At 59.0% G+C, this 110,978-nt stretch carries 108 protein-coding genes (1 of these 108 only partly in view); 42 read left to right on the forward strand and 66 right to left on the reverse strand.

Annotation, left to right across the window (positions count from 1 at the left end; genetic code table 11):
* From glmS to rpmH, 21 genes are all read right to left on the reverse strand, one after another.
* A protein-coding gene (glmS, locus tag ACM1ZW_RS08825; protein WP_017341695.1) for a glutamine--fructose-6-phosphate transaminase (isomerizing) crosses the window boundary here: on the reverse strand, positions 1-745 show its 5' end (the start). Its footprint begins 1,088 nt before the window's first position; the window shows 745 of its 1,833 coding nt (coding positions 1-745); it begins with the start codon at positions 743-745; its stop codon lies beyond the left edge, outside the window.
* A gap of 1 nt (position 746) precedes the next feature.
* Positions 747-1,523 (reverse strand): DeoR/GlpR family DNA-binding transcription regulator, encoded by a 777-nt coding sequence (locus tag ACM1ZW_RS08830; protein ID WP_017341696.1) that lies wholly within the window; start codon positions 1,521-1,523, stop codon positions 747-749.
* A gap of 97 nt (positions 1,524-1,620) precedes the next feature.
* Positions 1,621-2,988: a bifunctional UDP-N-acetylglucosamine diphosphorylase/glucosamine-1-phosphate N-acetyltransferase GlmU gene (glmU, locus tag ACM1ZW_RS08835; RefSeq protein ID WP_017341697.1), complete on the reverse strand. Its 1,368-nt coding sequence runs from the start codon at positions 2,986-2,988 to the stop codon at positions 1,621-1,623.
* A gap of 118 nt (positions 2,989-3,106) precedes the next feature.
* On the reverse strand, positions 3,107-3,532 hold the full coding sequence (locus ACM1ZW_RS08840) for a F0F1 ATP synthase subunit epsilon (protein ID WP_007969909.1): 426 nt from the start codon (positions 3,530-3,532) through the stop codon (positions 3,107-3,109).
* A 45-nt stretch (positions 3,533-3,577) separates the two neighbouring features.
* A complete protein-coding gene (gene atpD, locus ACM1ZW_RS08845; protein WP_008155715.1) occupies positions 3,578-4,957 on the reverse strand; it encodes a F0F1 ATP synthase subunit beta in 1,380 nt (459 codons plus the stop codon).
* A 27-nt stretch (positions 4,958-4,984) separates the two neighbouring features.
* Positions 4,985-5,845: a F0F1 ATP synthase subunit gamma gene (gene atpG, locus ACM1ZW_RS08850; RefSeq protein ID WP_017341698.1), complete on the reverse strand. Its 861-nt coding sequence runs from the start codon at positions 5,843-5,845 to the stop codon at positions 4,985-4,987.
* 50 nt (positions 5,846-5,895) lie between these two features.
* Positions 5,896-7,440 (reverse strand): F0F1 ATP synthase subunit alpha, encoded by a 1,545-nt coding sequence (atpA, locus tag ACM1ZW_RS08855; protein WP_017341699.1) that lies wholly within the window; start codon positions 7,438-7,440, stop codon positions 5,896-5,898.
* A 21-nt stretch (positions 7,441-7,461) separates the two neighbouring features.
* The gene (locus ACM1ZW_RS08860) at positions 7,462-7,998 is read right to left on the reverse strand and encodes a F0F1 ATP synthase subunit delta (protein WP_017341700.1); all 537 of its coding nucleotides are present in this window, start codon (positions 7,996-7,998) and stop codon (positions 7,462-7,464) included.
* Positions 7,999-8,010: 12 nt separating this feature from the next.
* Complete coding sequence (locus ACM1ZW_RS08865; protein ID WP_008027535.1) at positions 8,011-8,481, reverse strand: F0F1 ATP synthase subunit B; 471 nt, start codon at positions 8,479-8,481, stop codon at positions 8,011-8,013.
* 56 nt (positions 8,482-8,537) lie between these two features.
* Entirely contained in the window at positions 8,538-8,795 is a 258-nt protein-coding gene (gene atpE, locus ACM1ZW_RS08870) for a F0F1 ATP synthase subunit C (RefSeq protein ID WP_002555987.1), read from the reverse strand.
* A 133-nt stretch (positions 8,796-8,928) separates the two neighbouring features.
* On the reverse strand, positions 8,929-9,798 hold the full coding sequence (gene atpB / locus ACM1ZW_RS08875; protein WP_017341701.1) for a F0F1 ATP synthase subunit A: 870 nt from the start codon (positions 9,796-9,798) through the stop codon (positions 8,929-8,931).
* Between the two features lie 16 nt (positions 9,799-9,814).
* The gene (locus ACM1ZW_RS08880; RefSeq protein WP_010465473.1) at positions 9,815-10,222 is read right to left on the reverse strand and encodes a F0F1 ATP synthase subunit I; all 408 of its coding nucleotides are present in this window, start codon (positions 10,220-10,222) and stop codon (positions 9,815-9,817) included.
* Between the two features lie 148 nt (positions 10,223-10,370).
* Entirely contained in the window at positions 10,371-11,243 is an 873-nt protein-coding gene (locus ACM1ZW_RS08885) for a ParB/RepB/Spo0J family partition protein (RefSeq protein ID WP_008027541.1), read from the reverse strand.
* 9 nt (positions 11,244-11,252) lie between these two features.
* Positions 11,253-12,050 carry a ParA family protein gene (locus tag ACM1ZW_RS08890; RefSeq protein WP_017341702.1) on the reverse strand — a complete coding sequence of 266 codons (798 nt, stop codon included), beginning with the start codon at positions 12,048-12,050 and terminating at the stop codon, positions 11,253-11,255.
* Positions 12,051-12,068: 18 nt separating this feature from the next.
* A complete protein-coding gene (gene rsmG / locus ACM1ZW_RS08895; RefSeq protein WP_017341703.1) occupies positions 12,069-12,713 on the reverse strand; it encodes a 16S rRNA (guanine(527)-N(7))-methyltransferase RsmG in 645 nt (214 codons plus the stop codon).
* Complete coding sequence (gene mnmG / locus ACM1ZW_RS08900; RefSeq protein WP_226298302.1) at positions 12,710-14,608, reverse strand: tRNA uridine-5-carboxymethylaminomethyl(34) synthesis enzyme MnmG; 1,899 nt, start codon at positions 14,606-14,608, stop codon at positions 12,710-12,712. The genes rsmG and mnmG overlap by 4 nt, the downstream gene beginning before the upstream one ends.
* Positions 14,609-15,159: 551 nt before the next feature.
* Complete coding sequence (gene mnmE / locus ACM1ZW_RS08905; protein ID WP_017341705.1) at positions 15,160-16,530, reverse strand: tRNA uridine-5-carboxymethylaminomethyl(34) synthesis GTPase MnmE; 1,371 nt, start codon at positions 16,528-16,530, stop codon at positions 15,160-15,162.
* A 79-nt stretch (positions 16,531-16,609) separates the two neighbouring features.
* Complete coding sequence (yidC, locus tag ACM1ZW_RS08910; RefSeq protein ID WP_414880302.1) at positions 16,610-18,298, reverse strand: membrane protein insertase YidC; 1,689 nt, start codon at positions 18,296-18,298, stop codon at positions 16,610-16,612.
* A 2-nt stretch (positions 18,299-18,300) separates the two neighbouring features.
* Positions 18,301-18,546 carry a membrane protein insertion efficiency factor YidD gene (gene yidD, locus ACM1ZW_RS08915; protein ID WP_010207715.1) on the reverse strand — a complete coding sequence of 82 codons (246 nt, stop codon included), beginning with the start codon at positions 18,544-18,546 and terminating at the stop codon, positions 18,301-18,303.
* Entirely contained in the window at positions 18,539-18,940 is a 402-nt protein-coding gene (gene rnpA / locus ACM1ZW_RS08920; protein ID WP_031319201.1) for a ribonuclease P protein component, read from the reverse strand. The genes yidD and rnpA overlap by 8 nt, the downstream gene beginning before the upstream one ends.
* A gap of 16 nt (positions 18,941-18,956) precedes the next feature.
* Entirely contained in the window at positions 18,957-19,091 is a 135-nt protein-coding gene (gene rpmH / locus ACM1ZW_RS08925; protein WP_003213577.1) for a 50S ribosomal protein L34, read from the reverse strand.
* A gap of 566 nt (positions 19,092-19,657) precedes the next feature.
* Between rpmH and dnaA the strand changes: the two genes are divergently transcribed.
* The 5 genes from dnaA (at position 19,658) to ACM1ZW_RS08950 (ending at position 26,628) form a co-directional block, all read left to right on the forward strand.
* Entirely contained in the window at positions 19,658-21,178 is a 1,521-nt protein-coding gene (dnaA, locus tag ACM1ZW_RS08930; RefSeq protein WP_416740424.1) for a chromosomal replication initiator protein DnaA, read from the forward strand.
* Positions 21,179-21,217: 39 nt separating this feature from the next.
* Complete coding sequence (gene dnaN / locus ACM1ZW_RS08935) at positions 21,218-22,321, forward strand: DNA polymerase III subunit beta (protein ID WP_017341709.1); 1,104 nt, start codon at positions 21,218-21,220, stop codon at positions 22,319-22,321.
* Between the two features lie 20 nt (positions 22,322-22,341).
* A complete protein-coding gene (recF, locus tag ACM1ZW_RS08940) occupies positions 22,342-23,445 on the forward strand; it encodes a DNA replication/repair protein RecF (RefSeq protein ID WP_414884820.1) in 1,104 nt (367 codons plus the stop codon).
* 5 nt (positions 23,446-23,450) lie between these two features.
* Positions 23,451-25,868, forward strand: coding sequence for a DNA topoisomerase (ATP-hydrolyzing) subunit B (gyrB, locus tag ACM1ZW_RS08945; RefSeq protein WP_031319202.1), 2,418 nt, complete (start codon positions 23,451-23,453; stop codon positions 25,866-25,868).
* 241 nt (positions 25,869-26,109) lie between these two features.
* The gene (locus tag ACM1ZW_RS08950) at positions 26,110-26,628 is read left to right on the forward strand and encodes an Hcp family type VI secretion system effector (protein WP_017341712.1); all 519 of its coding nucleotides are present in this window, start codon (positions 26,110-26,112) and stop codon (positions 26,626-26,628) included.
* A 185-nt stretch (positions 26,629-26,813) separates the two neighbouring features.
* On the opposite strand, the gene ACM1ZW_RS08955 is transcribed toward ACM1ZW_RS08950, so the two are convergent.
* From ACM1ZW_RS08955 to glyQ, 4 genes are all read right to left on the reverse strand, one after another.
* Positions 26,814-27,593: a lysophospholipid acyltransferase family protein gene (locus ACM1ZW_RS08955; RefSeq protein WP_416740425.1), complete on the reverse strand. Its 780-nt coding sequence runs from the start codon at positions 27,591-27,593 to the stop codon at positions 26,814-26,816.
* A gap of 82 nt (positions 27,594-27,675) precedes the next feature.
* A complete protein-coding gene (gene gmhB, locus ACM1ZW_RS08960; RefSeq protein ID WP_414880299.1) occupies positions 27,676-28,209 on the reverse strand; it encodes a D-glycero-beta-D-manno-heptose 1,7-bisphosphate 7-phosphatase in 534 nt (177 codons plus the stop codon).
* A gap of 6 nt (positions 28,210-28,215) precedes the next feature.
* Complete coding sequence (glyS, locus tag ACM1ZW_RS08965; RefSeq protein ID WP_416740426.1) at positions 28,216-30,270, reverse strand: glycine--tRNA ligase subunit beta; 2,055 nt, start codon at positions 30,268-30,270, stop codon at positions 28,216-28,218.
* Positions 30,267-31,220 carry a glycine--tRNA ligase subunit alpha gene (gene glyQ / locus ACM1ZW_RS08970; RefSeq protein WP_003213601.1) on the reverse strand — a complete coding sequence of 318 codons (954 nt, stop codon included), beginning with the start codon at positions 31,218-31,220 and terminating at the stop codon, positions 30,267-30,269. Before glyQ ends, glyS begins: the two co-directional genes overlap by 4 nt.
* A gap of 81 nt (positions 31,221-31,301) precedes the next feature.
* Between glyQ and tag the strand changes: the two genes are divergently transcribed.
* The 3 genes from tag to ACM1ZW_RS08985 all read left to right on the forward strand — a co-directional run bounded on the left by tag (position 31,302) and on the right by ACM1ZW_RS08985 (position 33,099).
* Positions 31,302-31,859, forward strand: coding sequence for a DNA-3-methyladenine glycosylase I (gene tag, locus ACM1ZW_RS08975; protein WP_017341717.1), 558 nt, complete (start codon positions 31,302-31,304; stop codon positions 31,857-31,859).
* 40 nt (positions 31,860-31,899) lie between these two features.
* Positions 31,900-32,787 (forward strand): lysophospholipid acyltransferase, encoded by an 888-nt coding sequence (locus ACM1ZW_RS08980; protein ID WP_414880297.1) that lies wholly within the window; start codon positions 31,900-31,902, stop codon positions 32,785-32,787.
* A gap of 72 nt (positions 32,788-32,859) precedes the next feature.
* Entirely contained in the window at positions 32,860-33,099 is a 240-nt protein-coding gene (locus tag ACM1ZW_RS08985) for a PilZ domain-containing protein (protein WP_008027574.1), read from the forward strand.
* Here ACM1ZW_RS08985 and ACM1ZW_RS08990 read toward each other — a convergent pair whose 3' ends face one another.
* The 5 genes from ACM1ZW_RS08990 to def are packed head-to-tail and all read right to left on the reverse strand — an operon-like array spanning position 33,100 to position 37,688.
* A complete protein-coding gene (locus tag ACM1ZW_RS08990; RefSeq protein WP_414880296.1) occupies positions 33,100-33,414 on the reverse strand; it encodes a tetratricopeptide repeat protein in 315 nt (104 codons plus the stop codon).
* A 46-nt stretch (positions 33,415-33,460) separates the two neighbouring features.
* Positions 33,461-34,834 (reverse strand): Trk system potassium transporter TrkA, encoded by a 1,374-nt coding sequence (trkA, locus tag ACM1ZW_RS08995; RefSeq protein ID WP_017341720.1) that lies wholly within the window; start codon positions 34,832-34,834, stop codon positions 33,461-33,463.
* Positions 34,835-34,857: 23 nt separating this feature from the next.
* Positions 34,858-36,168 (reverse strand): 16S rRNA (cytosine(967)-C(5))-methyltransferase RsmB, encoded by a 1,311-nt coding sequence (gene rsmB, locus ACM1ZW_RS09000; RefSeq protein WP_416740427.1) that lies wholly within the window; start codon positions 36,166-36,168, stop codon positions 34,858-34,860.
* Positions 36,165-37,124, reverse strand: a complete 960-nt coding sequence (fmt, locus tag ACM1ZW_RS09005) for a methionyl-tRNA formyltransferase (RefSeq protein ID WP_017341722.1) — start codon at positions 37,122-37,124, stop codon at positions 36,165-36,167. The genes rsmB and fmt overlap by 4 nt, the downstream gene beginning before the upstream one ends.
* A 57-nt stretch (positions 37,125-37,181) precedes the next feature.
* Positions 37,182-37,688 carry a peptide deformylase gene (gene def / locus ACM1ZW_RS09010; RefSeq protein WP_017341723.1) on the reverse strand — a complete coding sequence of 169 codons (507 nt, stop codon included), beginning with the start codon at positions 37,686-37,688 and terminating at the stop codon, positions 37,182-37,184.
* 171 nt (positions 37,689-37,859) lie between these two features.
* On the opposite strand from def, the gene ACM1ZW_RS09015 reads away from it, so the two are divergent.
* The 3 genes from ACM1ZW_RS09015 (at position 37,860) to ACM1ZW_RS09025 (ending at position 40,678) form a co-directional block, all read left to right on the forward strand.
* Positions 37,860-38,885, forward strand: coding sequence for a LysM peptidoglycan-binding domain-containing protein (locus tag ACM1ZW_RS09015; RefSeq protein WP_416740428.1), 1,026 nt, complete (start codon positions 37,860-37,862; stop codon positions 38,883-38,885).
* An 80-nt stretch (positions 38,886-38,965) separates the two neighbouring features.
* Positions 38,966-40,066: a DNA-processing protein DprA gene (gene dprA, locus ACM1ZW_RS09020; protein WP_017341725.1), complete on the forward strand. Its 1,101-nt coding sequence runs from the start codon at positions 38,966-38,968 to the stop codon at positions 40,064-40,066.
* Between the two features lie 54 nt (positions 40,067-40,120).
* Entirely contained in the window at positions 40,121-40,678 is a 558-nt protein-coding gene (locus tag ACM1ZW_RS09025) for an L-threonylcarbamoyladenylate synthase (protein WP_017341726.1), read from the forward strand.
* Between the two features lie 112 nt (positions 40,679-40,790).
* On the opposite strand, the gene ACM1ZW_RS09030 is transcribed toward ACM1ZW_RS09025, so the two are convergent.
* Positions 40,791-41,768 carry an NADPH:quinone reductase gene (locus ACM1ZW_RS09030; RefSeq protein ID WP_416740429.1) on the reverse strand — a complete coding sequence of 326 codons (978 nt, stop codon included), beginning with the start codon at positions 41,766-41,768 and terminating at the stop codon, positions 40,791-40,793.
* 178 nt (positions 41,769-41,946) lie between these two features.
* Between ACM1ZW_RS09030 and hemF the strand changes: the two genes are divergently transcribed.
* Positions 41,947-42,861 (forward strand): oxygen-dependent coproporphyrinogen oxidase, encoded by a 915-nt coding sequence (hemF, locus tag ACM1ZW_RS09035; RefSeq protein ID WP_415766023.1) that lies wholly within the window; start codon positions 41,947-41,949, stop codon positions 42,859-42,861.
* 13 nt (positions 42,862-42,874) lie between these two features.
* Positions 42,875-43,696 (forward strand): shikimate dehydrogenase, encoded by an 822-nt coding sequence (aroE, locus tag ACM1ZW_RS09040; protein ID WP_017341728.1) that lies wholly within the window; start codon positions 42,875-42,877, stop codon positions 43,694-43,696.
* 127 nt (positions 43,697-43,823) lie between these two features.
* On the opposite strand, the gene ACM1ZW_RS09045 is transcribed toward aroE, so the two are convergent.
* The 3 genes from ACM1ZW_RS09045 to betC form a co-directional block, all read right to left on the reverse strand.
* Positions 43,824-45,392, reverse strand: coding sequence for a SulP family inorganic anion transporter (locus ACM1ZW_RS09045; RefSeq protein ID WP_416740430.1), 1,569 nt, complete (start codon positions 45,390-45,392; stop codon positions 43,824-43,826).
* A gap of 153 nt (positions 45,393-45,545) precedes the next feature.
* Positions 45,546-46,466 (reverse strand): choline ABC transporter substrate-binding protein, encoded by a 921-nt coding sequence (choX, locus tag ACM1ZW_RS09050; RefSeq protein ID WP_017341730.1) that lies wholly within the window; start codon positions 46,464-46,466, stop codon positions 45,546-45,548.
* 16 nt (positions 46,467-46,482) lie between these two features.
* Positions 46,483-47,997 (reverse strand): choline-sulfatase, encoded by a 1,515-nt coding sequence (betC, locus tag ACM1ZW_RS09055; RefSeq protein ID WP_414884826.1) that lies wholly within the window; start codon positions 47,995-47,997, stop codon positions 46,483-46,485.
* A gap of 114 nt (positions 47,998-48,111) precedes the next feature.
* Between betC and ACM1ZW_RS09060 the strand changes: the two genes are divergently transcribed.
* Positions 48,112-49,062, forward strand: coding sequence for a choline sulfate utilization transcriptional regulator (locus ACM1ZW_RS09060; protein WP_017341732.1), 951 nt, complete (start codon positions 48,112-48,114; stop codon positions 49,060-49,062).
* A 79-nt stretch (positions 49,063-49,141) separates the two neighbouring features.
* Here ACM1ZW_RS09060 and ACM1ZW_RS09065 read toward each other — a convergent pair whose 3' ends face one another.
* Positions 49,142-49,807, reverse strand: coding sequence for an NAD(P)-dependent oxidoreductase (locus ACM1ZW_RS09065; RefSeq protein WP_017341733.1), 666 nt, complete (start codon positions 49,805-49,807; stop codon positions 49,142-49,144).
* A gap of 84 nt (positions 49,808-49,891) precedes the next feature.
* Here ACM1ZW_RS09065 and ACM1ZW_RS09070 point away from each other — a divergent pair, with 84 nt between their 5' ends.
* On the forward strand, positions 49,892-50,218 hold the full coding sequence (locus ACM1ZW_RS09070) for a DOPA 4,5-dioxygenase family protein (RefSeq protein ID WP_017341734.1): 327 nt from the start codon (positions 49,892-49,894) through the stop codon (positions 50,216-50,218).
* Here the strand turns inward: ACM1ZW_RS09070 and ACM1ZW_RS09075 are convergent, their stop codons facing one another.
* Positions 50,219-50,620 carry a GFA family protein gene (locus ACM1ZW_RS09075; RefSeq protein ID WP_017341735.1) on the reverse strand — a complete coding sequence of 134 codons (402 nt, stop codon included), beginning with the start codon at positions 50,618-50,620 and terminating at the stop codon, positions 50,219-50,221.
* A gap of 410 nt (positions 50,621-51,030) precedes the next feature.
* Here ACM1ZW_RS09075 and ACM1ZW_RS09080 point away from each other — a divergent pair, with 410 nt between their 5' ends.
* The 9 genes from ACM1ZW_RS09080 (at position 51,031) to ACM1ZW_RS09120 (ending at position 61,510) form a co-directional block, all read left to right on the forward strand.
* Complete coding sequence (locus ACM1ZW_RS09080; protein WP_017341736.1) at positions 51,031-52,338, forward strand: CitMHS family transporter; 1,308 nt, start codon at positions 51,031-51,033, stop codon at positions 52,336-52,338.
* An 85-nt stretch (positions 52,339-52,423) separates the two neighbouring features.
* On the forward strand, positions 52,424-53,191 hold the full coding sequence (locus ACM1ZW_RS09085) for a TerC family protein (protein WP_017341737.1): 768 nt from the start codon (positions 52,424-52,426) through the stop codon (positions 53,189-53,191).
* A 268-nt stretch (positions 53,192-53,459) separates the two neighbouring features.
* The gene (locus tag ACM1ZW_RS09090) at positions 53,460-55,118 is read left to right on the forward strand and encodes a Na/Pi cotransporter family protein (protein ID WP_416740431.1); all 1,659 of its coding nucleotides are present in this window, start codon (positions 53,460-53,462) and stop codon (positions 55,116-55,118) included.
* A 193-nt stretch (positions 55,119-55,311) separates the two neighbouring features.
* Complete coding sequence (locus tag ACM1ZW_RS09095; RefSeq protein WP_017341739.1) at positions 55,312-56,688, forward strand: M16 family metallopeptidase; 1,377 nt, start codon at positions 55,312-55,314, stop codon at positions 56,686-56,688.
* A gap of 230 nt (positions 56,689-56,918) precedes the next feature.
* Positions 56,919-57,947 carry a DUF5924 family protein gene (locus ACM1ZW_RS09100; RefSeq protein ID WP_017341740.1) on the forward strand — a complete coding sequence of 343 codons (1,029 nt, stop codon included), beginning with the start codon at positions 56,919-56,921 and terminating at the stop codon, positions 57,945-57,947.
* 54 nt (positions 57,948-58,001) lie between these two features.
* Positions 58,002-59,150 (forward strand): MlaE family lipid ABC transporter permease subunit, encoded by a 1,149-nt coding sequence (locus ACM1ZW_RS09105; protein ID WP_416740432.1) that lies wholly within the window; start codon positions 58,002-58,004, stop codon positions 59,148-59,150.
* Positions 59,147-59,950, forward strand: a complete 804-nt coding sequence (locus ACM1ZW_RS09110; RefSeq protein WP_017341742.1) for an ABC transporter ATP-binding protein — start codon at positions 59,147-59,149, stop codon at positions 59,948-59,950. The genes ACM1ZW_RS09105 and ACM1ZW_RS09110 overlap by 4 nt, the downstream gene beginning before the upstream one ends.
* Before the next feature lies 1 nt (position 59,951).
* A complete protein-coding gene (locus tag ACM1ZW_RS09115; RefSeq protein ID WP_017341743.1) occupies positions 59,952-60,890 on the forward strand; it encodes an MlaD family protein in 939 nt (312 codons plus the stop codon).
* Positions 60,887-61,510: an ABC-type transport auxiliary lipoprotein family protein gene (locus ACM1ZW_RS09120; RefSeq protein WP_414884829.1), complete on the forward strand. Its 624-nt coding sequence runs from the start codon at positions 60,887-60,889 to the stop codon at positions 61,508-61,510. Before ACM1ZW_RS09115 ends, ACM1ZW_RS09120 begins: the two co-directional genes overlap by 4 nt.
* A 74-nt stretch (positions 61,511-61,584) precedes the next feature.
* Here the strand turns inward: ACM1ZW_RS09120 and ACM1ZW_RS09125 are convergent, their stop codons facing one another.
* The 5 genes from ACM1ZW_RS09125 to ACM1ZW_RS09145 form a co-directional block, all read right to left on the reverse strand.
* Positions 61,585-62,814: a nucleoside recognition domain-containing protein gene (locus ACM1ZW_RS09125; protein WP_017341745.1), complete on the reverse strand. Its 1,230-nt coding sequence runs from the start codon at positions 62,812-62,814 to the stop codon at positions 61,585-61,587.
* 221 nt (positions 62,815-63,035) lie between these two features.
* Complete coding sequence (gene gltP, locus ACM1ZW_RS09130) at positions 63,036-64,367, reverse strand: glutamate/aspartate:proton symporter GltP (protein WP_414884830.1); 1,332 nt, start codon at positions 64,365-64,367, stop codon at positions 63,036-63,038.
* A 715-nt stretch (positions 64,368-65,082) separates the two neighbouring features.
* Positions 65,083-65,547 (reverse strand): inhibitor of vertebrate lysozyme family protein, encoded by a 465-nt coding sequence (locus ACM1ZW_RS09135; protein WP_017341747.1) that lies wholly within the window; start codon positions 65,545-65,547, stop codon positions 65,083-65,085.
* Positions 65,548-65,549: 2 nt separating this feature from the next.
* Entirely contained in the window at positions 65,550-65,714 is a 165-nt protein-coding gene (locus ACM1ZW_RS09140) for a DUF1328 domain-containing protein (RefSeq protein ID WP_003177151.1), read from the reverse strand.
* Positions 65,715-65,795: 81 nt separating this feature from the next.
* Positions 65,796-66,083 (reverse strand): hypothetical protein, encoded by a 288-nt coding sequence (locus ACM1ZW_RS09145; protein WP_017341748.1) that lies wholly within the window; start codon positions 66,081-66,083, stop codon positions 65,796-65,798.
* 436 nt (positions 66,084-66,519) lie between these two features.
* Here ACM1ZW_RS09145 and algB point away from each other — a divergent pair, with 436 nt between their 5' ends.
* Together algB and ACM1ZW_RS09155 are read left to right on the forward strand one after the other, a co-directional pair.
* Positions 66,520-67,866: a sigma-54-dependent response regulator transcription factor AlgB gene (algB, locus tag ACM1ZW_RS09150; RefSeq protein WP_017341749.1), complete on the forward strand. Its 1,347-nt coding sequence runs from the start codon at positions 66,520-66,522 to the stop codon at positions 67,864-67,866.
* Between the two features lie 10 nt (positions 67,867-67,876).
* The gene (locus ACM1ZW_RS09155; RefSeq protein WP_414884832.1) at positions 67,877-69,667 is read left to right on the forward strand and encodes a KinB sensor domain-containing domain; all 1,791 of its coding nucleotides are present in this window, start codon (positions 67,877-67,879) and stop codon (positions 69,665-69,667) included.
* A 7-nt stretch (positions 69,668-69,674) separates the two neighbouring features.
* On the opposite strand, the gene ACM1ZW_RS09160 is transcribed toward ACM1ZW_RS09155, so the two are convergent.
* From ACM1ZW_RS09160 to ACM1ZW_RS09190, 7 genes are all read right to left on the reverse strand, one after another.
* A complete protein-coding gene (locus ACM1ZW_RS09160; RefSeq protein WP_017341751.1) occupies positions 69,675-71,288 on the reverse strand; it encodes an EAL domain-containing protein in 1,614 nt (537 codons plus the stop codon).
* Between the two features lie 76 nt (positions 71,289-71,364).
* Positions 71,365-72,147 carry an N-acetylmuramoyl-L-alanine amidase gene (locus ACM1ZW_RS09165; protein WP_017341752.1) on the reverse strand — a complete coding sequence of 261 codons (783 nt, stop codon included), beginning with the start codon at positions 72,145-72,147 and terminating at the stop codon, positions 71,365-71,367.
* Between the two features lie 100 nt (positions 72,148-72,247).
* Positions 72,248-74,293, reverse strand: coding sequence for a diguanylate cyclase (locus ACM1ZW_RS09170; protein WP_416740433.1), 2,046 nt, complete (start codon positions 74,291-74,293; stop codon positions 72,248-72,250).
* Positions 74,290-75,168: an endonuclease/exonuclease/phosphatase family protein gene (locus tag ACM1ZW_RS09175; protein WP_017341754.1), complete on the reverse strand. Its 879-nt coding sequence runs from the start codon at positions 75,166-75,168 to the stop codon at positions 74,290-74,292. Before ACM1ZW_RS09175 ends, ACM1ZW_RS09170 begins: the two co-directional genes overlap by 4 nt.
* Positions 75,169-75,182: 14 nt before the next feature.
* The gene (locus tag ACM1ZW_RS09180; protein WP_416740434.1) at positions 75,183-75,824 is read right to left on the reverse strand and encodes a thiol:disulfide interchange protein DsbA/DsbL; all 642 of its coding nucleotides are present in this window, start codon (positions 75,822-75,824) and stop codon (positions 75,183-75,185) included.
* Between the two features lie 200 nt (positions 75,825-76,024).
* Complete coding sequence (locus tag ACM1ZW_RS09185; RefSeq protein WP_017341756.1) at positions 76,025-76,636, reverse strand: c-type cytochrome; 612 nt, start codon at positions 76,634-76,636, stop codon at positions 76,025-76,027.
* Positions 76,637-76,682: 46 nt separating this feature from the next.
* Entirely contained in the window at positions 76,683-76,973 is a 291-nt protein-coding gene (locus ACM1ZW_RS09190) for a c-type cytochrome (protein ID WP_017341757.1), read from the reverse strand.
* Between the two features lie 191 nt (positions 76,974-77,164).
* Here ACM1ZW_RS09190 and yihA point away from each other — a divergent pair, with 191 nt between their 5' ends.
* Positions 77,165-77,806 (forward strand): ribosome biogenesis GTP-binding protein YihA/YsxC, encoded by a 642-nt coding sequence (yihA, locus tag ACM1ZW_RS09195; RefSeq protein WP_017341758.1) that lies wholly within the window; start codon positions 77,165-77,167, stop codon positions 77,804-77,806.
* Positions 77,807-78,096: 290 nt separating this feature from the next.
* Here yihA and polA read toward each other — a convergent pair whose 3' ends face one another.
* Positions 78,097-80,868 (reverse strand): DNA polymerase I, encoded by a 2,772-nt coding sequence (gene polA / locus ACM1ZW_RS09200; RefSeq protein ID WP_414884835.1) that lies wholly within the window; start codon positions 80,866-80,868, stop codon positions 78,097-78,099.
* Between the two features lie 74 nt (positions 80,869-80,942).
* On the opposite strand from polA, the gene ACM1ZW_RS09205 reads away from it, so the two are divergent.
* Both ACM1ZW_RS09205 and ACM1ZW_RS09210 read left to right on the forward strand, forming a co-directional pair.
* A complete protein-coding gene (locus ACM1ZW_RS09205) occupies positions 80,943-81,233 on the forward strand; it encodes a DUF2782 domain-containing protein (protein WP_017341760.1) in 291 nt (96 codons plus the stop codon).
* A gap of 58 nt (positions 81,234-81,291) precedes the next feature.
* A complete protein-coding gene (locus ACM1ZW_RS09210; RefSeq protein WP_017341761.1) occupies positions 81,292-82,242 on the forward strand; it encodes a homoserine kinase in 951 nt (316 codons plus the stop codon).
* A gap of 104 nt (positions 82,243-82,346) precedes the next feature.
* On the opposite strand, the gene ACM1ZW_RS09215 is transcribed toward ACM1ZW_RS09210, so the two are convergent.
* A complete protein-coding gene (locus ACM1ZW_RS09215; RefSeq protein WP_416740435.1) occupies positions 82,347-83,267 on the reverse strand; it encodes a zinc ABC transporter substrate-binding protein in 921 nt (306 codons plus the stop codon).
* A 66-nt stretch (positions 83,268-83,333) separates the two neighbouring features.
* On the opposite strand from ACM1ZW_RS09215, the gene zur reads away from it, so the two are divergent.
* Genes zur through ACM1ZW_RS09235 form a run of 4 tightly spaced genes read left to right on the forward strand, consistent with a single transcriptional unit; the run spans position 83,334 to position 86,136 of the window.
* Positions 83,334-83,816 carry a zinc uptake transcriptional repressor Zur gene (zur, locus tag ACM1ZW_RS09220; protein WP_017341763.1) on the forward strand — a complete coding sequence of 161 codons (483 nt, stop codon included), beginning with the start codon at positions 83,334-83,336 and terminating at the stop codon, positions 83,814-83,816.
* Positions 83,816-84,601 carry a zinc ABC transporter ATP-binding protein ZnuC gene (znuC, locus tag ACM1ZW_RS09225; RefSeq protein WP_017341764.1) on the forward strand — a complete coding sequence of 262 codons (786 nt, stop codon included), beginning with the start codon at positions 83,816-83,818 and terminating at the stop codon, positions 84,599-84,601. The genes zur and znuC overlap by 1 nt, the downstream gene beginning before the upstream one ends.
* Positions 84,594-85,382 carry a zinc ABC transporter permease subunit ZnuB gene (gene znuB / locus ACM1ZW_RS09230; RefSeq protein WP_017341765.1) on the forward strand — a complete coding sequence of 263 codons (789 nt, stop codon included), beginning with the start codon at positions 84,594-84,596 and terminating at the stop codon, positions 85,380-85,382. Before znuC ends, znuB begins: the two co-directional genes overlap by 8 nt.
* Positions 85,383-85,419: 37 nt before the next feature.
* Entirely contained in the window at positions 85,420-86,136 is a 717-nt protein-coding gene (locus ACM1ZW_RS09235) for a PA5502 family lipoprotein (protein ID WP_017341766.1), read from the forward strand.
* A 119-nt stretch (positions 86,137-86,255) separates the two neighbouring features.
* On the opposite strand, the gene katE is transcribed toward ACM1ZW_RS09235, so the two are convergent.
* Positions 86,256-88,394 (reverse strand): catalase HPII, encoded by a 2,139-nt coding sequence (gene katE, locus ACM1ZW_RS09240; RefSeq protein WP_416740436.1) that lies wholly within the window; start codon positions 88,392-88,394, stop codon positions 86,256-86,258.
* A gap of 265 nt (positions 88,395-88,659) precedes the next feature.
* Between katE and ACM1ZW_RS09245 the strand changes: the two genes are divergently transcribed.
* From ACM1ZW_RS09245 to ACM1ZW_RS09255, 3 genes are read left to right on the forward strand one after another with little or no spacing between them, the layout of a single operon-like run.
* Positions 88,660-89,667, forward strand: a complete 1,008-nt coding sequence (locus tag ACM1ZW_RS09245) for a methionine ABC transporter ATP-binding protein (protein ID WP_017341768.1) — start codon at positions 88,660-88,662, stop codon at positions 89,665-89,667.
* Positions 89,667-90,341, forward strand: coding sequence for a methionine ABC transporter permease (locus ACM1ZW_RS09250; protein ID WP_008002212.1), 675 nt, complete (start codon positions 89,667-89,669; stop codon positions 90,339-90,341). Before ACM1ZW_RS09245 ends, ACM1ZW_RS09250 begins: the two co-directional genes overlap by 1 nt.
* A 56-nt stretch (positions 90,342-90,397) precedes the next feature.
* Positions 90,398-91,168: a MetQ/NlpA family ABC transporter substrate-binding protein gene (locus ACM1ZW_RS09255; RefSeq protein WP_416740437.1), complete on the forward strand. Its 771-nt coding sequence runs from the start codon at positions 90,398-90,400 to the stop codon at positions 91,166-91,168.
* A gap of 86 nt (positions 91,169-91,254) precedes the next feature.
* On the opposite strand, the gene ACM1ZW_RS09260 is transcribed toward ACM1ZW_RS09255, so the two are convergent.
* The 5 genes from ACM1ZW_RS09260 to ACM1ZW_RS09280 are packed head-to-tail and all read right to left on the reverse strand — an operon-like array spanning position 91,255 to position 95,157.
* Positions 91,255-91,890: an SCO family protein gene (locus tag ACM1ZW_RS09260; RefSeq protein ID WP_017341770.1), complete on the reverse strand. Its 636-nt coding sequence runs from the start codon at positions 91,888-91,890 to the stop codon at positions 91,255-91,257.
* Positions 91,887-92,786, reverse strand: coding sequence for a heme o synthase (gene cyoE, locus ACM1ZW_RS09265; RefSeq protein ID WP_017341771.1), 900 nt, complete (start codon positions 92,784-92,786; stop codon positions 91,887-91,889). The genes ACM1ZW_RS09260 and cyoE overlap by 4 nt, the downstream gene beginning before the upstream one ends.
* On the reverse strand, positions 92,774-93,847 hold the full coding sequence (locus tag ACM1ZW_RS09270) for a COX15/CtaA family protein (protein ID WP_416740438.1): 1,074 nt from the start codon (positions 93,845-93,847) through the stop codon (positions 92,774-92,776). The genes cyoE and ACM1ZW_RS09270 overlap by 13 nt, the downstream gene beginning before the upstream one ends.
* A gap of 10 nt (positions 93,848-93,857) precedes the next feature.
* Positions 93,858-94,451, reverse strand: a complete 594-nt coding sequence (locus ACM1ZW_RS09275; protein ID WP_414884837.1) for a hypothetical protein — start codon at positions 94,449-94,451, stop codon at positions 93,858-93,860.
* Positions 94,417-95,157 (reverse strand): SURF1 family protein, encoded by a 741-nt coding sequence (locus ACM1ZW_RS09280; protein ID WP_414884838.1) that lies wholly within the window; start codon positions 95,155-95,157, stop codon positions 94,417-94,419. Before ACM1ZW_RS09280 ends, ACM1ZW_RS09275 begins: the two co-directional genes overlap by 35 nt.
* Positions 95,158-95,227: 70 nt before the next feature.
* Here ACM1ZW_RS09280 and ACM1ZW_RS09285 point away from each other — a divergent pair, with 70 nt between their 5' ends.
* Entirely contained in the window at positions 95,228-95,431 is a 204-nt protein-coding gene (locus ACM1ZW_RS09285; RefSeq protein ID WP_008152470.1) for a twin transmembrane helix small protein, read from the forward strand.
* 3 nt (positions 95,432-95,434) lie between these two features.
* Here the strand turns inward: ACM1ZW_RS09285 and ACM1ZW_RS09290 are convergent, their stop codons facing one another.
* From ACM1ZW_RS09290 to coxB, 4 genes are all read right to left on the reverse strand, one after another.
* On the reverse strand, positions 95,435-96,322 hold the full coding sequence (locus ACM1ZW_RS09290) for a cytochrome c oxidase subunit 3 (protein ID WP_017341775.1): 888 nt from the start codon (positions 96,320-96,322) through the stop codon (positions 95,435-95,437).
* A 25-nt stretch (positions 96,323-96,347) separates the two neighbouring features.
* A complete protein-coding gene (locus tag ACM1ZW_RS09295) occupies positions 96,348-96,899 on the reverse strand; it encodes a cytochrome c oxidase assembly protein (RefSeq protein ID WP_017341776.1) in 552 nt (183 codons plus the stop codon).
* A 165-nt stretch (positions 96,900-97,064) separates the two neighbouring features.
* Positions 97,065-98,654 (reverse strand): cytochrome c oxidase subunit I, encoded by a 1,590-nt coding sequence (gene ctaD / locus ACM1ZW_RS09300; protein WP_017341777.1) that lies wholly within the window; start codon positions 98,652-98,654, stop codon positions 97,065-97,067.
* 82 nt (positions 98,655-98,736) lie between these two features.
* Positions 98,737-99,864, reverse strand: a complete 1,128-nt coding sequence (gene coxB, locus ACM1ZW_RS09305; RefSeq protein WP_416740439.1) for a cytochrome c oxidase subunit II — start codon at positions 99,862-99,864, stop codon at positions 98,737-98,739.
* 370 nt (positions 99,865-100,234) lie between these two features.
* Here coxB and ACM1ZW_RS09310 point away from each other — a divergent pair, with 370 nt between their 5' ends.
* A complete protein-coding gene (locus tag ACM1ZW_RS09310; RefSeq protein ID WP_017341779.1) occupies positions 100,235-100,885 on the forward strand; it encodes a hypothetical protein in 651 nt (216 codons plus the stop codon).
* A gap of 122 nt (positions 100,886-101,007) precedes the next feature.
* Here the strand turns inward: ACM1ZW_RS09310 and ACM1ZW_RS09315 are convergent, their stop codons facing one another.
* The 3 genes from ACM1ZW_RS09315 to ACM1ZW_RS09325 form a co-directional block, all read right to left on the reverse strand.
* A complete protein-coding gene (locus ACM1ZW_RS09315; RefSeq protein ID WP_414880280.1) occupies positions 101,008-102,534 on the reverse strand; it encodes a SulP family inorganic anion transporter in 1,527 nt (508 codons plus the stop codon).
* Between the two features lie 90 nt (positions 102,535-102,624).
* Positions 102,625-103,356, reverse strand: coding sequence for a carbonic anhydrase (locus ACM1ZW_RS09320; protein ID WP_017341781.1), 732 nt, complete (start codon positions 103,354-103,356; stop codon positions 102,625-102,627).
* 244 nt (positions 103,357-103,600) lie between these two features.
* Positions 103,601-104,659 carry a PA0069 family radical SAM protein gene (locus ACM1ZW_RS09325; protein WP_017341782.1) on the reverse strand — a complete coding sequence of 353 codons (1,059 nt, stop codon included), beginning with the start codon at positions 104,657-104,659 and terminating at the stop codon, positions 103,601-103,603.
* Positions 104,660-104,890: 231 nt separating this feature from the next.
* On the opposite strand from ACM1ZW_RS09325, the gene ACM1ZW_RS09330 reads away from it, so the two are divergent.
* Positions 104,891-105,193: a hypothetical protein gene (locus ACM1ZW_RS09330; protein ID WP_031319208.1), complete on the forward strand. Its 303-nt coding sequence runs from the start codon at positions 104,891-104,893 to the stop codon at positions 105,191-105,193.
* A gap of 203 nt (positions 105,194-105,396) precedes the next feature.
* Positions 105,397-106,038, forward strand: a complete 642-nt coding sequence (locus tag ACM1ZW_RS09335) for a tyrosine-protein phosphatase (RefSeq protein WP_031319209.1) — start codon at positions 105,397-105,399, stop codon at positions 106,036-106,038.
* 45 nt (positions 106,039-106,083) lie between these two features.
* On the opposite strand, the gene ACM1ZW_RS09340 is transcribed toward ACM1ZW_RS09335, so the two are convergent.
* Positions 106,084-106,371: a YheV family putative zinc ribbon protein gene (locus ACM1ZW_RS09340; protein WP_017341786.1), complete on the reverse strand. Its 288-nt coding sequence runs from the start codon at positions 106,369-106,371 to the stop codon at positions 106,084-106,086.
* On the reverse strand, positions 106,368-108,419 hold the full coding sequence (gene prlC / locus ACM1ZW_RS09345; protein WP_414884840.1) for an oligopeptidase A: 2,052 nt from the start codon (positions 108,417-108,419) through the stop codon (positions 106,368-106,370). The genes ACM1ZW_RS09340 and prlC overlap by 4 nt, the downstream gene beginning before the upstream one ends.
* 89 nt (positions 108,420-108,508) lie before the next feature.
* Here prlC and ACM1ZW_RS09350 point away from each other — a divergent pair, with 89 nt between their 5' ends.
* Together ACM1ZW_RS09350 and ACM1ZW_RS09355 are read left to right on the forward strand one after the other, a co-directional pair.
* Positions 108,509-109,054 (forward strand): gamma carbonic anhydrase family protein, encoded by a 546-nt coding sequence (locus ACM1ZW_RS09350; RefSeq protein ID WP_414880277.1) that lies wholly within the window; start codon positions 108,509-108,511, stop codon positions 109,052-109,054.
* A gap of 27 nt (positions 109,055-109,081) precedes the next feature.
* Positions 109,082-109,732 carry an HAD family hydrolase gene (locus ACM1ZW_RS09355; protein ID WP_416740440.1) on the forward strand — a complete coding sequence of 217 codons (651 nt, stop codon included), beginning with the start codon at positions 109,082-109,084 and terminating at the stop codon, positions 109,730-109,732.
* Positions 109,733-109,850: 118 nt separating this feature from the next.
* Here the strand turns inward: ACM1ZW_RS09355 and ACM1ZW_RS09360 are convergent, their stop codons facing one another.
* A complete protein-coding gene (locus tag ACM1ZW_RS09360; RefSeq protein ID WP_414880275.1) occupies positions 109,851-110,927 on the reverse strand; it encodes an aminopeptidase in 1,077 nt (358 codons plus the stop codon).
* Positions 110,928-110,978: the final 51 nt, after the last annotated feature.

Below are 110,978 nucleotides of genomic sequence, written 5' to 3' on the forward strand. Positions count from 1 at the left end.
ATTCGCCCTTGTCAGCCGCTTCGGCGCCGTCACGGTACTGCACGGTTTCACGGGTGACGGCATTGCCGCTGACGTCCCAGATCTGCACGTTGTCTCGACGAATTTCGGCGATATCGCCTTCTTCCAGGTACATGAAACGGTCAGTGACCTGACGCAGGGCCAACTGGTCGGAGGCGAGAAAGTTTTCCCCCAGACCCAGTCCGATCACCAACGGGCTGCCACTGCGGGCAGCGACCAGGCGATCCGGTTGATCGGCACTGATCACGGCCAGACCGTAAGCACCGTGCAGCTCTTTCACGGTGGCCTTGAGCGCCACGGTCAGATCCTTCAGATCCTTGAGTTTGTGATTCAGCAGATGGGCGATGACTTCGGTGTCGGTGTCCGAGGTGAACACGTAACCCAGCGCCTTGAGTTGTTCGCGCAGGGCTTCATGGTTCTCGATGATGCCGTTGTGCACCACTGCCAGATCGCCGGAGAAATGCGGGTGCGCATTACGCTCGCACGGCGCACCGTGTGTGGCCCAGCGAGTGTGAGCGATACCGAGGCGACCGATCAGCGGCTCGGCTTCAAGTGCCAGTTCCAGCTCGCTGACTTTGCCTGGACGACGCATGCGCTCAAGCTTTGCATCGTTGGTGAAGATCGCCACACCGGCGCTGTCATAGCCACGGTATTCGAGGCGTTTGAGGCCTTCGAGCAGGATGGCGGTGATGTTACGTTCTGCGACTGCGCCGACAATTCCACACATGCTATTTCTCCTGACTGACAGCCGCGCAAATCAAAGTGATACCGCGGGCCTGAATCTGATCCCGTGCCTCAAGCGGCAGGCGATCATCGGTAATAAGGGTATGGACACTGCTCCAGGGCAGTTCCAGGTTGGGAATCTTGCGGCCGATCTTATCGGCCTCGACCATCACGATCACTTCGCGGGCGACATCGGCCATGACCCGGCTCAGTCCCAGCAATTCATTGAAGGTGGTGGTTCCACGTACCAGGTCGATGCCATCGGCACCGATGAACAACTGGTCGAAATCGTACGAGCGCAGAACCTGCTCGGCGACCTGCCCCTGGAAGGATTCGGAGTGCGGATCCCAAGTGCCGCCCGTCATCAACAGCACCGGTTCGTGTTCGAGTTCGCTCAGGGCGTTGGCGACGTGCAGGGAATTGGTCATCACCACCAGGCCAGGTTGCTGCCCCAGTTCGGGGATCATCGCAGCGGTCGTGCTGCCGCTGTCGATGATGATCCGTGCATGCTCGCGAATCCGCGTGACGGCAGCGCGAGCGATGGCCTGCTTGTATTTGGAGACTGGCTGACCGATGTCGGCCACCAATTCCTGAGGCATGGTGACGGCACCGCCGTAACGGCGTAGCAACAAGCCATTGCTTTCGAGCGCCGCCAGATCCTTGCGAATCGTAACTTCCGAAGTTTCGAAACGCTTGGCCAGCTCATCCACACTGACTTCGCCCTGCTCATTGAGCAAGGCGAGGATATTGTGACGACGTTGGGGAGTATTGCGTTTCGACATGGCTTAGTAAGTTTCGATTCGAAAGATAACAGAAGCAATCAAAACCTATCGGCGAAACTTCGTCAAGCGAGACGCGACAAAAAGATCTGTGGATAACTCAGCTCTTCTTGATTTTCTCCGGCCGCTTCCAGCCGTCAATGTTCTTCTGGCGTGCACGGCCCACAGCCAATTGTGCGTTATCCACATTCTGCGTAATGGTCGAGCCGGCGGCGGTGGTCGCACCGCTGGAGATATCCACAGGCGCCACCAATGAGTTGTTGGAACCGATGAACACATCCTCACCGAGGACGGTTTTCCACTTGTTGGCGCCGTCATAGTTGCAGGTGATGGTGCCGGCGCCGATGTTGGTGCGCGCGCCGATTTCGGCATCGCCCAGGTAGGTCAGGTGACCGGCCTTGGCGCCTTCGCCCATATGCGCGTTTTTCAGCTCGACAAAGTTACCCACATGGGCGCGAGCCTCCAGGACTGTGCCGGGACGCAGGCGAGCGAACGGTCCGGCATCGCTGCCTTCTCCAAGAATGGCGCCTTCGATATGACTGTTGGCCTTGATCACCACGCCTTTACGCAGAGTGCTGTCCTTGATCACGCAATTCGGACCGATCACCACGTCGTCTTCGATGACGACTTTGCCTTCGAGGATCACGTTGATGTCGATCAGCACATCGCGGCCGACGGTGACTTCACCACGCACGTCGAAACGCGCCGGGTCACGCAGGGTCACGCCTTGAGCCATCAAACGACGACCCGCGCGCAATTGATAGTGACGCTCAAGTTCAGAGAGCTGCTTGCGATCGTTGGCGCCCTGCACTTCCATGGCGTCGTGAGGCTGTTCGGTCGCCACGACCAAACCGTCGCTGACCGCCATGGCAATCACGTCAGTCAGGTAATACTCGCCCTGGGCGTTGTTGTTGGAGAGACGACTCATCCAGCCACCCAACTGCGCGAACGGCAGCGCCAGGATGCCGGTATTGCCTTCAGTGATCGAGCGCTCGGCTTCGCTGGCGTCTTTTTGCTCGACGATCGCCGTGACCTTGCCGGCGCCATCGCGGACGATGCGGCCATAGCCGGTCGGGTCGTCCAGTTCGACGGTCAGCAAACCCAATTGCTGCGGTGCAACGTGCTTGAGCAGGCGCTGAAGGGTTTCGACTTCGATCAACGGCACGTCGCCGTACAGAATCAAAACGGTGTCGGACTCAATGAATGGCACGGCTTGAGCTACCGCATGACCAGTACCCAGCTGTTTGTCCTGCAGGACAAAATTCAGATCATCCGCCGCCAGACGCTCACGAACGGCATCGGCACCGTGGCCAATCACCACGTGGATGCGCTGTGGATCAAGTTGTCGAGCGCTGTGGATAACGTGGCCAAGCATCGAGTTGCCGGCAATCGGGTGCAGCACTTTCGGCAATGCCGAACGCATGCGAGTGCCCTGACCAGCAGCGAGGATAACGATTTCAAGAGACATGACTGGCTACCAATCCTGGGGTGGTCAGCGGCTGTGACCAGGTTTATTAAATTCGGAAAAGAAAAAAGGGTAGCCGAGGCTACCCTTTTTAATCAATCGCGCAACAAGTGATGGCCTGTTAGTGGCCGAACTTCTTGCGGATCTGCTGGACGGTGCGCAGCTGAGCTGCAGCCTCGGCCAGACGTGCGGCAGCAGAACCGTAATCGAATTCCGCGCCCCGCTCATGCAAGGCCTTCTCGGCAGCCTTAACGGCTTCCTGAGCGGAGGCTTCGTCCAGGTCGGCAGCTCGTTGCACGGTGTCGGCAAGAACCTTGACCATGTTCGGCTGAACCTCGAGGAAACCACCGGAGATGTAATACACCTCCTCTTCCCCGCCCTGCTTGACCAGGCGGATCGGGCCAGGCTTGAGATTAGTGATCAGTGGCGCGTGGCCCAGGGCGATACCAAGATCACCCAGTGCACCGTGCGCAATCACCATCTCGACCAGGCCGGAAAAGATTTCTCCTTCCGCACTGACGATATCGCAATGGACTGTCATAGCCATCTGATTGCCTCAAACTAAATTAGCGCCCGTTGCCGGGCGCCGGGATTACAGTTTCTTGGCTTTCTCGATCGCTTCTTCGATGCCGCCGACCATGTAGAACGCTTGTTCTGGCAGGTGGTCGTAGTCACCGTTGAGGATGCCTTTGAAGCCAGCAATGGTGTCTTTCAGGGAAACGTATTTACCCGAAGCACCGGTGAAGACTTCAGCCACGAAGAACGGCTGCGACAAGAAACGCTGGATCTTACGAGCACGGTTTACCAACTGCTTGTCGGCTTCCGACAGCTCGTCCATACCCAGGATCGCAATGATGTCCTTCAGTTCTTTGTAACGCTGCAGAACATACTGTACACCGCGAGCGGTGTCGTAGTGGTCCTGGCCGATCACGTTCGGGTCCAGCTGACGCGAAGTCGAGTCGAGTGGATCGACCGCCGGGTAGATACCCAGGGAAGCGATGTCACGGGACAGAACGACGGTGGCGTCCAAGTGGGCGAAGGTGGTCGCTGGCGACGGGTCAGTCAAGTCATCCGCAGGTACGTATACCGCCTGGATCGAGGTGATCGAACCGTTCTTGGTCGAAGTGATACGCTCTTGCAGAGTACCCATCTCTTCGGCCAGGGTCGGCTGGTAACCTACTGCGGAAGGCATACGGCCCAGCAGTGCGGATACTTCAGTACCGGCCAGGGTGTAACGATAGATGTTGTCGACGAACAGCAGAACGTCGTTACCTTCGTCACGGAACTTCTCGGCCATGGTCAGGCCGGTCAATGCTACGCGCAGACGGTTACCCGGCGGCTCGTTCATCTGACCGTAAACCAGTGCCACTTTGTCCAGAACGTTGGAATCCTTCATCTCGTGGTAGAAGTCGTTACCCTCACGAGTACGCTCACCCACACCGGCGAACACGGAATAACCGCTGTGCTCGATGGCGATGTTACGGATCAGTTCCATCATGTTTACGGTTTTGCCTACACCGGCACCACCGAACAGACCGACTTTACCGCCCTTGGCGAACGGGCAAACCAGGTCGATAACCTTGATGCCGGTTTCCAGCAGGTCGTTGCCGCCCGCTTGTTCAGCGAAGGTTGGCGCAGGACGGTGAATGCCCCAACGCTCTTCGGTGTCGATCGGGCCTGCTTCGTCGATCGGGTTGCCCAGTACGTCCATGATCCGGCCCAGCGTCGCTTTACCGACCGGTACGGAGATGGCAGCGCCAGAGTCGGTGACTTCCAGACCGCGCTTCAAGCCCTCGGTGGAACCCATCGCAATGGTACGAACCACGCCGTCGCCCAGCTGCTGCTGAACTTCCAGGGTGGTTTCGGCCGCGCTCACTACTTTCAGCGCGTTGTAGATGCTCGGTACGCTGTCGCGTGGAAATTCCACGTCGATAACGGCGCCGATGATTTGAACGATACGTCCGCTACTCATAGCTGGATCCTCTGAATATTTGAACCGTTAAACCGCGGCAGCGCCGCCGACGATTTCCGAGATCTCTTGGGTGATCGCAGCCTGACGCGCCTTGTTGTAGACCAGCTGCAAATCGCTGATCAAATCACCGGCGTTGTCGGTAGCGTTCTTCATCGCGATCATCCGCGCAGCTTGTTCAGCCGCGTTGTTCTCGACCACCGCCTGGTAGACCTGCGACTCCACGTAACGGACCATCAAGCCGTCAAGCAGCTCTTTGGCGTCCGGTTCGTACAGATAATCCCAGTGGTGCTTGAGTTCTTGATCCGGGGTTGCCACCAGTGGAATCAACTGCTCCACGGTAGGATGTTGCGTCATGGTGTTGATGAACTTGTTGGACACCACGGACAGGCGATCAATACGGCCGTCCAGATAGGCATCCAGCATCACCTTGACGCTGCCGATCAGGTCATTGATCGACGGCTCTTCACCCAGGTGGCTGATAGCTGCTACGACGTTACCGCCGAAGTTGCGGAAGAAAGCCGCACCCTTGCTACCAACAACACACAGATCAATCTCGACGCCGTTTTCGCGGTTTACCGCCATGTCCTTGACCAGAGCCTTGAACAGGTTGGTGTTCAAGCCACCACACAGACCACGGTCACTGCTCACCACGACGTAACCGACGCGCTTTACTTCACGGTCGATCATGAACGGGTGGCGATATTCCGGGTTGGCGTTGGCCAAATGACCAATAACCTGGCGGATGCGCTCCGCGTAAGGACGGCTAGCAGCCATGCGCATTTGTGCCTTGCGCATTTTACTGACCGCCACTTTTTCCATGGCGCTGGTAATCTTTTGCGTGCTTTTGATGCTCGCAATCTTACTGCGAATCTCTTTTGCGCCTGCCATGTAACACCTATCAGGTTAGCAAGCGGGAGCCTTGCGGCCCCCGCTGCGGCTTACCAGGTTTGGGTGGCCTTGAACTTCTCGATACCGGCTTTCATGCCAGCGTCGATTTCGTCATTGAAGTCACCCTTCACGTTGATCTTCGCCATCAAATCGGCGTGATCGCGGTTGAAGAAAGCAATCAGCGCTTGTTCGAAGCTGCCGATCTTGGCGATTTCAACGTCAGTCAGGAACCCACGCTCAGCGGCATACAGCGACAGCGCCATGTCAGCGATCGACATTGGTGCGTATTGCTTCTGCTTCATCAGCTCGGTAACGCGCTGACCATGCTCAAGTTGCTTACGGGTCGCTTCGTCCAGGTCAGAAGCGAACTGGGCGAATGCCGCCAGTTCACGGTACTGAGCCAGAGCGGTACGGATACCACCGGAGAGCTTCTTGATGATCTTGGTCTGAGCGGCACCACCCACACGGGATACCGAAACACCGGCGTTCACAGCAGGACGGATCCCGGAGTTGAACATGGCCGATTCCAGGAAGATCTGACCGTCGGTGATGGAAATCACGTTGGTCGGAACGAACGCGGAAACGTCGCCAGCCTGGGTTTCGATGATCGGCAGTGCGGTCAGGGAACCGGTTTTGCCGGTCACTGCGCCGTTGGTGAACTTCTCTACGTATTCTTCCGAAACGCGGGATGCGCGCTCGAGCAGACGGGAGTGGAGATAGAACACGTCGCCTGGGTAAGCTTCACGGCCTGGTGGACGGCGCAGCAGCAGGGAAATCTGGCGGTAAGCCACTGCTTGCTTGGACAGATCGTCATAAACGATCAGCGCGTCTTCACCGCGGTCGCGGAAGAATTCACCCATGGTGCAACCGGAGTACGGTGCCAGGAATTGCAGTGCTGCAGATTCCGAAGCGCTCGCTGCCACGACGATGGTGTTAGCCAGTGCGCCGTTTTCTTCCAGCTTGCGAACCACGTTGGCGATGGTCGATTGTTTCTGACCGATTGCTACGTAGACGCAGAAAATGCCGCTGTTTTTCTGGTTGATGATCGCGTCGATCGCCAGAGCGGTTTTACCGATCTGACGGTCACCGATGATCAGCTCACGCTGGCCACGGCCGACAGGGATCATGGCATCGACAGCCTTGTAGCCAGTCTGTACAGGCTGGTCTACCGACTTACGCCAGATCACGCCTGGAGCAACTTTCTCGACCGCATCGGTCTCGGTGTTGTTCAGCGGACCTTTGCCGTCAACTGGGTTACCCAGTGCGTCGACTACGCGACCCAGCAGTTCCTTACCAACCGGAACTTCGAGGATGCGGCCGGTGCACTTGGCGCTCATGCCTTCAGCCAGGGACTGGTAGGCGCCCAAAACTACGGCACCAACGGAGTCCTGCTCCAGGTTGAGAGCCATACCGAAGACGCCGCCCGGAAACTCGATCATCTCGCCGTACATTACGTCGGCCAGACCGTGAATCCGCACGATACCGTCAGATACGCTGACGACAGTGCCTTCGTTACGGGCTTGGGAGGTCACATCGAGCTTGTCGATGCGGCCCTTGATAATTTCACTTATTTCGGAAGGATTGAGTTGCTGCATTGCTCTGCTGCCCCTTCAAACTCAAGATTTCAATGCTTCGGCAAGGTTCGCGAGTTTGCCGCGAACCGAGCCATCGATAACCAGGTCGCCGGCGCGGATGACAATGCCCCCAATAAGGGATTTGTCTTCCTCGACTTGCAGGCGCACTTCCCGGTTGAGTCGTGCACTGAGAACCTTGGCGAGTTTGTCTTGCTGTTCTTGGTTCAATGCAAAAGCACTGGTCACTTCAACGTCTACCGACTTCTCTTGTTCGGCCTTGTACAGGTCGAACAGAGCGGATATCTCCGGCAACAGCGGGAGACGGTCGTTTTCGGCAACGACGTTGATGAAGTTCTGTGCCTTCACATCAAACTTGTCGCCGCACACGTCAATAAACGTGGCGGCCTTGTCTGCGCTCGTCAGTCGCGGGGCCTTGAGCACGCGCTGCATGGTGTCGTCTTGCGACACTGCTGCAGCCAGGCCGAGCATGGCTGACCAAGAGGCCAGTTGCTGGTGGGCCTGGGCGTGCTCGAAGGCTGCCTTAGCGTAAGGTCGGGCCAACGTGGTCAATTCTGCCATGATCGCCCTCGCTTAAATTTCAGCAGCCAGTTTGTTTACCAGCTCCGCGTGCGCGTTTTGATCGATTGTGGCACCCAGGATCTTCTCGGCGCCGCCGACGGCCAGTGCACCCAGTTGGGCACGCAGCGCGTCTTTGACACTGTTCAGTTCCTGCTCGATCTCGGCCTGAGCCTGAACCTTCACACGGTCAGCGTCGATACGGGCTTTTTCAACAGCCTCTTCAACGATCTGGTTACCGCGTTTCTTGGCTTGCTCAATGATTTCAGCTGCCTGAGCCTTAGCTTCGCGCAGTTGTTGACCCGCTTTATCTTGGGCCAACTCCAGGTCGCGAGCTGCTCGGGCGGCAGCGTCCAGTCCATCCGCGATCTTCTTCTGACGTTCGTGCAAAGCCGCGATGACCGGAGGCCACACGAACTTCATGCAAAACAGTACAAAAATGAAGAACGCAACGGACTGGCCAATCAGGGTTGCATTAATGTTCACGCCAACACCTCGCTCGTTCGTTGCACATCAAACCAATCACTCGAAGGTTCGAGTGATTAGCCAGCGAGTTGACCAACGAATGGGTTCGCGAAGGTGAAGAACAGAGCGATACCAACACCGATCATGGTTACGGCGTCGAGCAGACCGGCAACGATGAACATTTTAACTTGGAGCATTGGAACCATTTCTGGCTGACGCGCTGCGCCTTCCAGGAACTTGCCGCCCAACAGGCCGAAACCAATTGCGGTACCCAGTGCGCCCAGGCCGATCAACAGTGCAACAGCGATAGCGGTTAGACCAACTACAGTTTCCATCTTTCCTCCCGACTTTTACGTCGTATGGTTTAGGTTTTTTAGATTTTAAAGCGGTAAAACAAATCGTTTCATAGCCCTGTTCGGGCACCCACCCGTTTGACCGGGTGGGACATCAGACTAGTCGAGACTGGTCTTAATGGTTCTCTTCGTGCGCCATCGACAGGTAAACGATGGTCAGCATCATGAAGATAAACGCCTGCAGGGTGATGATCAGGATGTGGAACACAGCCCACGCCCACTGCAGAACTATGCCCAGGCCGCTAAGCCAGAGCAGACCGCTGCCGAACATCACAGCAATCAGAATGAAGACCAGTTCGCCGGCGTACATGTTGCCGAACAGACGCAGTGCCAGCGAGATTGGCTTGGCCACCAGCGTCACGAACTCCAGCAGGAAGTTCACCGGAATCAGCAGGGCCTGAACGAAGATGTTCTTACTGCCGAACGGGTGCAGGGTCAGTTCGCCGATGAAGCCGCCGATACCCTTGACCTTGATGCTGTAGAAAATGATCAACGCGAACACCGACAGGGCCATGCCCAGGGTAGCGTTCGGGTCAGTGGTCGATACGGCACGGAATGGAATGTGCGCATCACCAGTGATCAGGATGGCCAGCTGAGGAATCCAGTCGACCGGGATCAGGTCGACGGCGTTCATCAGGAAGACCCAGACGAAGATGGTCAGTGCCAGCGGTGCAATCACCGGGCTACGGCCATGGAAGCTGTCTTTCACGCTGCCATCGACGAATTCGACCAATACTTCAACGAAGTTCTGCAAAGCACCAGGCTGACCGGAAGTCGCCTTCTTCGCCGCCATGCGGAAAAGAAGAACGAAGATCAGACCCAAAGCGACCGACCAGCCGAGAGTATCGACGTGGAAAGCCCAGAAGCCCATTTCTTTGGCTTCTGCTGCGGTGTGGGCAAAACCCCACCCGCCGGTTGGGTGCTGACCGAAGGTCAGGTTCTGCAAGTGGTGCTGGATATAGCCCGAAGCGGTTGTTTCTGCCATGGTTGCCTCAAACGCCCTAAGGTCTCGAAAGTCTTGTTCTCATCAGCAGGGGCGCGAACCAGCTGACCAGTTGGGTCAACACGAAGACGCCGAATACTGCTAGCGGCGCCAATGGCTTCACACCTGCGAACGTCAATGCAAAGAGCACTGCCGTCAAAATCAGTTTGCCCGCCTCACCGGCATAAAAAGACCGGACGATGGCTTGAGCTGCTCGGGCGCCGGAAAACCGAAATGCCCTGTGAGCGAAATAAACATTGGGTAGCAAGGCTATCAGGCCTCCGCAGAGTCCCGAGTACCCGGCAACGACTCCGTGCCATTGCCAGAGCGCCAAAGCGGCGATCAGCAAAACGACAAACTGAGCCATCAACACCGGAAAAACTGCCAGGCGATGGAACGGCAAGCGGTTTGGCGTGCGGCTTTCCATCACAATTACTCCCCAATGGTCGGCTGCCAGAATTCAATAACTTGGCATAATTTGTGCCGACAAAATGCGCGCAGAGTATAGGGGCGGTTCTGCCCCTATTCAACTGTCAGGTAGTGATTTCCGACTGCACGCTACATGAGGAAATGTTTCAGCGAATGTGCGCAAGCACACCCTGAAGCTCATCGAGGGAGTTGTAACCGATCACCAACTGCCCCTTCCCCTTCTTTCCGTGTCGGATCTGCACCGCAGAGCCTAGCCGCTCGGCCAGACGCTGCTCGAGTCGGGCGATATCCGGGTCCGGTTTTACCGGTTCGGCAGGCTCCTGTTTGCCACTCAACCACTGGCGAACCAGTGCCTCAGTCTGGCGCACAGTCAGCCCCCGTGCGACAACATGTCGCGCCCCTTCAACCTGTTGATTTTCCGGCAAACCAAGCAAAGCACGCGCATGACCCATTTCCAGGTCGCCGTGGGACAGCATGGTTTTGATAACTTCCGGCAACGCGATCAAGCGTAGCAGGTTGGCCACGGTCACGCGGGATTTGCCCACCGCTTCGGCCACTTGTTGCTGAGTCAGCTGGAATTCCTGCTGCAAACGCTGCAGGGCGACCGCTTCCTCGATCGGATTGAGGTCTTCGCGCTGGATGTTCTCGATCAGTGCCATGGCGATGGCGGTTTCATCCGGCACATCGCGAACCATCGCCGGGATGGTTTCCTGGCCAGCCTGCTGGCTGGCGCGCCAGCGGCGTTCGCCGGCAATGATTTCGAAGCGACCGCTGCCGATCGGACGAACCACGATCGGCTGCATCACCCCTTGGGCCTTGATCGACTGCGCCAGTTCTTCCAGCGCTTGCGGGTCCATGTCCCGACGTGGCTGGTACTTGCCGCGCTGGATCAGGTCCAGGGGCAGATGCTGCAGCTCACGCTGATCGGCTTGTACGGCCTGCTCTTCCAGCGAGCTGACAGTCGGACCGCTCAGCAGTGCATCCAGTCCACGTCCGAGACCTCGTTTCTTGACGGCCATGGGGATTCCTTAAGTTGGCTGAGCAGCGGCGGTGCGTGAGTTTTTGCGCTGACGGCGAACCATCTCGCCCGCCAATGCCAGATAGGCAATGGCGCCCCGTGATGTTTTGTCGTACGCCAGCGCCGGCATGCCATAGCTTGGCGCTTCGGCCAGGCGGATGTTGCGCGGAATGACGGTGTCGTAGAGCTGCTCGCCGAAGTGTTCCTTGAGCTGAGCCGACACGTCATTCATCAGGCTCAGGCGCGGGTCGTACATCGTGCGCAACAAGCCTTCGACTTTCAGGTTCGGGTTCAGCAGTTCAGCGATGCGCTTGATGTTATCCACAAGGTCGCTCAAGCCTTCGAGCGCAAAGTACTCGCACTGCATGGGGATAATGACCCCGTCAGCCGCGACCAGAGCGTTCAGTGTCAGCATCGACAGCGACGGCGGGCAGTCGATCAAAATGTAATCGTAGTTTTCACGGATCGGCGCCAACGCGCTGCGCAAGCGGCTTTCCTTCATCTGCATTTCCAGCAGGACCACTTCGGCCGCGGTCAGGTCACGGTTGGCCGGCAACAGCTGGTAACCACCATGCTCGGAGTAGTGCATGGCCTGGGCCAGATCACACTCGCCGATCAGCAGGTCGTAAACCGAATTTTCCAGGCCGTGTTTATCCACACCGCTGCCCATGGTGGCGTTGCCCTGTGGATCAAGATCGATCAACAGCACCCGGCGCTTGGTAGCGACCAGGGAAGCTGCGAGGTTGATGCAGGTGGTGGTTTTACCCACACCACCTTTTTGGTTCGCTATCGCGAATACCTTAGCCATTCTTGCTTGTGTTCCCAATCATGCCGTGCGGCGCAGTATCAGCAGATGGCGTTGGCCTTGGCAACCAGGTACGGCCAGGGCGTGTTCGCTATCGAGGTGGAAGTCTGCCGGCAATGCTACCAGCTCATCGGCTGGATGAACGCCCTTCATTGCCAGCCAGCGTGTATCGGCGTCGCCGAGGTGCCGCGTCCAGTTGCTGAAGTTCTCCATGCTGCTGAACGCCCGGGAGATGATCCCGTTGAATGGCTGCGCAGGCTGGAAGGCTTCGACGCGACTGTGGATAACTTGCAGGTTATCCAGTTTGAGTTCGAGTTTGACCTGGGTCAGGAAGCGGGTTTTCTTGCCGTTGCTGTCCAGGCAGGTCACTTGCGACGCTGGAAACAGGATGGCAAGCGGTATACCCGGCATGCCGCCACCGCTGCCAACGTCCAGCCAGCGGCCGTTTTCGATGAACGCCATCACGCTCAAACTATCGAGCAGGTGACGCGAGACCATTTCGTCCGGATCGCGAACGGCGGTCAGGTTGTAAGCCTTGTTCCATTTGATCAACAGGGCCAGATAGCCCAGCAATTGCGCGTGCTGGGTTTCGGTCAGTGTGACACCGAGCTGGCGAGCACCTGTGGATAACTCTTCTGCGTGTTGCGAGGTGACCAACGAACTCAAGCGCTTTGCTCCAACTGACGGCCCGCGCCGCGTTTTTTCAAATGAATCATCAACAGCGAAATCGCTGCCGGGGTAACGCCCGGAATACGCGACGCCTGGCCCAGGGTCTCTGGACGGGTCGCACCGAGCTTGCTCTGGATCTCTTTCGAGAGACCGGAAATGTTCGTGTAATCGATATCCACAGGCAGTTTTGTATCTTCGCTGGCCCGCAGACGGGCGATTTCATCCTGTTGGCGATCGATGTAGCCGGCGTATTTGGTCTTGATTTCAACCTGCTCGGCAACCTGTGGATCTTCTGCGCCACCACCGGTGACGGCGATCAGACCAGCGTAGTCGATTTCCGGACGGCTCAGCAGGTTGAGCAAGTTGTATTCGTGGGTCAGTGGAGTGCCGAATTTTTCGGAAATCGCATCGCCCTGCTCGGTGCCCGGGCGAACCCAGGTGCTTTTCAGACGTTGTTCTTCCAGAGCGATGCTTTCGCGTTTGGTGCAGAAAGCCGCCCAGCGCGCATCATCGACCAGACCCAGTTCGCGACCTTTTTCGGTCAAGCGCAGGTCGGCGTTGTCTTCGCGCAGGATCAGGCGGTATTCGGCGCGGGACGTGAACATCCGGTACGGTTCCTGAGTGCCCAATGTAATCAGGTCATCGACCAAAACGCCGATGTACGCCTCGTCGCGACGCGGGCACCAGGCGTCTTTGCCCTGCGCGCGCAGTGCCGCGTTGGCACCGGCCAGCAAACCTTGGGCCCCGGCCTCTTCATAACCGGTGGTGCCATTGATCTGTCCGGCGAAAAACAGGCCGCCAATCACTTTGGTTTCCAGGCTGTACTTCAGGTCGCGAGGATCGAAATAGTCGTATTCGATGGCGTAGCCCGGACGCACGATGTGCGCATTCTCCATGCCGCGGATCGATTGCACGATCTGCAATTGCACGTCGAACGGCAGGGAAGTGGATATCCCGTTCGGGTAGAGCTCGTGGGTGGTCAGCCCTTCCGGTTCGATGAAGACCTGGTGGCTTTCCTTGTCGGCAAAGCGGTGGATCTTGTCTTCGATTGACGGGCAATAACGCGGGCCGATGCCTTCGATCAACCCTGCATCGGAATACATCGGCGAACGGTCGAGGTTCGCTGCGATGATCTCGTGGGTTCGGGCGTTGGTGTGGGTAATCCAGCAGCTCACCTGTTTCGGGTGCTGCTCTTTGGAACCCATGAACGACATCACCGGGATCGGCGTATCGCCGGCTTGCTCGGTCATCACCGAGAAATCAACCGATCGACCGTCGATGCGCGGCGGTGTCCCTGTTTTCAAGCGGCCAACACGCAGCGGCAATTCACGCAGACGATGAGCCAGGGCAATCGATGGCGGATCACCGGCGCGACCACCGGAATAATTCTGCATGCCGATGTGGATAAGTCCACCGAGGAAGGTGCCAGTGGTCAACACCACGGAATCCGCGAAGAAACGCAGGCCCATTTGGGTGACAACACCGCGCACCTGTTCCTGCTCGACGATCAGGTCATCAGCGGCTTGTTGAAATATCCACAGGTTCGGCTGGTTCTCCAATGCTTCGCGGACAGCGGCCTTGTACAGAACCCGGTCTGCCTGAGCGCGAGTTGCACGCACGGCAGGGCCTTTGCGGCTGTTCAGAACGCGAAACTGGATGCCACCTTTATCGGTCGCCATGGCCATCGCGCCGCCGAGGGCATCGATTTCTTTCACCAGATGGCTTTTGCCGATCCCGCCGATGGCAGGGTTGCAACTCATGGCACCGAGGGTTTCCACGTTATGCGTCAGCAACAGGGTTTTTGCACCCATGCGTGCTGAGGCCAGTGCTGCCTCGGTACCGGCATGACCGCCGCCGATGACGATCACTTCAAAACGGGAAGGGAAATCCACCACGCACCTCGTGCCTGCTTCAGTTAGGTAATCAGGAATAGTTTGAGCTCAGGTTTTTGGACCTGGGCGGCAAGTATAGGGACTTCGCCCTTCCTAAAGAACCCTTTGCACAAAATTTAACCAGCTGTGGAGAAGTCGGGGTTATAGAAATTAAAAAGAGAGAAATTTATTAAATCTTTGTTTTTATGTTTATTTCTACTGAGGCACATTTCTGTGGATAGATTTATACAGCCCTTTAAATTCAATATGTACAGAGATTCAAAACCCTGTGGTCATGTGCCAATGAGGGCCTTGGATAACCGGTGTAAGCCTGTGGATGAAAGGGGTGGTTATCCACAGAGGCGGTTATCTTCAGTTTTGAGGCCCTGTTATCAACTGACCTTAGTGGCAGTTATTCACAGGGCTTAATCCACAGAAAGATGGTGATTGGTCAAATTCCAGGCATGGAAAATCCACCCAAGCAGAAAGAATCTGCCCGGCACTGGAGACAATTCAAGAAAAGGAAGGAGAACAGACAGGCACGAACGGCCTGTCTGTGGATAACGGAAAGACTATTTACCGATACAGAAGCTGGAAAAGATTCGTCCCAGCAGATCATCGGAGCTGAATGCGCCGGTGATTTCACCCAAAGCGTGCTGTGCCTGGCGCAAATCCTCGGCCAGCAATTCACCGGCACCTGCCAGGGTCAGCTGTGCACGTCCATGTTCGAGGGAAGCACTGGCATGACGCAATGCTTCAAGGTGACGCCTGCGAGCACTGAAGCTGCTTTCCGAGGTCTGCTCATAGCCCATGCAGGCCTTGAGGTGGTCACGCAGCAATTCCAGGCCCTCGCCTGCAGACTTGGCGCTGAGGCTGATGGTGACGTGCCCATCCTCGCTGACTTCCAGGGCAATAGCTTCACCGGTCAGGTCTGCCTTGTTACGGATCAGTGTGACTTTGGCCGGATCCGGGCGGGTCTCGAGGAACTCCGGCCATAGCGCGAACGGATCGAGTGCTTCGGGAGCGGTGGCATCGACGACCAGCAGCACGCGATCTGCCTCGCCGATGGCTTTCAATGCCCGTTCCACACCGATTTTCTCGACCTGATCCTCGGTGTCCCGCAGGCCTGCCGTATCGACCACGTGCAACGGCATGCCATCAATGTGGATATGTTCGCGAAGAATGTCCCGGGTGGTGCCGGCAATCTCGGTCACGATCGCCGCTTCTCGTCCGGCCAGGGCGTTCAGCAAGCTGGATTTGCCAGCGTTCGGCCGACCGGCGATGACCACCGTCATGCCGTCACGCAACAACGCACCCTGCCCGGCTTCTCGCAGTACGGTGGATAACTCGTCGCGAACTTTGTCGAGCATGCTCAGCACGTGGCCATCGGCAAGGAAGTCGATTTCTTCTTCAGGAAAATCGATCGCCGCTTCGACATAGATACGCAGGCCAATCAGTTGCTCGGTGAGGTTATGCACACGGTCGGAAAAGGCGCCCTGCAAGGAACGCAGTGCATTTCGCGCTGCCTGTGCAGAACTTGCCTCGATCAAATCGGCGATGGCTTCAGCCTGGGCGAGGTCGAGTTTGTCGTTGAGGAACGCACGCTCACTGAATTCACCCGGACGGGCCAGACGGCAGCCCAGTTCCAGACAACGTTTGAGCAGCATATCGAGAACAATCGGGCCGCCATGGCCCTGGAGTTCCAGCACATCTTCACCGGTGAACGAGTTCGGCCCCGGGAAATAAAGCGCGATGCCTTGGTCCAGCACCTCATCGTTTTCACTCAGGAACGGGCCATAGTGGGCAAATCGCGGCTTGAGTTCACGACCACTGAACGCTTTGGCCGCAACGCTCGCCAATGGCCCGGAAATACGGACGATGCCCACACCGCCGCGACCTTGAGCGGTGGCGACGGCAGCGATGGTTTCACGAGGAACGCTCATAAACCGGTATCCAGACAAAAGTGACAGATAGCAAAACGCCCCACTAGGGGGCGTTTTGAGTGGTTACCCACAGAGTAAGTTACGCCTCGGCTTTTTTGGTAGCCGCTTCGACCTTACGCGTGATGTACCACTGTTGGGCGATGGACAGGCAGTTGTTCACTACCCAGTACAGCACCAGACCAGCCGGGAACCACAGGAAGAAGAAGGTGAAGATGATAGGCATCAGCTTCATTACCTTGGCCTGCATCGGGTCCGGAGGAGTCGGGTTCAACTGCTGCTGGATAAACATGGTTGCACCCATGATGATCGGCAGAATGAAGAACGGATCCTTGATCGACAGGTCAGTAATCCACAGCATGAACGGCGCCTGGCGCATTTCAACGCTTTCAAGCAGAACCCAGTACAGCGAAAGGAATACCGGCATCTGCACGAGGATTGGCAAGCAACCACCCAGCGGATTGATCTTCTCTTTCTTGTACAGCTCCATCATGGCTTGCGACATTTTCTGCCGGTCATCGCCATGTTGCTCTTTCAGTGCCGCCAGTTTCGGGGCCACTGCACGCATACGAGCCATGGACTTGTAGCTGGCTGCCGACAACGGGAAGAAGATCCCTTTGATCAGCATGGTCAGGAAGATAATCGACCAGCCCCAGTTACCGACGATGGCGTGGATGTGTCCGAGCAGCCAGAAGATTGGCTGGGCAATGAACCACAGAATGCCGTAGTCGACGGTCAGTTCCAGACCTGGGGACAACTCTTTCAGCACGGCCTGGCTTTTCGGACCGGCGTACAGAATAGCGCTGGTTTCGGCTTTTGCACCCGGGGCAACGCTTATTGCCGGGCCGGTATAACCGATGATGTAGTTGCCTTTGCTGTCTTTGCGGGTCTGGACGACGTTGTTTTCGCCCTTCGCCGGAATCCATGCGGTCACGAAGTAGTGCTGCAACCAGGCAACCCAACCACCGCTGACGGTTTCCTTCAACTGCGCCTTGTCCATGTCCTTCATGGACACTTTCTTGTACGGCTCGTTACTTGTCCACAGGGCTGCGCCCAGGTAAGTGGCGGTACCGGTGGCGGTAGTTGAAGAAGGATCGCCGCTGGCGTCACGCTTCAGTTGCGCGAACATCGCACCAGACCAGGGCTGTGCGCTCTGGTTGTCGATCAGGTAGGAAACGGTTACGTCATACAGGCCACGTTTCAGAGTGAAACGTTTGATGTAGTTGACGCCGTCCTTGCTGAACTTCAGGTCCACGACCAATTGGTCCTGACCGTCAGCCAGTTGATAAATCTTCTTCTCCGAGGTGTACACCGGACGACCAGCCGGGCTTGCGTCCGGGCCGTTGGTGCCAATCAACCCGCTTTGCGCCAGGTAAGTCAGTTCACCGCCGTTATCAAACAGCTGGAACGGAATTTCCGGATGGTCCTGGCGACGTGGGTACAGCGGCAATTTCAGCTGGGCGACATCGCCACCTTGTGGATCGATAGCCAGGTCGAGCACATCCGTTTTGATCTGGATGAGGTCTTTGCTTGCAGCTACTGGCGTTTCAGCAGGAGCAGTGGCACTGGTATCGCTTGCGGCGCGTGGAATGTCGTCACTGACAGAAGCATTATTGCCAGTCGCCGTGTCCGGTAGGCCCGGTGCGGTAGTACTGGAAGCAACATTCTGAGTCGGCAGGGCAGCCTGGCCATAGTCCTGGTTCCATTTAAGAACCATAACGTAGGACACGATTGCCAGGGCGACGATCAGGATCGTGCGTTTGATATCCATGATTACTCGGCCATCGAAGAAGAACGGGAGGTAGGGATAGGTGGAACCGGGTCATAACCACCGGGATTCCACGGATGACAGCGACCTAAACGACGAAAGGTCAGCCAGCCACCGCGCAGAAGGCCATGATTTTCTATGGCTTCTAACGCGTAGCAGGAACAACTGGGGTAGAAACGACAGTGACTGGCCATCAGAGGACTAATGGCATAGCGATAAAACTGGATCGGAACGAGTGCCAGTTTACGCATCGGGACTGTCTACCCCTACAGTTTCGGTTTTGACTGCTGGTACCGGCGTGCTGCGTGCCAGTCGCTTCCAGAGTTTGCCGAAATGCTGAATCAATTCGGGGTTTTCTACGTCACCCAAACCTTTGCGCGCGACGATAACGATGTCCCAACCGGCCAGTGAATCCTGGTTCAGACGGAACGATTCGCGCATCAGACGTTTGAGGCGATTGCGCTCGACGGAGAGCTTTACGCTCTTTTTCCCGATAACCAGCCCGAGACGGGGGTGATCAAGATCGTTGTTGCGCGCAAGGAGCAGGAGATTTTTCCCCGGAACCTTGCCGGTAGGGGAGTCAAAGACTGCCTTGAAATGCCGGGGAGTAAGCAGACGCTTTTCCCGACTGAAGTCCTGACTCACCTCCAGTGCCGGCTTATCAAACTGCCAGACGCGCACGACCTTTGGCGCGACGACGCGACAGAACGGCACGGCCGTTCTTGGTAGCCATGCGAGCACGGAAGCCGTGGGTACGAGCGCGTTTGATAGTGCTTGGTTGGAAAGTACGTTTCATTGTCGTGTTACCTGGTTCGTCCACAACGGGCCGGAATGGCCCCCGTTTTAAGAGACCGGGGATTCTAGAGAAAGCAAGCCTCTAGGTCAATTTCCAACCAGCGTTTCCTTATAAATAGATCTCCAGTGGTTTTACTCGCCTTCCGCCTTGGCCAAATATAAAAATAAAGAAGGAAAGTATTTAAAGCTTTTCTGTAAAGCTTATAAAAGCTAGGGCACCGATCATCTGTGGATAACTACATTTAGGCCTTATATCCCGTGGTGTACAGAGAATGACAACTACGGTGGAAAACGGTGGTCAGCCTGTGCTGCGCTGTCGGATAAGCTGTGTGTGAAACGCGTGGTTATCCACAGGCAGGTTATCCACCGAGTTTCGCCCCCACTTGTACAACGACCTCAGGGTCGGTTATCCACAGACCTTATGCACAGACCATTGGTCGCCTTTTTTGCGTATAAATCGTTGATTCTTCTTGGTCGGTGACCCACCTACGTGTGGATAAGTCGGCGTCTGGTCGCTACAATGGCCGCTTGTTTTTGCCTCACCGGCTTTCAACTTAGGGGATATCCGTGTCAGTGGAACTTTGGCAGCAGTGCGTAGAGCTTTTGCGCGATGAGCTGCCTGCCCAACAATTCAACACTTGGATCCGTCCACTACAGGTCGAAGCCGAAGGCGACGAGTTGCGTGTCTACGCGCCGAATCGTTTTGTTCTCGACTGGGTTAACGAAAAGTACCTGGGTCGCGTCCTTGAACTGCTTGATGAGCACGGCAATGGCATGGCGCCTGCGCTGTCCTTATTAATAGGCAGCAAACGCAGTTCGGCGCCGCGTGCCGCTCCGAATGCGCCATTGGCTGCTGCCGCGTCCCAGGCACAGGCGGCGCAAGCACCTGTCAGTGCTTCGGCACCTGCCCCGACGGCTACGCCGACCAAGCGTTCGACACAGAAAGTTGCCGACGTCAGTGAAGAGCCATCGCGTGACAGTTTCGACCCGATGGCCGGTGCGAGTTCTCAACAGGCCCCGGTGCGTTCCGAGCAGCGCACTGTGCAGGTGGAAGGTGCGCTCAAGCACACCAGTTACCTGAATCGCACGTTCACCTTCGAAAACTTCGTGGAAGGCAAGTCCAACCAACTGGCCCGCGCAGCGGCCTGGCAGGTGGCAGACAATCCCAAGCACGGTTACAACCCGCTCTTCCTTTATGGCGGTGTTGGTTTGGGTAAAACCCACTTGATGCACGCTGTGGGTAACCATCTATTAAAGAAGAACCCGAATGCCAAGGTTGTGTACCTGCATTCGGAGCGTTTTGTGGCCGACATGGTCAAGGCACTGCAACTGAATGCAATCAACGAGTTCAAGCGCTTCTACCGTTCGGTGGATGCGTTGCTGATCGATGACATCCAGTTCTTTGCCCGCAAGGAACGCTCCCAGGAAGAGTTTTTCCACACCTTCAACGCCCTGCTCGAAGGTGGCCAGCAGGTCATTCTCACCAGTGACCGCTACCCTAAAGAGATCGAAGGCCTTGAAGAACGCCTGAAATCCCGCTTTGGCTGGGGGCTGACGGTTGCTGTCGAACCGCCGGAGCTGGAAACCCGTGTAGCGATCCTGATGAAAAAGGCCGACCAGGCCAAAGTCGATCTGCCCCACGATGCGGCGTTCTTTATTGCCCAGCGTATTCGTTCCAACGTCCGTGAGCTGGAAGGCGCGCTCAAGCGCGTGATCGCCCACTCGCACTTCATGGGCCGCGATATCACCATCGAGCTGATTCGCGAATCCTTGAAAGACCTGTTGGCGTTGCAGGACAAACTGGTCTCTGTGGATAACATTCAGCGCACTGTCGCCGAGTATTACAAGATCAAGATTTCCGACCTGCTGTCCAAGCGTCGTTCGCGCTCGGTCGCTCGTCCGCGTCAGGTTGCCATGGCGTTGTCCAAAGAGTTGACTAACCACAGCCTGCCGGAAATCGGCGATGTGTTTGGCGGCCGCGACCATACGACCGTTTTGCACGCCTGCCGCAAGATCAACGAACTTAAGGAATCCGACGCGGACATCCGCGAGGACTACAAGAACCTGCTGCGTACACTGACCACTTGATGCATACCAGCGCAGCTTATTAAGGCAAGGGACTAGACCATGCATTTCACCATTCAACGCGAAGCCCTGTTGAAACCCCTGCAACTGGTCGCAGGCGTCGTCGAGCGCCGACAGACCTTGCCGGTGCTCTCCAACGTGCTGCTGGTTGTCGAAGGCCAGCAACTGTCGCTGACCGGTACCGACCTGGAAGTCGAGCTGGTCGGTCGTGTGCAACTCGAAGAACCGGCGGATCCGGGTTCCATCACTGTGCCTGCGCGCAAGCTGATGGATATCTGCAAAAGCCTGCCGAACGACGCGCTGATCGACATCAAGGTCGACGAGCAGAAGCTGGTGGTGAAGGCTGGCCGTAGCCGCTTCACCCTGTCGACGCTGCCGGCCAACGATTTCCCGACTGTAGAAGAAGGCCCGGGTTCGCTGACCTGCAGCCTGGAACAAAGCAAGCTGCGTCGTTTGATCGAACGCACCAGCTTCGCCATGGCCCAGCAGGACGTGCGTTATTACCTCAATGGCATGCTGCTGGAAGTCTCGGCCGGTATCATCCGCGCCGTGGCCACCGACGGTCACCGTCTGGCCATGTGCTCGATGCAGGCCGACATCGGTCAACCGGATCGCCACCAGGTCATCGTGCCGCGCAAGGGTATCCTTGAGCTGGCGCGCCTGCTGACCGAGCCGGACGGCATCGTCAGCATCGTCCTGGGTCAGCACCACATCCGCGCTACCACGGGCGAGTTCACCTTCACCTCGAAACTGGTTGACGGTAAATTCCCGGACTACGAGCGCGTTCTGCCGAAGGGCGGTGACAAGCTGGTACTCGGTGATCGCCAGGCGTTGCGTGAAGCGTTCAGCCGTACAGCGATTCTGTCGAACGAGAAGTACCGTGGCATCCGTCTGCAACTGGCCAATGGTCAACTGAAGATCCAGGCCAACAACCCTGAGCAGGAGGAAGCGGAAGAGGAAGTCGGCGTTGAATACAACGGCGGCAATCTGGAGATCGGCTTCAACGTGAGCTACTTGCTCGACGTTTTGGGCGTGATGACCACCGAGCAGGTCCGTCTGATCCTGTCCGACTCCAACAGCAGTGCGCTGGTGCAAGAGTCCGACAACGACGACTCGGCCTACGTCGTCATGCCGATGCGTCTGTAATCATGCTCAGCAGAAGCTAGATGTCCTTAAGTCGCGTCTCGGTCACCGCGGTGCGCAATCTGCACCCGGTGACCTTCTCCCCCTCCTCCCGAATCAACATTCTTTACGGCGCCAACGGCAGCGGCAAAACCAGTGTTCTGGAAGCCATTCACCTGCTGGGGCTTGCCCGCTCGTTTCGTAGCACCCGCCTGCTGCCGGTCATTCAGTACGAGCAAGTGGCGTGCACGGTGTTTGGCCAGGTCGAATTGGCTGAGGGCGGGCATAGCGCATTGGGGATATCTCGGGATCGCCAAGGTGAGTTCCAGATTCGCATTGACGGTCAAAATGCCCGTAGCGCCGCGCAACTGGCTGAAATCCTGCCTCTGCAACTCATCAACCCTGACAGTTTCCGCTTACTGGAAGGTGCACCAAAGATACGTCGACAGTTTCTCGACTGGGGCGTGTTCCACGTGGAACCGCGATTTATGTCCACTTGGCAACGCTTGCAGAAGGCCCTGCGCCAGAGAAACTCTTGGCTGCGGCATGGTACACTTGACGCCGTTTCGCAAGCGGTTTGGGACAGGGAACTGTGCCAGGCCAGTGCTGAAATCGATGAATACCGCCGTGCTTACATCAAAGCCTTGAAACCAGTCTTTGAACAGACCTTGAGCGAACTGGTTGAGCTTGAGGGTTTGACGCTCAGCTATTACCGAGGCTGGGACAAGGACCGTGAATTGAGCGCTGTACTCGCTGGGTCCGTTCAGCGGGATCAGCAAATGGGTCATACCCAGGCCGGACCACAACGCGCAGATTTGCGCCTCAGATTGGGCGCACATAATGCCGCGGACATCTTGTCTCGCGGTCAGCAGAAGCTGGTGGTCTGTGCATTGCGGATTGCTCAAGGGCACCTGGTCAGCCAGGCCCGACGCGGGCAGTGTATTTATCTGGTGGATGACCTGCCGTCCGAACTGGACGAGCACCACCGTCGCGCGCTTTGCCGCTTGCTGGAAGACTTACGCTGCCAGGTGTTCATCACCTGTGTAGATCACGAATTATTGAGGGAAGGCTGGCAGACGGAAACGCCAGTCGCTCTGTTCCACGTGGAACAGGGCCGTATCACCCAGACCCACGACCATCGGGAGTGAAGGCATTGAGCGAAGAAAATACGTACGACTCAACGAGCATTAAAGTGCTGAAAGGCCTGGATGCCGTACGCAAACGTCCCGGTATGTACATTGGTGACACCGACGATGGCAGCGGTCTGCACCACATGGTGTTCGAGGTGGTCGATAACTCGATCGACGAAGCTTTGGCCGGCCACTGCGACGACATCAGCATCATCATTCACCCGGATGAGTCCATCACCGTTCGCGACAACGGCCGTGGCATCCCGGTAGACGTGCACAAAGAAGAAGGTGTTTCGGCTGCAGAGGTCATCATGACCGTGTTGCACGCCGGCGGTAAGTTCGACGACAACTCCTACAAAGTATCCGGCGGTCTGCACGGTGTAGGTGTGTCGGTTGTTAACGCACTGTCCAAAGAACTGATCCTGACCGTTCGCCGCAGCGGCAAGATCTGGGAACAGACTTACGTCCACGGTGTTCCGCAAGAGCCGATGAAAATCGTTGGCGAGAGCGAAACCACGGGTACCCAGATTCACTTCAAGCCTTCGGCTGAAACCTTCAAGAACATCCACTTCAGCTGGGACATCCTGGCCAAGCGGATTCGTGAACTGTCCTTCCTCAACTCCGGTGTCGGCATCGTCCTCAAGGATGAGCGCAGCGGCAAGGAAGAGCTGTTCAAGTACGAAGGTGGCCTGCGTGCGTTCGTTGAATACCTGAACACCAACAAGACTCCGGTCAACCAGGTGTTCCACTTCAATATCCAGCGTGAAGACGGCATCGGCGTGGAAATCGCCCTGCAGTGGAACGACAGCTTCAACGAGAACCTGTTGTGCTTCACCAACAACATTCCACAGCGCGATGGCGGTACTCACCTGGTGGGTTTCCGTTCCGCACTGACGCGTAACCTGAACACCTACATCGAAGCTGAAGGTCTGGCGAAGAAGCACAAAGTCGCGACCACCGGTGACGATGCCCGTGAAGGCCTGACCGCGATCATCTCGGTAAAAGTACCGGATCCGAAGTTCAGCTCCCAGACCAAAGACAAGCTGGTTTCTTCCGAAGTGAAGACAGCGGTCGAACAGGAAATGGGCAAGTACTTCTCCGACTTCCTGCTGGAAAACCCGAACGAAGCCAAACTGGTCGTCGGCAAGATGATCGACGCGGCACGTGCGCGTGAAGCGGCGCGTAAAGCCCGTGAAATGACCCGTCGTAAAGGCGCGCTGGATATCGCCGGCCTGCCGGGCAAACTGGCTGACTGCCAGGAAAAAGACCCTGCCCTGTCCGAACTGTACCTCGTGGAAGGTGACTCTGCTGGCGGCTCCGCCAAGCAGGGACGTAACCGCCGCACCCAGGCCATCCTGCCGCTGAAGGGCAAGATCCTCAACGTCGAGAAGGCGCGTTTCGACAAGATGATCTCTTCGCAAGAAGTAGGCACCTTGATCACCGCGCTGGGCTGTGGCATTGGCCGCGACGAGTACAACATCGACAAGCTGCGTTATCACAACATCATCATCATGACCGATGCTGACGTCGACGGTTCGCACATCCGTACCCTGCTGCTGACCTTCTTCTTCCGTCAGTTGCCGGAGCTGATCGAGCGTGGCTACATCTATATCGCTCAGCCACCGCTGTACAAGGTCAAGAAAGGCAAGCAAGAGCAATACATCAAAGACGACGACGCCATGGAAGAGTACATGACGCAGTCGGCCTTGGAAGACGCGAGCCTGCACCTGAACGAAGAAGCCCCAGGGATCTCCGGTGAAGCGCTCGAGCGCCTGGTGAATGACTTCCGTCTGGTGATGAAGACCCTCAAGCGTCTGTCGCGCCTGTACCCACAGGAGCTGACCGAGCACTTCATTTACCTGCCAGCGGTGAGCATGGAGCAACTGTCCGATCACGCTGCGATGCAGGATTGGCTGGCCAAGTACGAAGTTCGCCTGCGCACCGTCGAGAAGTCTGGCCTGGTTTACAAAGCCAGCCTGCGTGAAGACCGTGAACGTAACGTCTGGCTGCCAGAGGTCGAACTGATCTCCCACGGTCTGTCGAACTACGTCACGTTCAACCGCGACTTCTTCGGCAGCAATGATTACAAGACCGTTGTCTCTTTGGGCGCTCAGTTGAGCAGCTTGCTGGACGAAGGCGCGTACATCCAACGTGGCGAGCGCAAGAAGCCGGTTACCGAGTTCAAGGAAGCTCTTGAATGGCTGATGACTGAAAGTACCAAGCGTCACACCATCCAGCGATACAAAGGTCTGGGTGAGATGAACCCGGATCAGCTGTGGGAAACCACCATGGACCCGAGCCAGCGCCGGATGCTCAAAGTGACCATCGAAGACGCCATTGGCGCGGACCAGATCTTCAACACCCTGATGGGTGATGCGGTCGAACCTCGTCGTGACTTCATCGAAAGCAACGCCTTGGCGGTGTCCAACCTGGACTTCTGATCCAGAGGACTTGCCAGACAAAAAGGCCAGCGCATTGCGCTGGCCTTTTTTATTTCCTTGAATACTTTGTTCGCTGAATCACAGGAACTTAATCGTATAGAACGCGGGCTTTATGCCTCGGCACCTCACAGAAAAATCCTACATACGACATCCCTGGTGCTCTTTATCCTACAGCCTTCTCGTCAAGTGCATGACTGGCGGGGAGCTATCATTTTTGGGATATCGAACAGGGAATGCTGTTATGCCAACACCCGCGTATTTAGTTATAAATGGAAACCGGCAAGGAATGATTACTGCCGGAACATTTACTCCGGAGTCGGTTGGTAATGTCTACCAGGAGGGTCACGAAAACCAAATCCTGGTCCAGGCATTCAGTCACCAAATAATTATTCCGAGAGATCCCCAATCGGGTCAGCCAACGGGCCAGCGCGTGCATAAACCGCTGATGATCTCAAAAGTATTTGATAAATCGTCACCGTTGATCTTAACCGCGTTAACGAGCGGAGAAGTATTGGATAACTGCCATATCGCTTGGTATCGGACCTCGGCGGCTGGAAAACAAGAACATTACTTCAGCATAGAGCTGGAAGACGCAGTGATCGTAGATGTGCAGACAAGAATGCCAAGCTGCCAGGATCCGGCCATGGCCCACTTTACACATCTGGAGGACGTGTACTTCACCTACCGAAAAATAACCTGGACTCACGAAGTCTGCGGTACCTCCGGTTCCGATGACTGGCGTGCTCCGCTTATCAGCTAGGACTCCCGACCCAAATCGCAGGCATAAAAAAACCGGCTATATCAGCCGGTTTTTTTACGTCCGAAAAAAACTTATGCACCTTTTTCGACATTTTATGAGTTTAAGAAATATGTATATAAATCATAATCTTACGAATATATCACGTCGTTTTTGAGCAAAACGGTACACAGGTTATCCACAGAATCTCAGACAGCCACCTGATCACTCGCAACCGGAGCTTGCGGAGCAGGCGGAAGCGAGCCCATATCACGCTGCATCTGCTCATTCCAGGCCTGAACACGATCGTTTAGATCGGCAATGGCTCGCGGCCCGCTTCCTTCGGCGTACATCGGCTCGCCGATGATCACAGTGATGACACCCTGCTTCTTCGCCCAACCGGTTTTCGGCCAGAACTTGCCGGCATTGTGCGCAATCGGCAGCACCGGAAGCGCGGCGTTGACCGCCAACGCGGTACCACCCCGAGAGAACTTGCCAATGGTGCCGTAAGGCACTCGCGTTCCTTCAGGGAAGATCAGCACCCAGACGCCATCTTTCAGCAGTTCATCGCCCTTCTTCGCCACATGCTTGAGCGCCGCTTTTGGGTTGTCGCGGTCGATGGCGATCGGTCGCAACATGGCCATGGCCCAGCCAAAGAACGGCACAAACAGCAATGAGCGTTTCAGTACCTGGCTCAACGGCTCGAAGTAGGCCGAGAGGAAGAACGTCTCCCAAGTGCTCTGGTGGTTCGATTGAATCACGCAGGGCTGGTCAGGTACGTTCTCGGTGCCCTTCACTTCGTAGCTGATGCCCAGAAAGACTTTGCTCAGCCACAAGGCGCAGCGGCACCAATACACATTGATAAATCGATAGCGCGCCTTGAACGGCAGAAAAGGCGCGATAAAAAAGCTCAGGCTGCACCAGAGCAACGAGCTGGTGCCCAGCAGCAGGTAAAAGAGAAAGGTTCTGATGGCCTGCAGTATCGACATGGCGACGTTTACCGTGCGGGCTCTGCCCGTCTATATAAAGCGCACTCCCGATCAATCCTTGGTCAGGAAATTCGAAAGCACTCTAATTGTGGATAAGTTCTGCGGCAATCGCCGCGAGATCGTCAAATATCAAGGTGCCTACCGGTAGGGACTTGCCCAACGTCTTTGCGCCTTTCCCGGTCTTTACCAAAACTGGCTGAGAATCGACGGCTTTGGCGGCTTCCAGGTCACCAAGACTGTCGCCGACGAACCATAGATCAGTCAGCGATACGTTGTAATGCGCGGCGATGGTTTTCAGCATCCCGGGTTTTGGCTTGCGGCAAACACAGCCTTCGTCCGGCCCGTGCGGGCAATAGACGATCAGCCCGACCTCACCGCCCTGCTCCGCCACCAACGAACGCAAGCGCTCGTGCATGGCGTCCAGGGTGGCGATGTCGTAATAGCCGCGAGCGATGCCCGACTGGTTGGTAGCGACCGCTACCGTCCAGCCAGCCTTGCTCAACTGCGCGATGGCTTCGATCGAACCGGGGAGCGGTATCCACTCCTCCACCGACTTGATGTAAGCGTCGGAGTCGTAATTGATCACCCCGTCCCGATCGAGAATCAGCAGTTTCAAACAGTCTTACCCCAGCAGCGAAATGTCGGCTACGCCGAGGAACAACCCACGCAAACGCGACAGCAGTGCATAGCGGTTGGCGCGCACGTTGGCATCATCCGCGTTGACCATCACGGCTTCGAAGAAGGCATCCACCGGCTCGCGCAAGGCCGCCAGGCGCGCCAGAGATTCGCTGTACTGACGCGCAGCAGCCATTGGCTGAACAGCCTGGTCCGCCTGCTGAATCGCCGAGTACAGGGAAAACTCGTTGGCATTGTCGAAATACTTGGCTTCAACGACCGATGGAACAGAGCCTTCAACCTTGCTCAGCAAGTTCGAAACGCGCTTGTTCACTGCGGCGAGGGCAGCAGCTTCCGGCAATTTACGGAACGCTTCCACCGCTTGTACACGCTGATCAAAGTCCAGCGCCGAACCCGGCTTCAATGCCCGTACCGACAGATAAGTCCCGACATCAACGCCTTCGTCTTCATAGCGAGCACGCAGTCGGTCGAATACGAATTCGAGTACCGAGTCGGCCAGGCCAGCCGCCTTGACCTTGGCACCGAACGCATTCACAGCGAACGCCACGGCGTCATTCAGATCAAGGTCGAGCTTCTTGTCGATCAGGATGCGCAACACGCCGAGTGCAGCACGACGCAGGGCATACGGGTCTTTGCTACCGGTCGGCAGCATGCCGATACCGAAGATGCCAACCAGTGTGTCGAGTTTGTCGGCGATGGCCACGGCCGCACCGGTCAGGGTGGTCGGCAGCTCTGCGCCGGCACCGCGCGGCATGTATTGCTCGTTCAGTGCCAGAGCGACTTCTTCCGGCTCGCCATCGTTGAGGGCGTAGTAGTAACCGGCGACGCCTTGCATCTCCGGGAACTCACCGACCATCTCGGTTGCCAGGTCGCACTTGGACAGCAGGCCGGCACGGGAAGCCCATGCCGCGTTGCCGCCGATGCGTTGTGCGATGAATGCAGCCAGTTTGGAAACGCGCTCGGCCTTGTCGTAGACGCTGCCGAGTTTTTCCTGGAACACCACGTTCTGCAGACGCAGATTGAAATCTTCGAGTTTCTGCTTCTTGTCCTGCTTGAAGAAGAACTCGGCGTCGGTGAGGCGTGGGCGAACCACTTTCTCGTTACCGGCGATGATTTGCTGCGGGTCTTTGCTTTCGATGTTGGCCACGGTAATGAAACGTGGCAGCAACTTGCCGTCGGCGTCCAGCAGGCAGAAATACTTCTGGTTGTCCTGCATGGTGGTGATCAGCGCTTCTTGCGGCACGTCGAGGAAACGCTCCTCGAACGAGCACACCAGCGGCACTGGCCATTCAACCAGCGCGGTCACTTCGTCGAGCAGGGCTGGCGGAACGATTGCCGTGCCTTCCTGCATCGTCGCCAGCTCTTCGGTGCGCTTGCTGATGATCGCGCGACGCTCGTTGGAGTCGGCCAGCACGTAAGCGGCACGCAGATCGCTCAGGTAGTTGGCCGGCGAGGTGATACGCACGCTTTCCGGGTGATGGAAGCGGTGACCACGAGAATCGCGGCCGGCCTTCTGCGCGAGGATGGTGCAATCGATGACCTGGTCACCGAGCAGCATCACCAGCCATTGGGTCGGACGAACGAATTCTTCTTTGCGAGCGCCCCAGCGCATGCGCTTCGGGATCGGCAGGTCGTTCAGGGAATCTTCGACGATGGTCGGCAGCAGGCTCGCGGTCGGCTTGCCGGCGATGCTTTGGCTGTAACGCAGTTTCGGGCCGCTCTGATCGATTTCGCTCAGGTCGACGCCGCATTTCTTGGCGAAACCCAATGCCGCTTGAGTCGGATTGCCTTCGGCATCGAACGCGGCCTGACGTGGCGGGCCATCGAGGTTGATGCTGCGATCCGGTTGCTGGGTGGACAGCGAGGTGATCAGCACCGCCAGACGACGTGGCGCGGCGTAGACGGTTTTGGTCTCGTAGTTCAGGCCAGCGGCTTGCAGGCCCTTGTCGATACCGGCCAGGAACGCCTCGGCCAAGGTGTTCAGGGCTTTGGGTGGCAGTTCTTCGGTGCCCAGTTCAACCAGAAAATCTTGAGCACTCATTGTGCAGCCTCCAGCTTGGCCAGTACTTCATCACGCAGGTCCGGGGTCGCCATCGGGAAGCCCAGCTTGGCGCGAGCCAGCAGGTAGGCTTGCGCAACGGAACGCGCCAGTGTGCGCACACGCAGAATGTATTGCTGACGCGCAGTCACTGAAATTGCCCGGCGCGCATCCAGCAGGTTGAAGGTGTGGGAGGCCTTCAACACCATTTCGTAGCTCGGCAACGGCAGCGGCTGGTCGAGTTCGATCAGGCGCTTGGCTTCGCTTTCGTAGAAGTCGAACAGTTCGAACAGCTTCTCGACGTTGGCGTGTTCGAAGTTGTAGGTCGATTGCTCCACTTCGTTCTGGTGGAACACGTCGCCGTAGGTCACTTTGCCGAACGGACCGTCAGCCCAGACCAGGTCGTAGACCGAGTCCACGCCCTGCAGGTACATGGCCAGACGCTCGAGACCGTAGGTGATCTCGCCGGTTACCGGGTAGCACTCGATGCCGCCCGCTTGCTGGAAGTAAGTGAACTGTGTCACTTCCATGCCGTTCAGCCAGACTTCCCAGCCCAGACCCCAGGCGCCGAGTGTCGGCGATTCCCAGTTGTCTTCGACGAAGCGAATGTCGTGGACCAGCGGGTCCAGGCCGACATGCTTGAGGGAGCCCAGGTACAGTTCCTGGAAGTTGTCCGGGTTCGGCTTCAGGACTACCTGGAACTGGTAGTAGTGCTGCAGGCGGTTCGGGTTTTCGCCGTAGCGGCCGTCAGTCGGGCGACGACTGGGCTGCACATAAGCGGCGTTCCAGGTTTCCGGGCCGATGGCGCGCAGAAACGTGGCAGTGTGGAAAGTCCCGGCGCCTACTTCCATATCGTAGGGCTGAAGTACCACGCAACCTTGCTCGGCCCAGTATTGCTGGAGGGCGAGGATCAAGTCTTGGAAGGTACGCACGGCTGGCGTAGGCTGGCTCACGAAATTCACCTGTTTCTTGGGCTGCGATTTAAAGAGCGGGAGTATACCCGATTCATTGCTGCGCACGCCCCCTGGAGCCTTATGCCACGCTGCTTTTGGTGTTCCGAAGATCCGCTGTACATGGCTTATCACGACCAGGAGTGGGGCACGCCGCTACGCGATGCGCAGGGATTGTTCGAGTTGCTTTTGCTCGAAGGGTTCCAGGCCGGCCTCTCCTGGATCACCGTGTTGCGTAAACGTGAGCGATACCGCGAGGTGCTGTTCGGCTTCGACGTACAGCGCGTGGCGCAGATGAGCGACGCTGAAATCGATGAATTGATGCTCGATCCCGGCATTATTCGCAATCGCCTCAAACTCAATGCGGCCAGGCGCAATGCCCAGGCCTGGCTGGCGCTGGAGGACCCGGTGGCGTTTCTCTGGTCCTTCGTGGGTGGCCAACCGGTGATCAATCATTTCAAGGATCGCACCGAAGTGCCGGCGGTCACGCCGGTCGCTGTGGAGATGAGCAAAGGCCTGAAAAAAGCCGGCTTTACCTTCGTCGGCCCGACCATTTGCTACGCGTTGATGCAGGCCTCGGGCATGGTCATGGACCACACCCGGGATTGCGATCGCTACGCGACCTTGTCGATCGGCGGTTAGAATAGCCGCCTCGCGCACAGCACAAGATCAGGAGTGACCTGTGGATAAGTTGAAAGGCGCCTTGCTGGTAGGCGCTCTGCGGCTGTTTGCCTTGCTTCCTTGGCGAGCAGTGCAGGCGGTTGGCTCGGCCATCGGCTGGGTGATGTGGAAAACCCCTAACCGTTCCCGCGACGTGGTGCGGATCAATCTGGCCAAGTGCTTTCCCGAGATGGACCCTGTCGAGCGCGAGCGTCTGGTCGGCCAGAGCCTGAAAGACATCGGCAAATCGCTGACCGAAAGTGCGTGCGCGTGGATCTGGCCGGCGCAGCGTTCCATTGACCTGGTGCGGGAAGTCGAAGGGCTCGACGTCTTGAAAGACGCCCTCGCCTCTGGCAAAGGTGTCGTGGGCATCACCAGCCACTTGGGCAACTGGGAAGTGTTGAACCACTTCTATTGCAGTCAGTGCAAACCGATCATTTTTTATCGTCCGCCGAAGTTGAAGGCGGTGGATGAATTGCTGCGCAAGCAGCGGGTGCAACTGGGTAACAAGGTTGCAGCTTCCACCAAGGAAGGCATTCTCAGTGTCATCAAGGAAGTGCGCAAAGGTGGTGCAGTGGGCATCCCCGCTGACCCTGAACCGTCCGAATCCGCCGGGATCTTCGTGCCGTTCTTCGCCACCCAGGCCCTGACCAGCAAGTTTGTACCGAACATGCTCGCTGGCGGCAAAGCCGTCGGCGTATTCCTGCACGCCCTGCGCCTGCCGGACGGCTCAGGCTACAAAGTGATCCTCGAAGCCGCGCCAGAGGCCATGTACAGCACTGATACCGAAACGTCCTGCGCGGCCATGAGCAAGGTGGTCGAACGCTACGTGCGGGCTTATCCGAGCCAGTACATGTGGAGCATGAAACGCTTCAAGAAGCGTCCACCGGGTGAAGAACGCTGGTACTGAGTGGATTGGCACGATCTGTGGATAACCTCGCAATCAGGGTTATCCACAACTGTTCAGAAAAGGGCGCAGAAGATGTCCGAACACAGAAAATCATTTCGTATCAAAATCAGCCATGAAAGCTTTGGCGAATGCCTGGGCCAAACCCGCAACCTCTCGACCACGGGCGTCTACGTCAAGCATCCGGGCTTGTCTGCGTTGCCTAAAGGCGCCGTGGTGTATGGTCAGGTGCAGGATTTACCCACAGGGGCGCCGCGGGTGCGCATGGAAGTGGTGTTGGTGGACGCCGACGGTATTGGCCTGCGCTATCTCTAATCAGGGCGCCTGACGCTCCAGCTTCTTCAGAAACACCGTCATCTCCTTTTCCGCCTGCTTGTCGCCGTGAGCACGAGCAGCTTCCAGACCCTGCTCCCACGCCTGGCGTGCGGCCGGATAGTCGGCCAACGCCAAATGCGCCTTGCCCAACAGTTTCCACGCCGCTGAATACTTCGGATCGAATTCGACGCAACGCTGAAAATGTTCGGCGGCCTTGGCGTTTTCCCCAAGATCCAGGTAGCCCTTGCCCAGGCCGAAGCGCAGCAATGAGTTATCCACACCCTTGGCGAGCATTTTTTCCAGGGATTCAATCATGGGGGACACCTTGGGTTATTGGGTGAAGTTCGAAACCACCTTCGGATCAGAAGAAGCTAAGCCCCACATGGAACAACTTCTCCACATCGCGAATATGCTTCTTATCCACAAGGAACAGAATCACATGGTCACCCGCCTCGATCACCGTGTCGTCGTGGGCAATGATCACTTCTTCATCGCGAATGATCGCGCCAATCGTCGTACCCGGCGGCAGTCCAATGTTTTCGATAGCCTTGCCAATCACCTTGCTCGATTTCGCATCGCCATGGGCGATCGCCTCGATGGCCTCCGCCGCGCCGCGACGCAACGAGTGCACGCTGACGATATCGCCACGCCGTACGTGAGCCAGCAAGGTGCCGATGGTCGCCAGTTGCGGGCTGATGGCGATGTCGATGTCGCCGCCCTGAATCAGATCGACGTAGGCCGGGTTGTTGATGATCGTCATCACCTTCTTCGCGCCCAGGCGCTTGGCCAGTAGCGACGACATGATGTTGGCTTCGTCGTCGTTGGTCAGGGCGAGGAAGATGTCGGCGTCGGCGATGTTCTCCTCCATCAGCAAATCGCGGTCGGAGGCGCTGCCCTGCAGGACCACGGTGCTGTCGAGGGTGTCGGAGAGATGGCGGCAGCGGGCCGGGTTCATCTCGATGATCTTCACCTGATAACGGCTTTCGATGGCCTCGGCCAGACGCTCGCCGATCTGCCCGCCACCGGCGATGACGATGCGCTTGTAGCTTTCGTCGAGGCGGCGCATTTCGCTCATCACTGCGCGAATATTCGCCTTGGCGGCGATGAAAAAGACTTCGTCGTCGGCCTCGATCACCGTATCGCCCTGGGGCAGTATCGGCCGGTCACGCCGGAAAATCGCCGCAACGCGGGTTTCGACGTTCGGCATGTGCTCGCGCAACTGACGCAGTTGCTGACCCACCAGCGGTCCGCCGTAGTAAGCCTTCACTGCGACCAGCTGCGCTTTGCCTTCGGCGAAGTCGATCACTTGAAGCGCGCCCGGATGCTGGATCAGGCGCTTGATGTAGTTGGTGACCACTTGTTCCGGGCTGATCAGCACATCCACCGGAATCGCTTCGTTATCGAACAGCTCGGAGCGCGTCAGGTACGCCGCTTCGCGGACCCGGGCGATTTTCGTCGGTGTGTGGAACAGGGTATGGGCAACCTGACAGGCCACCATGTTGGTTTCGTCACTGTTGGTCACCGCGACCAGCATGTCGGCGTCGTCCGCGCCGGCCTGACGCAGCACCGTCGGTAGCGAGCCGCGGCCCTGCACGGTGCGGATGTCCAGCCGGTCGCCGAGATCGCGCAGGCGTTCGCCGTCGGTGTCGACCACGGTGATGTCGTTGGCCTCGCTGGCCAAGTGTTCCGCCAGCGAACCACCGACCTGCCCTGCTCCGAGGATGATGATTTTCATCCAGTCACTCCCTTAAAAACCGGTTAACCGCGCGCGGCGGCGATCTTGATCAGCTTGGCGTAGTAGAACCCGTCGTGGCCGCCTTCCTGGGCCAGCAACTGGCGACCATGGGGCTGCTTGATCCCGGCCGTTGTGGCGAGGTCCAGCTCACGGGCGCCCGGCGTGCGGGCGAGGAAGGCTTCGATGACTTCGGTGTTCTCGGTCGGCAACGTGGAGCAGGTGGCGTAAAGCAGAATCCCGCCGACCTCCAGAGTTATCCACATGGCATCGAGCAATTCGCCTTGCAGCACCGCCAGCGCGGCGATGTCATCCGGTTGGCGCGTCAGCTTGATGTCCGGGTGACGACGGATCACGCCGGTGGCCGAGCATGGCGCGTCAAGGAGGATGCGCTGGAAGGGTTTGCCGTCCCACCAGGTTGCGGTGTCGCGACCGTCGGCGGCGATCAGTTCGGCGCTCAGGCCCAGGCGTGCGAGGTTTTCCCGTACGCGCACCAGACGTTTGGCTTCCAGGTCTACGGCGACGACGCCGGCCAATGCAGGCTCGGCTTCAAGGATGTGGCACGTTTTGCCGCCCGGTGCGCAGCACGCGTCGAGCACCCGTTGCCCCGGCGCCAGGTCCAGCAGATCAGCGGCCAGTTGCGCCGCTTCGTCCTGCACGCTGATCCAGCCTTCAGCGAAACCCGGCAGGCTGCGCACATCGGCAGCGGCGTCGAGAATGATGCCGTCCTGGCTGTAGACACATGGCGTGGCGGCGATGCCCGCTTCGGTCAGCAACTGTAAGTAGGCATCGCGAGTGTGATGGCGACGGTTGACCCGCAGAATCATCGGCGGATGCGCGTTGTTCGCCGCGCAAATGGCTTCCCATTGCTCAGGCCAGAAGGCTTTCAGGGATTTTTGCAGCCAGCGCGGGTGCGCGGTGCGCACCACCGGGTCATGTTCCAGTTCGGCCAGTAGCGCTTCGCTTTCACGTTGGGCGCGGCGCAATACGGCGTTCAGCAATGCCTTGGCCCACGGTTTTTTCAGCTTGTCGGCACAGCCGACGGTTTCGCCGATAGCGGCATGGGCCGGGACGCGGGTGTAAAGCAATTGGTAGAGGCCGACGAGCAGCAGCGCCTCGACATCGGTGTCCGCTGCCTTGAAGGGTTTCTGCAGCAGCTTGGCCGCCAGCGCCGACAAACGTGGTTGCCAGCGCGCCGTGCCGAAGGCCAGGTCCTGGGTGAAGCCGCGATCACGGTCTTCAACCTTGTCCATTTGTGTCGGCAGCGAACTGTTGAGTGAGGCTTTTCCGTTAAGAACAGCAGCAAGTGCCTTGGCGGCAGCCAGACGTGGATTCATTGAGCGTCCGCCGTTTGACCGAGCACGGTGCCGACGGCAAATTTCTCACGACGGCTGTTGAACAAATCGCTGAAGTTCAGCGCCTTGCCGCCGGGCAATTGCAGGCGGGTCAGGCAAAGGGCCTGCGCACCGCACGCAACGATCAGACCGTCCTTGCTGGCGCTGAGGATTTCCCCTGGAGCGCCCTGCCCTTCAGCGAGATTCGCGGCCAGCACTTTCAGTGCTTCGCCGTTCAGTGTGCTGTGGGTGATCGGCCAGGGATTGAAGGCGCGAACCAGACGTTCGAGCTCAATGGCCGGCCGGTTCCAGTCAATGCGCGCTTCGTCCTTGTTCAATTTGTGAGCGTAAGTGGCGAGTGTGTCATCCTGCACTTCGCCTTCCAGGGTGCCGGCAGCGAGGCCGGCGATGGCTTGTAATACTGCCGGTGGACCGATTTTCGCCAGACGGTCATGAAGGCTGCCGCCAGTGTCTTCAGCACTGATCGGCGTGGTGACTTTCAGCAGCATCGGCCCGGTGTCGAGGCCCAGTTCCATGCGCATCACGGTCACGCCGCTTTCGCTGTCGCCGGCTTCGACGGCACGCTGGATCGGCGCCGCCCCGCGCCAGCGTGGCAGCAATGATGCGTGGCTGTTGATACAACCCAGGCGCGGGATATCCAGCACCACTTGCGGCAGGATCAGGCCATAAGCGACCACCACCAGCAAATCCGGCTTCAGCGCGGCCAGCTCGGCCTGAGCGTCTTCGTTGCGCAGGGTCGGCGGTTGCAGCACCGGGATGTTGTTTTCCAGTGCCAACTGCTTGACCGGGCTTGGCATCAACTTTTGCCCGCGGCCCGCCGGACGGTCCGGTTGGGTGTAGACCGCGGCGATCTCATAAGGGCTGTCGAGCAGGGCCTTGAGGTGTTCGGCGGCGAATTCCGGGGTGCCGGCAAAGACGATGCGCAGTGGCTCAGTCATGGGAACAATCTCTGAAAAGAAAAAGGCTTGCCGCAGCAAGCCTTTGAAAGGAGGGCATCAAGCGTTCTGGCGATGGAGCTTTTCCAGTTTCTTCTTGATTCGGTCGCGTTTGAGGTTCGACAGGTAGTCGACGAACAATTTGCCGTTGAGGTGGTCGCATTCGTGCTGGATGCACACGGCGAGCAGGCCTTCGGCGATCAGTTCGTAAGGCTGGCCGTCGCGGTCCAGGGCCTTGACCTTGACCTTCTGCGGGCGATCGACGTTTTCGTAGAAGCCCGGCACCGAGAGGCAGCCTTCCTGGTATTGCTCCATCTCGTCGGTCAGGGACTCGAACTCGGGGTTGATGAACACCCGCGGTTCGCTGCGGTCTTCGGAGAGGTCCATCACGACGATACGTTTGTGCACGTTGACCTGGGTTGCGGCGAGGCCGATGCCTGGCGCTTCATACATTGTTTCAAACATATCATCGACCAACTGGCGCACTTCGTCGTCCACTACGGCCACAGGTTTGGCGATAGTGCGCAGACGCGAGTCGGGAAATTCGAGGATGTCTAAAATGGCCATAAGCTTGATTGCTGCACGTCTGAGGTAAAGTCGGGTCGATGGCCTGGCAGGTCCGGAGATGCAGGCTACCGTTGTGAAGCGTAGCTCCTTTTTCTTTTTGGCAAGAATCCGGAGCGAGCCACGAGGGCTCTGGCGTTTCACGCGAACGCACATAATAAAGGGATTCACCGCATGAGGAAATCACTACTCGCCTTGCTCCTTCTGGCCTCGGCCGGTTTGGCGCACGGGCAAGTGCAACTCAGGGAAGGTTTTCCACAGCAATACATCGTTGTCACGGGTGACACACTTTGGGACATCTCCGGAAAATACCTCCGTGAGCCGTGGAAATGGCCTGAGCTCTGGCAGGCCAATCCGCAGATCCAGAACCCCAATCTCATCTACCCCGGCGATGTACTGTCGCTGGTCTACGTCAATGGCCAGCCGCGTCTGACGCTCAATCGCGGGGAATCCAGGGGCACTATCAAGCTCTCTCCACGGGTGCGCAGCTCGCCGGTGGCGGATGCCATCCCGAGTATTCCGCTGCAAGCCATCAACAGCTTCCTGCTGAGTAACCGCATCGTCGACAAGGTGGAGGATTTCGACAAGGCGCCTTATATCGTCGCGGGCGATGCCGAACGGGTGCTCAGCGGTACCGGTGACCGGATCTTCGCCCGTGGCCAGTTCGACCCGAGCCAGCCGGTTTACGGCATCTTCCGCCAGGGCAAGGTCTACACCGACCCCGACAGTAAAGAGTTCCTGGGGATCAACGCGGACGACATCGGGGGCGGCGAAATCGTGGCCACTGAGGGCGATGTCGCTACCCTCGCCCTGCAGCGCACGACTCAGGAAGTACGTCTTGGCGACCGTTTGTTCAGCACTGAAGAACGATCCATCAACTCGACCTTCATGCCCAGCGCGCCAACAACCGACATAAACGGGCTGATCATCGACGTGCCGCGCGGGGTTACTCAGATTGGCGCGATGGATGTTGTCACGCTGAACAAGGGGCAGCGTGATGGCCTGGCCGAAGGCAACGTGCTGGTGGTGATGAAAACCGGCGAAACCGTGCGTGACCGGATCACCGGCCAGCCGCTGAAGATTCCTGATGAACGCGCCGGTTTGCTGATGGTTTTCCGTACCTACGACAAGCTCAGCTACGGGCTGGTGCTCAACGCATCGCGCTCGTTGGCGGTGATGGACAAAGTGCGAAATCCGTAAGCAGGCTCCACAAGTTACCAACAGAGTTATCCACAGCTTATTCCCGTTTGAACGGGGCTCATAACGATCAAGGATGATCCATGTCGCTGTCTGCTTTAACACCGGTTTCGCCTGCGGAACTGGAAGCTCGTTTACGCCTGCATCGTTTGCCGGAACTCGGCCCTGCGCGTTTCAAGAAATTGCTTGAAGCCTTTGGCTCGGCGTCCAAAGCCATCAGCGCGCCGGCCAGTGCCTGGCGTGCATTGGGTTTGCCGTTTGCATGTTCAGAGGCCAGGCGCTCGAGCGAAATTCGCGATGGCGCAAGCCACGCATTGGCCTGGCTAGAGCGTCCGGGCCAGCATTTACTGATGTGGGACCAGCCTGACTACCCGGCATTGCTGGCGGAAATCAGCGACGCGCCGCCGCTGTTATTCGTGGCGGGCGATCCGGGGATTCTGGAAAAGCCACAACTGGCGATGGTCGGCAGTCGTCGCGCCTCGCGACCGGGCATGGACACCGCTGCGGCGTTTTCCCGGAGTCTGGCCAGCGCCGGTTTTGTCATCACCAGCGGTCTGGCGCTGGGCATCGATGCCGCCGCGCACCAGGCCGCTCTGGACGTGGGCGGGCGAACGGTCGGTGTACTTGGCACGGGACTTGAAAAGTTTTATCCACAGCGCAACCGGAGACTGGCGGACGCCATGATTGCGTCGGGCAGTGCGGTGCTTTCCGAGTTCCCGCTGGACGCAGGGCCCACCGCCAGCAACTTTCCCCGGCGCAACCGGATCATCAGCGGTTTGTCCCTCGGCGTGCTGGTGGTGGAGGCCAGTGTCGCCAGTGGTTCATTGATCACCGCGCGGCTGGCGGCGGAGCAAGGTCGTGAGGTGTATGCCATTCCGGGGTCGATTCACCATCCCGGTGCCCGTGGCTGTCATCAGCTGATCCGTGACGGTGCGGTATTGGTGGAAACCATCGAGCATATCCTCGAAGGCTTGCGCGGCTGGCAACAGTTGCCGTTGTCCACCGAGACGCCATCGGTGACTCATCCACTGCTGATGCTTTTGCATGCGGCGCCGCAGACCAGTGAAGCGTTGGCAGACAGCAGCGGCTGGACCCTGCCCAAAGTGCTGGCGGCGTTGACGGAGCTGGAAATGGACGGCCGGGCAGTCTGCGAAAGCGGACGCTGGTTTGCGCGGGTGAGCTAGGTTTTACAAGGAAGATCGGTAAACTGCGCAGAGCCTTATTCCGGAGAGTTTTTCATGGTCAATAGTTGGCGTGTGCAACAAGCAGCGCAAGCCATTCGCGCAGGGGCGGTGATTGCCTATCCAACCGAGGCGGTCTGGGGCCTGGGTTGCGACCCGTGGGACGAAGAAGCGGTAGAGCGTCTGCTGATGCTCAAGGGCCGGTCGGTGGAGAAGGGCCTGATTCTGGTCGCCGACAACATTCGCCAGTTCGATTTTCTCTTCGAGGACTTCCCTGAGCTGTGGATGGATCGCATGGCCAGCACCTGGCCCGGGCCGAATACCTGGTTGGTGCCGCATCAGAATATGCTGCCGCAGTGGATTACGGGTGTGCACGAGACGGTGGCGTTGCGGGTCAGCGATCATCCGTTGGTGCGGGATTTGTGCGCGGTGGTCGGGCCACTGGTTTCGACATCCGCTAACCCTCAAGGACGGCCAGCGGCGCGGACGCGACTTCGCGTGGAGCAGTATTTCCGGGGGCAGATTGATTTCATCCTCGGAGGCAACCTCGGTGGGCGCAAGAATCCGAGCGTGATTCGCGACCTGGCGACCGGTAACGTCATCCGCCCGGATTGAGACCGAGTCATCGTTCATCGCTGGCAAGCCAGCTCCCACAGGATTCCGGTTGTTCACATGACTTGTGTACGACGCTGTACCTGTGGAAGAGGGCTTGCCCGAGAAGGCGTCCTCAAGGCAGCAGAACAGTCGAACCGGTAGTCCGGCGCGCCGACAACTCGGTCTGCGCCTTCGCCGCATCAGCCAGTGAGTACTTCTGGCTGATCTCCACCTTCAACTTCCCGCTGATGATCATTTCGAACAGCTCATCCGCCATCCGCTGCAGGTTTTCGGCTTTGTTGGCGTAGGTCGCCAGTGTCGGCCGGGTCACGTACAACGACCCTTTCGCCGCCAAAATCCCCAGGTTCACCCCATCCACCGCGCCCGATGCGTTGCCAAAACTCACGACCAGACCCCGAGGCGCCACGCTGTCCAGCGAGGTGAGCCAAGTGTCCTTGCCGACGCCGTCGTACACCACCGGGACTTTTTTGCCATCGGTCAATTCCAGTACGCGCTGTGCGACGTTTTCATGGCTGTAATCGATGGTCGCCCACGCACCGTTGTCCTTCGCCAGTGCGGCTTTTTCCGGCGAGCTGACCGTGCCGATCAACTTCACGCCCAGGGCCTTGGCCCATTGGCAGGCCAGGGAGCCGACACCACCGGCAGCGGCGTGAAACAAAATGGTTTCGCCGCCCTTGAGTTCATAGGTCTGACGCAGCAAGTACTGCACGGTCAGGCCTTTGAGCATGACCCCTGCCGCTTGTTCAAAGCTGATCGCGTCTGGCAGGTGCACCAGATTCGCCTCCGGCAACACGTGAACTTCGCTGTAGGCGCCCAACGGACCGCTGCCATAAGCCACGCGGTCACCGACCTTGAAGCGGGTGACTTCACTGCCCACCGCCTCGACCACGCCCGCACCTTCCGAACCCACGCCCGACGGCAAGGCGGGTGGCGCATAGAGGCCACTACGGAAGTAAGTGTCGATGAAGTTCAGGCCGATGGCCTTGTTGGTAACGCGAACTTGCTGCGGGCCGGGTTCGGCGGGCTGGTAATCCACATACTCGAGTACTTCGGGGCCGCCATGGGTGCGGAACTGGATACGCTTTGCCATCAGAACTCTCCATAGGTCTTAGCTTTTGGATTAGTAGCGCCAAGCCCTCTATCGGACTCCTAAGCTTGATCCCCGTCAACTGCGGCAGGCCCATCTGCGATGTTATGCTACGCGCCCATTTGCGTCGGCCCTGCTCCGAGGGAGCGCCGCGTAGTTTTGCCCGATTCAAGGTGATGACATGACGACCCGCACCGAGGCCGTAAAAGCCTACCTGCTCGACCTGCAAGACCGCATTTGCGCTGCCCTGGAAGCCGAAGACGGCGGCACGCAGTTCGTCGAAGACGCCTGGACCCGCCCTGCCGGCGGTGGCGGTCGCACGCGAGTGATCGAGAACGGTGCTGTCATCGAAAAGGGCGGCGTCAACTTTTCCCACGTCTTCGGCAGCGGTCTCCCACCGTCCGCCAGCGCCCATCGGCCGGAACTGGCCGGGCGTGGCTTCGAGGCCCTGGGCGTGTCGCTGGTGATTCACCCGCACAACCCGCATGTGCCGACTTCCCACGCCAACGTGCGCTTTTTCATCGCTGAAAAAGACGGTGAAGAGCCGGTCTGGTGGTTCGGTGGCGGCTTCGACCTGACCCCGTATTACGGCAACGAAGAAGACTGTGTGCACTGGCACCGCGTCGCCGAGCAGGCCTGCGCGCCGTTCGGTCCGGATGTCTATTCACGCTACAAAGCCTGGTGCGACAGCTATTTCCATATCAAGCATCGTCACGAACCGCGCGGTATCGGCGGCCTGTTCTTCGATGACTTGAACGAGTGGGACTTCGACACCAGCTTCGCCTTCATGCGCGCCATTGGTGATGCTTTTATCGACGCTTACTTGCCGATCGTGCAGCGTCGCAAGAACGATGCGTTCACCGCCAAACAGCGCGAATTTCAGGAGTTCCGCCGCGGCCGTTACGTCGAATTCAACCTGGTTTACGACCGTGGCACGCTGTTCGGCCTGCAATCCGGCGGGCGTACCGAGTCGATCCTCATGTCGCTGCCGCCGCAGGTTCGCTGGAGCTATGACTGGAAAGCCGAGCCGGGCAGCGAAGAAGCGCGCCTGACCGAGTACTTCCTGCAAGATCGCGATTGGTTGGCCAAGGCCTGAACGAGGAATCCTGATGGACCGTTACGTCGTATTCGGTAACCCGATTAGCCACAGCAAGTCGCCAATGATTCATCGTCTGTTCGCCGAGCAGACCGCTCAGCAACTGGACTACAGCACTTCGCTGGCACCGCTTGATGATTTTTCCGACTTTGCCCGTGAGTTTTTCCTTGAAGGTCGCGGGGCGAACGTGACGGTTCCGTTCAAGGAAGAAGCGTTTCGCCTGGCGCACAGTTTGACGGCGCGAGCGCAGCGCGCCGGTGCGGTGAACACCCTGAGCAAACTCGCCGATGGCACACTGCTGGGCGACAACACCGATGGCGCCGGGCTGGTAAGGGATCTGACGGTCAACGCCGGATTCAGTCTCAAGGGCAAACGCATCCTGCTGCTCGGTGCCGGTGGCGCAGTGCGCGGCGCGCTTGAGCCCCTGCTGGCCGAGCAGCCGGCCTCGGTGATCATTGCTAACCGCACGGTGGATAAAGCCGAGTTGCTGGCGGAGTTGTTCGCTGATCTGGGGCCGGTGTCAGCCAGCGGTTTCGATTGGCTGCAAGAGCCGGTGGACCTGATCATCAACGCGACGTCCGCCAGCCTGACAGGCGATGTACCGCCGATTGCCAGCAGTTTGATCGAGCCGGGCAAGACCGTTTGCTACGACATGATGTACGGCAAGGAGCCGACCTCGTTCTGCCGCTGGGCTACGGAACAGGGCGCGGCAGTGTCGATGGATGGCCTGGGGATGCTCGCTGAACAAGCAGCAGAAGCTTTCTTCCTGTGGCGTGGCGTGCGCCCGGACACGGCGCCGGTGCTGGCCGAACTGCGCCGCCAACTGACACTTTAGGCTTTTGTGGCGAGGGAGCTTGCTCCCGCTGGGGTGCGAAGCAGCCCTGATATCTGGAGGGCGCTTCGCTCCCTAGCGGGAGCAAGCTCCCTCGCCACGGGTATTTGGTTGTCCAGAAAGCGGTGTTTCAGTCTTCAAACCGGATCGGGCATTTCTCCGCGCCTTCGAGCTTCCTCAACTCCTCCACCACCGGCGGCCGCGCACCGCGCAAGGTCAGGCTGCGGTCCTGCTTACGCAGCCGTCGCGCTTCCTGGTGCAGCATTTCCACACCCGAATAGTCGATGAAGTTGATGTGCTGCGCCTCGATCACCACGCGCGCGCCGTGCATCCGTTGCAGGCGCACTTGCAGGTAATGGCTGGCGCCGAAGAAGATCGACCCGCCGACCCGCAGAATGTCTTCATCGCCGTCGCGCCAGTGCTGCACACGAGGTTGTGAGGTGCGCTTGAGGTAGAAAAACAGGGACGCGAGCACTCCGGCATAAATCGCCGTCTGCAACTCCAGCAACAGCGTGGCGATACAGGTCAGCGCCATCACCACGAACTCGGCGCGGCTGACCCGCAGCAACGCGCGAATGCCGCGATGGTCGATCAATCCCCAGGCGATCAACAGAATGCTGCCGGCCATGGCCGGGATCGGAATATGCGCAATCAGATGGGCGCCGAAGATCGCGAACAGCGCCACCCACATCGCCGAAAAAACCCCGGCCAGCGGCGAGCAGGCACCCGCTTCGTAACTCAGTCCCGAGCGTGTGAAGGACCCGGCTGACAGCGAGCCGGAAAAAAACGCCCCGACAATGTTCGACAAGCCTTGGGCGCGAACTTCCTGATTCGCATCGAGCAATTGCTGCGACCGCGCCGACAAGGAGCGGGCAATCGACAGACTCGTCACCAGCCCGAGCATCCCGACCGCCACGGCGCTGGGCAACAGACGCAGGATCAGATCAAGGTCCAGCGGCATCGGGCTGAAGGGCGGCAGGCGCCCGACAAACGCGCTGACCAACTGCACGTGACCAAACATCGTTGGCCAGAGCCATACCAGCAATCCGCTCAGGACCAAGGTGATCAATAGCGTTGGCCAGCGCGGCAACAGCAGTTTCAGCGTCAGCCCCACGACGACAGTTGCCAGGCCCAGCACCAGTGAAGGTTGGTCTACCTCGCCGAGATGCCTGAACAGCATCATAAAACTGTCCAGTGCCGTGGCTTGGTTGGGCACGTCCAGCCCCAGCAGATTGGGTATTTGACCGATGGCAATCACTACCGCGGCGCCAAGCGTGAAACCGAGCACGACCGAGTGCGAGACAAAATTTACCAGCGCGCCGAATCGCAGCAAACCCAGCAGCCACTGGAAAATACCGGCAAGGAGCGTCAGAAGCAGGATCAGCGTGATGTAGTCCTTGGACGCGGGAACGGCCAGAGGACTGACGCTGGCGTACAGGACAATCGAAATGGCCGCCGTAGGGCCGCAGATCAGATGCCACGACGATCCCCAAAGACAGGCAATCAGCACCGGGATGATCGCCGCGTACAAGCCGTATTCCGGTGGGAGACCGGCAATCAGCGCGTAGGCAATGGATTGCGGCAACGCGAGAATGGCGCCGCTGAGGCCGACAATCAGGTCACGGCCGACGCTGGCGCGGGTTTGCCGGGGCAACCACGTGAGGAAGGGAAAGAGTGAATGGCGGCTGGGAAGGGCCATGGGTCCTCTCGGTCGGGGGTTTTGCGCAGGGTAACAGGACGACGCGATCATTGTGGCGAGGGAGCTTGCTCCCGCTGGGCTGCAAAGCAGCCCTAAACATCTGCGGGCGCTTCGCACCCGAGCGGGAGCGAGCTCCCTCGCCACAGATCATGCTTACAACTTGGCTTTCACTGCCGGCAACGCATCCTTCCCGTCCACGGTCTTCACGCCATCCAGCCACTTGTCCAGCACCGCCGGATTAGCCTTGATCCACGCTTTTGCTGCATCGGCATTGCTGACCTTCTTGTTCACCACGTCCGCCATGATGCTGTTTTCCATTTCCTGAGTGAAACTCAGGTTGGTGAGCAATTTGCCAACATTCGGGCAGGCCTGTGCATAACCTTTGCGGGTCAGCGTGTGAACGCTGCCGGTATCGCCGAAGTATTTCTCGCCACCTTTCAGGTAATGCATTTTCAACTGCACGTTCATCGGGTGCGGCGTCCAGCCGAGGAAGGTCACGAACTTCTGCTTCTTCACGGCACGAGACACTTCGGCCAGCATTGCCTGTTCGCTGGACTCGACGAGTTTCCACTGACCCATGTCGAAGTCGTTCTTCTTGATGATTTCTTGCAGTGAAATGTTCGCCGGGGCTCCGGAACCGATGCCGTAGATCTTCTTGTCGAATTTGTCGGCGAACTTGTTCAGGTCGGCAAAGTTATGCACACCCGCGTCCCACACATAATCCGGAACAGCCAGGGTGAACTCGGTGCCATCGAGGTTCTTCGCCAGTTGCGTGACGTCGCCGGTGGCCACGAACTTGTCGTAGAAACCCTGCTGCGCAGGCATCCAGTTACCCAGGAACACGTCAACCTGACCATCCTTCAAGCCGCCAAAGGTAATCGGCACCGCGAGGGTGTCGACTTTGGGCTTGTAGCCCATGCCGTCCAGCAGAAACCCGGTGATGGCGTTGGTTGCGGCGATGTCGCTCCAGCCAGGGTCGGCCATTTTCACCGTCTCGCAGCTCTGATCGGCATACGCCGATGCACTGCCCAGGGCCAGCAGCCCGACCGTCAGTACTGTGGATAACTTTTGCATGGACTTCCCCTTAACATTATTGGTTTTGGCAGGGTTGTGGATAACGTGCTTTGCGCTCCAGGTCGTCGAGGTCGATGTGGTTGCGCATGTATTGCTGACTGGCGTCCACCAGCGGCTGGTGATCCCAGCTCTTCAGCTTGCCGATGGTCAGCGCGTCGGCGACAAATCGCCGGCGACGCTGGCTTGCGAGCACCTGCTGGTGTATCGCCGGGATGTTCCATTTGGCCCGCGCTTCGGCCAGAAATTCTTCGAACAGTGGCCGATGTTGCGGCGATTGGCTGAGTTCTTCCTGCTCACGTGGGTCGTTGTGTACGTCGAAGAGTAGGCACGGGTCGTCTTCGCTGTAGATGAATTTGTAGGCGCCGCGACGAATCATCATCAAGGGGCTGATGGTGCCCTCGGCCATGTATTCGCCGAAGACTTCGTCGTGACCGCCCTGCCCTTGCAGGTGCGAAACCAGCGAGCGGCCATCCAGTGGCAGGCCCGGCTCCAGCGAGCCACCGGCCAACTCTACAAACGTCGGCAACAGGTCGGCGGTGGAAACCGCTGCGCTGACCCGCCCTGCGCCGAACTGTCCCGGCGCACTTATCAACAGGGGAACGCGCGCGGCCATTTCGAACCAGTGCATTTTGTACCAGAGCCCGCGCTCGCCGAGCATGTCGCCGTGGTCGCCGGAGAAGACGATGATCGTATCGTTGATCAGCCCCGTTTCTTCGAGTGTTTGCAGGAGTTTGCCGACATTGCTGTCGATATAGCTGCATGCACCAAAGTACGCACGGCGCGCATCCCGGATTTTATCCACAGGCAGCGGTTTGTCCCACAGGTCGTAAACCTTGAGCAAACGCTGGGAGTGCGGATCGAGCTCGGTTTGCGACGGCGTCTGGGGCAACGGGATGTCCGCATCGTCATACATATCCCAGAACGCCTTGGGAATCGTGTACGGATCGTGTGGGTGAGTCATCGACACGGTCAGGCAGAACGGCTGATCGCCATCTTCGCGGATGTGATCGAACAGGTATTGCTGGGCCTTGAACACCACCTCTTCGTCGAAATCCAGCTGATTGGTACGCACGCACGGCCCGGCTTGCAGCACCGACGACATGTTGTGATACCAGGTCGGACGCACGTCCGGTTCATCCCAGTTCACCGCCCAACCGTAGTCGGCCGGGTAAATGTCGCTGGTCAGGCGTTCTTCGTAACCGTGGAGCTGGTCCGGGCCGCAGAAGTGCATTTTGCCGGACAGTGCGGTTCGGTAACCGAGGCGCCGCAGGTAGTGGGCGTAGGTCGGTACATCGGCAGGGAAATCCGCCGCGTTGTCATAAGCGCCGATCTTGCTCGGCAACTGACCGCTGACCAGGGTAAAACGCGACGGCGCGCAAAGTGGGCTGTTGCAATAGGCGGCGTCGAACACCACGCCTTCGGCGGCGAGGCGGCTGAGATTGGGGAGTTTGATCGGCGAAGGACCGTAGAACGGCAACATTGGCGCGGCCATCTGATCGGCCATGATGAAAAGAATATTCTTGCGCTTCATGTGATCGCGGCATTCCATAGTGAATATTTATGCGAGAGTGCTGTGATCGAGCATGGAGTCCATGCTCTTTGTGGTAAAGCCCATGCCAGGCAATGACTAGGATAAGCACAGCTTATGTATGACGCTCTGGGTGATTTGTCCCTTGATCTGCTCCGTGCCTTTGAAGCCGCGGCGCGCCAGCGCAGCTTCACCGCGGCCGCGGTTGAACTGGGCACCACGCAACCGGCCATCAGTCAGCAGATCAAACGACTGGAAGATCAGCTCGCCACCCGGTTGTTCGATCGCATTTATCGCGGCATTGAGCTGACCGAGGCTGGGACGATTCTTTTTGAGCAAGTTCAGCTCGGTTTGCAGAATATCGACGCAGGGTTGAGCGCAATCAGTGCACAGCATCAGCATGAAGTATTGCAGGTGGCCACCGATTTCGCCTTCGCCGCCTATTGGTTGATGCCCCGTCTGCACCGCTTTCACGCCGCCAATCCGCAAGTGGACGTCAGCCTGGTCACCAGCGAGCGCAGCCTCAATATGCTGCGCACCGACATTGATGTGGCGGTGCTGTTTGGCGACGGGCGTTTCAAGCAGGGCGAAAGCCACTGGCTGTTCAGCGAAGAAGTGTTTCCGGTGTGCAGTCCGCTGCTGTTGAAGGATCGTGCCCTGCCCTTGCCTGCACAGTCGCTGCTGGAATTTCCGCTGCTGCACCTGCGCGGCGAAAACAGCAGCAACTGGTTCGACTGGAGCGGCGTGTTTCGCGAGTTAGGGATCACGTCGGCGCCAGCGCCCGGACAACTGCGGTTCGACAATTACACCCTGCTGATTCAAGCGGCGATTGGCGGCCAGGGAGTGGCGATTGGCTGGCGGCACCTTGTGGATAACTTGCTCGCGCAAGGTTTGTTGTGTCGACCGATTGCTGACACGGTAATGTCCCGGCTGGGTTATTACGTGGTCCTGCCGCAGCGCAAACGGCGCGGGGCATTGATTCAACAGTTTGTGGACTGGTTAATGGCCGAGCAGGCCAGCAACGCACAATCGCTCAATGGTCTGCCGTTGCCTTCGATTGCGGTGTGAAAGTTAAAAGATCGCAGCCTTCGGCAGCGCCTACCTGGGAACACATTCCAAAGTAGGAGCGGCCTTCGATTGCGATCTTTTACTGCTCTGAAGTCGCGATGAAATTAACGTGTTCGCCAACGTGCAGATTCAAGTGCAACTCATCGGCAATCCCCACCGCGACGCGGCTCAACCGCTGAAGGGGTTCGGCCAGCCCTGGTTCCAGGCTGCTGCTGACTTGACTGAAGTGCTCGATTGTCAGCCCGGCAACGCCGCGTGGCGCATTGACCATCGTCCAGTGCAACGCACTGCCTTGCAGCGCCTCGCGGATTTCCTCGGCGGCGTGGCGTTGCAGTTGATCCTCGATCTGCGGATCGTCCAGCACCTCGAAGTCGCCCACCAGAAACAGTCTGGCGATGCCGGCGGCCTCCATGCCATCGACAAGTGCATCGACCGCCAGTACTTGTTCAACCGGACCTAGCAGGATGGATTTTTCTACGTGCTCGCTATTAAACGGTAACCCGGGTGCATCCAGTAGACAGATAACGGCCGAGCAGCCCGCTACGCTTTGCTTGACTCGCTCGGCATCAAACAGATCACCGGTCTTGGTGCGCAGACCGGGGCGTGGTGCCAGCGCCGTCAGGTCGTCGAGAATCGCGATCACTTCATGTTGGCGCCGCAGCATTTCAGCCATCAGCGCACTGCCCAGGCTACTCATGGCACCATACAGCACCACTTTTACCACTGGGGTTTCGGCATTTTTCATGGCTGGACTCCGCACTTTCCTATGTATATGGCGTGTGACCTGCAGGAATCGGTGAGGGTTCGACCGGGTTTCAGAGGGATTCAGATGCAACAGATCAAGGGCTATCACGCCCATGTGTATTTCGATGCCGCCCACATGGATCAGGCGCGCACGTTGTGTGAGCAAGCGGCGCACCTGTTCCCGCTGAAAATGGGCCGCGTGCACGAACGTCCGGTGGGTCCGCACCCGGACTGGAGCTGCCAGTTGGCATTCGGGCCGGAGCTCATCGGCGACGTGTTGCCGTGGCTGGCCCTCAACCGCAAGGGACTGGTGGTGTTCCTGCACCCGGACACCGGCGACGATCTGCTTGACCACACGGAACATGCAATCTGGATGGGCGCGATCCGGACACTGGACCTGTCTGTTTTTTGATCACAGGGTTTCTTCGGCTTCACCCGGCAAGTGCTCGTCCAGATGCAGCCATGGCAGACGGCTGTCGGTCCAGATGTGCCGCTCCGCCGGGGCCTGCTCAGGATGATCGAGGGTGGCGATGGTCAGGTCGATGCTCTCGGGACTGAGCTGCGTGACCAACGCAATCTGAGCCCCACAGGTCGGGCAGAAATAGCGTATGCAGCTGGAAGACGAGGCGTACTGCGCCGGTGTGCCTTTCACCCACTCGAAGGCGGACGCGGGCACGGTGATCCAGGTGGTCACGATCCCGCCGCTGACCCGTCGGCAAATCGAGCAGTGACAGTGGGCGATGTCGCGCAAGGGGCCGCTGAATTGATAGCGCAGATGTCCGCAGTGGCAGCCGCCGGTGTGAATGTCGCTCATGACCTTTCCTCCTGTTGCGATATCACGGACGCCATCGCGGGCAGCCCGCTCCACACAGAGAACTCATTTCAATGTGGGAGTGAGACCGGCTTGCCGGCGATGGCCCCAACCCGGTTTCCCTTCCTGCCCCGGTCCGACGACCGGTTGTACATCCCATCAATGCTTTCATCAGCGAAAGCTCGGTGAAAGCTTCCCCGATTAGGATCGCCCCACTACCGGCAACAGACCGGTCGGCCAATGCGAGTGTTTTATCGCTCGCACAGCCCATTTAACAACAACAATGGTGACCCTGATGTCCTTTGCAACCCGCCGCTTCGCTGCAACTCCGCCCGTACGCCTCGTGCTTCCCGTTCTGCGCTGACCCACCCGGTTCGCCCATTCCCTAGCCGCGCTACGCCTGGAGTATTCCCATGCTGACTTTCCTTGGCTTCGCCATGGTCATCACGTTCATGTTCCTGATCATGACCAAGCGCCTGTCCGCGCTGATCGCCCTGATCATCATCCCGATCGTCTTTGCTCTGTTCGGCGGTTTTGCGCCGAAGATCGGCCCGATGATGCTCGAAGGCATCACCAAGCTTGCGCCGACCGGCGTGATGCTGATGTTCGCCATTCTCTACTTCGCCCTGATGATCGACTCCGGCCTGTTCGACCCGGCCGTGCGCAAGATCCTCAAACTGGTCAAGGGCGACCCGCTGAAGGTTTCGGTCGGCACCGCCGTACTGGCGCTCGTCGTTTCCCTCGACGGTGACGGCGCGACCACTTACATGATCTGCGTGGCCGCCATGCTGCCGCTCTACAGCCGCATCGGCATGAGCCCGCGGATCATGGCCGGCCTGATCATCCTCGCCGGTGGCGTGATGAACATGACGCCATGGGGCGGCCCGACTGCCCGTGCGGCCAGTGCGCTGCACGTGGACCCGTCCGACATTTTCGTTCCGATGATTCCGGCGATGGCGTTCGGCGTGGTGGCAATCCTGGCGATTGCCTACTTCTACGGCAAACGCGAGCGTGCGCGTCTGGGTGAACTGCACTTGGTGGGCGATGAAATCGACCACAGTGAAATCAGTGTTTCGCAGTTCCCGGATGCCCGTCGTCCGAAGTTGATCTGGTTCAACGGCGCCCTGACCCTGGGCCTGATGTGCACCCTGATCGCCGGTCTGTTGCCGATGCCGGTGTTGTTCATGGTGGCGTTCAGTATCGCGATGATCGTCAACTATCCTTGCCTGCAACAGCAGAAGGATCGCGTCGCGGCTCACGCTGGCAGCGTACTTGCGGTGGTCGGTTTGATCTTCGCGGCGGGCATTTTCACCGGTATCCTGTCGGGCACCGGCATGGTCGATGCGATGTCGAAAAGCCTGCTGGCGGTGATTCCTGATTTCCTCGGCCCGTACCTGGCCGTGATCACCGCGCTGGTGAGCATGCCGTTCACGTTCTTCATGTCGAACGACGCTTTTTATTACGGCGTGTTACCAGTACTTGCCGAAGCCGCCAGTCATTACGGTATAACCGCGGTTGAAATGGCACGTGCCTCGATCGTCGGTCAGCCCGTCCACTTGCTGAGCCCGCTGGTACCATCGACCTATTTGTTGGTGGCCCTGGCCGGTATCGACTTTGGTGACCATCAGCGCTTTACCCTGAAATGGGCAGTGCTGGTGTGCATGTGCATACTGGTCGCCGCGTTGCTGATGGGGATCTTTCCGCTGTTCAGCACTCTATAAGCCCAAGACTCACCACAACGGGTCCAGGCTTTGCTGTTTGAAGCCCGGGCCCGTTCTGGTTTAACACTCGCTCAAAGGAATACACATGGAATGGCTGACCAACCCTGAAATCTGGGTTGCCTTCTTTACCCTGACCGCCCTGGAAATCGTCCTGGGTATCGATAACATCATCATGATTTCGATCCTGGTCAGCCGCATGCCCAAACACATGCAGCAGCGCACCCGGATTTTCGGCCTGGCGCTGGCCATGATCACGCGGATTCTGTTGCTGCTGTCGATCACCTGGGTCATGCGCCTCACCGCAGACCTGTTCGAAGTGTTCGGCCAGGGTATTTCCGGACGCGACCTGATCCTGTTCTTCGGTGGTCTGTTCCTGCTGTGGAAGAGCTCGCAAGAGATGTACCACGCGCTGGAAGGTGAAGACGAAACCCATGAAGAGCCTTCGGGCAAGGGCGGCAGCTTCATCTACACCATCATCCAGATCGCGATCATCGACATCGTGTTTTCGCTGGACTCGGTGATCACCGCCGTTGGCATGGTCTCCCACGTTCCGGTCATGGTCGCGGCAATCATCGTGGCTGTGCTGGTGATGATGTGGGCTTCGGGCACCATCAGCGAGTTCATCGACAAGCACCCGTCGCTGAAGATGCTGGCGCTGTCGTTCCTGTTGATCGTCGGTACCGTGCTGATTGCCGAATCCTTGGACGTGCACGTGCCAAAAGGCTACGTCTACTTCGCCATGGCGTTCTCGCTGGCGGTGGAAGCGATCAACATCAAGATGCGCACCGCGATGGCGAAAAAGAAAAAACAGCAGGATCCGGTGAAACTGCGCAAGGACATTCCGGGCCAGTAACACTTGTGGCAGTGAGCTTGTTGTGGCGAGTGGATAAATCCCCTCGCCGCACACGGGCTCTTACAGGAAGTGCCGGGGGGACCTTCGGGTCCCTTTTTCTTTGTCTGCATCAAATTGTTTTCATGACAGTTTTGTTTCAATCGCCTCTTTAGCTATGCGATGCTGGCGCCCAGACCGTTAGCCAACTACAGCTTAAGTACACAACGTAGAAAGTCGCGCGGCACCGTCAACTTGCTCCTTTGGGGCGCTACCACCACAGGGGGCCCGTATGCTCACCCTGCTCAATTTGCTTTCTGCCGTGGCCTTGTTGATCTGGGGCACGCACATCGTCCGAACCGGCATTCTGCGGGTCTATGGTTCCAACTTGCGCCATGTGATTAGCCAGAACATGTCCAAGCGCTGGCTGGCGTTCATCGCGGGCATTGTCGTGACCGCCATGGTCCAGAGCAGTAACGCCACCGCCATGCTCGTCACGTCCTTTGTCGGCCAGGGCCTGATGGCGCTGATGCCGGCGCTGGCGACCATGCTCGGTGCCGACGTGGGTACGGCGCTGATGGCACGGGTCCTGACCTTCGATTTGTCATGGCTGTCGCCGCTGCTGATTTTCCTCGGGGTGATTTTCTTTCTGTCGCGCAAACAGACGCGGCTCGGGCAGATGGGCCGCGTCAGCATCGGCCTCGGGCTGATCATTCTGGCGCTGCAACTGATTGTCGAAGCGGCTGCGCCGATCACCCACGCCCAAGGGGTCAAAGTGATTTTCGCCTCGCTGACCGGCGACATCCTGCTCGACGCCCTGGTCGGCGCGTTGTTCGCGATGATTTCCTACTCCAGCCTCGCCGCCGTCCTGCTGACCGCGACACTGGCCGGCGCCAGTGTGATCAGCTTGCCCGTGGCCATCGGCCTGGTGATCGGTGCCAACATCGGCAGCGGTATTCTGGCGTTCATGAGCACCAGCATGCAGAACGCCGCGGGCCGTCAGGTGGCGCTCGGGAGCCTGCTGTACAAGCTGATCGGCCTGTTGCTGATCATTCCCGTACTCGACCCGCTCGTGCACTGGATCGACAGTCTGGATTTCAGCCCACAGGAAATGGTCATCGGCTTCCACCTGCTCTACAACACCGTGCGTTGCCTGATCCTGCTGCCAAGCGTCGGGCCGATGGCCAGGCTTTGTGCGTGGCTGCTGCCGGAGCGGCCGGAAACCAACGGCACCGCCAAACCTCGGCACCTTGACCCGACGGCGCTGGTGACCCCCAGCCTGGCGCTCGCCAACGCTGCCCGGGAAACCCTGCGCATTGGCGATCTGATCGACAATATGCTCGAGGCCATGCTCGACGTGCTGCGCGGCAAGCAAACCGCCGTCACCCAGGAAATGCGTCGCCTGACCGATGATGTGGAGTCGCTCTACAGCTCGATCAAGCTTTATCTGGCGCAGATGCCTCGCGAAGACCTTAGTGAACACGACAGTCGGCGCTGGGCGGAAATCATCGAACTGGCGATCAACCTCAAACTCGCCAGCGACCTGATCGAGCGCATGCTGCGCAAAGTGCAGCAACAGAAAACCTCGCAGCGCCGGTCTTTTTCCGAGGTCGGTCTGGACGAATTGGCGGGGCTGCACAGTCAGCTGATTTCCAATTTGCGTCTGGGATTGTCGGTGTTCCTCAGCGCCGACAAGGAAAGTGCCCGTCAGTTGCTGCGGGAGAAACGTCGCTTTCGCGCACAGGAACGCCGTCTGGCCCATGCACATGTCAGCCGGTTGCAACGCAAGATCGTGCAGAGTATCGAGACCAGCTCGCTGCACCTGGAGCTGATTGCCGACATGAAGCGCCTGAATTCATTGTTCTGCAGCAGTGCGTATGTGGTGCTGGAAACGTCTGACACCGGTGCGCTCATCGTCGATGATTTGTCTGACATCACGCATTCGCCTTGAACGTCTGGCAGTGTGGTCAGTCAGTTACAGTGGTTCAGCCTCAAGACCGTCTTCGCGGGCGAGCCCGCTCCCACAGGTGATCCGGGTCGGACATAATCCCAGTTACACAAAAGATCACTGTGGGAGCGGGCTTGCCCGCGATAGCGGCCTAAAGGACGACACGGATCTTCGATTGATTGCCTGGAAGCTTGCTATGCGTTGTCTGTTGTTCGCCTGCCTGTTGCTCGGATCGCTGCCCTCGTTTGCCCTGGATCGTTTTCAGGTCGAGGGCTATACGCTGCCCAATGGCCTGCAAATGCTGCTCAAACCCGGCACCGAACGCGGGCATGTAGCGATTCGACTGGTGGTCGGCGTCGGTATCGATGATTTCAGCTGCGCCGAAAAAGAACTGCCGCATCTGCTCGAACACCTGCTGTTCAGCGGCATCGATGCCACCGGCGAAGGCGGTCTTGAAGAACGCATGCAGACGCTCGGCGGTGAGTGGAACGCTTACACCAGCAACGCCGACACCACATTTGTCATCGAAGCGCCGGCGAAAAACCAGCGCAAGGTCCTCGACCTGCTGCTGGCTCTTCTGACCCAGACCCGAATCGACGACAACGCCATCAACGCCGCCAAACAGGTGGTCGAGCGCGAGGACGGCGGTCATTACTCACACTTGCAACGCTGGCTGGATCGTCAGGATCTGGGCCACACGGCGAGCAATCAACTGGCGGTGGAACTGGGGCTAAAGTGCCCGGAGCGGGCCGAGGTCGATAACCTGACCCGCGAACAACTGGAGACGGTACGCAAGGCCTGGTACGCGCCGAACAACATGACACTGATCATGGTCGGCGACCTCGACCGCTTGCTGCCGGCTTATCTGGAACGGGCCTGGGGCGCACTTCAGGCCGTTGACCCGAGCGAGCACCCGCCACTGCCGCAAATCCAGGCTAGCGCGGCCCATGAGCGCACGTTGAGTCACGGCTTTGTCGGCGGCGGAGCGAAGTTGCACTGGCTGGTGCCGGAGCCGGTGCTGGAAGACCAGCATGACGAAACCTTTGACCTGCTCAAGGACTATCTGGACTGGGCGCTCTATCGCCAGCTGCGTCTGGCGCACAGTTTGTCCTACGGCCCCTCGGCCGAACGCGAGGTGTTTGGCGGCGTGGGTTTCATGAGCCTCAACGCCGACCTTGAGCGCGACGATGTGCCCGAGGCCGAGCAAGTCCTGGATGAATTGAAGGCTGACTTGCTCAAGAACGGACTGGACGTCGACACCTTCAACCGCCTCAAGCAGGCCGCCATCGCTCGCCAGGCCTGGGCCGTGCAAGGCAACAGCGCACTGGCCGACTACTACTGGAGCGCGCTGGGAGACTACGAGGAAGGTCGTTTCGCTAACCCGGCCAGAGAACTGCAGGGCGTGACGCTGGCAGAGGCCAACAAGGCCATGCGTGAGTTGCTGTTGCAACCGGGTTATTTGCGGATCGAGAAGCCGTTGATGAGTTATGACCAGGTGATGTGGGTGGTCGCGGGGGGATTGGGGCTGCTGGTGTTCGGGTTATTGGCCTGGCGTGTTTATCGCAGAAAGTAACGGTTCCCCTGTGGCGAGGGAGCTTGCTCCCGTTCGGCTGCGCAGCCGCCGCCTGCGTATCAGTTGAAAGAATGCGGTTTTCCGGTTTTGGGGGCGCTTCGCACCCCAGCGGGAGCAAGCTCCCCCGTCACAGTGCCGTGTTGGGTCAAACGGACGTATCCCCCTCGCCACACTGCCCCACGGGCGGTAACCTGTCGGGGATTTTTCCCACGACTACTGTGAATCGCCGAATGCCTACCCTGACCTTGTTCGTACAGCGCATCCTCGAACTGATGAAGCGCTACCCAGGGGTCATTGCGCTTGGCGGTTTCATCTCCGGGGTCGGCAGCTTCATGCTGGTCGATCGCCAGCAAGGCCTGGCGACCTGGATCACCATTATCATGGTGCTCAGCTGGATCTGGCTGATGCTGGAAAACAGCCTCACCAAGCTCTTCACCCGAATCTTCAAGCGCGAAATCCCCCAGCCGCTGCTGCGCTACGCCACGCAGATGATCCATCAGGAAAGTCTGTTTTTCGTTCTGCCTTTCTTTTTCATCACCACCACCTGGAACAGCGGCCAGTTTTTTTTCACCGGGCTGCTGTGCATCGCCGCGCTGATTTCCATTACCGACCCGCTCTACTACAAATGGCTGGCGCCCCGGCGCTGGGCGTTTCTGGCGCTGCACACCCTGACGCTGTTTGCCGCGCTGCTGACGGCCCTGCCCGTCATCCTGCACCTGACCACGTCCCAGAGTTTCAAACTGGCCCTGGGCACAGCCGTCGTCCTGTCGTTCCCGAGCCTGGCGTCGATCTTCCCGATCCGGACGGTGCGCAACGCGCTGGCCATTCTGAGCATCACCGTCGGCATCGGTGGCGTGGGTTGGGTGTTGCGCTCATGGGTGCCGCCGGCCACGCTATGGATGACCGATGTCGCGATCAGCACCCAGATGCAGGACCGCACGCCAGGCAAAAGCCTGGAAGAAGTCAGCGCCGAGCAGATTCGTGGCGACGGTCTGTACGCCTACACGGCGATCAACGCGCCGCGCGGTCTGGACGAGCGGATTTACCATGTCTGGCAGTTCAACGGCAAGGAAGTCGATCGCATCGCACTGGACATCCATGGCGGGCGCAAGGAAGGCTATCGCGCCTGGACCCACAAGCAGAACTTCCCCGGTAACCCGGCGGGCAAGTGGCAGGTTCGGGTGCTGACCGAGGACGGTCAGTTGATCGGTGTGTTGCGCTTCAAGATCACGGACAGCACACCGATCAAAGAAAAGTAATGCGGTTCGTGCTATTACGTAACTCTGCGTAATAGCCGAACAAGCACGGAGCTTATGACCAGCAGCACAATGCCCGGCAGTGCCTCACTGGACACCTCGCACACCCCTGCGCAATTGCACGTCACGGGTGACTGGACGCTTGCCCATTACGCTGACCTCAAGAATTTGAGCGAAAAGCTCCGCGGGCAATACGACGACAGCACCCACATCGACCTCAACAGCCTCGGCGCGCTCGACACCGCCGGCGCATCGTTGTTGGTGGAGTTGCTCGGGTCGGACCGCCTGGGCAAATCCGCCGAACATCCCGACTGCACGTTGTCCGTCGCCGATCGTGCTCTGTTGCAGACTGTTTATTGCTCGATGACCGACTTCTGCGTGCCGATCAAGGAGCCGGAAATCGGCGTCGGCATTCAGCTGCTGACGCGCATTGGCCGCGCGGTAGACGCCATCTGGCAAGACACCCTGCAACTGCTGGGCTTCGTCGGCCTGATCCTGGAAACCATCGCCCGCAACCTGTTGCGCCCCAAACGCTGGCGCATCACGCCAATGATTGCGCACATCGAACAGACAGGCCTCGACGCCGCCCCCATCGTTGCCTTGCTGACGTTTCTGGTGGGCGCCGTCGTCGCGTTTCTCGGGGCGACGGTGCTGAAGAGTTTCGGTGCGAGCATCTTCACCGTGGACCTGGTGGCGTTCTCCTTTCTGCGGGAATTCGGCGTGCTGCTCACCGCCATCCTGATGGCCGGTCGAACCGCAAGTGCCTTCACCGCGCAGATCGGCTCGATGAAGGCCAACGAAGAGATCGATGCCATTCGCACCTTGGGCCTCGATCCGATGGAGTTGCTGGTGGTGCCGCGCGTGCTCGCGCTGCTGGTGGCGCTGCCGATGCTGACCTTTCTGGCGATGCTCTCGGGGATTGTCGGCGGTGGTGTGGTGTGCGCCGTGGCGCTGGATATCTCGCCGGCCATGTTCCTTTCGCTGTTGCAAACCGACATCGGGATTCAGCATTTTCTGGTCGGTCTCGTCAAAGCGCCAATCTTTGCGTTCCTCATCGCCGCCATTGGTTGCCTTGAGGGCTTCAAGGTCAGCGGCAGTGCTGAATCTGTGGGTGCGCACACCACGTCGAGTGTGGTGCAGTCGATTTTCGTGGTGATCGTGCTCGACGCCGTGGCCGCGCTGTTTTTCATGGAGATGGGCTGGTGAGTCGTCTACCCCGAGCGCCCTCCGAGGCGGTGATCGAAGTCCGAGGGCTGTGCAATCGCTTTGGCCGTCAGAGCGTGCACGAGAACCTCGACCTGGATCTGTACAAGGGCGAAATCCTGGCCGTGGTCGGAGGTTCCGGCAGCGGCAAATCGGTACTGTTGCGCAGCATTGTCGGCTTGCGCCAGCCCAGCGAAGGGGTGGTGAAGGTGTTCGGCAAGAACCTTCCGACGCTGTCCGAACACGAGCGTTCGATGGTCGAGCGGCGCTTCGGTGTACTGTTCCAGAAAGGCGCCCTGTTCTCTTCGCTGACCGTGACCGAAAACGTCGCCCTGCCCCTGATCGAACACGCGGGCCTGAGCCGCAACGATGCCGAACACCTGGCGGCGGTCAAACTGGCGTTGGCCGGGTTGCCGCTATCGGCCGCCGACAAGTACCCCGCTTCGCTGTCCGGCGGGATGATCAAGCGCGCGGCACTGGCCCGGGCGTTGGCACTGGACCCGGACATCCTGTTTCTCGACGAACCCACCGCCGGCCTCGACCCGATCGGCGCGGCGGCCTTCGATCAGTTGATCCTGACCCTGCGCGATGCGTTGGGTTTGAGTGTGTTTCTGGTGACCCATGACCTCGACACGCTCTACACCATCACCGATCGGGTGGCGGTGCTGGCGCAGAAGAAAGTGCTGGTGGCGGACGCCATCGACAAGGTCTCGGAAACCGACGACCCGTGGATTCACGAATACTTCCATGGCCCTCGCGGCCGCGCGGCGCTGACGGCCGCCCAACAGTTGAATGAGGTCTGACATGGAAACCCGAGCCCATCATGTATTGATTGGCCTGTTCACCGTGATTGTGGTGGCGGGCGCCCTGCTCTTTGGCTTGTGGCTGGCCAAGTCCAGCGTCGACACCGAGTTCAAGGATTACGAAATCGTCTTCAACGAGGCGGTCAGCGGCCTGTCCAAGGGCAGCGCGGTGCAGTACAGCGGGATCAAGGTCGGCGACGTGGTGACGTTGCGCCTGGACCCGAAAGACCCGCGCCGGGTGTTGGCCCGGATTCGCCTGGGCGGTGATACGCCGATCAAGGAAGACACCCAGGCCAAACTGGCGCTGACCGGGATCACCGGAACGTCGATCATCCAGCTCAGTGGCGGTACGCCGCAAAGCCCGACGCTCAAGGGCAAGGGCGGTGATCTGCCGACGATCGTCGCATCGCCCTCACCTATCGCCCGGCTGCTCAACGACAGCAACGATTTGATGGCTGGCGTGAACGTCTTGATGCACAACGCCAATCAGATGTTTTCCGCGGAGAACGTCGAGCGCATCAGCAAGACCCTCGAACACCTGGAACAAACCACCGGCACCATCGCCGATCAGCGCGGTGACATCCGTCAGGCGATGCAGCAACTGGCGTCGGTCGGCAAGCAGGCCGGTGCGATGCTGGAGCAGACGTCGGCGCTGATGCGCAACGCCAACGGTTTGCTCAACGATCAAGGCAAGCAGATGTTCGGCAGCGCCGAGCAGGCGATGAAGTCGCTGGAGCAAAGCAGCGCGACGATCAATACGTTGCTGACCCGGAATCAGGATTCCCTCAACAGCGGCATGCAAGGCCTCAACGGACTGGCCCCGGCGGTGCGCGAGTTGCGCGATACCTTGACGTCGTTGCGGGCGATTTCCCAGCGTCTGGAAGCCAACCCCAGCGGTTATCTGCTGGGCAATGACAAGAACAAGGAGTTCACGCCATGAAGCTGACTCACATCGCCCTCCTCGGCGCTTTTGCGCTGACCAGCGCCTGCTCGATCCTTCCCACGTCCGAGCCGTCTGATGTGTATCGGTTGCCTTCGGCCCAGAGCGTTTCTCCCAGCCACGGCACGCCGCAGCGCTGGTCCCTGCGCCTGACCAAACTGCAGGCCAGCGAGGCGTTGAACAGTCCGCAGATTGCCGTGATTCCTCAAGGCGACCTGATCAGCAGCTACAAGGCTTCCCGCTGGAGCGACCCGGCGCCGGTACTGCTGCGCAATCGACTGCTGGATGGTTTTCAGCGTGACGGTCGGGTGGCGTTGCTGAGCACCGACGACAGCAATTTCCAGGCGGACCTGGAGTTGGGCGGGAGTTTGCAGGCGTTCCAGACTGAATACCAAGGCACCACGGCGAGTGTCGTAGTGCGTCTGGATGCGTTGTTGGTGCGCGGTTATGACCAGCGCATCCTCGCCAGCCGCCGCTTTGAAGTGCGTCAGCCGCTGAGCGATGTGAAGGTGCCGGCGGTAGTGGCCGGGTTTGGCCAGGCGAGTGATCAGTTGACGGCACAAGTCGTCAGCTGGGCGGTGGAGCAAGGACAGAAAGTCGCACCGCCGCCCCGCCCTTGAATTCACTCAGGGCCTTTGTGGCGAGGGAGCAAGCTCCCTCGCCACACAAGCCCGCTCCCACAGGGGATGTGTGCTTAACCGAAGAACCAGTAGCAAACCCCGATTGCGCCCAGCACCCCGGCGAACTCCGCCAGCAATGCACACCCCACCGCATGCCGTGCCCGCTGGATCCCCACGGCGCCGAAATACACCGCCAGCACATAAAACGTCGTTTCCGTACTGCCCTGAACCGTCGCCGCGACCAACGCCGGGAAGCTGTCTACCCCGGACGTCTTCATGGTTTCGATCAACATCGCCCGGGCCGCGCTGCCTGAGAACGGCTTGACCATCGCCGTCGGCAACGCATCGACGAAGCGCGTGTCCCAACCGGCCCACTCCACCAGATGACGAATCCCGTCGAGACCAAAGTCCAGCGCCCCGGACGCGCGCAGCACGCCCACCGCGCACAGCATCGCCACCAGGTACGGCAGCAGATTCCTGGCCACGTCGAAGCCTTCTTTCGCACCTTCGACGAACGCCTCGTAAACCTTCACCTTGCGCAGCGCGCCGATCACCAGGAACAGCATGATCAGCCCGAACAGCGTCACGTTGCCGAGGATCGAGGACAAGCCGGCCAGAGCGGTCGCCGAGAGCGTACCCAGCAACGCCATGAAGCCGCCGAGGGCGAGGGCACCGGGGATCAGGTAGGCGAGCACCACCGGGTCCCACAGGCGCAGGCGCTGCATGAACGCCACCGACAGCAATCCCACCAGCGTCGAACAACTGGTGGCGAGCAGGATCGGCAGGAACACCAGCGTCGGATCCGGCGCGCCTTGCTGGGCGCGGTACATGAAGATCGTCACCGGCAGCAGGGTCAGGGAGGAGGCGTTGAGTACCAGGAACAGGATCTGCGCGTTGCTGGCAATGGTGTCGCTGGGGTTGAGCTCTTGCAGCGCCTTCATGGCTTTAAGGCCGATCGGGGTGGCGGCGTTGTCCAGGCCCAGGCCGTTGGCGGCGAAGTTCAGGGTGATCAGGCCGATGGCCGGATGACCGGCCGGCACTTCCGGCATCAGGCGCAGGAACAACGGGCCAAGTGCCTTCGCCAGCCATTCGACGATCCCGGCCTTCTCGGCGATGCGCAGAAAACCCAGCCAGAGGGTCAGGGTGCCGAACAGCAGGACCATGACCTCGACCGACAACTTGGCCATGGCGAAAATGCTTTCCACCATCGCCGCGAAGATCCCGGCGTTGCCCCCGATCAGCCATTGCGCCAACGCCGAAACGGCCGCCACGATGAAGAAGCCAAGCCACAGGCCATTGAGCATCAGTTGAATCCCCCGAAGAATGTGGCGAATGATAGCGGGGTCACCAGAAACGACAAACCCCGGATTTCTCCGGGGTCTGTTCGTGCGGCTTGCTCAGGTCACTGTGGGAGCCAGCCTGCTGGCGATAAGGCCGGCACGTTCAACATCTCTGTTGTTTGATGCACCGCTTTCGCCGACGGCCTGGCTCCTACATAAAAGCCAGACTCCACAGGGGTCAGCTATCAGTTGCCGGAGGTTTCACCGGCCGGCAGTTTTTCCTTGCTGCGCCAGTGCGGCAGCGAGTTCCAGTAGCGCTGCCCTTTGGCATCGTCGTACATGCCTTCCCAGCGGGAGATGACCAATACAGCCAGGGCGTTGCCGATCACGTTCAGTGCGGTACGTGCCATGTCCATGATGCGGTCGACACCGGCGATGAACGCCAGGCCTTCCAGCGGAATACCCACGCTGCCCAGGGTCGCCAGCAGCACCACGAAGGACACACCCGGAACACCGGCGATGCCTTTGGAGGTGACCATCAGCGTCAGCACCAGCAGCAATTGCTGGCTGATCGACAGGTCGATGCCGTAGAGCTGGGCAATGAAGATTGCCGCGATGCTCTGATAAAGCGTCGAACCGTCGAGGTTGAACGAGTAACCGGTCGGCACCACGAAGCTGCAAATGGCTTTCGGCGCGCCGTAGGCTTCCATCTTCTCGATCACACGCGGCAGCACGGTTTCGGAGGAGGCGGTGGAGTAGGCCAGCACCAGCTCATCCTTGAAGATGCGCATCAGTTTGATCACCGAGAAGCCGAACAGGCGAGCGATCAGGCCCAGCACCATGAAGGCGAAGAAGGCGATAGCGAAGTAAACCAGGATCACCAGTTTGGCCAGCGGCAGCAGGGAAGCGAAGCCGAAGTTGGCGACGGTCACTGCGATCAGTGCGAAAACGCCGATCGGGGCGTAGTTCATGATCATGTGGGTGACCTTGAACATGCTTTCCGAAACGCCCTGGAACATTGTCACCAGCGGGTCGCGCAACTCGGGCTTGAGACTCGACAGACCGAGGCCGAACAGCACCGAGAAGAAGATGATCGGCAGCATTTCACCGCGAGCGATGGCGGCGAAGATGTTCGACGGGATCAGGTTGAGGATGGTTTCGATGAACGCGTGTTCATGCTGTACCTCGGCCGCCGTGGCCTGATACTTGGAAATATCCACGGTACCGAGGGTGCTCATGTCGATGCCGGCGCCCGGATGGAACACATTGGCCAACACCAGACCCACAACGATAGCGATCGTGGTAACGATCTCGAAGTAGATGATGGTCTTCAGGCCGATGCTGCCGAGTTTCTTCGCGTCACCGACACCCGCGATACCGACGATCAGCGAGGAGATCACGATCGGGATCACAATCATCTTGATCAGACGGATAAAGATATCGCCTGCCGGTTGCAGGACGTTGCCAATCCACCAGGCCTTCTCGGCACTGAAATGGTTAAGCAGCGCACCGATTGCAATCCCCAATACCAGACCGATGAGGATCTGCCAGGCGAGGCTGAGCTTTGCCTTCTTCATATCTTTACCCTTACTTGCGTTTGACTCGGGCAGATGCAGGAACTGGAACGCTTGTGGCGAAAAAGTCTTGAGCATCTGCCCCCGTATAAGGTGCCCCGGAGCGATTATTCATGGCTCTCTGGCAGGCGAAAAAAGGCGCAACTATTCCGATGCAAGGAAGCGACGTCTAATGCCGTAAACGCCTACCCTATGCCGAATCGGCATGAGGTTTTTTTACTGAAACCGACGTCGCAAACGGTTCGAATGTGACATTTCGGCAGGCATAAGTGCCGTGAACCGGCCATTTCCGGGCAGGGTGGGTGTTTTTTGATCATTTTTGCGGGAGGGGTATTTCAGAAAAATCCGACCATGAGAGGCGAGAAATCGCTGCAAAATCAGGTGGTTTTTTCTCGATGTACGGTCACGCAAGAAACACCGGGAAATTATTCTCCGGTGATCATTTGTGGGAACAGAGCGTTCTGTAGCGAAACCGAGTGGTTCGCTGTGTTTCAACACATTGCGCGCATAAGCTCTCCGCAAGTCCGTCGCCCCATCACGGGACGGCGAACTTGCGTCGCAGCTTTTACCTGACCCGGCCCTTGCGCAGGCACTCCCTGTACCCGTAGGTCACTCCGCCCCTGAAACAGGCAGAACGTCCCGACCCCTTGGTCATGCGACTACCTTCCTCAGGCAGCGCATTGGAAAGAAACAATGCTGCTTCTTTCTTGTGACAGATTCAGTACCAGTTCGGATCTTTCTTCAGTTGTTCCATCAACAGGTCCTGCATGCCCTGGTCAGGCTTGCCCAGGAAGCGGTAATCGGCATGCCGCGTGGGCGACTTGTCGGCCGGCAACCCTGCAGGCACTTCGACCAGCATGGCGTAGGCATCCTTCTTGTCGAAGCTGACGGCAACGATCAGGCGTTTGTTGAGGCATGTGTCATGCGTTTCGCAGAGCGGCCCCACCAGATACTTGTCGCCATCTTCTTCCACCGCATTCATTTGCTCGGCGTCACCGGACAGATTCATCACCCATTCCGGCAGGCGTTCTTCCTTCTTCACCACGCCTTGCCAAGTGTCATGAAACTGCGGGTCTGCGCTTAACAACTCGTTGACCCGCGCCTGGCCGTCATTGGCCGCCATCACGGTGGCACTGCCGCCCAGAAGCAGGGCGGCTGCCATCGTTTTCAGTAAAACGTTCATCTTCAACCTCGACCGCGACGGCCAAAGAAGAACGAAGCAATGAACATCACCAGGAACACGACAAAGAGAATCTTGGCGATACCCGTGGCGGTGCCCGCGATACCACCGAAGCCCAGTACTGCAGCGATGATGGCAATGATCAAGAACGTGATTGCCCAGCTCAACATGGTGATTCTCCTTACGCTTCTATTTAGAGGTGATGCTTGTGGTGCATGTCCCGGCGCATCGAATGCGCCAAGTTCGTGTGTCTAGAACACCCAGCGCTCCTGACGTGGCATCTCATCCGCAGGCTGAGCCTGGTCGACGTCCATCATTCGCATCGGTGCGCTGTCGACAGCAGTGCTGCTGACGGCGCTGAAGTGGGTTTGGGTCGGATGCTGGATGGACAGGCGTGGCACTTCTTGCTCCTGACTCTGCTCCCAGCGCTGAAACTGCTGGCCGCCGATCAAGGTGATCAATAGCGCCAGGACAGCAAACAGACCTTGCTGGATATGCAGTGGCGAGATACGCAATTGGGCGGCACGTTGGCGACTCATCCTGAAGCTCCTCCCACACTGTGGTGATCTTGTTGAGGGCGACGGTTGCGATGCCCTTGGTTAATCAGACTATTGCAGCCCGCATGCCAGCTTTTTCATAAGAAAAAATACATATAAATCAATAAGTTATGTTTGATGCAGGAAACAGGTGGGACGCATCCTGCACGATGACCCCTTTGGCGTCGTGCGTAATGCACGATAAGTTCGTAGGAAGTTTCAGAATTTTTGAATTGCGGGGAGGGCGTAGATGTCACAGAGGGAGTCGGGAGTGCACCTGAAAACCAGCGATCCGATAAAAAAACAACAAAATCAGGTGATTAGCCGTAGGGTGAGTAGATAACTACCCTGATGTGGTCGGAATCGACCAGAATCAACCATGCAACTTGCCCGATTTTTCCGGGACTAACCAAGATCATTCGTTAAGGAGCGTAGGAAAATGGAATCAGCCACCGAGCATCAGGGCCGCATTCTGCTGGTGGACGACGAGTCTGCCATCCTGCGAACGTTCCGTTACTGCCTCGAAGACGAGGGCTACAGCGTCGCCACGGCCAACAGCGCAGCGCAGGCCGATGCGTTGTTGCAACGCCAGGTGTTTGATCTGTGCTTCCTCGATTTACGCCTGGGTGAAGACAACGGCCTCGATGTCCTGGCCCAGATGCGCATTCAGGCGCCTTGGATGCGCGTTGTCATTGTCACTGCCCACTCGGCCGTAGACACCGCCGTGGATGCGATCCAGGCGGGCGCCGCTGATTACCTGGTCAAACCGTGCAGCCCCGATCAATTGCGCCTGGCCACCGCCAAGCAACTGGAAGTGCGGCAATTGTCAGCCCGCCTGGAAGCGCTGGAAGGTGAAGTGCGCAAACCCAAGGATGGGCTGGATTCCCACAGCCCGGCCATGAAAGTCGTGCTCGAAACTGCCCGCCAGGTGGCCAGCACCGATGCCAATATTTTGATTCTCGGCGAATCCGGCACCGGTAAAGGCGAACTGTCCCAGGCCATTCACGGCTGGAGCAAACGCGCGAAGAAATCCTGCGTCACCATCAACTGCCCATCGCTGACGGCCGAATTGATGGAAAGCGAACTCTTCGGCCACAGCCGTGGGGCGTTCACCGGCGCGAGCGAAAGTACGCTGGGGCGGGTGAATCAGGCGGACGGAGGAACGCTGTTTCTCGACGAGATCGGCGATTTTCCCCTGACATTGCAGCCAAAGTTGTTGCGTTTCATTCAGGACAAGGAATACGAGCGGGTCGGCGACCCCGTGACCCGCCGCGCCGATGTACGCATCCTGGCTGCCACCAACCTCAATCTTGAAGACATGGTGCGCGACGGTCGTTTCCGTGAAGATTTGCTCTATCGCTTGAACGTCATCACCTTGCATCTGCCGCCGTTGCGCGAACGCCGGGAGGATATCCTGAACCTGGCTGACCGCTTCCTGGCCCGGTTCGTCAAGGAATACGCGCGCCCGGCGCGAGGCTTCAGCGACGAGGCGCGTGAAGCGCTGCTGGGTTATCGCTGGCCGGGGAACATTCGGGAGTTGCGCAACGTTGTTGAGCGGGCGAGCATCATCTGTCCTCAGGAGCGTGTCGAGATCAGCCACCTCGGGATGGCCGAGCCCCCGGTGAACAATGCGCCGCGCATTGGTGCTGCGCTGAGTCTGGACGAGTTGGAGAAGGCGCACATCGGCGCGGTACTGGCCACCGCCGACACGCTGGACCAGGCCGCGAAGACGCTCGGGATCGATGCTTCGACGCTGTACCGCAAACGCAAGCAGTACAACCTGTGAGTCTTGCCCGATGAAACTGGCGATGAAGTTGCGTACTCGGCTTTTCCTGAGTATTTCCGCACTGATCACCGTTGCGCTGCTTGGGCTGTTGCTCGGGCTGGTTAGCGTGATGCAGATGGCCGGAACCCAGGAAACACTGGTGCGCAACAATTTCGTCACCCTGGATCTGGGTCTGAAACTGCGCCAGACCTTGGGCGACCAGTTGATGTTGATGATGGATGACAAGCCCGATCCGGCGGCGTTCGAAGCGTCCAAGCAGCATTATCTCCAGTTGCTGGATGAAGGCATCGCCCATGATCAGGGGGGCGAGGGTCGCCAGTACGGCTTTTTGCAGGCCAAGAACGATTACCTGAGCTTTCTTCAGGCGTTGGACCTGTCGGGTGATCCGTCCCATGTGCTGAGTGGCAACGAAGAGCTCACCGAAAAATTCAACGTGCTGCGCAACGGGCTGATTACCGAGCACAAGCACGCGCTGGACAGCATCAATGAAACGCAACGCAAGGCCCGGGATCGGGCGCTGCTCATTGCCGGCCTGCTCGGGTTGGTCGGGCTGGCAGTGCTGATTATCGGATTCGTGACGGCCCATGCGATCGCTCGACGCTTCGGTGAGCCGATCGAAGCCCTGGCTCAGGCCGCAGACCACATCGGCCAGGGCAACTTCGAAGTGACCCTGCCGATTTCATCGGCAGTGGAAATGAATCTGCTGACCAAGCGCTTCGGGATCATGGCCGAGGCACTGCGTCAGCACCAGGCGACCAATATCGACGAGTTGCTCGCCGGCCAGCAGCGTCTGCAGGCGGTACTCGACAGCATTGACGATGGTCTGTTGATGATCGACCGCGACGGTCATCTCGAACACTTGAACCCGGTGGCGCAGCGCCAGTTGGGTTGGGACACCGACCGTCTCGGCCAAGGGCTGGGCTCGGCGCTCGAACGTCCCGAGCTGGATCAACAGCTGCAACTGGTGCTGCGCGGAGGCACGCTGGAGCGCGCACCGGAGGACCTGAGTATCGAGGTCGATGGTGAATCGCGCTTGCTCACTTACAGCCTGACGCCTGTCAGTCATACCCAGGGCCATATTCTGGGGGCGGTGATGGTGCTGCATGACGTCACCGAACAGCGGGCGTTCGAACGGGTGCGCAGCGAATTTGTATTGCGCGCCTCCCATGAGCTGCGCACGCCGGTCACCGGGATGCACATGGCGTTCGGCCTGTTCCGCGAGCGCGCGCATTTTGCCGCGGACTCGCGAGAAGCCGACCTGTTGGACACCGTGAATGAAGAAATGCAGCGCCTGATGCAGTTGATCAACGACCTGCTGAACTTCTCGCGCTACCAGAACGGTTTGCAGAAACTTTCACTGGCGCCGTGTTCCATCGAGGAACTGCTGGAGCAGGCCCGTTCGCGGTTTGCCGATTCGGCGCAAGAGAAGGGCATCGACTTGCTGGTCGAAGTGCAGGGACCATTGCCGTGGTTACAGGCCGATCAGCCTCAACTGGACCGAGTGCTCGATAACCTTATCGACAACGCGTTGCGTCATACCGGCGCTGATGGACAGATCCGCTTGCAGGCGCGACGCCACGGTGAGCGGGTGATTATCAGTGTCGAGGACAATGGCGAAGGTATCGCTTATGGCCAGCAGGGGCGGATCTTCGAGCCGTTTGTACAGGTCGGGCGCAAGAAGGGGGGGGCGGGGCTTGGCCTGGCGTTGTGCAAGGAAATCGTGCAGTTGCACGGTGGGCGGATGGGCGTCTATTCGCGGCCGGGGCAGGGCACTCAGTTCTACATGGCGCTGGCGGTTTAACACGCGTTTACGCTTCGTCATCCAGGCGTCTGCTGGCCAGGCGCCGGCCACGGGTGATCAGCTCGATGAACTGAACGGCGCTCAATGCATGGGCGAACAACCAGCCCTGACCGAATTTCACTCCTTCACTGCTCAGAAACGCCGCTTGCGCTTCATGTTCGATGCCCTCGGCAATCACATTGAGTTGCAGCGCCTGGGCCATGTGAATGATGTGCGGTGCCACGCCACTGCTGGCGGCGTCATGTCCAAGCGCATCGATGAACGCCTTGTCGATTTTCAGGCAATCCACAGGCAGGGTCTGCAGGTAGGCGAGGCTGCAATAGCCGGTGCCAAAGTCATCGATCAGCACCTGATGCCCGACGTCGCGCAAGGACTGAAGGTTTTCCCGGGCCACTACCACGTCGATCAGTCCGCGCTCGGTCACTTCAAAGGCAATCTGTTTGGCTGCGACCCGGTGCAGGAGCAACAGCCGCGCCATGACCTGGCCGATACGCGGCACCATGACGTCGCAGGCCGCCAGGTTGACCGAGATGTACAGCTGCGGATTGGCCCGCAACAAGTGCCCAAGCTGCTCCAGCAGGCGTTGCAGGACGAAGTCGGTCATCTGGCGGATCTGGCCGGTGTTTTCCGCCATCGGAATAAAAAGCTCCGGGCTGGTCAGGGTGCCGTCCGGCCGGCGCCAGCGCAGCAAGGCTTCAGCCCCGACACAATTGCGGCTGTCGAGGTCGAAGATGGGTTGGTACAACACCTGCAACTCGCCTCGCCGTATGGCGCCGGACAATTCGGCATCCAACGACTGTCGCTGGCGCACCAGCAGAAACACCAGGAAGCCCACTACTACGCCCAGCGCCAGGCTGGCCGGCACCAGCCACCACCAGGCGGCGGGCACATTCACGCCGGTGCGCGGGGTGATCAGCACCAATTGGTATTCAGGGCTTTTGGTTGGCATGAGGTAAATCAAGCGAGTCGGGGTGACTTGCAAGACATCGCTGCCTTTCGGTGGCCAAGGCACGGTCGGCGGCCAGGCTTGCGGGGAGCCCAGCACCGGAATCGCCCGAGTGCCGTGGTCGAGTATCACCAAAAGGCTGCTGCCCGGCGACAAGTCGACCATGTCGGTCAAATGTCCGCGAGAGGTCGCGACACGGAAATTGCCACGCCCGAGCATGAGCGCGGCCCGGTTCTCGTCAGGTTCGGTAGTGGTGTTCAACCAGTAACTGTAAGTGGGGTCTTTGATGTCCGGTGGCCGTGTCAAAGATAATCCTGCCTGGCGCGGACGGTTAGAGCAGATCTTCGAGGCATCCATATACGCAGCCTCGTACACGAACCGGTAATTGAAAGTGACCTGCTGCAAAGTGGCGATCATTTCTTTGTCGCAGGTTCGCAGCGGTTGGGCCTCCAGATCATCGAGACTTTCGCGCAGTTGTCCGAACAACTGCTCCAGGCGCGCAAGAAATCGCTCACCTTGCGCGTTCATTTCCGCACTTTCGTTCTGCTCAATCTGACGAACGGCCACGAACAGGCTGAGCGCCAGGAGCAATACGCTGCTCAGGACAGCCGCCAGCATCGCCAAAAACCAGGGGCGATAGAACCAGCTACGTAGCGTCTCTCGAGCAGCGGCCATATTGGAATATCCGAAGAATTACCAATGAGTTATAGCTGCTGATTGGGAAAAAGCGCGGACCGTCGGGCGGGCGTCATTATTTTGTCTGATTCAATACCAGAAGAAGTGCTGCCGTTTGCGCATCCGGCATGCCGTCGAAGCGGGACGGCCGGAAATGCATCTGGAAGGCTGCAATCACGTGACGTGTTGCAACATCCAGCTCACCGGTTTGCGGCGTGGCATAGCCCAGGCGAGCCAGCTGTCCCTGAAACCAGCTGATGCTCGGCAGTTCGGTATTGAACTGCGCTTGTTGGCGCGCCACCGCCTGTTCGTTCGGCCAGACGCCAAGGCCTTCGGCGGCTAGCCGTTTCCAAGGGAAAAGCGGCCCCGGATCCAGCTTGCGCAGTGGGGCGATGTCGCTATGGCCGATGATGCTGCGGGGGGTGATGGCGTAACGTTTGCTGATGTCTTTGAGCAGGACGATCAACGACTGGATCTGGGCTTCGCTGTAGGGATACCAGTAACGCCCTCCGGTGGGGGTTTCCTTGAATCCTGGATTGACGATTTCGATGCCGATTGAGCTGGAGTTCAGCCAGGTCCGACCCTGCCACTCACTTTCCCCGGCGTGCCATGCCCGCAGGTTTTCATCCATCAGCTTGTAGATGGTGGCGTTTTTATCGTCGCCGATCAGATAGTGGCTGCTGACTTCGCCGTGGGTCAGCAGTTGCAGCGAACGTTCCAGAGAGGCGGAGGTGTAATGCACCACCACGAACTGAATACGGCTGTCGTGATTGGCTGAAGGATGGCTGGTGTCGAACCGGGGACCGCTGGTACAGCCGGCCAATAGAACCAGCGACACGATGAGGGCGAGAAATTTCATGGTAGAGGCAGTACACGCAAGACAGTAATGCAACAGTGTAACGTACTGCCTTGCGCGACGACGCTTAGCGGCCCCATTTAAACAAAATGGAACAATTGGCCTAGCCGAGTTCCACCCGATTGCGGCCAGCATGTTTGGCGCGGTACAAAGCCTGATCGGCTCTTTTAAGTACCATATCGCTGTGCTCTCCGGGTTTGAATGCAGTCATTCCCATCGAAACGGTGATGGTCACCGGCTCCCCCTTGAAGTGGAATGGGCAGGCTTCGATGGACGCGCGCAGGTTTTCCAGCAGTTTTGCCCCCGTCGCCGGCACAGTGCCTGGCATCAGCAGGACAAACTCTTCACCGCCAAACCGCGCAATGAAATCGGTCCCGCGCAGGCGCTTGCGCAACACGCTGGCGATGATTTTCAGTACCTTGTCGCCCGCCAGGTGGCCATAGTTGTCATTGATGCGCTTGAAGTGATCAAGGTCGAGCATGGCCAGCAACAGGGTGTTGCCGTGTTGTTGCCACTGGCTGATTTCGTGATCGAGCCGTTCGCTCCAGGCCGCACGGTTGGGCAGTCCGGTCAGTGGGTCGATCAAGGCTTTCTGGCGCTGCTCTTCAAGATGCTCGCGGTAGCCTTGGGCTTCCTGCTCCATGTGCGCCACGCGTTCTGCCAGGCCTTTAAGGCGAGCTGCCACTTCCTGTTCTCGCGCATCGCGCTGCTTCTGGTGCTGATCCATGGTCCCGAGCAGGCCTTCGAGGTGGTTCTCCAGAACGTGCTTGAGGTCTTCGAGGTCCGCTGCCTCTTGCATGCTGCTCTGCAGGCCGTCGACCTGCTCGCGGATCTGCGTGTCCATGTCCCGCGCTGCCGAGCGGTTGTCCGCATGGCCATCGCTGGCGGCTTGTAGGTTGCTCTGGAATGACTCGAGGCGCTCATTGAGTTGCTGCAAATAGACTTCAAATTCGTGCTGGCCGCTGTTGTTTATTGCCAGCATCAAGGTTGCCAGATCGTCGAGGATCGGCAGCAATTCGTACCAGTTCAAACCGTTTTGCAGACGATCGCGCATCGCTTCGGCTTGTGGGCGATAACGCTCTGGCAGTGACAGGTCGTCCAGCAGGCCCAGAAGCGTGTCTTCGATGTGCTTGGCGACGGAGCTGTAGGACGGCTCCGGCGAGTCCGGCAGGGCGTAGAGAATATCGTGTTCGGATTGTTCCGGATCGATGGCGGCCAATGCGCTATCGAGAAATACCGCCGGGGTCAACTCGTCTGGATTGGTCGCCAGCTGAGTCTCGGATACCGCAGTGATGACGGCTGGTGAGGCGACTGGTGCCGGTTGCTCTGGCTGTTCACTCTCTGTTTGGACAGAAGGAACAGGCGCTCGCTGAGGTTCATGGACTGGCGGTATAAAAGCCACGACTTCAGCGATGGGCGTCGTCGCTGCGGGCGCTTCGATCATCTCTGGATCGGGCGGGGCAGGATGATCGGCAGGCGGCGTCACGGGTGGCTCGTCGGCAACGGGCACGGGATCGACGATCAGTTGCGGCAGTTCCTGAGGCGCGGCCGCAATCTCTTCGACAGGCGGCGGGGTGGGCGCTTGCGCCTCCGGGGGAACCACCCGCTGTACCGCATCTTCCGTTTCACGATTGCCAAACAAGCGCTGTAACAAGCCTGGGCGACCGGGTTCCGCCGGGTTCTCCAGCTGACTCAGGGCTTTCCCTTGCAGGCCGCTCAGCTCGCTGAGCAGCAACGGGATCTCGCGCGCCTGGCTGACGCGTCCGTCCAGTGTCTTGGCGAAGTTCTTGAGTGGGCGGCTCACTTCGCGGGGCAGCGGCAATGTCTGCAGTTGCGCCACCAGCGCGGTCAGTGCGGCGCTGGTCTGATTGACCCGGGTCTCGCGGCGCTGTTCTGAGTCGAGTACGGCTTTTTCCAGGCGCGGAAGCAGTGCCGCCAGGCCGGCGTCCATGTCATTGGTGCGGATGACTTCGCGCATTTCTTTCATGCACTGATCAACCGCGCGGTCGGTGCCCTCGGCCGCCAGCGTACTGCGCACCAGTCCGCGCCGCAGCAGGTCGAGCCGGGCATCCCAACGACGTTCGAGCTTTTCCTGTTGTTCGATGCTTTTAAGGTATTTCTCTTTCCAGCGCTGTGTTTCGTCGCTCATTCATGGGTTCCGCGAGGGGCAGGACTCAACGCGGGCAATGCATCGGCCGTGAGCGAACCCGGCAGACGAATCTCAACCGCGACCGGCAGGTGATCGGAAATGGGTTGTGCCAGCACTTCGACCTTTTCCAGCGTCAGCGTCGGGCTCAGCAGAATGTGGTCCAGACAGCGCTGCGGGCGCCAGCTGGGGAAGGTTGCTTCCAATTGCGGCGCCAGCAGGCCGAGGTCGCGCAACGGAGAATTTTGCAGCAGGTCACTGGCGTGGGTATTCATATCGCCCATCAGCACCTGATGTTTATAACCACCGATCAGCTCGCGGATGTAAGCCAGTTGCATGCTCCGGGCGCGGGCGCCCAGCGCCAGGTGCATCATGACCACCACCAACGCTTCCGGACCTTCACCGAAACGCACCAGGATCGCACCGCGACCCTTGGGCCCCGGCAGCGGATGATCTTCAATCGCCCACGGGCGCAGGCGACTGAGCACGCCATTGCTGTGCTGGCCGAGGCGACCGAGATTGCGATTGAGTTGTTGATACCAGTAGGGGAAGGCACCGAGTTGCGCCAGGTGTTCAACTTGATTGACGTAGCCGGATCGCAGGCTGCCGCCGTCGGCTTCCTGCAGGGCGACCAGATCGAAGTCGCCCAACAGATTGCCGATCTTTTGCAAATTGTCAGCACGCCCGGTGTGCGGCAACAGGTGTTGCCAGCCCCGGGTCAGGTAGTGCCGATAGCGCTCGGTACTGATGCCGACCTGAATGTTGAAGCTGAGCAAGCGCAGACGGCTGTCTGCGGGCAGGCCCGTCGATTCCAGGTGATGTTCGTTGACCCGCGGATCATGCAGGCCAACGACGCGTTCAGTTCCCCAGCGGCGCATGGCAGTTGCCGCGCTTAGTTGGCAGCAGCCTTGTTAGCCGCTCGCTCTTTGTCGACCAGTTTGTCGGCCAGTTGCAACGCCTCCTCGGCGCCGCCGGCAGAACCCACATCAAAGCGATACTTGCCGTTGACGATCATGGTTGGAACGCCGGAGATTTCATACTTTTTGGCCAGCTCGCGAGCTTTGTTGATCTGGCCCTTGATGGCGAAGGAATCGAAGGTCGCCAGGAACTTGTCCTTGTCTACGCCTTGAGTCGCCAGGAAGTCGGCCATATCGTTTTTATCGGTCAGCTTTTTGTGTTCCTTCTGAATGGCGTTGAACACGGCAGCGTGAACCTTGCTCTCGACGCCCATGGCTTCCAGGGTCAGGAACATTTGGCCGTGTGCGTCCCATGGGCCGCCGAACATGGCTGGAATACGGACGAAATTCACGTCGGACGGCAGTTTCTCGACCCAGGGATTGATCACCGGCTCGAAAGCGTAGCAATGCGGGCAGCCGTACCAGAACAGCTCCACCACTTCGATCTTGCCAGGCACGGCTACCGGAACCGGATTACTCAGTTCGACATAAGGGGCGGCGGGTGCCTCGGCGGCTTGGGCAGTCATGCCGAAAAGGCTGGCAGCGACGAGTGCGGCGCTGATGATCAGATTACGCATGCTTTACTCCTGGACAATTCGGGTCGCCTCGCGCGACCTGTTTTCAGACAGGTCATGGCGGGCTTGAGTTCTGTAGTGTAACGGCAGCAGGCACAAAAAAGGGCGGCCTGAGCCACCCTTTTTATACTTGCTGCGACGGATTAATAGAGCGTTAACGTTGCAGGAGATGTACATCTCGCATATCGCTCTATCCGCCGGTCCTAGTGCAGACCCTGAATGTAGCTGGACACCGCAGCGATGTCTTCGTCGCTCAGGCGTTTGGCAATGGTCTGCATGGTTTTGGTGTCGCCGTCGTTGTTGCGACCGCCTTCTTCCTTGCGGAAATCGGTCAGCTGCTTGGCGATGTATTGAGCGTGCTGGCCACCCAGGTGCGGGAAGCCGGCGGCCGCGTTGCCTGCGCCGTTTGGCGAGTGGCAGCCGGTGCAGGCTGGCAAGCCCTTGGCAAGGTCACCGCCACGGAACAGTGCTTCACCGCGAGCCACGACTTTAGGGTCGGCGGCGCCAACGCTGCCTTTCTGGCTGGCGAAGTAGGCAGCGATATCGGCCATGTCCTGATCGCTCAGGTTGGTCAGCAGGCCGGTCATTTCCAGTACCGTGCGTTTGCCGGACTTGATGTCGTGCAGCTGCTTGTTCAGATAACGCTCGCCTTGACCTGCCAGTTTCGGAAAGTTAGGCGCCATGCTGTTGCCATCCGGGCCATGACAGGCGCCACATACTGCGGCTTTCGCCTGACCAGCAGTTGCATCACCTGCAGCATGGGCTATGCCGGAGATCCCCACGGTCAACAGCAGACTCACGATCAATTTGTTCATCAGCTAATCCAACTACGGCTAAGGGTTAAAGAGTTATGGACCGGGATCACTCGCTCATCCACTGGATGATGGCTTGGTAATCCTCGGCACTGCAGTCCATGCACAAACCACGCGGCGGCATCGCCTTGAAACCCTGGGTCACGTGTTGCACCAGCGTCTCCATACCTTTCGCCAACCTCGGCGTCCAAGCTTCCTGATCGCCCTTTCGGGGCGCCATGGGGAGTTGGCCGGAATGACAGGCACCACACACACGGTTGTACACAGCTTCCGGATCCTGTGTAGCCTGAGCGCTGTAAAGCGGCATCAAGACACCGGCAGCTAGCAGCCATTTCGTCATAAAACGACCTTTTCAGGGTTGAGAGCGTTCTGCGTTCTAGTGCGCAATCAAGGTCAATCGCTCTCGTGAACTTCATCCTACGCTGGGACAAAGCGCACACAAAATCTGCGGCATTATATACTGGCGTCACTGAAACGGAAACGACACCGCTTGCCGCGTCCATTCCCGGCGCCGCCCACATCGGAAATCCCATGCAACTCAAGAACCCCATCCTCGGCCTGTGCCAACAGTCCACCTTCATGCTCAGCGCTGCCAAAGTCGACCAATGTCCCGACGACGAAGGCTTTGAAGTGGCCTTCGCCGGGCGCTCCAACGCCGGTAAATCCAGCGCGTTGAACACCCTGACGCATGCCAGCCTGGCGCGGACCTCGAAAACTCCGGGTCGCACGCAACTCTTGAACTTCTTCAAGCTAGACGATGATCGTCGTCTGGTCGACCTGCCGGGCTACGGTTACGCGAAAGTACCGATCCCGTTGAAGCTGCACTGGCAGCGTCACCTGGAAGCTTATCTGGGTGGTCGCGAGAGTTTGAAGGGTCTGATTCTGATGATGGACATCCGTCATCCAATGACCGACTTCGACCTGTTGATGCTCGACTGGGCCGTCGCCAGTGGCATGCCGATGCACATTCTGCTGACCAAGGCGGACAAGCTGACTTACGGCGCCGCGAAAAACGTGCTGCTCAAGGTTCAGTCAGACATTCGTAAAGGCTGGGGGGATGCGATCAGCATTCAGCTGTTTTCGGCGCCAAAACGCATGGGCCTGGAAGACGCCTACACTGTACTGGCGGGCTGGATGGAACTGGCTGACAAAGGCTCCGAACTCGCGGAATAACAAATCGCGGGCAAAAAAAACCCCGGACTTCTTATGGGGAGGGGGAAGTTCCGGGGTTCAAGTTCCGGACCGCTAGGGCGGGGTCCAGATTATCTGCCAACACTTAACACAACATAGGAGCATCGAAGGGCTTCACCAGCCATTCAGTTACTCTGAGTGGCAGTTCACAGGTTTAGTTCCGGGGTTACAGAAACCATTTGAAATAAGCCGGATCGCCAACCGAAATAAGCGCCCTTCGACCCTTCTGCCGCGGCACTATGCCGCAGCAGACACCGCCTGTTTCAGACGGCTCAGTGAGCTTCGTCCCAGTTATTGCCCACGCCAACCTCGACCAGCAGCGGCACATCAAGCTTCGCGGCATCGGCCATGTGGGAGCGAATCTCCTCGCGAACCTGATCGACCAGGTCTTCACGCACCTCAAGCACCAGTTCATCGTGCACCTGCAGGATGACTTTGGCGTCCAGGCCCGATGAGGTCAGCCAGTTATCCACAGCCACCATGGCTTTCTTGATGATGTCCGCCGCCGTGCCTTGCATCGGCGCATTGATCGCCGTGCGTTCGGCGCCTTTGCGCAGGGCCGGGTTTTTCGCGTTGATTTCCGGCAAGTACAGACGACGACCGAAGAGGGTCTCGACGAAACCTTGCTCGGCCGCCTGGGCGCGGGTGCGCTCCATGTACTCCAGGACGCCTGGATAGCGAGCGAAATAGCGGTCGATGTACGCCTGGGACTGTTTGCGATCGACGCCGATCTGCTTGGCCAGGCCAAACGCGCTCATGCCATAGATCAAACCGAAGTTGATCGCCTTGGCGCTACGACGCTGATCAGTGGTGACGTCTGCCAGCTCGACACCGAACACTTCGGCGGCGGTGGCTTTGTGTACGTCCAGGTCATTGCGGAAGGCGTGCAGCAAACCTTCATCCTTGGCCAGGTGCGCCATGATCCGCAGTTCGATTTGCGAGTAGTCCGCGGCTAGCAGCTTGTAGCCTTTGGGCGCCACGAACGCCTGGCGAATCCGCCGACCTTCGGCGGTGCGGATCGGGATGTTCTGCAGGTTCGGATCGCTGGACGACAAACGCCCCGTCGCCGCGACAGCCTGATGATAAGACGTGTGAATCCGCCCGGTGCGAGGGTTGATCTGCTCCGGCAGGCGGTCGGTGTAAGTGCTTTTCAGTTTGCTCATCGAGCGGTATTGCATCAGCACTTTGGGCAGCGGGTAATCCTGTTCGGCCAGTTCCGCCAGCACCGCTTCGGCGGTAGATGCCTGGCCCTTGGCGGTTTTGCTGAGAATCGGCAAGCCGAGTTTTTCGTACAGGATCACGCCCAGTTGTTTCGGCGAGCCAAGGTTGAATTCTTCGCCAGCGATGGCAAATGCCTCACGCTCCAGCGCGACCATTTTCTCGCCCAGCTCAACGCTCTGGATGCCCAGCAGGTTGGCATCGACCAACGCGCCTTGGCGTTCGATTCGCGCAAGCACCGGCACCAGTGGCATTTCGATGTCGCTCAAGACTTTGCTCAGGCTCGGAATCGCATTGAGCTTTTCCTGCAGGGTTTGATGCAGGCGAAGCGTCACGTCGGCGTCTTCGGCGGCGTACGGTCCGGCCAGTTCCAGGGAAATCTGGTCAAAGGTCAGCTGCTTGGCGCCTTTGCCGGCGATGTCCTGGAAGCTGGTGGTGGTGTGATTCAGGTATTTGAGCGCCAGGCTGTCCATGTCGTGACGGGTCGCGGTGGAATCCAGCACGTAGGATTCGAGCATGGTGTCGAAGGCGATGCCTTGCACGGTGATGCCGCAGCTCTGATCGCCGCCGATGGCGCAGTTGGCCAGGATGTTCATGTCGAACTTGGCGTGCTGGCCGACCTTGAGTTTCTTCGGGTCTTCCAGGATCGGTTTCAGCGCGCGCAGCACGGTGTCACGATCGAGTTGCTCTGGAACGCCCATGTAGGAATGGGTCAGCGGGATGTAGGCCGCTTCGTTGGCCTGTACAGCGAACGACAGGCCAACCAGCTGCGCCTGCTGCGCATCGATGCCGGTGGTTTCGGTATCAAAGGCGATCAGCGTGGCGTCATTGAGTTTTTTAAGCCAGAGGTCGAAATCCGCCTGAGTGAGAATCGTCGTGTACTTGAGTTCGGTCTCGACCGCGGCTTCTTCAGCTACCGGTGCGGTGACTTCCTGGCCGGAGCGCTTGGCGTCGCGCTGGTTTTCTTCGAACCAGCTCTTGAATTCCAGCAGGGTGTAGAGCTCGGCCAGTTTGTCGTGATCCGGCTTGCCCATTTGCAGGTCGTCGAGGCCGATGTCCAGTGGCACGTCGATCTTGATCGTCGCCAGTTGATAGGAGAGGAAGGCCATCTCTCTGTGCTCTTCGAGCTTGGCCGGCAGTGTTTTCGCGCCGCGAATCGGCAGGGTCGGAACGATATCGAGCTGGGCATACAGCTCGGTCAGGCCGCCGTTTACGCCGACCAGCAGGCCGGAAGCGGTCTTGGGGCCGATGCCCGGAACGCCCGGAATGTTGTCGGACGAATCGCCCATCAGTGCCAGATAATCGATGATCTGCTCGGGAACGACGCCGAATTTCTCCTTCACGCCCTCCACGTCCAACGCGCTACCGGTCATGGTGTTGACCAAGGTAATGTGGCCGTCGACCAACTGCGCCATGTCTTTGTCGCCGGTGGAGATGATCACTGGGCGGTCAGCCGCCGCACTGCTGCGGGCCAGGGTGCCGATCACGTCATCGGCCTCGACGCCTTCGACGCACAGCAGCGGGAAGCCCAGAGCGATCACGCTTTGGTGCAGCGGTTCGATCTGCACGCGCATGTCGTCGGGCATGCTCGGGCGGTTGGCCTTGTACTCGGCGAACATTTCGTCCCGGAATGTCCCGCCCTTGGCGTCGAACACCACGGCGAACGGACTGTCCGGGTACTGCTTGCGCAGACTCTTGAGCATGTTCAGCACGCCTTTGACCGCTCCGGTCGGCAGACCTTTGGAAGTGGTCAGCGGTGGCAGGGCGTGAAAGGCGCGGTACAGGTAAGAAGAACCGTCCACCAGGACGAGGGGGGCTTGGCTCATGAGCAGGATCAACCTTTTCGGCGGGTCAGGCGCTAGAATAGCGGGACCGTTGACGACAAAGGGACAAGGTTATCATGCGCACACTAAATCGCCTGTTGCTGGCTGGCTTGTTTGCAATCGCACCATTGGCCGTCATGGCGGCGGACGATGCGCCATCGCCGGAACCGGATGTGACCATCCGCACCGAAGGGGACAAAACGATCCAGGAGTACCGCCAAAATGGTTTCCTGTACGCGATCAAGGTCACTCCGAAGGTCGGAAAGCCTTATTTTCTGGTACGCGCGGACGGGTCGGATGCGAACTTCATCCGCTCGGATCAGCCGGATATGCTGATTCCGTCGTGGAAGATTTTTGAATGGAAGTAGGTTCTTAATTTCAATCGGCGCTGGCTCAATCAGCGGCGCCCGTACTGGCAGCTAAAACATGTCTGTGTTCACCCCGCTGGCTCGGCCCGAGCTGGAAACCTTTCTCGCCCCATACGGGCTCGGCCGCCTGCTTGATTTCCAAGGGATTGCCGCCGGTAGCGAAAACACCAATTTCTTTATCAGTCTGGAACAGGGCGAATTTGTCCTGACCCTGGTTGAGCGCGGTCCGGTTCAGGAAATGCCGTTCTTCATTGAACTGCTGGACGTGTTGCATGAGGCCGACCTTCCGGTGCCTTATGCCTTGCGCACCACCGATGGCGTCGCCTTGCGCGAACTGGCCGGTAAACCTGCGCTATTGCAGCCGCGCCTGCCCGGCAAGCACATCAAGATTGCCAACGCACAGCATTGCGCCCAAGTGGGCGAATTGCTCGCGCACCTGCATCTGGCAACCCAGGCCAACATGATCAAGCGCAAGACCGATCGTGGGCTGGACTGGATGCAGGAAGAGGGCACGCAGTTGTTGTCGCACCTGAATGCCGAGCAGAGTGATTTGCTGCAGCGGGCGCTGGATGAGATCACTCAACAGAAAGAGAAGATCCTGGCGTTGCCCCGGGCCAACATCCACGCAGACCTGTTCCGCGACAACGCGATGTTCGAAGGCACGCACCTGACGGGATTGATCGACTTTTACAATGCTTGCTCGGGGCCGATGCTCTACGACGTGGCGATTGCGCTGAATGACTGGTGTTCGGATGACGACGGGTTGATCGATGGGCCGCGAGCTCGGGCGTTGCTTGGAGCATATGCGGCGTTGCGGCCATTCACCGCTGCCGAGGCGGAGTTGTGGCCAACCATGCTGCGGGTGGCGTGCGTGCGGTTCTGGTTGTCGCGGTTGATTGCCGCAGAGTCTTTCGCCGGGCAGGACGTGTTGATTCACGATCCGATGGAATTTCAGCAGCGGTTGGCACAGCGGCAGAAGGTCAGCACGCCGCTACCTTTCGCCCTCTGAATTGTGACGAGGGAGCTTGCTCCCGCTGGCGTGCAGCAGGCCCATCTTGGGGCCGCTTCGCTGCCCGGCGGAAGCAAGCGCCCTCGCCGCAGGGTATCGCAGTGTTACAGCGACTCCAGACACCCCGCCAAATCATTCCCCAATTTCTCCAGCACCTGCTCATAACCTTGAGCAGTTGCCGGCGTGTATCCGCCCAGCGCATCCAGTTCCGCCAGTTTCACCGGCAGGCCAGCCACCAGTGTTTCCGCCAGGCGCGGACGCAATGGCGGTTCACTGAACACACAGGTCTTGCCCACTTCCTGCAACCGCGTGCGCATTGCCGACACATGCTGGGCACCCGGCTGGACTTCGGCGGCGACGCTGAACACACCCGTGTGCTTCAGGCTGTAAGCGTCTTCGAAGTAGTCGAAGGCTTCATGGAACACAAAGTACGGCTTGCCCGCGATACCCGCCAGCCGCGCCTTCAAGCGGAGGTCCAGCGCATCCAGGCGCTCATCGAACGCCTTGAGATTGCTTTGATAACGCGCCGCATTGGCCGGATCGGCAGCACTTAAATCAGCGGCCATTTTCGTCGCGATCACCCGAGCATTGACCGGCGACAGCCACAGGTGCGCATCCAGGCTGCCCGGACGGTGATCGTGATCATGCTCATCGGCTTCTTCGGCGTGGGAGTGACTGTCCTCGGCGAAGCGACGCAATTTCAGACCCGGCAGATCCTGCACGGCCACGCTCGGCAACGTACGACCATTCAGCACGCGAGGCAGGAAACCTTCCATGGACGGACCGATCCAGTAAACCAGATCCACCGATTGAACCTTCCGTACGTCGGAAGGGCGCAAGGCATAGTTATGTGGGGAGGCCCCCGGCGGAAGCAGTACCTCCGGGATCGCCACGCCGTCCTGCACCGCAGCGGCAATCAGCTGTAGCGGCTTGATGCTGGTGAGGACCTTGACGTCGGCTTGAGCAGAACCAATCAACAGAAAACTGGCGACAAATGCGACAAAGATAGAAAAAAGTCGGGACACGATGACCACTCGAAGAGGCGAGAACGGGTAACATAATAACGTCTCTCACAAAACTCGTCGCCGCTCATGCCTAAAACACCGATTGCCAGCCGTCCCCATGACCACTCTCATTGCGTTCACAGCGCACTGTCTGAGGCGGATGCCCTGTGCGCACGTCAAGGCCTGCGCCTGACCGCCTTGCGCCGGCGGGTGCTGGAACTGGTGTGGCAAAGCCACAAGCCGCTGGGTGCCTACGACATTCTTGCCGTGCTCAGCGAACAGGATGGCCGCCGCGCCGCGCCACCGACCGTGTACCGCGCGCTGGATTTCCTGCTGGAAAACGGTCTGGTGCACCGCATCTCCTCGCTGAACGCCTTCGTCGGCTGCAATCACCCGGAACACGCCCACCAGGGCCAGTTCCTGATCTGCCGTGAATGCCACGCCGCCATCGAACTTGAGCAGAAGTCCATCAGCGACGCGATCATCGGCAGCGCCAGGGATGTCGGATTCGTCGTTGAAAGCCAGACCGTTGAAGTGGTCGGCGTCTGTTCGGGTTGCCAGGGGGCTTGATGAGCAACGCGCTGATCCGCCTTGAGCAGGTTGCCGTCACCTTTGCCGGGCAAAACGTGCTGGATAACATCGAACTGAGCGTCGAACCGGGGCAGATCGTTACCCTGATCGGTCCCAACGGTGCAGGCAAAACCACCCTCGTGCGGGCGGTGCTCGGCTTGTTGAAGCCGGACAGCGGCAGTGTGTGGCGCAAGCCGAAACTGCGGGTCGGTTACATGCCGCAAAAACTTCATGTCGATCCGACGCTCCCGTTGTCGGTGCTGCGCTTCTTGCGGCTGGTGCCCGGTGTGGATCGCACGCGTGCGTTGGCGGCACTCAAGGAAGTGGGCGCCGAACAGGTGATCGACAGCCCGGTGCAAAGCGTTTCCGGTGGTGAAATGCAGCGCGTGCTGCTGGCCCGGGCGCTGTTGCGCGAGCCTGAATTGCTAGTGCTGGATGAGCCGGTGCAGGGCGTCGACGTAGCGGGGCAGGCCGAGTTGTACAGCCTGATCACCCGTCTGCGTGATCGTCACGGTTGCGGCGTGTTGATGGTTTCCCACGATTTGCATCTGGTCATGAGCACCACCGATCAAGTGGTCTGCCTCAACCGTCATGTCTGCTGTTCCGGTCATCCCGAGCAGGTCAGCGGCGATCCGGCTTTCGTCGAGTTGTTCGGAAAGAACGCACAAAGCCTGGCGATTTATCACCACCATCACGACCACGCCCATGATCTGCATGGTTCGGTGGTCACCACGGCCCCGACGGCCCAACCCCACGTTCATGGAGATAGCTGCAAGCATGGCTGATTTTCTGCTCTACGCCCTGCTTGCAGGCCTGGCCCTGGCGCTGGTGGCGGGTCCGTTGGGATCTTTCGTGGTCTGGCGGCGCATGGCTTATTTTGGCGACACCCTGTCTCACGCAGCCTTGCTCGGCGTGGCGTTGGGCTTTCTGCTGGATGTCAGCCCGACGGTAGCCGTTACCGTCGGCTGTTTGTTGTTGGCGGTGTTGCTGGTGACCTTGCAACAGCGTCAGCCACTGGCATCCGACACGCTTTTGGGAATTCTCGCACCGAGCACGCTCTCTTTGGGCTTGGTGGTACTAAGCTTCATGCACGAAGTGCGGATCGACCTGATGGCCTATCTGTTCGGCGACTTGCTGGCGATAAGCCCGACCGATCTGGCGTGGATTCTCGGCGGTAGCGCGGCCGTTCTGGCCCTGCTGGTGACGCTGTGGAGGCCTTTGCTGGCGATCACGGTGCATGAAGAGCTGGCCAGGGTGGAAGGTTTGCCGGTGCCGGCGCTGCGCCTGACCCTGATGTTGCTGATCGCCGTGGTGATCGCGGTGGCGATGAAAATCGTCGGTGTGTTGTTGATTACATCGCTGTTGATCATCCCTGCGGCTGCGGCACAACGTCACGCCCGGTCGCCGGAACAGATGGCACTGGGGGCGAGTCTGCTGGGTATGCTCGCGGTGTGTGGCGGGTTGGCATTGTCATGGTTCAAGGATACCCCGGCAGGCCCATCGATCGTGGTGACGGCCGCCGCGCTGTTTCTGCTGAGTTTTGTCCTGCCCCGTCGAGGGGTGTAGACTTGCTCGTTTTTTGCGCAAATAGAGAGTCGCAGGAATGAAGCTGTTAGCCTCCCGTTATCTGCTCCTTGTTGCATTTTCGCTGCTACTGGGCGCCTGTCAAAGCACGCCACCAGCGGCCACCGAGGTCACTGATGCGCAGGCCACGGCCATCGCACAGCTCGAGCAAAGCCTCGCCAGCAGCGAGCTGGCCACTGCTGAAGATCAACTGGCTGCCTTGCAGGCCGGGTCGCCAAACGACCCATCGCTTGTGCAGTACCAACGGCAACTTGCCGAAGCCTATCTGCAACGCAGCCAGATCGTGCTGCAAAAAGGCGATGTGAATGCTGCTGCCACCGCCCTGAGCCGGGCACGGGCACTGATGCCCAAGGCGCCGGCGCTGACCGGTGGGGTCAACAACGCGATCGTCAATGCGCGCAAGGCAGAGCTCGATAGAGCTGAAGCGGCGCTGCTGGCTGCCGAGGCTAAACCGCAGGCGAAGGTGATTGATCCGACCGCTGAAAGCACCACGGTAGCGCTGAATCTCACCGATATGGGCAAACTTCGTCGGCAACTGGATGCGATCGCGGCCGATGTAGTGAATTACCAGTGCGACGTGAGCATACAGGCGCCGCGCACGCAGGATTATCCTTGGTTGGCGACGTTGTTGACCAAGCGGGTGAAGAAGCTGGACTCGAATTTCGATCTGAATCTGCAGAAGCAGATCGTGCGCAACATTCCGGCGCAGATTGTCTTGAGTCCGCGTAAACCTTAAAAGCATCGCGAGCAGGCTCGCTCCCACAGTGGATTGAGGTGACCCTATATTTGTGGTGAACCCATAACCCTGTGGCAGCGAGCCTGCTCGCGATAGCGTCCTTGCTATTGACTCACAACCTAAGCCGGAATCGCCTTGGCCTTAGGTTCCCGATCCCAAACCCGATGCTGCCCGATCGCCGCGAAAAACGCTTTGATCAACTTCGCGTCCGTCCCCACGATCAACCCCGCATCAACTTCCAGTTTCAACATATCCAGCAGTTGCTTGGCCTCGCCTTGCAGCGCGATCGCCTTTAAATGCTTGTACGCCTCCAGCACGTAATGCAACGCCACGCCATCACCGCTCAACGCTTTGATGGATGCCGCGCCACCTGGCACAAAGACCGCATCGAAGGCGATGGATGGCATGCCTTCCATGGAGGCATCCACCGGCAGCGACTTGCCATCGGCCGTTGTCACCGGGGCGGACGTCGGGCCGAGCAACTTGGCGTGCGCGCCTTCAGCTTTCAGCGCTTTCTTCATGGCATCGATTGCAACGCCATCGACACCGTTGGCCGCCAGAATCGCGACTTTTCGGGTTTTGATATCGCCGGGCAACAAATTGGCCTGGCTCAGGGCGGGTGAACGGTCCAGGGATATTTTCGGTACATCGACCGTCCCGGCCTTCGGTGCCGGCAAGCCAAGGTTCTGCGCCACACGCTTGGCCAGTTCCAGGTCGATGTTGGCAAGGATCTCATTCACTTCGCGCGCACGGATAAATTCCCGCTCAACCTTGCCCAGCTCAAAGCTGTAGGCCGCAATGATGTGTTCCTGCTCGTGTTTGCTCATGCTGTGAAAGAACAGTCGCGCTTGAGAAAAGTGATCGCTGAACGACTCGCTGCGCTGGCGGATCTTGTTGGCATCGATGCGCTCTGGATACGTCTCGAAACCACCATCCTGCGCGGCGGGCGGTGTTTCCTTCGGCCAGCCACCGTCGATGGAATTCGGCTCGTAGGACGCGCGACCCTTGTCGATGGTGGTGCGGTGCATCGCATCCCGTTGGCCATTATGGAAGGGGGCGACCGGACGGTTGATCGGAATCTCGTGAAAATTCGGCCCGCCGAGTCGGCTGATTTGCGTATCGGTGTAGGAAAACAACCGACCTTGCAGCAACGGATCGTTGGAGAAATCGATCCCCGGCACGATGTGCCCCGGGCAGAAAGCGACCTGCTCGGTTTCGGCGAAAAAGTTGTCCGGGTTACGGTTGAGCACCATTTTGCCCAGTGGGGTGATGGGTACGATTTCCTCGGGAATGATTTTGGTCGGGTCGAGAATGTCGAAATCGAAGGCATGTTCGTTTTCCTCCTCGACGACCTGTACGCCCAATTCCCATTCCGGGTAATCGCCCATCTCGATTGATTCCCAGAGATCGCGGCGGTGGTAGTCGGTGTCTTTACCGGCGAGCTTCTGGGCTTCATCCCAGACCAGCGAGCAGGTCCCGGCGGAAGGGCGCCAGTGGAATTTGACGAAGCGTGATTTGCCCTCGGCGTTGATCAGCCGGAATGTGTGCACGCCAAAGCCCTGCATGCTGCGCAGGCTTTTCGGGATCGCCCGGTCGGACATTGCCCACATCACCATGTGCGCTGATTCCGGAACCAGCGAGACAAAGTCCCAGAAGGTGTCGTGCGCCGAACCTCCCGTAGGAATCTCGTTGTGTGGCTCCGGTTTTACCGCGTGAACGAAGTCAGGAAACTTGATCGCGTCCTGTATGAAAAACACCGGCATGTTGTTCCCCACCAAGTCGAAGTTGCCTTCGTCGGTGAAGAACTTCACGGCAAAACCGCGTACATCGCGCACGGTATCGCCTGACCCGCGCGGGCCTTGCACCGTGGAAAATCGTACGAAGACCGGGGTTTTCTTACCCGGGTCCTGTAAGAAACCGGCCTTGGTCAGTACGGAATGGTTTTCATAGGTCTGGAAAAAACCATGAGCCCCAGTGCCCCGGGCATGGACGATGCGCTCCGGGATCCGTTCATGGTCAAAGTGCGTGATCTTTTCACGCATGATGAAATCTTCCAGCAACGACGGCCCGCGGGCGCCGACTTTCAACGTGTTCTGATTGTCCGAAACCTTCACGCCCTGGTTAGTGCGCAGGGCCTGTTCGGTGGCGTCGGAGCGAAATTTTTCCAGGCTGTCGAGCTTGGCATTGGTGTTGCCGCGGTCCAGTGTGTCGGTCCCGGCCATTGCGCTTTTAGGTGCGGCAGGCTTTTTAGTACTCATCAGTCGTTAACTCCTCGTTGCGATTCCTGCCGTAGCCAGGACTCTTATGTATTCCCCAGGCACGGCACCGGGGGGCGTTTTCGAGTTGCCTTATTAGTGACTGATGGGGTTTTTAGCCGTTCCTTTTTTATGACCTTTGATCGCGTTATTGCCAAATGAAAGGTTGAATGCGGAATAAATGCTAATAACCTCTATACGGACAGGCTAAAATGCGCGCCCGGCTAACCGCTGATCCTTTTCTAACGCGCCCCACAAGGTTCGCTACGTGATCGAGTTTCAAAACGTCCATAAAACCTACCGCGTCGCCGGTAAGGATATTCCCGCCCTGCACCCGACCAGTCTGACGATTGAAAACGGTCAGGTCTTCGGCCTGATCGGTCATTCCGGTGCGGGAAAAAGTACTCTGCTGCGTCTGATCAATCGCCTGGAGAACTCCAGTGGCGGCAAGATCATCGTCGACGGCGAAGAAGTCACGGCGCTCGACGCCAACAGCCTGCGACGTTTTCGTCAGCAGGTCGGGATGATTTTCCAGCACTTCAACCTGCTGGCGTCCAAGACCGTTGCCGACAACGTCGCGTTGCCGCTGACCCTTGCGGGCGAATTGTCGCGTAGCGAGATCGACCAGCGTGTGGCCGAGTTGCTGGCGCGGGTTGGCTTGTCCGACCACGCCAAAAAGTACCCGGCGCAGTTGTCCGGCGGCCAAAAGCAGCGCGTCGGGATTGCTCGTGCGCTGGCGACCAAGCCGAAAATCCTGCTGTGCGATGAAGCCACCAGCGCCCTGGACCCGCAGACCACAGCGTCGGTCCTGCAATTGCTGGCCGAGATCAACCGCGAGCTGAAGCTGACCATCGTCCTGATCACCCACGAGATGGATGTGATCCGTCGCGTCTGTGACCAGGTTGCGGTCATGGATGCGGGTGTGATCGTCGAGCAAGGTTCGGTGGCCGAGGTGTTCCTGCATCCCAAGCACCCGACTACCAAGCGTTTCGTGCAGGAAGACGAGCAGATCGACGAAAGCGAACAGCGCGACGATTTTGCTCACGTGCCAGGCCGTATCGTGCGCCTGACCTTCCAGGGCGAAGCGACCTACGCGCCATTGCTGGGGACTGTCGCTCGGGAAACGGGCGTGGACTACAGCATCCTGGCCGGTCGTATCGACCGCATCAAAGACATCCCCTACGGGCAATTGACCCTGGCGGTCACCGGCGGCGACATGGAGGCGGCGTTTGCCCGCTTCACCGCGGCTGATGTCCACATGGAGGTGCTGCGCTGATGGAAGCCCTGACAAGTTTCTTCGCCAATATCGACTGGTTCGAAATCTGGCTGGCCACTGGCGATACCCTGCTGATGCTCGGCGGTTCGCTGTTGTTCACCGTGCTGCTGGGCCTTCCGCTAGGCGTGCTGTTGTTCCTTTGCAGCCCGCGTCAGTTGCTGGAAGCCAAAGGCGTATACGCAATGTTGTCGCTGGTGGTGAACATTCTGCGCTCGCTGCCCTTCATCATTTTGCTGATCGTGATGATTCCGTTCACCGTGTTGATCACCGGCACTTCGCTAGGTGTTGCCGGTGCAATTCCTCCGCTGGTGGTGGGTGCCACGCCGTTCTTCGCACGACTGGTGGAAACCGCCCTGCGTGAGGTGGATCGCGGCATCATCGAAGCGACACAGGCCATGGGCGCGACGACACGTCAGATCATCACCAATGCCTTGCTGCCAGAAGCCCGCCCGGGCATCTTCGCGGCGATTACGGTGACAGCTATTACACTGGTGTCGTACACGGCGATGGCCGGCGTGGTGGGTGCGGGTGGTCTGGGTGACCTGGCGATCCGTTTTGGCTACCAGCGTTTCCAGACCGATGTGATGGTCGTCACCGTGGTATTGCTGCTGGTTCTGGTTCAAGTGTTGCAAACCGTTGGCGATAAGCTGGTCGTACACTTCTCGCGTAAATAAGTCATGAGCCGGCCATTCGCTGGCAGGCGCCATGCGCCTCACAAGGAGTTTGCTGAATGAAAAAACTACTCGTCGCGTTCGCTGCTGTTGCAGCTTTTTCCGCCCACGCCGGCACCCTGACCGTTGCGGCCTCCCCGGTCCCGCACGCAGAAATCCTCGAATTCGTGAAACCGGCCCTGGCCAAGGAAGGCGTGGACCTGAAAGTCAAAGTCTTCACCGACTACATCCAGCCGAACGTGCAAGTGGCCGAGAAACGCCTGGATGCCAACTTCTTCCAGCACCAGCCGTACCTCGATGAGTTCAACAAGGCCAAGGGCACCAACCTGATTTCCGTGGCCGGTGTGCACCTGGAACCCTTGGGCGCTTATTCGAGCAAGTACAAAGCGCTGACCGAACTGCCGGGCGGCGCCAACGTAGTGATCCCTAACGACGCCACCAACGGCGGCCGCGCGCTGTTGCTGCTGGCGAAGGCTGGCCTGATCAAGTTGAAGGATTCGAACAACATCCTGTCGACCGTCAAGGACATCACCGAGAACACCAAGGACCTGAAATTCCGCGAACTGGAAGCCGCGACCCTCCCGCGCGTACTGACCCAGGTCGACCTGGCGCTGATCAACACCAACTACGCGCTGGAAGCCAAGCTTGATCCGGCCAAGGATGCGCTGGTTATCGAAGGCAGCGACTCGCCGTACGTGAACATCCTCGTTGCCCGTCCGGACGACAAGGACAGCGAAGACATGAAGAAGCTGGTTGCCGCGCTGCACAGCCCGGAAGCGAAAGCCTTCATTCTCGAGAAGTACAAAGGCGCGGTAGTGCCGGCGTTCTGATCTGAAGCTGTAACGAAAAATGGGGCGCATTCAAATGCGCCCCATTTTTTTTATGCCTGAAACACGGACCCTGCAGGAGCCGGGTGTTATTTGCGGTTAAGCATCACCGGCAACTGCGCCACCAACTTGGCGTTGTTCAACGGCGCCCGGATGAACCCGCGCTGCGTCCCGTCCGGCCCGATCACCGCCAGGTTGCCGCTGTGATCAACCGTGTAATTCGGCTTGCTGGTGTCCGCCGGAATGAACGGAATGCTCACCGCGTTGGCCAGCTTCTGAATGTCCTCGACCGAGGCCGCCGTCAGCCCTTGAAACTGCGGGTCGAAGTAACCCAGGTATTGCTTGAGCTGCTTGGGTGTATCGCGGTTCGGATCGACGCTTACCAGGATGATCTGCAATTTATCCACAGCCTCCGGCGGCAATTCGCTCTTGATCTGGCGCAGCTGGGCGAGGGTGGTCGGGCAGATGTCCGGGCAGAAGGTATAGCCGAAGAACAGCAACGACCACTTGTCTTTCAACGCATTGACCGCCACCGGTTTGCCGTCCTGATCGGTCATCGTCACGTCCGGCAGGTTGCGGCTTTGCGGCAACAGGATAATTCCGGCGTCGATCAGTGCCGTAGGGTCACCCTGGCCTTTGCCGGACAGCACTTTGTTGATGGTCAGGCCCAGGACCAGCGCGATCAGGGCGACAAGGATGAAGACGGTTTTCTGGGTTCGAGTCATAGGTTCAACAGTAGGTAGTGGTCTACGAGCAGCGCGATAAACAGCAGGAACAAGTACCAGATAGAGTACTTGAACGTGCTGATCGCCGCGTGCGGCCGAGTGCCACGGTACAGCACGACGGCCCATTGCAGGAACCTCGCGCCAAGCCCGACGGCGCAAATCAGGTAGAGGACGCCGCTCATGTGAATCACGTACGGCATCAGGCTGACGGCCAGCAACGCGAAGGTATAAAGCAGGATATGAATTTTCGTGTAGTGCTCGCCATGGGTCACCGGCAGCATCGGAATATCGGCCTTGGCGTATTCCTCTTTGCGATGGATCGCCAGCGCCCAGAAGTGCGGCGGGGTCCAGGCGAAGATGATCAGCACCAGCAGCAGCGGTTCGGCACTGACGTGACCGGTGGCTGCGGTCCAGCCGAGCAGCGGCGGGGCGGCACCGGCCAGGCCGCCGATGACGATGTTCTGTGGCGTCGCGCGTTTGAGGAAACCGGTATAGACCACGGCGTAACCGAGCAGGGAAGCCAGGGTCAGCCACGCCGTCAGTGGATTGGTGAACGCCAGCAACAACGCCTGACCGAGCACCGCCAGCACCAATGCAAATGTCAGCGCAGCCTTCGGTGACACCCGGCCTTCGGCCAAGGGCCGTTTGTGTGTGCGCGCCATCACCGCATCGATCCGCCGGTCCACCACATGATTGACCGCCGCCGCCCCGCCGGCACACAACGCGATCCCCAGATTGCCGAACACCAGCACCGTCCATGGCACCCCGGCGCGGGTCGCGAGGAACATGCCGACCAGCGAGGTGATGAGCATCAGCACCACCACTTTCGGCTTGGTCAGCTCCAGGTAGTCACGCCAGATCGCCTGGCTGTGACGTGCGCCGATCAGAGTCGCCATGGCATCTCTCCTTTTATTGTTATGGGCCCGGCCGAGTGTTTGCGCGGGCTGAAGCGCCAGCGCGTCGGTTGTTTGACCCGAACCAGGCTGGTCCGGGCGTGGTAATTGACCAGCACCATTGTCAGCAACAGCGCTGCGCCGCCGGCGTTATGCGCGACAGCCACCGGCAGCGGCAGGTGAAACAACACGTTGCTGATGCCGAGGGTGATCTGTGCGGCGAGAGCAATCAGCACCAGTCCCGCCAGGCGTGTCATGCCGACGACTTTCAGTTGCCACGCCAGACCGAACAGCACCAGCGTCACCAACAGCGCGCCAATGCGGTGAGTCAGGTGAATCGCCGTGCGCGCATCGCTGTCGAGCTGCCCGCCCAGGTAATTGGGGCCGATGTGTTGGGTCAGATGAAAGCCGTTGGCGAAATCAGCGGGCGGCAGCCATTGCCCGTGACAGGTCGGAAAGTCGATGCAAGCCACCGCCGCGTAGTTGGAACTGACCCAGCCACCGAGGGCGATTTGCAGGATCACCAACAGCAACCCGGCCGTCGCCCAGTACTGCAAACGCCGCGGCACCGTCAGCGCCGGCAGTACGCCGGACAGGCGCAAGGTCAGCAGAAACAACAGGCTCAACGTTGCGAAACCCCCGAGCAAATGCCCGGTCACCACTTGTGGCCAAAGCTTGAGCGTTACCGTCCACATGCCGAACGCCGCTTGGGCGATTACCACCGCCAACAGGAACAATGGCAGCTTCACCGGTTGCGCTGGATGCCGACGATGCACCCAGGCGCGCCCGGCCAGTACCAAAATCAGCAACCCCAGTGTGCCGGCAAAGTAGCGGTGGACCATTTCGTTCCAGCCCTTGTGCGCCTCGACCGGGGCATCGGGAAAATGCAGTTCGGCATGAGCCAGTTGGGCTTCGCTTTTCGGCACGCTGATAAAGCCGTAGCAGCCCGGCCAGTCCGGGCAACCGAGGCCGGCGTGGGTCAGGCGGGTGTAGGCACCGAGCAACACCACGATCAGTGCCAGCAAGGTGGCAAACAGCGCGAGGCGAAATCCAGGTTTGGCCATGACGATGCCCTTATCCGATGTTCGACAGTTTCAGCAAATGGCGCAGGTCATTGAGCAAGTCCTTGCCTTTCACGGTTGGGTCGTAGCGCAGCACCAGATTGCCGTGCGGGTCGATGATCCACAGCTGCGGCACGGTTTGATCGCCAGTGGTCTTGCTGAACGTGGTCAGGTCCATGGGATAACGCTGCAGCTGCGGGTATTCGCGGGTCAGCTTGGCGTCGTAGTCGCTGTTCAGCGGTTGCGCGGCGGCCAGGGCGTGACTGGCGCGCCCGGCATCACGGCCAAGGCCGATCTGGACTTGTCGCGCCAGATACACCAACTGCTGGCAATCAACCGAACACTCCTTGGGCGCGGTGACCAGCAATTGCCAGCGGTCCTCCTGCGCCTGCACGCCAAGGTTGGCGCGGGTCTGGCCGTTGCCGATCAGCTCGCCGTGATAGCTGCGACCTTCCGGCACCCAGAACTGCAACTTGTACATGCCGGTGGCGAGGATCATCGGACCGATCACCCCAAGCAGGATCAGCAGCAACTGCAAGCGACCCTTGCGCCGGTTCGCCGGCGTTTTCGCCTCAGACATGCTGGGTGGATTCATGGCCGCTCCCATGGTGTTTCTCCTTTGCGTTGTGCCAACCGAGATAGACGTAGAGGCCGAGCAGGGCGATCGACATGGCGAACCACTGCACGGCATAAGCGATGTGTTTTTCCGGCCCCATGGCCACTACCGGCCAATCGGCCTGGTAGGACGCGGGGCCGGTTTCTGCGCGTAATTCGTAGGCGAACCCGTCACGGTCCAGCGCCGCCCAGAGCTTGGAAGGTTCGACTGCGGTGACTAATCGAGGCCAGGTGGTGGTGCTCGGATCGGCCTGCAATTGAAAGGTCGCGCCGGGCGAGACGTAGACCCAGGCATCCAGGCTCAAGGCCTGAGTCGGCGTGGTGAATTGCGGCGGTGCGCGCCGGTCCGGCCACGGCAGCCAGCCGCGATTGACCAGCAGCCACAGTCCGGTCGCCTGCTCCTGAAACGGTTGCAGCAGCTCAACGCCGACTTTGCCGTCGCGCTGGCGGTTATCCAGCAACAGGCTGTGCGCCGCATCGAACTGGCCGTGCAGGCGAACCCGGCGAAACGCCGGATCTTCGGTGTGTTGCAGCTCGGTGCTGGCCATCGGCGCGGCGGCACGGCGCTCGGCATAGGTGTGCAGCAACGCGCTTTTCTCCGCGCCCCGGCTCAGTTGCCAGAAGCCGAGCGAGACCAGCAGCGGCAGCAGGAGCGCGACCACCAGCGTCGGTACGATGCCCGGCCGAAAGCGCTTCATGGCTTCGCCAGAAAGTCGGTAGTCGCGATAGCTATACTCAAGTGCATCGCCTTTCCCCCGGAGTCCCACCATGCTCAAAGCAGCCATCGTCCTGATGCTGATTGCCACGGTTGTCAGCCTGTTCAGCGGCCTGTTTTTTCTGGTCAAGGACGACAGCAGCTCGAACCGCCTCGTCATTGCCTTGAGTGTTCGTGTTGCCCTGGCCGCCATCACCGTCGGCTTGATCGCCTGGGGTTTTTTCAGCGGCCAGCTGGTGTCGCATGTGCCCTGGTAAGCCTCAGAGCACGTAGACGAAAACGAACAGTCCGATCCACACCACGTCCACGAAGTGCCAGTACCAACTCGCCGCCTCGAAGCCGAACTGGTGCTCGTTATCGAAATGCCCACGCATGACCCGCATCAGCATCACGAAGAGAATGATGGTGCCGATAGTGACGTGAGCGCCGTGGAAACCGGTGAGCATGAAGAACGTCGCGCCGTAGATGCCCGAACCCAGGGTCAGGCCCAGTTCGTGGTAGGCATGCAGGTACTCTTCGGCCTGAAAACCGAGGAACGCGCAGCCCAGCAACACGGTGATCGCCAGCCAGATTTTCAATGCGCCGCGGTGGCCTTTTTTCAAGGCGTGGTGGGCTATGGTCACGGTGACGCTGGAGCTCACCAATAGAATGGTATTGATCAGCGGCAAGCCCCAGGGACTGATAACTTCCTTCGGCGGCGGAAACAGTTTGGAATCAGGGTTGTTCAGCAATGGCCAGACGAATTCGAAGTTCGGCCAGAGCATATGTGCGATGCCTTTGGGACCTTCACCGCCGAGGGCCGGACCGGAAACGTGGCGCACGTAAAACAGCGCACCGAAGAACGCGATAAAGAACATCACCTCCGAGAAAATGAACCAGCTCATGCCCCAGCGGAACGAGCGGTCCATCTGCGCGCTGTACAAGCCGCCGCGACTTTCCTTGATGACCGTGCCGAACCAGCCGAACAGCATGTACGCCAGCAGCAGGCCGCCGACGAAAAAAATCAGCGGGCCGTGGGATTCCGGCCGCGCCGCTTTCAGATCGTTGAACCAGGTGGCCAGGCCGAACACGGTGACGAACATCCCGACCGTGGCGATGATTGGCCATTTGCTCTGGGCCGGAACGTAATAATGTTCATGAGTTGCCATTTATTGTTCTCCTTATCGGGCACGCTCAGCCGCCAGTATTTACAGCCACCGGTGGATGTCGGGCGGTGATATCGAACAGCGTGTAGGACAGCGTCAGGTGCTTCACATCCTTGGGCATGTCACGGTCAACGATGAAACGTACCGGCATCTCGATCCGTTGACCGGGCTGCAGCACTTGCTGGGTAAAGCAGAAACATTCGGTCTTGTGGAAATACGCCGCCGCGGCGCTCGGCGCGATGCTCGGCACCGCTTGCGCGCTCATCGGCTTGTCAGTGGGGTTGTGCGCGATGAAGATCATCTCGTTCACCGCCCCCGGGTTGGCCGTCAGCTCGTCGCTCTTGGGGTAGAAATCCCAGGACATGTCAGCCGAGTTGGTCGACAGGAACTGCACGCGGACCTGCCGCGAGGTATCGACGGTTTGTTCGCCCTCATACTGGCCGCCAGTCTTGCCATTGATGCCGAATGCCTTGCACATCACGTCGTAGATCGGCACCAGGGCAAACCCGAAAATAAACATCGCCACCACCACCAGCAGCAGGCGGGTTACCAGCTTCTTCATCGAAATCGAGTCAGCCATGGGTTCCAGCCTCTACGCATGACCCGATAGGAGTGGGCCTTTGTGGCGAGGGAGCTTGCTCCCGCTGGGTCGCGAAGCGGCCCCAAAAGTTTTGCGACTGCTTCGCAGCCGAACGGGAGCAAGCTCCCTCGCCACACAAGCCCGCTCCTACAGGGGCGAAGGTGTTCATTTCACTTCCGGCGGCGTAGTGAAGGTGTGATACGGCGCCGGTGACGGGATGCTCCACTCCAGGCCTTCCGCGCCATCCCACGGTTTGGCCGGTGCTGGCGGGCCGCCGCGGATGGTCTTGATCACGATGAACAGGAAGAAGATCTGCGTGGCACCGAACATGAACGCGCCGATCGACGACACCATGTTGAAGTCGGCGAATTGCAGGTTGTAGTCCGGAATCCGCCGCGGCATGCCCGCCAGCCCCACGAAGTGCATCGGGAAGAACGCCATGTTCATGCCGATGAACGAGAGCCAGAAGTGCAGCTTGCCGAGGGTTTCGTCGTACATGTGGCCGGTCCATTTCGGCAGCCAGTAGTAGGCCGACGCGAAAATCCCGAAGATTGCCCCTGGCACCAGCACATAGTGGAAATGCGCGACCACGAAGTAGGTGTCCTGGTACTGGAAGTCTGCCGGGGCGATGGCCAGCATCAACCCTGAGAACCCGCCAATGGAAAACAGGATCACGAACGCCACCGCGAACAGCATCGGCGTCTCGAAGGTCAGCGAGCCTTGCCACATGGTGCTCGCCCAGTTGAACACCTTCACTCCGGTGGGCACCGCGATCAGCAGCGTGGCGTACATGAAGAACAGCTCGCCCACCAGCGGAATGCCGACCACGAACATGTGGTGCGCCCAGACGATGAACGACAGGAACGCGATACTGGCCGTGGCATAAACCATCGAGGTGTAGCCAAACAGCGGCTTGCGCGAAAAGGCCGGAATGATCGAGCTGACGGCACCGAAGGCCGGCAGGATCATGATGTACACCTCAGGGTGACCGAAGAACCAGAACACGTGCTGGAACAACACCGGATCACCGCCACCGGCGGCACTGAAGAAACTGGTGCCGAAGTGAATGTCCATCAGCATCATCGTCACGCAACCGGCCAGCACCGGCATCACCGCAATCAGCAGGAATGCGGTGATCAGCCAGGTCCAGACGAACAACGGCATTTTCATCAGCGTCATGCCGGGGGCGCGCAAGTTGAGGATGGTCGCGATCACGTTGATCGCGCCCATGATCGAACTGATCCCCATCAAGTGGATGGCGAAGATGAAGAACGTCACGCTTTCCGGCGCGTAGGTCGTCGAAAGCGGGGCGTAGAACGTCCAGCCGAAGTTCGGCCCGCCACCGGGGGTGAACAGGGTCGACACCAGCAGGATGAACGCCGCCGGCAGCAGCCAGAAGCTGAAGTTGTTCATCCGCGGCAGGGCCATGTCCGGTGCGCCGATCATCAGCGGGATCATCCAGTTGGCGAGGCCGACGAACGCCGGCATTACCGCACCGAACACCATCACCAGACCGTGCATGGTGGTCATCTGATTGAAGAATTCCGGCTGGACGATCTGTAACCCCGGCTGGAACAGTTCGGCGCGAATCACCATCGCGAACGTACCGCCCAAGAGGAACATGGAGAACGCAAACCACAGGTACAGCGTGCCGATATCCTTGTGGTTGGTGGTCAGCACCCAGCGCATCAGACCTTTGGCAGGGCCGTGGGCGTGATCGGTAGCATGACCATGATCATCAATGACGGCGCTCATGGCGTGTCTCCTGCAAACAGATGGGCTGGGCAGGCCGGGGCGCACTGCCCCGACCGGTTCCTTGGTTGCGCAATAGGCCGGGTCATTGGCTTTCCGCCTGTTTCAGCTCCAGCACTTCTTTAGGAGTGACCATGTCGCCTTTGTTGTTGCCCCAGGCGTTACGTTCGTAGGTCACGACCGCCGCGATATCGACTTCCGAGAGCTGCTTGCCGAACGCCGCCATGGCGGTGCCAGGCTTGCCGTGGAAGACGATGCCCAAGTGATCCTTGATCGGGCCGGTGGCGATTTTCGAGCCCTTGAGTGCCGGGAACATCGGCGGCAAGCCTTGGCCTTCGGCCTGGTGACAGGCCACGCAAGTGGTGTGATAAACCTTGTCGCCACGCTCTTTAAGCTCGTCGAGGGTCCATTCCTTGCTGGTCAGCTCTTTGAGCTGCATGGCCTCGGCCTTGCGCTCGCCCAGCCATTTTTCGTAATCGGCCTTGTCCTTGACCTCGACCACGATCGGCATGAAACCGTGGTCCTTGCCGCACAACTCGGCGCACTGCCCGCGGTAGATGCCAGGTTTGTCGATGCGGGTCCAGGCTTCATTGACGAACCCCGGAATCGCATCGCGCTTGACCGCGAATGCCGGCACCCACCAGGAGTGGATAACGTCGGCGGAGGTCACCAGGAAGCGCACCTTGGCGCCAATCGGCAGCACCAGTGGCTTGTCGACCTCCAGCAGGTAGTGCTCGCCCTTGGTTTCCTTGTTGTGAATCTGGTCGGCGGGCGTGGCCAGGTTGCTGAAGAACTCGACGTCCTGGCCCAGGTATTTGTAATGCCACTTCCACTGATAACCGGTGACCTGGATATCGATATCCGGCTCACTGGCGTCGTACATCTTGATCAGGGTCGCCGTGGCAGGAACCGCCATGGCCACCAGGATCACGAAGGGCACGATGGTCCAGAGGATTTCGACGGTGGTGCTTTCATGAAATTTTGCGGCCACCTGCCCGGTCGAGCGACGGTGGAGGATCATCGACCAGAACATGGCGCCGAAGACGATGATGCCGATCACTACACAGATCCAGAAAATGGTCATGTGCAGGTCAAATACTGCGTGACTGATTTCAGTCGCTCCCGGCGCCATATTCACAGTCCAGGCGGCGTGCGCCTGACCGAAAATCGACCACAACAGGAGGCCCATCCAGACGTGTGGATGTCGCATCATTGCGGGTTCCCCTTATCGTTCTTGTTATCCCGCCGGCTTTCACCTGCGGCAAGGGAGCGGCATTTCAGACTACGAACTTGAATCGCCGGGCCTTGCTGCGTGTGCAGTCGGGCGTCATCAGCTAACTCCATTCCCACCCGAGTATAGACAGCGACTGCCACCTCGCAACGTGACGGCGTAAATGATCTGAAACAGCTGGGACTTGCGTTCAAGGTCCCGAATGGAGAAGGATGCAGACGAGTGGTGGCAAATGGATATAACTGTGATGTCTCAAGGATGAAACAATTATGACAAATGCGTCTTAGCCTTTTTCGTATGCAAGCTAAGTTATGTCTTCCCTATTTCATTGCCTTTGTTTCCTGGAGTTTTCATGAACACCGCCGCATTGCGCGAGCAGATCCAAAAAGCCCAACAACACGAGGCCGAGACCGGCCTGTTGACGCGTCAACTGGAAAGCAAACTGCCTCATCTACACCCAACGATCCAATTGCCGGAGGCGGATGCCAACGGCGTGTTGACGCGTTTTGTCGCCGCCTACATCGATGAAGTTCCTGATCTGCTGGATGCAGCCAATGAAGTCGCCAGGGAAGCGGGTATCGAGTCACAGATCAAACCGGTGCTGAAAATTGCCGAGCAGTACTTCCTTCAGCCGCCGACCATCATGGCGGGTCACATCGGGCTCGACAGCCTGCTGGACGAAGCCTATCTGGCGCATCGGTTTGTCGAAGAGGTCAACGACCTGTACATCAAGCACTTTGGCCAGCCACTGATCCCATTGGACATGACTGTCGCCAACCTGATTGCTCACCAACTGATCGGTGAGGAATTTGCCAACCAACTGGATGAGGCGGTGCATCACGCCGTGGACGAGATGCTCAACGATGAAAGCTTTGCGCTGGAGTCGGTGGAAGCCTATCGCGAGAAACTCAGCAGCCCCGATACCGGCGCTGCGTGGAAGCGCTGGCCGTGCATGTCACGCCGGTTGGGCGTAGGGCTGGAGCTGGATCAGCCCGCCGCCTGATCCAACTGAAAAACCAAACCCCTGTGGGAGCGGGCTTGCTCGCGAAGTCGGTGGGTCATTCAACATTAATGTCGACTGACTCACCGCCTTCGCGAGCAACCCCGCTCCCACATTGTCTATGTTCAGGCCGTAGAACCTACTCCGGTGGTAGTCCGCAACCGCCCTTCAAGCCTGCGCTTCAACCCTCGCGCTTCAATCAATAGCGTCGAACCCTTGGCCGCATTGGCCCGACCCCATTCTTCAAGCAACTCCAGGCACGAGTGATCGATATAGCTCAGGTTATTGAGCGGCACATGCACCGTTGCACCGGCGGGAATGGTCCCCAGCACCTGAGTCAACGCCGGCACCTTGAGAAAGGTCGCAGCCCCGATCAAGCGCAACTCCATTTCACCGTCCTTGGGCAGATCGATCAGGCTGATCTTCAACCGCGAGGCTTTCCACGCCAGCTTGGCCAGGGTCAGGCCGAAGCCGATCAGTACGCCGGTCAACAAGTCGGTGAAGACAATCGCCAGCGCTGTCGCGGCGTAGGTGAACATCGGCATCCGGCCATAACGGCCCAGACTGCGGAAGGCCTTGAGGTCGACCAGTTTGAAACCGGTGTAAACCAGCACACCCGCCAAACTTGCCACCGGAATGCTCTGCAGCACGCTGGACAGCAGCAACACGAAAGCCAGCAGCCATAGGCCATGGAATATCGTCGACAGTCGTGTGGTGGCGCCAGCCTGCACATTGGCCGAGCTGCGCACGATCACGCCGGTCATGGGCAACGCACCGAGCAGGCCGCAGAGCATGTTGCCGACGCCTTGCGCCGAGAGTTCCCGGTCGAAGTCCGAGCGTTGACCGCTGTGCATGCGGTCTACCGCAGCGGCAGACAGCAGGGTTTCGGCACTGGCGATGAAGGCGACAGCGAAGGCCGCGATCAGCAAGGTCGGATCAGCAAGATTGAGCAAGTCCGCCGGTTTCAGCCAGTCGATGGCTTCCGCCAGATTAGCCGGGACCTCCACGCGTTTGACCTGCAAGGCGAGCATCAGGCTGGCGACAGTCGCCAGGCCTACACCCAGGAGCGCTCCCGGAATGAAGCGCAGGGAATGCGGGCGCAATTTTTCCCACAGGTACATCACTGCTATGGTTGCGAGCCCGAGCAGGCCGGCCTGCCAACCAAAAGAAGGCAAGGCTTGCGCCACGGCAGCCGGAAAGGCCGCCAGGTTATCCAGCCCCGACGGTTTGGGCACGGCGTCGAGCATCACATGCACCTGTGACAATACGATCAGCACGCCAATCCCGGCGAGCATGCCGTAAACCACCGCCGGCGCTGTTACCCGAAACCAGCAGCCCAGTTTCAAACGTCCGGCCACCAATTGCAGAAACCCCGCCAGCAGCAGAATCGGCCCGAGCATGGCGATGCCGTGCTGGCGCACCAGTTCGAACACCAGAACAGCCAGACCCGCCGCCGGACCGCTGACTTGCAGGGGCGACCCCGCGAGCCAACCCACGACCAGACCACCGATGATGCCGGTGATCAGGCCTTTGGCCGGCGGTAATCCCGAAGCGATGGCAATGCCCATGCACAAGGGCAGGGCGACCAGAAACACAACCACTGAAGCGAGCAGCTCCCGTGGCAGAACAGCTTTGAGTTGCGCAGCACGCATGGTGATTCTCCCGAAGATTTCTTCAGGCATGGCGTGGCCTGGCCGCTGAAACAGCGGCCAGGGTCAAACCACACAGATTTTTAGGAAGATTTAGAAGCGCGCTTTGGGCGTCGCCACCGGAATCGGATGGCTGCCATCGAGCGGCAGGAAACGCCCCTGATCGGCGTCATAAGCTTTGATTGCGCTGGTTTCGATGTCATAGACCCAGCCATGGATGAACAGATGACCGTTCGCCATGCGCGAGGCTACCGAGGGATGAGTACGCAGGTGCTGCAGTTGGGCGATGACATTCTCTTCGGTGAGGATGTGCATTGTTTCGTTTTCGTCGGTGCAGTTGCAGTTGTCGTGCACCATGGATTTCGCGACTTCCGCATGCCGCAGCCAGGCTTTGACCGTGGGCATCTTTTCCAGGCTGTCGGGATTGAGCACTGCACGCATCGCGCCACAATCGGAGTGGCCGCAGATGATGATGTGTTGCACGCCCAGCGCCAGCACCGCGTACTCGATGGCGGTGGAAACACCACCGTTCATTTGGCCATAAGGCGGTACGACGTTGCCGACGTTGCGAGTCACGAACAGATCGCCAGGCGAACTGTGGGTGATCAGTTCGGGCACGATGCGCGAGTCGGCGCAGGTAATGAACATCGCCCTTGGCTGTTGGGCGGTGGCGAGTTTTTTGAAGAGCTCTTCCTGCTGCGGAAAGATCTCATGATGAAAATGCAAAAAACCATCAACGATATGCTTCAACGCTGCATCGGCGGTTTCCGCCTCGGGTTGGGCTGAAGCCGACGCAGCCAACGGCTGTTTATCCTTGTCACTCATGAATTCATCCTCATTGGCGGAGTCAGGGAATTTTCCCGTTTTGTCCGGTGTGAAGCCAGTGGCTGTTTAAAAAACATCCAGGTCGGAAATCTCGACCCGTCAGTCACTCGATGAACAAGGTAGCTGCCGAAACTTAACTCAAACTGAATCAACTGCTCTAGAACGTGCGTTACAGGTTACAAAAAATGTGACCAGGCTAATTATGTCGCACGTTTCCTACTACTCAACCATAGGCCAATTGTCCTCAAATCAACGACATCTGGCGACCCGGCGGACAAAAGGCGTCGCAATCCAGATTGAAACCTTCCCGTCGATTGAGCCCCAGGCGTTTGATGGTTTTGGCAAAGCGCTGCGCCAACAGATCGGCAAACGGACCTTCGCCACGCATTCGGGTGCCGAACCGACTGTCATACAGTTCACCGCCGCGGCTCTGGCGAATCAGACTCAACACATGGGCTGCTCTTTGAGGATAGTGGGCCGCCAGCCATTCCTCGAACAACGGTGCCACTTCCAGCGGCAGGCGCAACATCATGTAGGCCGCACTTTGTGCTCCGGCCGCCTGCGCCTCGGTCAGCAGGCTTTCGAGCTCGCTGTCGTTGATCATTGGAATCATCGGTGAACACAGAACGCCCACCGGAATCCCGGCCTCGCGCATTACGCGGATCGCCCGCAGACGGGCCTTGGGCGCAGCGGCGCGGGGTTCGAGGATGCGTTTGAGTTCATCGTCCAGGGTGGTCAGGCTGATCATCACCGCTACCAGCCGTTGTTCGGCGAGTTCAGCCAGCAGGTCCAGGTCGCGCAGAATCAGCGAGCCCTTGGTGATGATCGTCACCGGGTGACGGTAACGCAGCAGCACTTCCAGGGTTTTGCGGGTGATCTTGTGTTCCCGTTCGATGGGCTGGTATGGATCGGTGTTGGAGCCCAGGTTGATCGGTGCGCATTGATAGCCGCGTTTGGACAGTTGCTCTTCCAGCACATCGGCGGCATTGGTCTTGGCAATCAGTTTTGTTTCGAAATCCAGCCCCGGTGACATGTCCCAATAAGCGTGGCTGGGTCGTGCATAGCAATAGATGCAGCCGTGCTCGCAACCGCGATAGGGATTGATCGAACGATCGAAGGGCAGGTCCGGCGAGTTGTTGCGGGTAATGATGGTTTTCGCGGTCTCGATGCGCACCTCGGTGCCCTGGGTCATCGGCGCTTCCTGATACCAGCCATCGTCCTCCGCCACTGAGCGGTTCGGGGCGAAGCGGTTGTGCGGGTTGGTGGCGGTGCCGCGTCCGCGGGGAGGCAAGGGAGTGCTCATCGATCAATACTCTTTGCTGTATGTGCATACAGTATCGAAGGACGAACGAGCCGGCCAGTGCCGTTCGGCACTCCGACAGGGCAGGAAACTTTTTGGCAATGAAGTTGACCGGCGAGTTCAACCTGGTGACATTCCGGGAAACATATGACGAATAGCTTGGAGACTAAATTAATAAGTAGTATCCGTCTCGCACGAAGTTTCGTGTCTTAATTAATTAAATGGATTTCATTAATGTCGATTTTTAATCAGCGCGGTATCTTTTTACAACTTATGCAGCCAAGTGCTTCGGAACCAAACACGCTCGTTTCAATACAGCTTGCCCGTATGGAATTGGGTTTTGATGCCGAAAATGAAGTGCAGACCGAGGCCCTGGTGGATTCTGTCTACATGACTGCAACTTCAGTTGATGGCGGTCGTTCGTTCGATATCAAAAAAGTAAAAAGTGATGTGGACGGTGACGGCGATATCGACAGCGACGACAAGGAAAAACTGCTGGCTCTGGCCAAAGCTTATTCCAGTATCGTCAATCCGTAAGCCTGGTTACTCACTAAACCTGTGAGAGTGCCGCGCAGGTTTAGTTGTGAAGTGCGAGTTGAATCAGCCGTCGCAGGTATTGTTGGAAAGCACAAATTCAAAGGGAGCGGATTCACGATTCTTTGACAGGTGGCTCACGGACCTTTGACCGCTCGACGCTCATTGTGGCGTCGTCACCCCGCCTTCCAATACGGTCGTCAAGCATGTCCCCACGCCTTATTCCTGCGATGTGTTTGTCGCTGGTTGCACTGTTCAACCTGACGTTTGCTCACGCTGACGAGACAGTCGTGCCCCGTCCTGCGGAGTGGGCTCAACCGGTCGGGGTTCAGTACAACCTTTTCCAGATGTCCCCGACTCTCTACCGCAGCGCATTACCCGATCGCGGAGCCGTTCCCTTGTTGGCAAAACTCAAGGTCGCCACGGTGATCAACTTCCTGCCCGAGTCCGATTCAAGCTGGCTGGCCACACCCGGTATCGAACAGGTGCAACTGCCCTACCGCACCAATCACGTGGATGATGCGCAAGTCCTCACGGCCCTTCGTGCCATTCAGAGCGCCGAAGCCAAAGGCCCGGTGCTGATGCATTGCAAACACGGCTCGGACCGTACTGGCCTGATGGCCGCCATGTACCGGGTGGTCGTGCAGGGATGGAGCAAGGAGGACGCCCTGAGCGAGATGACTCAGGGCGGCTTTGGTGACAGCACACACTTCAGGGACGGTGTTCGTTACATGATGCAGGCCGATGCCGAGAAGCTGCGCACAGCGCTGGCCAACGGGGAGTGCAGCACGAGCCCGTTCGCTGCGTGTTCGATGAAAAACTGGTTCAAGTCCGCCCATGTCGAGTAAACAGCACCTCCCACGGCATTGCGCTGTGGGAGGTGATCACTGGACTCAGTGCTGTTCGTCAGGCTTTTTCTTCAGCTTCGGGTTCGGGAAAAACTGTACGGCCTGAACCTTGGCGTCCGGTACCTTCAGCGCCGAAACATTAACCCGCGTTCCCAATTCCTTGGGGACGGACAGGCCTTGTTCATTCAACGTGTCTGAATACCCGCAGGCCACGCACTCGCGGTGCGGGACGTCGTCTTCGTTCCACATCATCAACTTGTCCGGCTCGCTGCACGCCGGGCAGACCGCCCCGGCGATGAAGCGTTTTTTCGTCTTCACAGGCGCCTCACTCATGCTGCTGCGTCCTCACTCAGGCCGCTGTGGCGCAAGAGTGCGTCAATCGACGGCGCACGGCCACGGAAGTCGACGAACAGCACCATCGGTTCCTGAGAACCGCCGCGGGCCAGGATCGCTTCGCGGAAGGCGCGACCGGTTTCGGCATTGAGCACGCCGTCCTCTTCGAACTTCGAGAACGCGTCGGCGGACAGCACTTCTGCCCATTTGTAGCTGTAGTAACCCGCCGCGTAGCCGCCAGCGAAGATGTGGGCGAAGCTGTTCGGGAAGCGATTGTAAGCCGGCGGGCGCATGACCGAGACCTCGTCGCGCACGCCTTCGAGCACTTGCAGCACGCTGCGGCCATCGCCGTGGGTGGCATGCAGTTCGAAGTCGAACAACGAGAATTCCAGCTGGCGCACCATCATCAGGCCGGACTGGAAGTTCTTCGCCGCGAGCATTTTTTCCAGCAGATCCTGGGGCAGTGGCTCACCGGTTTCGTAATGACCGGAAATCAGCGCCAGGCCTTCCGGCTCCCAGCACCAGTTTTCCATGAACTGACTTGGCAGCTCGACCGCATCCCACGCCACGCCGTTGATGCCGGAGACGCCCGCGTGTTCGACGCGGGTCAACAGGTGATGCAGGCCGTGACCGAATTCGTGGAACAGGGTGGTCACTTCGTCGTGGGTCAGCAACGCAGGCTTGCCGCTGTCGGCCGGTGTGAAGTTGCACACCAGATTGGCCACCGGGTTTTGCAGTGCGCCTTCAGCGGTGCGGCGACGGTCGCGGGCGCCGTCCATCCAGGCGCCGCCGCGCTTGTTGGCGCGGGCGTAAAGGTCGAAGAAGAAGCGGCCGACATGCTGGCCATTTTCCTTGATCTCGAACAGGCGAACGTCCGGGTGCCAGGTGTCGAAGCCTTTTTGCTCGGCGATTTCGATGCCGTACAGACGTTGAACGATGGCGAACAGACCGCTCAACACTTTATCAATCGGGAAGTAGGCGCGCAGGGCTTCCTGGGCAACGCTGTAACGTTGTTCGCGGAGTTTTTCACCGTAGAAACCGCTGTCCCAGCTTTGCAGGTCCGGGCAGCCTTGTTCGGCAGCATAGGCCTTGAGCTGTTCCAGATCCTGGACGGCGAACGGCTTGCTGCGTTTGGCGAGGTCGCGCAGGAAACTCAGCACCTGATCGCTGGATTCGGCCATTTTGGTGGCCAGGCTCAGCTCCGAGAAGCTGGCGAAGCCCAAGAGTTTTGCCAGCTCCTGACGCAGGTCGAGAATTTCTTCCATCACCGGGCCGTTATCGTTCTGACCGGCATTCGGGCCTTGGTCCGACGCACGGGTACAGTAGGCAGCGTAGACTTCTTCGCGCAGGGCTCGGTCGTGTGCGTAGGTCATCACCGCGTAGTAGCTCGGGAATTCCAGGGTGATCAGGAAGCCTTCCAGTCCCTTGGCCTGGGCAGCGGCGGCCATTTGCGCCTTGGCCGAATCGGTCAGGCCGGCGAGGGCCGCTTCGTCGGTAACGTGCTTGGTCCAGGCTTGGGTCGCATCGAGCAGCTGGTTGGAGAAGCGGCTGCCCAACTCTGACAATTTGCTTTGCACTTGGGCGTAACGCTGTTGCTCGGCTTCTGGCAGATCAATACCCGACAGACGGAAGTCACGCAGGGAGTGTTCCAGGATAGTTTTTTGCGCCACGTCGAAACCGGCGGCTTCCGGGCTGCTGGCCAAGGCTTCGAAGGCCTCGAACAATTCGCGGTTCTGGCCCAGCTCGGTAGAGTAGGCACTCAGGGCGGGCAGGCAGGATTCGTAGGCTTCGCGCAATTCGGCGCTGTTGCACACGGCATTCAGGTGGCTGACCGGGCTCCAGGCAGCGCCCAGACGATCGTTGAGTTCGTCCATCGCCAGCACCAGGCCGGCCCAGGTCGGTTGTTTGCCCTGGGTTTTGAGGATCTCGATAATCGCGGCGCGGTTGTCAGCCAGGATCTGTTCAATGGCCGGTTGCACGTGTTCGGCACGGATCGCCGAGAACGGAGGCAGGTCGTAGGACTGCAGAAGAGGGTTGTTCACGCTCACGGTTGGCACCTTGGCTGGAAGAAACATGCCGCCATCTTAATTACAATCGACGCTCACCGCAGCTATCGGCAACAGAGAGAAACCCTATCGTGACCCTTCGCAAGTATCAGAACCACACGCCACTGCTGGGCAAAGGCGCTTTTGTCGACAGTTCGGCGGTGGTGATCGGCGACGTCGAAATCGGCGATGACAGCTCCGTTTGGCCGCTGACGGTGATCCGTGGCGACATGCACCGCATCCGTATTGGCGCACGCACCAGCGTGCAGGACGGCTGCGTGCTGCACATCACCCACGCCGGGCCGTTCAACCCTGATGGCTTTGCGTGTTTGATCGGTGATGACGTGACCATCGCGCACAAAGTCATGCTTCACGGATGCAGCGTGGGCAGTCGTGTGCTGATTGGCATGGGCAGCATCGTCATGGACGGCGCTGTGGTCGACGACGATGTGATCATCGGCGCCGGCAGCCTGGTTCCGCCGGGCAAACGCCTGGCCAGCGGCTTTCTGTATGTCGGCAGCCCGGTGAAACAGATCCGTCCGCTGACTGACAAGGAACGAGCCTTTTTCACCTACAGCGCGGCGAATTACGTGAAGCTCAAGGATCTGCATCTGGCTGAAGGCTACGACCAGATCTGACCTCGACGCCCATATTCAGGATTCAACATGCATTACCAAACCATTTTGTTCGACCTTGATGGCACCCTGACCGATCCGCGCGAGGGCATCACCCGCTCAATCCAGTTTGCCCTGAGCAAGCTGGGAATTGACGAGCCCGACCTGACCCGACTCGAACATTTCATCGGCCCGCCGTTGTTGCAGGCGTTCATGCAGTTCTACGACTTCGACGAACCCAAAGCCTGGGAGGCGGTGAATTTCTATCGCGAGCGCTTCAAGGTTACCGGCCTGTATGAAAACCGCGTATTCGATGGCGTTACGCCGCTGCTGGAAACCCTCGGAGGGCAAGGGCGCCAGCTGTACATCGCGACCTCCAAGCCGTGGGTCTTCGCCCGGGAAATCGCCCGGCACTTCGACTTCGCCAAACACTTCAAAGTCATTTACGGCAGCGAACTGGATGGCACGCGGACCAACAAGGTCGAGCTGATTGCCCACCTGATGGCCGAAGAAAACCTGGACCCGGCGAACACCCTGATGATCGGCGACCGCAAACACGACCTCATCGGCGCGCGCAGCAACAGCCTGGATGCCGCGGCGGTGGGTTATGGTTTTGGCAGCCGGGAAGAGTTGAGCGCAGAAGCGCCGACGTATCACTTTGAAACGCTGGATGAGATGCATCAGGCGTTTTTGCGGCACTGACACTCAAATGTGGCGAGGGTGCTTGCGCCCGTTGGGTCGCGTAGCGGCCCCAGGATCGGCAAGAACGCCACTGCGACGGCTTCGCCGCCGAACGGGAGCAAGCTCCCTCGCCACAGAATTACGTGCCCGTCAGTTTTTTTAGCGCTGTCTTACGCTCACCAACGGGCAATGCACCCAGCTTCTCTACCGCTGCATAAAACTTCACCCAATCCCCATCCACTTGCCTGAACAACGCCGCAAACGCCGGTACCCATTGGTCGTACAAACCAAACGGCAACAACCGGGCGTTGTTCATCGGTGCGTTGATCCAGGCGTCGTAGCGTTTGTCACCCGTCCATTGGCTATCGCGTAACTGCCGGTATTCGGTGCGCAACCGCTCGAACTCGGCTGCTTTGCGTTGACGCATCAGCTCGCTGGCCAGCGGCTGTGCGTATAGCTGTTCAAGCCGCGTACGAGTGTCCAGCACCAACTGAATAAACTGATCCCGCCGCTGCGCCAGGGCGCCATTGTCCGGCGCCAACCCGCGATGGGCACGCCACTGCCGAGTGCCTTCCTGTTCCACGAACGTGGCGAAAGACTCGTTGAACTCGGTGTCGTCCTTCACATAAAAACGCTGATGCGCCAACTCATGGAAGATCAAGGTCGCCAACCGCTCATCGCCCCAACCCATCATCGAACTGATGATGGGATCGTTGAACCAGCCGAGCGTCGAATAGGCCTCGACACCGCCGATCGACACGTCCATACCTTGCAGTCGCAGCAATGCTGCCTCGCCACGGGCCGCGCTCTGGCTGTAATAGCCGCGATAGGCCACGCAACCGGCGATGGGGAAACAATGGTTTTGCGGTGTGAGGGAAAATTCCGGCGTGGCGAACACGTTCCAGACTACGAACGGTCGGCCAATGTCAGCGTACAAGCGGTAGCTCTGGTTATCCGGCAGATGCAGATGCTGGCTGGCGAACGTTCTTGCCTTTTGCGACTGGGCCAGATGCGCACGCAGCTTCTGATCGCGAGCAGGGTCGGCAATCACCTCGGTAACCGGTTCCCGAGCCCGCAGCAATTGCAGCTGACCACTGGCCAATTGGCCGTAATAGCTGAAGCTTGCGCAGCCGTTGAGCAACAAAAACAACACACCCGGAAACAAAACGCGCAAAACGCGATCAAGTAACCCAAGGCTTGGAAGCGGCCTGATCAAAATAAAATCATCCCTGGAGAGTCTGCCCGCAAGACTATCCCGCCTGACTGG

The organism is Pseudomonas sp. NFX71, from assembly GCF_048079215.1.
In the GTDB taxonomy this organism is placed as follows: domain Bacteria; phylum Pseudomonadota; class Gammaproteobacteria; order Pseudomonadales; family Pseudomonadaceae; genus Aquipseudomonas; species Aquipseudomonas fluorescens_B.

Excerpts from the sequence above, each read along its gene's own strand:
- ACM1ZW_RS09045 (WP_416740430.1), bottom strand. The coding sequence starts at position 45,392 with ATGGCCCTTCCCAGCCGCCATTCACTCTTTCCCTTCCTCACGTGGTTG.
- ACM1ZW_RS08885 (WP_008027541.1), bottom strand. The coding sequence starts at position 11,243 with ATGGCCGTCAAGAAACGAGGTCTCGGACGTGGACTGGATGCACTGCTG.
- polA (WP_414884835.1), bottom strand. The coding sequence starts at position 80,868 with ATGAGCCAAGCCCCCCTCGTCCTGGTGGACGGTTCTTCTTACCTGTAC.
- ACM1ZW_RS09325 (WP_017341782.1), bottom strand. The coding sequence starts at position 104,659 with ATGAGCACTCCCTTGCCTCCCCGCGGACGCGGCACCGCCACCAACCCG.
- atpG (WP_017341698.1), bottom strand. The coding sequence starts at position 5,845 with ATGGCAGGCGCAAAAGAGATTCGCAGTAAGATTGCGAGCATCAAAAGC.
- yihA (WP_017341758.1), top strand. The coding sequence starts at position 77,165 with ATGCAACTCAAGAACCCCATCCTCGGCCTGTGCCAACAGTCCACCTTC.
- ACM1ZW_RS09080 (WP_017341736.1), top strand. The coding sequence starts at position 51,031 with ATGCTGACTTTCCTTGGCTTCGCCATGGTCATCACGTTCATGTTCCTG.
- ACM1ZW_RS09065 (WP_017341733.1), bottom strand. The coding sequence starts at position 49,807 with ATGAAAAATGCCGAAACCCCAGTGGTAAAAGTGGTGCTGTATGGTGCC.
- atpB (WP_017341701.1), bottom strand. The coding sequence starts at position 9,798 with ATGGCAGAAACAACCGCTTCGGGCTATATCCAGCACCACTTGCAGAAC.
- ACM1ZW_RS09260 (WP_017341770.1), bottom strand. The coding sequence starts at position 91,890 with ATGACTCGAACCCAGAAAACCGTCTTCATCCTTGTCGCCCTGATCGCG.
- betC (WP_414884826.1), bottom strand. The coding sequence starts at position 47,997 with ATGAAGCGCAAGAATATTCTTTTCATCATGGCCGATCAGATGGCCGCG.
- tag (WP_017341717.1), top strand. The coding sequence starts at position 31,302 with ATGCCACGCTGCTTTTGGTGTTCCGAAGATCCGCTGTACATGGCTTAT.
- ACM1ZW_RS09170 (WP_416740433.1), bottom strand. The coding sequence starts at position 74,293 with ATGAGCGACGAAACACAGCGCTGGAAAGAGAAATACCTTAAAAGCATC.
- ACM1ZW_RS09105 (WP_416740432.1), top strand. The coding sequence starts at position 58,002 with ATGACCAGCAGCACAATGCCCGGCAGTGCCTCACTGGACACCTCGCAC.
- choX (WP_017341730.1), bottom strand. The coding sequence starts at position 46,466 with ATGCAAAAGTTATCCACAGTACTGACGGTCGGGCTGCTGGCCCTGGGC.
- ACM1ZW_RS09070 (WP_017341734.1), top strand. The coding sequence starts at position 49,892 with ATGCAACAGATCAAGGGCTATCACGCCCATGTGTATTTCGATGCCGCC.
- ACM1ZW_RS09275 (WP_414884837.1), bottom strand. The coding sequence starts at position 94,451 with ATGGGAGCGGCCATGAATCCACCCAGCATGTCTGAGGCGAAAACGCCG.
- atpD (WP_008155715.1), bottom strand. The coding sequence starts at position 4,957 with ATGAGTAGCGGACGTATCGTTCAAATCATCGGCGCCGTTATCGACGTG.
- ACM1ZW_RS09290 (WP_017341775.1), bottom strand. The coding sequence starts at position 96,322 with ATGGCAACTCATGAACATTATTACGTTCCGGCCCAGAGCAAATGGCCA.
- ACM1ZW_RS09310 (WP_017341779.1), top strand. The coding sequence starts at position 100,235 with ATGAACACCGCCGCATTGCGCGAGCAGATCCAAAAAGCCCAACAACAC.
- rsmB (WP_416740427.1), bottom strand. The coding sequence starts at position 36,168 with ATGAATCCACGTCTGGCTGCCGCCAAGGCACTTGCTGCTGTTCTTAAC.
- ACM1ZW_RS09250 (WP_008002212.1), top strand. The coding sequence starts at position 89,667 with ATGGAAGCCCTGACAAGTTTCTTCGCCAATATCGACTGGTTCGAAATC.
- ACM1ZW_RS09210 (WP_017341761.1), top strand. The coding sequence starts at position 81,292 with ATGTCTGTGTTCACCCCGCTGGCTCGGCCCGAGCTGGAAACCTTTCTC.
- katE (WP_416740436.1), bottom strand. The coding sequence starts at position 88,394 with ATGAGTACTAAAAAGCCTGCCGCACCTAAAAGCGCAATGGCCGGGACC.
- ACM1ZW_RS09030 (WP_416740429.1), bottom strand. The coding sequence starts at position 41,768 with ATGGCAAAGCGTATCCAGTTCCGCACCCATGGCGGCCCCGAAGTACTC.
- ACM1ZW_RS09235 (WP_017341766.1), top strand. The coding sequence starts at position 85,420 with ATGAAGCTGTTAGCCTCCCGTTATCTGCTCCTTGTTGCATTTTCGCTG.
- ACM1ZW_RS09180 (WP_416740434.1), bottom strand. The coding sequence starts at position 75,824 with ATGCGTAATCTGATCATCAGCGCCGCACTCGTCGCTGCCAGCCTTTTC.
- ACM1ZW_RS09025 (WP_017341726.1), top strand. The coding sequence starts at position 40,121 with ATGGTCAATAGTTGGCGTGTGCAACAAGCAGCGCAAGCCATTCGCGCA.
- ACM1ZW_RS09320 (WP_017341781.1), bottom strand. The coding sequence starts at position 103,356 with ATGAGTGACAAGGATAAACAGCCGTTGGCTGCGTCGGCTTCAGCCCAA.
- def (WP_017341723.1), bottom strand. The coding sequence starts at position 37,688 with ATGGCCATTTTAGACATCCTCGAATTTCCCGACTCGCGTCTGCGCACT.
- znuC (WP_017341764.1), top strand. The coding sequence starts at position 83,816 with ATGAGCAACGCGCTGATCCGCCTTGAGCAGGTTGCCGTCACCTTTGCC.
- fmt (WP_017341722.1), bottom strand. The coding sequence starts at position 37,124 with ATGACTGAGCCACTGCGCATCGTCTTTGCCGGCACCCCGGAATTCGCC.
- ACM1ZW_RS08860 (WP_017341700.1), bottom strand. The coding sequence starts at position 7,998 with ATGGCAGAATTGACCACGTTGGCCCGACCTTACGCTAAGGCAGCCTTC.
- ACM1ZW_RS09285 (WP_008152470.1), top strand. The coding sequence starts at position 95,228 with ATGCTCAAAGCAGCCATCGTCCTGATGCTGATTGCCACGGTTGTCAGC.
- dprA (WP_017341725.1), top strand. The coding sequence starts at position 38,966 with ATGTCGCTGTCTGCTTTAACACCGGTTTCGCCTGCGGAACTGGAAGCT.
- gltP (WP_414884830.1), bottom strand. The coding sequence starts at position 64,367 with ATGAAGAAGGCAAAGCTCAGCCTCGCCTGGCAGATCCTCATCGGTCTG.
- trkA (WP_017341720.1), bottom strand. The coding sequence starts at position 34,834 with ATGAAAATCATCATCCTCGGAGCAGGGCAGGTCGGTGGTTCGCTGGCG.
- ACM1ZW_RS08950 (WP_017341712.1), top strand. The coding sequence starts at position 26,110 with ATGCCAACACCCGCGTATTTAGTTATAAATGGAAACCGGCAAGGAATG.
- ctaD (WP_017341777.1), bottom strand. The coding sequence starts at position 98,654 with ATGAGCGCCGTCATTGATGATCATGGTCATGCTACCGATCACGCCCAC.
- ACM1ZW_RS08955 (WP_416740425.1), bottom strand. The coding sequence starts at position 27,593 with ATGTCGATACTGCAGGCCATCAGAACCTTTCTCTTTTACCTGCTGCTG.
- ACM1ZW_RS09120 (WP_414884829.1), top strand. The coding sequence starts at position 60,887 with ATGAAGCTGACTCACATCGCCCTCCTCGGCGCTTTTGCGCTGACCAGC.
- ACM1ZW_RS08840 (WP_007969909.1), bottom strand. The coding sequence starts at position 3,532 with ATGGCTATGACAGTCCATTGCGATATCGTCAGTGCGGAAGGAGAAATC.
- ACM1ZW_RS09140 (WP_003177151.1), bottom strand. The coding sequence starts at position 65,714 with ATGTTGAGCTGGGCAATCACGTTCTTGATCATTGCCATCATCGCTGCA.
- ACM1ZW_RS09075 (WP_017341735.1), bottom strand. The coding sequence starts at position 50,620 with ATGAGCGACATTCACACCGGCGGCTGCCACTGCGGACATCTGCGCTAT.
- ACM1ZW_RS09015 (WP_416740428.1), top strand. The coding sequence starts at position 37,860 with ATGAGGAAATCACTACTCGCCTTGCTCCTTCTGGCCTCGGCCGGTTTG.
- ACM1ZW_RS09135 (WP_017341747.1), bottom strand. The coding sequence starts at position 65,547 with ATGAACGTTTTACTGAAAACGATGGCAGCCGCCCTGCTTCTGGGCGGC.
- ACM1ZW_RS09270 (WP_416740438.1), bottom strand. The coding sequence starts at position 93,847 with ATGGCCAAACCTGGATTTCGCCTCGCGCTGTTTGCCACCTTGCTGGCA.
- cyoE (WP_017341771.1), bottom strand. The coding sequence starts at position 92,786 with ATGGCGACTCTGATCGGCGCACGTCACAGCCAGGCGATCTGGCGTGAC.
- ACM1ZW_RS09330 (WP_031319208.1), top strand. The coding sequence starts at position 104,891 with ATGTCGATTTTTAATCAGCGCGGTATCTTTTTACAACTTATGCAGCCA.
- ACM1ZW_RS08985 (WP_008027574.1), top strand. The coding sequence starts at position 32,860 with ATGTCCGAACACAGAAAATCATTTCGTATCAAAATCAGCCATGAAAGC.
- ACM1ZW_RS09145 (WP_017341748.1), bottom strand. The coding sequence starts at position 66,083 with ATGAGTCGCCAACGTGCCGCCCAATTGCGTATCTCGCCACTGCATATC.
- ACM1ZW_RS09155 (WP_414884832.1), top strand. The coding sequence starts at position 67,877 with ATGAAACTGGCGATGAAGTTGCGTACTCGGCTTTTCCTGAGTATTTCC.
- glmU (WP_017341697.1), bottom strand. The coding sequence starts at position 2,988 with ATGTCTCTTGAAATCGTTATCCTCGCTGCTGGTCAGGGCACTCGCATG.
- ACM1ZW_RS09295 (WP_017341776.1), bottom strand. The coding sequence starts at position 96,899 with ATGGCTGACTCGATTTCGATGAAGAAGCTGGTAACCCGCCTGCTGCTG.
- algB (WP_017341749.1), top strand. The coding sequence starts at position 66,520 with ATGGAATCAGCCACCGAGCATCAGGGCCGCATTCTGCTGGTGGACGAC.
- ACM1ZW_RS09355 (WP_416740440.1), top strand. The coding sequence starts at position 109,082 with ATGCATTACCAAACCATTTTGTTCGACCTTGATGGCACCCTGACCGAT.
- ACM1ZW_RS09205 (WP_017341760.1), top strand. The coding sequence starts at position 80,943 with ATGCGCACACTAAATCGCCTGTTGCTGGCTGGCTTGTTTGCAATCGCA.
- ACM1ZW_RS09335 (WP_031319209.1), top strand. The coding sequence starts at position 105,397 with ATGTCCCCACGCCTTATTCCTGCGATGTGTTTGTCGCTGGTTGCACTG.
- ACM1ZW_RS09100 (WP_017341740.1), top strand. The coding sequence starts at position 56,919 with ATGCCTACCCTGACCTTGTTCGTACAGCGCATCCTCGAACTGATGAAG.
- ACM1ZW_RS09255 (WP_416740437.1), top strand. The coding sequence starts at position 90,398 with ATGAAAAAACTACTCGTCGCGTTCGCTGCTGTTGCAGCTTTTTCCGCC.
- ACM1ZW_RS08990 (WP_414880296.1), bottom strand. The coding sequence starts at position 33,414 with ATGATTGAATCCCTGGAAAAAATGCTCGCCAAGGGTGTGGATAACTCA.
- ACM1ZW_RS08830 (WP_017341696.1), bottom strand. The coding sequence starts at position 1,523 with ATGTCGAAACGCAATACTCCCCAACGTCGTCACAATATCCTCGCCTTG.
- ACM1ZW_RS09060 (WP_017341732.1), top strand. The coding sequence starts at position 48,112 with ATGTATGACGCTCTGGGTGATTTGTCCCTTGATCTGCTCCGTGCCTTT.
- ACM1ZW_RS08880 (WP_010465473.1), bottom strand. The coding sequence starts at position 10,222 with ATGGAAAGCCGCACGCCAAACCGCTTGCCGTTCCATCGCCTGGCAGTT.
- rpmH (WP_003213577.1), bottom strand. The coding sequence starts at position 19,091 with ATGAAACGTACTTTCCAACCAAGCACTATCAAACGCGCTCGTACCCAC.
- coxB (WP_416740439.1), bottom strand. The coding sequence starts at position 99,864 with ATGATGCGACATCCACACGTCTGGATGGGCCTCCTGTTGTGGTCGATT.
- atpE (WP_002555987.1), bottom strand. The coding sequence starts at position 8,795 with ATGGAAACTGTAGTTGGTCTAACCGCTATCGCTGTTGCACTGTTGATC.
- ACM1ZW_RS09115 (WP_017341743.1), top strand. The coding sequence starts at position 59,952 with ATGGAAACCCGAGCCCATCATGTATTGATTGGCCTGTTCACCGTGATT.
- aroE (WP_017341728.1), top strand. The coding sequence starts at position 42,875 with ATGGACCGTTACGTCGTATTCGGTAACCCGATTAGCCACAGCAAGTCG.
- ACM1ZW_RS08890 (WP_017341702.1), bottom strand. The coding sequence starts at position 12,050 with ATGGCTAAGGTATTCGCGATAGCGAACCAAAAAGGTGGTGTGGGTAAA.
- recF (WP_414884820.1), top strand. The coding sequence starts at position 22,342 with ATGTCCTTAAGTCGCGTCTCGGTCACCGCGGTGCGCAATCTGCACCCG.
- hemF (WP_415766023.1), top strand. The coding sequence starts at position 41,947 with ATGACGACCCGCACCGAGGCCGTAAAAGCCTACCTGCTCGACCTGCAA.
- yidD (WP_010207715.1), bottom strand. The coding sequence starts at position 18,546 with ATGCGTAAACTGGCACTCGTTCCGATCCAGTTTTATCGCTATGCCATT.
- ACM1ZW_RS09175 (WP_017341754.1), bottom strand. The coding sequence starts at position 75,168 with ATGCGCCGCTGGGGAACTGAACGCGTCGTTGGCCTGCATGATCCGCGG.
- ACM1ZW_RS09340 (WP_017341786.1), bottom strand. The coding sequence starts at position 106,371 with ATGAGTGAGGCGCCTGTGAAGACGAAAAAACGCTTCATCGCCGGGGCG.
- dnaN (WP_017341709.1), top strand. The coding sequence starts at position 21,218 with ATGCATTTCACCATTCAACGCGAAGCCCTGTTGAAACCCCTGCAACTG.
- zur (WP_017341763.1), top strand. The coding sequence starts at position 83,334 with ATGCCTAAAACACCGATTGCCAGCCGTCCCCATGACCACTCTCATTGC.
- glyS (WP_416740426.1), bottom strand. The coding sequence starts at position 30,270 with ATGAGTGCTCAAGATTTTCTGGTTGAACTGGGCACCGAAGAACTGCCA.
- ACM1ZW_RS09280 (WP_414884838.1), bottom strand. The coding sequence starts at position 95,157 with ATGAAGCGCTTTCGGCCGGGCATCGTACCGACGCTGGTGGTCGCGCTC.
- ACM1ZW_RS09185 (WP_017341756.1), bottom strand. The coding sequence starts at position 76,636 with ATGAACAAATTGATCGTGAGTCTGCTGTTGACCGTGGGGATCTCCGGC.
- ACM1ZW_RS09315 (WP_414880280.1), bottom strand. The coding sequence starts at position 102,534 with ATGCGTGCTGCGCAACTCAAAGCTGTTCTGCCACGGGAGCTGCTCGCT.
- yidC (WP_414880302.1), bottom strand. The coding sequence starts at position 18,298 with ATGGATATCAAACGCACGATCCTGATCGTCGCCCTGGCAATCGTGTCC.
- ACM1ZW_RS09085 (WP_017341737.1), top strand. The coding sequence starts at position 52,424 with ATGGAATGGCTGACCAACCCTGAAATCTGGGTTGCCTTCTTTACCCTG.
- ACM1ZW_RS09190 (WP_017341757.1), bottom strand. The coding sequence starts at position 76,973 with ATGACGAAATGGCTGCTAGCTGCCGGTGTCTTGATGCCGCTTTACAGC.
- ACM1ZW_RS09160 (WP_017341751.1), bottom strand. The coding sequence starts at position 71,288 with ATGGCCGCTGCTCGAGAGACGCTACGTAGCTGGTTCTATCGCCCCTGG.
- znuB (WP_017341765.1), top strand. The coding sequence starts at position 84,594 with ATGGCTGATTTTCTGCTCTACGCCCTGCTTGCAGGCCTGGCCCTGGCG.
- atpA (WP_017341699.1), bottom strand. The coding sequence starts at position 7,440 with ATGCAGCAACTCAATCCTTCCGAAATAAGTGAAATTATCAAGGGCCGC.
- ACM1ZW_RS09090 (WP_416740431.1), top strand. The coding sequence starts at position 53,460 with ATGCTCACCCTGCTCAATTTGCTTTCTGCCGTGGCCTTGTTGATCTGG.
- ACM1ZW_RS09125 (WP_017341745.1), bottom strand. The coding sequence starts at position 62,814 with ATGCTCAATGGCCTGTGGCTTGGCTTCTTCATCGTGGCGGCCGTTTCG.
- ACM1ZW_RS09165 (WP_017341752.1), bottom strand. The coding sequence starts at position 72,147 with ATGAAATTTCTCGCCCTCATCGTGTCGCTGGTTCTATTGGCCGGCTGT.
- ACM1ZW_RS09095 (WP_017341739.1), top strand. The coding sequence starts at position 55,312 with ATGCGTTGTCTGTTGTTCGCCTGCCTGTTGCTCGGATCGCTGCCCTCG.
- mnmE (WP_017341705.1), bottom strand. The coding sequence starts at position 16,530 with ATGAGCGTTCCTCGTGAAACCATCGCTGCCGTCGCCACCGCTCAAGGT.